This window comes from Methyloversatilis universalis EHg5, assembly GCF_000378945.1.
GTDB lineage: Bacteria > Pseudomonadota > Gammaproteobacteria > Burkholderiales > Rhodocyclaceae > Methyloversatilis > Methyloversatilis universalis_A.
Genome location: NZ_KB900539.1, coordinates 2082557 through 2195119, shown reverse-complemented (window position 1 = coordinate 2195119; position 112563 = coordinate 2082557). Strand labels below are relative to the sequence as shown.

Below are 112563 nucleotides of genomic sequence, written 5' to 3'. Positions count from 1 at the left end.
GTGGGCGGCGAGATCGCCTGGACTGCCGACGTGCTGAACGTGATTCCGCGCAACACCGCAGCCCGGCTCGCGCACGATCTGGGCGTGGTGAACGTGAATGGCCGCTGGGCCGGGGTGAATCCGCTCACCTACGAATCGACCGCGGCAGCGCGCATTCATGTGATCGGCGACGCGCAGGGCACCGGCCTGCCGAAGGCGGGGCATATCGCGAACTCCGAAGCCAAGATCTGCGCCGACGCCATCGTGCGCATGGTGAATGGCTGGCCGGTGGATGACGCGGTACGCATGCAGAGCGTGGTGGCGAATTCGGCCTGTTTCAGCCCGATCACCTATGACACGGCATCGTGGCTGAACGCGGTGTTCGCCTACGATCCGGCCACCGGTCTGATGAAGCGGGTGGATGCGTCGTTCGGAGAAGCGCCCGCGCGCAGCAAGGAGAACTACGAGCACATGATGAAGTGGGCCGCCCGTCTGTTCGACGACACCTTTGCCTGAGTCGCGATTGCGGTTTCGTGAGTGAGGCGCCTCGCCGCGATGGGGCGGTTGCACGGAGATGGCGGGCGCGTGAGGCCGTATCGCGGCGGGGGCGCCGCTCCCACCAGGCCGGTGCGCATGCACAGGCGCCGGTAAGGCTGCGCGTACAGTCAGGCGAGAGCGGTTTCGGTGGTGTGGGAGTGGCGCCTCGTCACGATGGGCGGTTGCACGGAGATGGCAGGCGCGTGAGGCCGTATCGCGGCGGGGGCGCCGCTCCCATCAGGCCGGTGCGCGTGCTCAGGCGCCGGTAAGGCTGTGCCTACAGTCAGGCGAAAGCGGTTTCGGTGGTGTGGGAGTGGCGCCTCGTCACGATGGGCGGTTGCACGGAGGTGGCGGGCGCTTGAGGCCGTATCGCGGCGAGGGCGCCGCTCCCACCAGGCCGGTGCGCGTGCTCAGGCGCCGGTAAGGCTGTGCCTACAGACAGGCGAAAGCAGTTTCGGTGTTGTGGGAGTGGCGCCTCGCCACGATGGGGCGGTTGCACGGGTGGGCTCTGCGCCCGTGGTGGAGAGGGGATGTCGCGATCAGCCCTGGCGGGCTGATCGCGGGCGCAACAGCCGCGGAGATCAGTCCAGCGTGTCGCCGCGGGGCGGGAGGCCGAGCTTTTCGAGTTCGGCCTCTTCGTCCGGCTCGTACAGACGCGAGCGGGTGAGGAAACGGACGCCTTCCGGCGATTCGATCGAGAAGCCGGAGCCTCGGCCCGGCACGACGTCGATGATGAGGTGGGTGTGCTGCCAGTACTCGAACTGGGGCACGCTCATGCAGAAGGGCATGCCGCCGATCTCGCCGAGTATGTAGTCCGAGCTGCCGAGCTTGAATTCATTGCGCGGGTAGCACATCGGGGCGCTGCCGTCGCAGCATCCGCCGGATTGATGGAAGAGCAGCGGACCGTGCTTCTTGGCGAGCCGGGCGATCCATTCGAGCGCTTCGGGGGTGGCGGTGACGCGGGTGACCATGGGTTCTCCTCCTGCGTGGGTCGGGTACGGATGATGATCGTATTGTTCTGTGAATGGTTTCAGGCGTCGGGGTGCGTCGATCCGTTGCGGCAGTCCCGATGTCCTGCATGAGCGGTCTTCTGACCGCGACAAGGCCGGTCATGTTGCGCCGGCGCTTCGTTTGCCGCCGCGGTCAGAAGACCACTCCTGCCAGTGAGCGCATGGTGGACGAAAAAAGGGGCGCCGCAGCGCCCCTTTTCATTACCACTGCATCAGAAGAAGCCCAGCGCCTTCGGCGAGTAGCTCACCAGCAGGTTCTTGGTCTGCTGGTAGTGATCCAGCATCATCTTGTGGGTTTCACGACCGATGCCCGACTGCTTGTAGCCACCGAACGCGGCGTGAGCCGGGTACAGGTGGTAGCAGTTGGTCCATACGCGGCCGGCCTGGATGTTGCGGCCGAAACGGTAGGTGCGATGCACCGAACGCGACCACACGCCGGCGCCGAGGCCGAACATGGTGTCGTTGGCGATCGCCAGTGCGTCGGCTTCGTCCTTGAAGGTGGTCAGCGCGAGCACCGGGCCGAAGATTTCTTCCTGGAAGATGCGCATCTTGTTGTGGCCCTTCAGGACCGTCGGCTGAATGTAGTAGCCGGCGGTTTCCGATTCGGCACGCTTGGCGCCACCGATCAGCACCTCGGCGCCTTCCTTGCGGCCGATGTCGATGTAGGACAGGATCTTCTCTGCCTGATCCGAGCTGGCCTGGGCGCCGATCATGGTGTCGGTGTCCAGCGGGTGGCCGCCGCGCACCTTGGCGACGCGGGCGATGGCGCGTTCGATGAACTTGTCGGCGATCGATTCCTGCACCAGCGCACGGCTCGGGCAGGTGCAGACTTCACCCTGGTTCAGCGCGAACATGGCGAAGCCTTCGAGCGTCTTGTCGAAGAAGTCGTCGTCCTGGTCCATGATGTCGTCGAAGAAGATGTTCGGCGACTTGCCGCCCAGTTCCACGGTCGACGGGATTATGTTCTGGGAAGCATATTGCAGGATGAGGCGGCCGGTCGTAGTTTCGCCGGTGAAGGCGATCTTGGCGATGCGCGGGCTGGTGGCCAGCGGCTTGCCGGCTTCGATGCCGAAGCCGTTGACGATGTTCAGCACGCCCGGCGGCAGCAGGTCGGCGATCAGTTCGGCCAGCACCATGATCGAGGTCGGGGTCTGCTCGGCGGGCTTCAGCACGATGCAGTTGCCGGCGGCGAGTGCGGGAGCCAGCTTCCACGCAGCCATCAGGATCGGGAAGTTCCACGGGATGATCTGGCCGACAACGCCCAGCGGCTCGTGGAAGTGGTAGGCGACGGTGTCGTCGTCGATTTCGGACAGCGAACCTTCCTGGGCGCGGATGCAGCCGGCGTAGTAACGGAAGTGGTCGATGGCGAGCGGGATGTCGGCAGCCAGGGTTTCACGGATGGGCTTGCCGTTGTCCCAGGTTTCGGCGACAGCCAGCAGCTCGAGGTTTGCTTCGAGGCGGTCGGCGATCTTGAGGAGGACGGCGGAACGGGCGGCCGGTGAGGTGCGGGCCCAGCCATCGCGTGCCTTGTGGGCGGCGTCGAGAGCGAGTTCGATGTCGGCGGCCTGCGAGCGGGCGGCCTGGCAGAAGACTTTGCCGGTGACGGGGGAGATGTTGTCGAAGTATTGTCCTTCGACAGGCGCTACCCACTTGCCACCGATGAAGTTGTCGTAACGGGGCTTGAAGGTGATTTTCGAGCCGGGTTGACCGGGATCGGCGTAACGCATGTATTTCCTCCTCGAGTTGTCGATTGCCCCTGCGGTCGGCAACAATGCACGACAGAACAACACAGGGTCACCGCGCACGCTACTGCGTCGCAGGTAGGTATCCGGTAGGTAGTGGTGGAGCGAGACGAATGACGGGTTCTGTGGCAAATCTAGCGGCACGCCGCCGCCGTATAGAGTCGATACGGCGGGGCGAGCGCACGCCGGGCGAACGCATCGTGGTGGTGGGTATGGACATCGCCGGTTCGTGGCAGCGATCGCGCGAGGCGGTGTCCGAAACATGTTCTGCCGCGCCTATAGAAGACACGGTGCCGGACTGGACCCAGACGCCCTACGGGCAGGCGGTCACTTCCTGCGTCGGTGAGCTCGAAACCGTGGCGCGCGAGAGCGGCATGGTGGCCGCGGTGAGCGATGCCGAAGGCCGGCTGCTCTGGACCGGCTGCAGCCGCAGCATGCGCAACCGCGCGGAGCGGGTGCATTTCGTTCCCGGCGGCCGCTGGGACGAGCGCTCGGTCGGCACCAATGCGCTGGCGCTGGCGCTGCGCTACCGGCGCCCGGCCAGCGTGTTCTCGGCCGAACATTTCATCCCGGCGGTGCAGGACTGGGTGTGCTACGCCGCCCCGGTGCGCGACGCCACCAGTGGCGAGGTGCTGGGCGTGGTCGATCTGTCGACCACCTGGAACAAGCATTCGCCGCTGGCGCTGCACGCGGTCGAGCGTTTCGCGCAGCGCGTATCGCAGGCGCTGCAGTCGCTGAGCCACATGCCGGTGCTGCGCCTGCGCACGCTGGGTACGCCGCAGGCGGTGCTGCAGGGCAGGGCGATGCCGCTGTCACCGCGGCAGCTGGAAATCCTTTGTCTGCTGGCGCTGCACCCTGAGGGGCTGGATCTCGAGCGCATGCACGCCGCGCTGTACGGCGACCGCCCGGTCAGCGTGGCCACGCTGAAGACCGAGGTGTCGCAGCTGCGTGAGCGCCTGGGCGGCGCCATCGGATCGCGGCCTTACCGGCTGCTGGTGAACTGGCAGGCCGATTTCCGTGATCTGGAACAGGCGCTTGACGCCGGCCGCATCGAGAACGCGCTCGGCATCTACCGCGGCGCCTTCCTGCCCCGCACCGAAAGCCCGCTGCTGCGCGCCTGGCGCGACTGCCTCGAATCGCGGTTGTCAGAAGCCATCTTCCGCGTCGACAACCCGGACGTCCTGCTCAACCACCTCGGCCAGTCGCCCGAGGCGGTGGACGCCCTGCAGCGCCTGAGCGAGCTCCTCTCCCCCGACCACCCGGGCCGCGCGCTGCTGGCCAGAACGTTCGGCGAGGTCTGAGGCGGCCCTGTCGCGGTCTTCCGGCCGCGGCCTGCAGCCTGGTCGATGACGAACGGGCGCCGTTTACCGAGGGGCCGCTCTTGCCCGGGTGGCGCCAGGTGGGGCGGCGGCACGCTGTATACTTCCGGCCACTTCACCCCGGGAGCTCCCATTGATCCGTATCAGCAGCCAGTTCGACAGCGGTGCCATCGAGGTGCTGGACTGTTCGGATGCGTCGAACATCCGCCTCAACCTGCCGTCTGACAACGCGGCGGCGTTCCGGCAGTGGTTCCACTTCAGGTTGCAGGGCGCGCGCGGACAGGCGTGTTCCATCAGTTTCGAGAACGCCGGCCAGTCGGCCTACCCGGGCGGCTGGGACGGTTACCGGGTGGTGGCCTCGTACGACAGGCGCAACTGGTTCCGGCTGTCGGCCGGCCAGTACGACGGTGAGCGCTACACCTTCCGCATCACGCCGGATTTCGACAGCGTCTATTTCGCCTACTTCGAGCCCTATTCGTGGGAGCGGCATCTCGAACTGCTGGGCGAGGCGGATGCCTCTCCGGTGGCCACGGTGAGCGATCTGGGCGCGACGCCCGATGGCCGCGACCTGAACCTCATCACGGTAGGTCGACCGGCCCCCGGGCGGCGCAATGTGTGGATCACCGCGCGTCAGCATCCGGGTGAAACAATGGCGGAGTTCTATGTCGAGGGCCTGCTGCGCCGGCTGTACGACACTTCGGACCCGGTGTCGCGTCGCCTGCTGGAGCGTGCCTGTTTTCACGTCGTGCCCAATATGAATCCGGACGGCGCGGTGCGCGGCAATCTGCGCACCAATGCCCGCGGCACCAACCTGAACCGCGCCTGGCGCGAGCCGGATGTGCAGAGCAGCCCGGAAGTCGCCCTGGTGCGCGCGAAGATGGAAGCGACCGGTGTCGATGTGTTTCTCGACATTCATGGCGACGAAACCCTGCCTTACGTGTTTACCGACGGCAACGGCATGGTGCCCGGCTTCACCGACGCGCATCGCGAACAGGAACGCCGCTTCACAGACGCACTGCTGGCGGCGAGCCCGGATTTCCAGATGACCGAGGGCTATGCGCCAGACCGTTTCACTGACGAGCTGCTCACGCTGGCATCGAAATGGGTGTATCACCGCTTCGGCTGCCTCGCGCTCACGCTTGAAATGCCCTTCAAGGACAATGCCAATCTGCCGGACGGGCTGTTCGGCTGGAGCAGCGCGCGCAGTCAGCGTCTGGGGGCGGCCACGCTGCAGGCTCTGCTGGCGGCGCTTGAAGACCGCACGGGCAATTGAATTCACTTTTGAAAACTTCGACGGACCTCTCTGAATGAAGATCACCGTAATCGGTACCGGCTACGTAGGCCTGGTGTCCGGGGCCTGCCTGGCCGAGATGGGCAACGACGTGCTGTGCCTGGACCTGGACCCGGAGAAGATCCGCATCCTGAAGGAGGGCGGCATTCCCATCCACGAGCCGGGACTGGACGCCGTGGTGGCGCGCAACGTGGAAGCGGGGCGCCTGCACTTCACCACCGACGTGGCCGAAGCGGTGCGCTTCGGCACCATCCAGTTCATCGCGGTGGGTACGCCGCCGGACGAGGACGGCTCGGCCGACCTGCAGTACGTGCTGTCGGCCGCGCGCAACATCGGCCGGCTCATGACCGACTACAAGGTGGTGGTCGATAAGAGCACGGTGCCGGTGGGCACGGCTGACAAGGTGAAGGCGGCGATCGCCGAAGAGCTGGCGGCGCGCGGCCTCAGCCTGGAATACGCGGTGGTGTCCAACCCCGAGTTCCTGAAGGAAGGCGCGGCGGTGGAGGACTTCATGCGTCCGGACCGCATCGTGGTCGGTGCTGACGACGAGCGCGCGGTGCATCTGATGCGCGCGCTGTACGCGCCGTTCCAGCGCAACCGCGACAAGCTGGTGGTGATGGACGTGCGCAGTGCGGAACTGACCAAGTACGCCGCCAACGCAATGCTGGCCACGCGCATCAGCTTCATGAACGAACTGGCGCTGCTGGCCGACCGCATGGGCGCGGACATCGAAATGGTGCGCCAGGGCATCGGCTCTGACCCGCGCATCGGCTACCACTTCCTGTACGCCGGCTGCGGCTACGGCGGCAGCTGCTTCCCGAAGGACGTGAAGGCGCTGATCCGCACCGCCCGCGAAAACGGCCAGGCGCTGCAGGTGCTGCAGGCGGTGGAAGACGCCAACGACGTGCAGAAGATGGTGCTGGTGGACAAGATTGTCGCGAAGTTCGGCGAAGACCTGTCGGGTCGGCGCTTCGCGCTGTGGGGTCTGGCGTTCAAGCCCAACACCGACGACATGCGCGAAGCGCCGAGCCGGGTCATCATCGCCGAGCTGTTCAAGCGCGGCGCCACGGTGACCGCCTACGACCCGGTGGCGATGGTTGAAGCGAAGCGCATTTTCGGCGACGAGCCGCGGCTGGCCTACGCCGAGAAGCCGATGGACGCGCTGGAAGGTGCGGACGCGCTGGTGATCGTGACCGAGTGGAAGGAATTCCGCAGCCCGGACTTCGAGCGCATCAAGGCGACGCTGAAGCAGCCGGTCATTTTCGACGGCCGCAATCTGTACGAAACCGAGCTGCCGCGCAGCTTCGGCATCGAGTACTCGGCCATCGGCCGCCGCTGAGTCGCGCACGATGAAAGTACTGCTCACCGGCGCCGCCGGCTTCATCGGCATGCACGTGGCCCAGCGCCTGCTGGCCCGCGGCGACGAGGTGGTCGGGCTGGACAACCTGAACGACTACTACGAAGTGTCGCTGAAGGAGGCGCGCCTGGCCCGGCTCACGCCGCAGCCCGGTTTCCGCTTCGTGAAGATGTCGGTCGAGGACCGCGACGGCATGGCGCAGCTGTTCGCCACCGAGCGCTTCGACCGCGTCGTGCATCTGGCGGCACAGGCCGGTGTGCGCTATTCGCTGCAGAATCCGCACGCCTATGTCGACGCCAACATCGTCGGCTTCATGAACATTCTGGAAGGCTGCCGCCACGCCGGCGTGCAGCATCTGGTGTATGCCAGCAGCTCCAGCGTGTACGGCGGCAATACGAAGATGCCGTTCAGCGAGGCCGACAGCGTCGACCACCCGGTGAGCCTGTACGCCGCGACCAAGAAGGCCAACGAACTGATGGCGCACACCTACAGCCATCTGTATGGCGTGCCCACCACCGGCCTGCGTTTCTTCACCGTGTATGGCCCCTGGGGCCGGCCGGACATGGCGCTTTTCCTGTTCACCAAGGCGATGGTGGAAGGGCGTCCGATCGACGTATTCAACCGCGGCGACATGCAGCGCGATTTCACCTTCATCGATGACATCGTCGAAGGCGTCATCCGCACGCTGGACCGCCCGGCCGAACCGGATCCGGCCTTCGATGGCGACCGTCCGCATCCGGGTCATTCACGGGCGCCGTACCGGGTTTTCAACATCGGCAATCAGGGTCCGGTGAAGCTCATGACCTTCATCGAGGCCATCGAACAGGCGCTGGGCATCACCGCGCAGAAGAACCTGCTGCCGATGCAGCCGGGCGATGTGCCGGCCACCTATGCCGACGTGTCCGAACTGACCGCCTGGACCGGCTTCTCGCCGGCTACCCCCATCCACGAAGGCGTCGCGCGCTTCGTCGAGTGGTACCGGGCGTACTACAAAGTCTGAAGGCGCTCAGGGGGCTTGAACGAGCCCCTTGAGGGTGGCTGCTCGTGCAACTGCCGTAGCTTGAGTGGATTTTGTGGGAGCGGCGACCCGCCGCGATGGGTCTTTGCCCAGCGCCATCGCATGAGCAGCCGACGAATCGCGGCGGGGGCGCCGCTTGTATGTTCACCTTCGGCAAGCGTAGTAGTGGACGCTTGTCGGGCGGAGGGACGAGCGCCGCATCTGACGGCAAGCACGTACAGACAGTGGGAGAGATGTCCCGCCTTCACCCCCGAGCACCGATGAGGAATCCTTCGGACCGCGTCTGACCCGGTACCGACCATATCCTGCAAGCCTGTGCCCAGGTGACCCCGACAAGCCCTTCAACCATAGTCCGGAGGTGCTCATCGTGACAAGTCAGACCGAATCCCCCCGCTTTGGCATCGACGTCTCCAAGCGCTGGCTGGACATCGCCGAGTACGGCCGCTCGCCGGTGCTGCACATCGACAACACCGCCCCGGCCATCCGCGGCTGGCTGCGCACCTTGCCCCCGGGCGCCTGCCACATCGCCTGCGAATCCACCGGCACCTACCACCGCGCGCTGGTCGAGCTGCTCATCGGCGCCGGTCATCGGGTGTATCTGATCGACGGCTACACGCTGTCCAGATACCGCGACACGCTGGGCCAGCGCGCCAAGACCGATCGGCACGACGCGGGGCTGATCGCCCGCTATCTCGCCCACGAAGGGGCGCGTCTGCGCCCGTTCTCGCTGCCGCCCCGTGCGGTGACCGAACTGCGCGCCCTGTTGCGCCGTCGCGCCACACTGGTGCGTTGCCTGGGCCGCATGCGTCAGAGCATGGAGGAGCTGCCCGGCTTCACCCGCCAGGTGCGGGCCGTCACCGAGCGGATCCAGGCGCTGATCAAACGGCTGGAACAGCGCATCGCCGCGCTGATCGGCACCAGCGGCTGGGGCGACCCGTACCGGCGCATTCTCAAGGTCGAAGGTATCGGCGCACTCACCGCCGCCGGTCTGTGCGCCACGTTTCACCGCGCCGCATTCGGCCGGGCCGATGCCTTCATCGCCTTCCTCGGCCTGGATGTGACCGTGCGTCAGTCGGGCACCCAGCGCGGACGCGGAGCGCTCAGCAAGAAAGGCGATGCCGAGATGCGCCGCCTGCTCTACAACGCCGCCATGGCCGCCAGCCGATCCAGTACCTGGCAGCCCTTCTACCAGCGCATGCTCCAGCGCGGATTCAGCCGCACCCAGGCGCTGGTCGCACTGGCCAGAAAGCTCGCAAGGATCGCCTTCTCGCTAATGAAGAACGCTTCCGACTACGTCCCTAAACAACACGAAAACGCTTGCGCTCGAACATAGAATCTCCCACAGGGCCGTCGCCGGCCGTCGCTCAGCTGCCCTGCAGCCGGTAATTCACCGGCAGCACGAAGCTGAACTTGCGGTGCGCCAGGCTGCCCGGGAAGGGCGGCAGCTTCATCTTGCGCCCGACCTCCACCGCCGCGTTGTCGAGCACCGAAAAGCCGCTGGACTGCTTCACGGTCACATTCACCAGCTGACCGTTGTCGAACTCGAACACCAGTTCCAGCGAACCCTGCTGGTTGCGGGTGCGGGCGACAGCCGGGTATTTCTGGTTCGATTCGAACAACTTGCCCACTTCGCGACCAAAGCTGTTGATCAGCGCGTCATAGTTTTCCGGCGGCGGTGCGACCGGCGCGGGGGCCGGTGGCGCAGGCGGTGCCGGGGGCGGCGGCGGGGCGTCTATCGGCGGGAGCGGGGCCGGCGGCGGCTGTACCGCAACCACCCTTTCCGCCGGTGCGTCGGCCGGGGCGGGAGGCGCGGCGAGTACCGGCAGCGGCGGTGCCGGGCGCGGCACATCCTTAGGCGGCTTTGGCGTCGGCTTGGTCGGCGGCGGAGGCGGCGGTTCGATGATCTTCTGTGGAGGCGGCGGGGGCGGCGGCACCGGGCGCTCCGGCTCGATCATCCGGATGTCGACACGTACTTCCGGCTCATGCACGCGCGGCACATACACCGATGCCCGCCATACGACGAAGGCATGAACAAGGATGGAGGCGACAAAGGCGGCTGCCCACAGCCAGGAGCGAAAACGGGAGAAGTCCCGGAAATACGCAATATAGGGTGGGCGAAGTACGGAGGTCGGATTCATCAGCGGTGCTGGGGCAAACCCGGACGAGTGGTTTGTTCTGTTCCGGGCGGGGCAGTGGCGGACTTTACCTGATAGACCGCACCCGGTGCACGGTCGGGATTTTTTCCCGGGTCCGGGCGGCGTTTCAGGGCTGTGCGTGCGGCGTACGGCGGATCACCCGCATCAGCAGTCCGCCGATCAGGATGCCCGCCAGTGCAGTGGACAGCAGCGTCGCGAACCAGAAGCCGGCAGCGCCCATCGGGGCGGTCACGCCTTCGAGCCCGTGGAATGCCAGCCACGCGCCCAGGCCCAGCCCGACGCCCCAGAAGCACACGGTGTGGACCAGCATCGGCGCCAGCGTCACCTTGTAGCCGCGCAGTGCGAACGAGGCCAGCGTATGCGCCGCATCGACCAGCACGAACAGCACCACATAGGGGATCAGCCCAAGGGCGACCGTGAGCACCGCCGGGTCGGTGCTGAACAGCGTCAACAGCGCGTCGTGCACTGCCCACAGCGACAGCCCGATCACCACCGCGAGGCCGCTGGCCAGTGCGACACCGGTCAGTGCAGTGCTGCGGGCCAGAGCCCAGTCACGTGCGCCGGCGGCCTGACCGACACGCACCAGCGTGCCGCTGCCCAGCGCCAGCGGCAGCATGAAACACAGACCGTTCAGATTGGCCACCACGCGATGCCCGCCGACCACGTCGGGGCCGAGCCGGGCGACGAACAGCGCGATCAGCGTGAAGCTGGTGATTTCGACGAAATTGGATACCCCCATCGGCCCGCCCAGTCGCAGCATGTCGCGCTGTGCCCATGCGCGTGGCGCCTGCCAGTCGGCGAAGGGGCGCAGGGTACGCATGCGGCGCGACACGAGCAGATAGCCCAGCCCCAGCAGCACCGACAGCGCATTCACCGTCAGTGTGGACAGGCCGCAGCCCAGTGCGCCCAGCGGTGCGCCGAAAAAGCCGGTGGTGAGCGCCCATGCCAGCGGCACATGCACCGCCAGACAGGCCAGCATGATGAGCATGACCGGCCGCGGATGACCGATGCCGTTCATCAGCGCCTGGAAGGCGCGGAACAGCAACGCGCACGGCACAGCCCAGGCCAGCGCGGCCAGATAGGCGCGCGCCTTGGCTTCGACCACCGGGTCGAGCCGCGACAGCGCGAGCAGCGGGTCGGGAAAGGCCAGCAGCAGCGCACCTGGCACGGACAGGAACAGCGCCAGCCACACCGCTTGCTGGAAGGCCGGCGTGATGTCTTCATGGCGACCGGCGCCGACGTGGTGGGCGATGATGGGCGAGGCCGCCTGCAGCACGCCGATCAGCGCGATCACCACCGACACGAACAGACCGCCGCCCACCGCGACCGCGGCCAGGTCGACCGTGGCGTGGTGGCCGGTGATGAGGGTGTCGGCGATGTGGGTGCCGATGCCGGCCAGCTGCGAAACGAACATCGGCCATGCAAGCGACAGTATTCCGGCGGCGGTGCCGCGCGGCGTTTCGCGGGCAGCCGTGCTCATGCCGGGGTCAGCGCGCCAGCGCGCGCGCGGCGTCGGCCACCAGTGCAGGGCCGCGGTAGATCAGGCCGCTGTACAGCTGCACCAGCTGTGCGCCGGCGTCGATCTTGGCTTTCGCGTGCGCGCCTTCGGTGATGCCGCCGACACCGATCAGCGGCACCCGGCCGTCCAGCCGCTGCGCCAGCGCGCGCAGCACCGCGGTCGACTTCTCATACACCGGCGCACCGGACAGACCACCGGCTTCGCCGCCATGCGGCAGGTTTTCGACGCCGGTGCGCGACAGCGTGGTGTTGGTGGCGATCAGTGCGTCGATGCGGTGACGCGCGGTGGCGTCGGCGATCGCCTCGATCTGTTCCGTGTCGAGATCCGGGGCGATCTTCAGCGCGATCGGCACCACGCGGCCCGCGGCCGCGTCGAGCTTCCGGCGCTCCGCGTCGAGCGCGCCCAGCAGCTGATTCAGTTCGTCAGCGCCCTGCAGCTGGCGCAGGTTCTTGGTGTTCGGGCTGGAAATGTTCACCGTGATGTAGCGCGCGTACGGGTGCGCGCCACGCAGGCCGATCAGGTAGTCATCGGTGGCCCGCTCGATCGGCGTGTCGGCGTTCTTGCCGATGTTGATGCCGAGGATGCCGCCTTCGCGCACCCAGCGCGAGCGCTTCACGTTCTCGATCAGCGCGTCCAGACCGAGATTGTTGAAACCCATGCGATTGATGATGGCGTTCGCCTGCGGCAGCCGGAACATGCGCGGCTTCGGATTGCCCGGCTGCGGCCGCGGCGTGATGGTGCCGATCTCGATGAAGCCGAAGCCCAGGCGGGCCAGACCGTCGATGGCGGCACCGTTCTTGTCCAGTCCGGCAGCCAGACCGACCGGGTTCGGGAAATCGATGCCCATCACCCGCACCGGGTTTGCGGCGATGCGCTGCTGCGGCACCAGACCGGGGTGCTTCGAGAGCGTGCCCAGTGTCAGTTCATGGGCATGCTCGGCGTCGAGCGAGAACAGCAGGGGGCGCAGCAGCGGGTAGAGCATGGCGGAATCCGGATCGGGCGCACCGCGATGCTGCGGCGCAAAGGCGCGGATTATCGGCCCGCCACCGGGACGAGGCAACCGGCGCATTGCGTTGTCCGGCGCAGTCTCGCCAGCAAACGCCGAAATCGCGGCGGGGGCGCCGCTCCCACGATCAGGCTCGGTGGCGGCCGGCGGGTTTCTGGGAGCGGCGCCTCGCCGCGATGGGGCCTGCACCCGGCGCCGTCTCCTGAACAGGCGCTGGAATCGCGGCGAGGGCGCCGCTCCCACAATCTGGGCTCGGCGGGGACTGGCTGGTTTCGTGGGAGCGGCGCCTCGCCGCGATGGGGCCTGCACCCGGCGCCGTCTCCTGAACAGGCGCTGGAATCGCGGCGGGGGCGCCGCTCCCACAAGGTAGAAGCGGTTTCAGCCGGCTTTCTTTGTCCTATGCTTTTTGCATGATAGGTCTTCCCTCTTCCCACCGTTTGCGCAAGGGCCGTCATTCTCAGACATGCGCTACCTATATGGTCACGACTACGACGATCGGGCGTGCTCCGATATTCCGTGACCTGACCGCAGCGCGCTGCGTGGTCCGAACGCTTGCCGCTGCTGTCGAGCGCGGAGAGCTTGCGCTTCTGGCGTATGTGCTGATGCCGGATCACCTTCATTGTCTGCTGACATTGACCGGCTCGCTGTCGCTGCAGGCGCTGATGCAACAAATGAAGTCCGTCAGTGCGCACCGCTGTGGCCGGCGACTCTGGCAGGCAGGCTTCCACGATCACGCGCTGCGCGACGAGGACAGTCTGATCAACTGTGCTCGCTACATCGTGGCGAATCCTGTCAGGGCAGGGCTGGTGGACCGGGTTGGAGACTATCCGCATTGGGACGCGATCTGGCTGCCGGGGTGAAGCGTATGGCCTGCGTCCTGCGCTGTCTCGTGAGCATGCGCCGAAATCGCGGCGAGGCTCCCACGATCAGGCCCGGTGGGGGGGCGGCGGATTTTGTGGGAGCGACGCCCCGTCGCGATAGGGCCTGTACTTGGCGCCGTCTACCGAGCAGGCGCCTGAATCGCGGCGAGGGCGCCGCTCCCACGGAATTTGCAGGGCGTCTCAGTACTGGTGGGAGCGGCGCATCGCCGCGATGGGTTCAGCCCAGGTCGTCTTCGTCCAGCTCTCGCCAGGCGCTGTTGATGCGGCCTTCGAGCGGGCGGAAGCGGGATTTGTAGGCCATCTTGGCGCTGTCGCGTATCCAGTAGCCGAGATAGACATGGTGCAGGCCGAGCAGTCGGGCGAGGCGTACCTGCCACAGGATGTTGAAGGTGCCGTAGCTGGCGCCTTCGACGTCCGGGTCGTAATAGGTGTAGACCGACGACAGGCCGTCGTCGAGGATGTCGATGATGCTCACGATGCGCAGTGGGGCGTCGGGCGCGCTGCCTTCGCGGAATTCGATCAGCCGGGTGTCGACATGGCTCTGCAGCAGGAAGTGCGCGTACTGTTCGCGCGAATCCTGGTCCATGCCGCCGCCGCTGTGACGGCTGGACTGGTAACGCTGGTACAGCGCGTAATGCTCTTCGCGGAAGGACAGCGGCGCCTCGCGCGCGACCAGATTTTCGTGCTTCTTCTCGGCACGACGCTGGGTGCGCGACGGCACGAAGCGCTCCACCGGCAGGCGCACCGGCGTGCAGGCGCGGCAGGCGTCGCAGTAGGGCCGGTAGGTGAACACGCCACTGCGCCGGAAGCCGGCGCGCACCAGATCGCTGTACAGCCGGGCATCGATCAGGTTGGATGGCGTGGCGACCTGCGAACGCGCGGTACGCCCCTGCAGATAGGAACAGGCATAGGGCGCCGTTGCATAGAACTGCAGTGTGGTGAAGGGCAGGTCCTTGAGCAGCGCCATGGCGTCAGCGTTCGGTGTTCAGTCTCTGAAGTAGTGCGGAATCTCGTCGGGACGCCAGCGTCGCGGATGGGCCGACAGCACCGACTGTGACAGCACGCGGCAGAATTCGCTGCGCGCAATTTCACGGCCGCCCATGGACGCCAGATGCGCGGTGTTCATCTGGCAGTCGATCAGTTCGACGCCCTGCGATTCAAGATAGCGCGCGACATGCACCAGCGCAATCTTCGATCCGTCGCGTACCCGGCTGAACATCGATTCGCCGTAGAACATGCGGCCGATGGCCATGCCGTACAGGCCGCCCACCAGTTCGCCCTCGACCCAGGTTTCGACGCTGTGCGCCCAGCCCTGCGCGTGCAGCGTACAGTAGGCCGCGATCATCGGTTCCGATATCCAGGTACCGCGCTGGCCGTCGCGCGGTTCGGCGCACAGCTGCATCACCTGCTCGAAGGCGGTGTCGCAGCGCACTTCGTATGGACGGTTGCGCAGCACCTTCCGCATCGACGGCGTGATGCGGATTTCCGATGGCACCAGCACCATGCGCGGGTCAGGGCTCCACCACAGCACCGGCTCGCCTTCGGAGAACCAGGGGAAAATGCCCTGCCGGTAGGCGTCGAGGATGCGTTGCGGCGTCAGTTCGAGGCCGGCGGCGAGCAAGCCGTTCGGCTCGTCCAGCGCCTGCGTGACCGGCGGAAAGGCGTCGCCCGGTTCCAGCCAGGGAATCACGCTGCGCGGGCGGCCGCCTCGGGGTGGCGGAAGGCCACCACATGGTCGGCGTCGAGCCGGATGCCGATGAATTCGCCGATCGCGTGATTGTGATGAGATGGCACCAGCGACAGCACGCGCTGGCCGGACGCCAGCCGCAACGTGTACAGGAACTCCGCGCCGCGGAAGGATTTGCCCATCACTTCGGCGCGCAGCGGCGCGGCGTCGTCATGCACCACGTCGTCCGGCCGCAGCAGCACATCGACCCGGGTGTTGCCAGCGCAGTGCGGGCAGCCGTCCTTGCATTCGAACGGGAATTCGCTGCGCAGCACGCCCAGTTCCAGCTCCACTTCGTGGTCGCCGCGCAGCGTGCCGGGCAGGAATACGCCCTGGCCGACGAAGTCGGCGACGAAGCGGCTGGCCGGGCGGTGGTAGAGGTTGTACGCGCTGTCCCACTGCAGCAGCTCGCCGGCCTTCATCACGCCGATCTCGTCGGCGATGGCGAACGCTTCCTGCTGGTCGTGGGTGACCAGAATGGCGGTGATGCCGCGCGCTTTCAGGATGTCGCGCAGTTCGACCGCGAGCCGGGTGCGCAGCTCGACGTCGAGGCTGGAGAACGGTTCGTCCAGCAGCAGCAGTTCCGGATCCGGCGCCAGTGCGCGCGCCAGCGCCACGCGCTGCTGCTGGCCGCCGGACAGCTGGTGCGGGAATTTGTCGGCGTGCTCGCTCAGACCGACCACTGCCAGCATTTCGTCGGCACGGGCGCGACGTTCCGCGCGCGAGCCGCTGCGCAGGCCGAAAGACACGTTGTCGGCCACGCTCAGATGCGGGAACAGCGCGAAGTCCTGGAACACCATGCCGACCCGCCGCTGTTCCGGCGCGCGGTGCTGCTGCGGCGTGGACACGGTTTCACCGCGGATGGTGACGCGACCGCCGGTCAGCCGCTCGAAACCGGCGATGGCGCGCAGTATGGTGGTCTTGCCGCAGCCGGACGGACCGAGCAGACAGCCGATGTGACCCCGTTCGAGGCTGAGCGAGAGGTCGCGGACGACTTCGGTGGCGCCGTACGCGATGCGTACGGATTCAAGCTGCAGTTGTGACATGAACCGAAGTCTGAGGGCGGCGGCAGGACAAATCAGTGATCTGTATCAAGATCGATAATCGCTCTCAATTATAATGCAGCGCCGTCATGTGGGCAGCGTTCCGCACGACAACACACCGCAACCGAAAGCCGGCACGGCCGGCAAAGCCCATCCGCCACGTGTTCGCCCGCCGTTTTCACCCCCTCTCCCTGAGTGCGCTGCTGCTGGCTGCGCTGGTCGCCGCACCGGTGCTGTCGGTGCTGTTCAACCTGTTCGCCGGCGGCACCGGCGATACCTGGGCGCATCTGGCGTCCACCGTGCTGCCGGACTACATCGCCAGCACGCTGTGGCTCTGCCTGTGGGTGGGGCTGGGCACCGCGACCATAGGCGTCGCGGCCGCGTGGGCTACCGTGATGTGGGAATTTCCGGGCCGCCGCGTGCTGGAATGGGCCATGGTGCTGCCGCTGGCCACGCCAGCCTACGTCATGGCCTATACGTATACCGATCTGCTGCAGTTCGTCGGCCCGGTGCAGACCGCGCTGCGCGACACCTTCGGCTGGGAGCGGGGTGATTACTGGTTCCCGGACGTGCGCAGCACCGGCGGTGCCGCCTGCATGTTCGTCGCGGTGCTCTATCCCTATGTCTATCTGCTGGTGCGCCAGTCGCTGATCGAGCGTGCGGCCGGCCTGAACGAGGCGGCGCGCATGCTGGGGCAGGGCGCCTGGTCGGCTTTCTTCCGTATCACCCTGCCGCTGGCGCGTCCGGCCATCGCCGCCGGCGTGTCGCTGGCGCTGATGGAAACGCTGGCCGACTACGGCGCGGTGAGCTATTTCGGCGTGCAGACCTTCACCACCGGCATTTACCGCGCCTGGTTCTCGCTCGGCGACCGGGTGGCGGCCGCCCAGCTGGCTGCGGTACTGCTCGGATTCGTCGCCACGCTGCTGCTGCTGGAGCGCTTGAGCCGCGGTGCCGCGCGCTTCCACGACAGCGGCCGCGCCGGTGGCAGTGCTCGCCGGCATGCGCTGTCGCCGTTCGCCGGCGGTTGCGTGAGCGTGCTCTGCCTGCTGCCACTGGCGGCCGGCTTCCTGATTCCCGCCGGCGTGCTGCTGAAGTGGGCGTTTTCCGAAGGCGATGCGCAGTTCGGCGAACGCTTCATCGGGCTCGCGCTGAACAGCTTCACGCTGGCGGCCACCACCAGCCTGTGTGCGGTGGCGCTGGCGCTGCTGCTGGCTTACGCGGTACGCGTGAGTCGGTCGCGGCTGGTGGCGCTGGCGCGCGGCGCGGTCGGCCTCGGCTATGCGGTACCGGGCGCGGTGATCGCGGTGGGCATCCTGATTCCGGTCACCCGGCTGGATCACGCGCTGTCCGGCCTGTGGGAACACTGGACTGGCCACAATCCCGGTCTGCTGCTGACCGGCGGCATTGCGGCCCTGGTGTACGCCTATCTGGCGCGCTTCCTGACCGTTTCGCTGCAGTCGGTCGGCTCGGGTCTGGCCCGCATCACGCCCAGCATGGACGAAGCAGCGCGCAGCCTCGGCCTGGGGGCCGGCGAAACGCTGCGCCGGGTGCACTGGCCCATGCTGCGCGGAAGCCTGTTGACCGCTTCGCTGCTGGTATTCGTCGATGTGATGAAGGAACTGCCGGCCACGCTGGTGATGCGGCCGTTCAACTTCGACACCCTGGCCACCCAGGCCTACACGCTGGCCAGCGACGAGAGGTTGCAGGAAGCATCGACTTCGGCACTCGCCATCGTAGTGGTGGGTCTGCTGCCGCTGATCGCGCTGTCACGCCAGATCGCGCGTTCGCGGCGGAACTGAGGTGCGGCGCTGAACAGTCGCCGGGAGTGCGGCGGCTTTGCTGGATGCGGTGTGGGGTGCAGGCACTTTCGCGGCGGGGGCGCCGCTCCCACAGGTGTCCGCAGTCTGTCGCCGACTTCGTGGGAGCGGCGCCCTCGCCGCGATTGCGGCGGCTGTGCAGGAGCCTTCGCCCAATATGGGCCCAGTCTGTGGCAGGGCGCCGTGGCTGCGGCGACCGCGCTCAGATCCCCGGCGGATCGACCGGTTCGTTCAGCACCAGCCAGTACAGGCCAAGCTGGCCGACCGCGTAGATGAATTTCTCGAAATCCACCGGCTTGCGGATGTAGCTGTTGGCGCCGAGCTGGTAGGCCTCGTAGATGTCCTGCTGTTCGCGCGAAGTGGTCAGGATGACCACCGGCAGCAGATTGGTACGGGCGTCGGCCCGGACGCGGCGCAGCACTTCGAGGCCATCGACGCGCGGCAGCTTCAGGTCGAGCAGGATGACGGCCGGTGCCACCGACAGATCGCGTCCGACGTAGGCGCCGGTGCCGAACAGGTAGTCGAGCGCTTCGACTCCGTCACGGGCGACCACGACTTCGTTCGCGATGCGGTTCTTGTGAAAGGCGCGAAGCGTGAGCGCTTCGTCGTCCGGATTGTCTTCAACCAGCAGTATCGGGCGTTCGCTTGCCATAAAAAACAGCCTGTCAGGTCGCCTGCATCATTGCGCGGCGGGCTCCAGCGTAAAGAAGAAGCATGCGCCGCGTTCCACTTCGGCTTCTGCCCAGATCCGGCCTCCGTGCCGCTGGACGATGCGGTGCACGATGGCCAGTCCGATGCCGCTGCCAGAGAATTCGCCCACCGAGTGCAGCCGCTGGAAGGGGCCGAAGAGCTTTGTTGCGTAACGCATGTCAAAGCCCGCGCCGTCGTCCTTCACAAAATACACGAGCTCTCGATCATGCTGCAAGCAACCGATCTCGATGCGTGCGCCATCGTGGCGGCTGGTGAACTTCCAGGCATTGCGCAGCAGGTTGTCGAGCGCGATGCGCAGCAGATTGGCGTCAGCATACACGCGCATCGACGGCTGGATGAGGAATTCTGTCCGCCGGTCCGGCTCCGACTTGGTCAGTTCGGAACACAGCTCTCCGGCCACGGTGCTCAGATCCACCATCTGGCGGTTCATTTCATTGCGCGTGATGCGGGCCAGGCCAAGCAGGTCATCGATCAGCCGGTGCATGCGCTGGGTGCCCGCGCGTATGCGATTCAGATAGTCGCGACCGCGCTCGTCGAGCTGGTCGGCATAGTCTTCCTCGATCATGCGCGAAAAGCCGTCGATGCCACGCAGCGGTGCTGCCAGATCGTGCGACACCGAATAGCTGAAGCTTTCCAGTTCGCGCATCGCGGTCAGCAGTTCGGCGGTGCGTTCGCGAACTCGGGTTTCCAGGCGCTGGTTCATCGCCAGCACGCTGCGCTCGGCTTCCTTCTGGGCGCGGATGTCCAGCCCGGTGCAGAGCAGATGGGGCAGGCCGTCGAGATCCAGCCGGTACAGGCTGAAGGCGTGGGTCAGGTGCTCGCCGCCGGCCGACAGCAGGTCGGCCTCGAAGCTGGAGTCGCGATGCGTGAGCGCGCGCCGGGCCTGTCGCCGCAGCAGCGGGCGGAACACCTCCGGGAACAGGTCGAGTGCGGATTTGCCGATCAGGTCAGGGGATCCATGGCCTGTCACGGTCTGCAGGTTCTCGTTCCAGCGGCGCAGTGCGCCGCGCGCGTCGACCAGGAAGAACACGCCGGGCATGCTGCGCACCAGTGCGGCTGAGAAGTGCTCTTCGCGACGGGCGGCATCCAGCGCGCGACGGCGTGCCGTGTCATCGGAAAAGATCCAGATCGTTTCTTCCGGTGAGCTGGTCCGGGTGCTGACCTGGCGTACCGAAACATAGGCGTGCAGCGGGCTGCCGTCGCGCCGCATCAGCATCGCTTCCTGCGCGTGCGGCTGCGGCGCGTTGCGGCCGGCCCCTTCGAGCAGCGCAGGCAGTTCGTGGTAGCTGTTGAAGAACAGGTCCATCGTGCAGCCGATCAGTTCGCTCTGCCGGTAGCCGAAGATTTCTTCGCAGCGCCGGTTGCAGTCGGCGATCTGGTTGTCGCGCACATAGACGATGGCCACCGGCACGTCGTCCAGCAGCGCCTGCTTTTCGGCGGCCAGCCTGACCACGGCCTCTTCCGCCAGTTTGCGTTCGGTGATGTCGGTGATCGAGCCGGAAAAGCGCAGCACCTTGCCGTTGGGGCTGCGGGTGGCGAGGCCGCGGTCGCGCACCCACAGGTAGCGGCCGTCGGCATGGCGCATGCGGTATTCGATGTCGAACGATTCGCGGCGCAGGAAGTGTTCGTCGATCGCGTGCTGCAGCCGCGCCAGATCGTCCGGATGAACACGCTCCAGCAGATCGTCATGGGTCTGCGGCTGCTGCGCCTGCGAAATGCCGAGGATTTCGCTGAGCCGCGGTGACAGGAAGTAGCGGCCGGCGCCCAGATCCCAGTCCCAGGCGCCGTCGAAGGAGCCGCGCACCGCGTGGAACAGCCGCGCCTCGCTTTCGCGCAGCGCATCCAGCGTCATGCGTTCGCGGGTCACGTCTTCCAGCGTGCCGGACACGCAGCGGGCACCGCCCTGCGCGTCGCGGTCGGCGCTGGCGCGCAGCCGGAACCAGCGGTAGGTGCCGTCGCGCACGCGCAGCCGTATCGGGTCGTCGGTGCGCTGCAGATCGCCGCGCACCAGCCGTTCACGCGCCCGACGAACCGTGCCGGCATCGTCCGGATGCACCGCTGCACGCCACTTGAACTGGCTTTCAAAGGCGTCGTTCGCGGTATAGCCCAGCAGTTCCGGAAAGCGCGGGCTGTACCAGGTTTCACCTGAGGCCGGCCACCATTCCCATTCGGCTTCGTCGTGGGCGCGCACGATGCGGCCCAGACGCTGTTCGCGTGCCGCGGCCTCGTCGCGCCGGGTCGACAGCGTGAAGGCGGCGTTTTCCAGCGCGCGTGCCAGCGGTGCCAGCAGGCTGTCGGTGATGCGGTCGAGACTGGGCCGGCCGCCTTGGGCGATGACCGCGCTCGCGCCTTCGAGCGCGGACAGCGAGGGCGCCAGGCGCCGTCGCAGCGTGGTGCCGGCGCCCCAGGCGACCAGCACGCAGAAGCCGGCCAGCGCGATTGCCGGCAGCAGTGTGCGCACCAGCAGGCTGCCACCGCTGTCCTGCAGACGGACCACGGACAGCAGGCCGACCGGACGCCCCTGGTGGAGAATGTTGCCGTCGATCTGCAGATGGCGTTCGCTGCCGGTGGGCGGTGCGCCCTTCAGTTCGGCGATCAGTGCGCCGTCGGCGTCGCGTACCGAGGCCGCGATCAGCTGGTCGCGCTGCGCGGCCTGGGCCAGCGCACGCCGGACCGCGTCCGCCCGCTTGTCGGCGAGCGCTTCGGCCAGTTCGTGACCGAGCGTGGCATGCACTGCTGCGGTGTCATCGCGGCCGGACAGTGCGGCCAGACCGAGCGACACCATGAGCACGAACAGGCCGAGCGCCAGGCCCTGCCACAGTGCCCGCGAATGGCTGTGCCGGCGGGCGCGTGCCGGCGATCCGGCATCCGCACCGCGGCCCTGTCCGGCAGCGGGCGGGTGTTCCGCTTCGCTCATTGCGCCAGGTCTTCGGCCCGCAGCAGAAACACCGGCGCGCTGGCCGAATCGGTGTCCAGCCAGACCAGCGGCAGGTCGGGCAGGGCGGCTTCGGTTTCTGCCTGGTTGTGGCCGATCTCGACCAGCAGCAGACCGCCCGGATTCAGGTGACGGCCGGCTTCGGCGACGATGCGGCGCACGATGTCCATGCCGTCGGCGCCGGCGCCCAGCGCCATCGCCGGCTCCTTGCGGAATTCCTCCGGCAGCGCGTCCATCGCGGCATCGGTCACATAGGGCGGATTGGACAGGATGAGGTCGTAGCGGCGGCCTTCGAGCGGCTCGAACAGGTCGCCGTGCAGCACCTCGACCCGGTCGCGCAGACCGTGGTCATGGATGTTGAGCTGGGCCACCTTGAGCGCGTCGGCCGACAGGTCGACCGCGTCCACTTCCGCGTCCGGGAAGGTGTGGGCGGCGGCGATGGCCAGACAGGCCGAACCGGTGCACAGGTCGAGGATGCGGCTGGGGGCGCCGGTGTCGTCCAGCCAGGGCGAAAAACCGTCCTGCATCAGTTCGAAAATGTGCGAACGCGGAATGATGACGCGCGGATCGACCCGGAAGCGCAGACCGCCGAGCCAGGCTTCGCCGGTGATGTAGGCGGCCGGTTCGCGTTCTTCGCAGCGGCGCTCGACCACGCGCATCAGGCGTTCGCACTCATCGACGGTCAGCGCCGCGTCGAGAAAGGGCTCCAGCCGGTCGAGCGGCAGATGAAGCGTGTGCAGCACCAGATACACCGCCTCGTCCCAGGCGTCGACGAAGCCCTGGCCGAAGGACACTTCGGCCGCGCCCATGCGGCTCATCAGGAAGCGCAGCCAGTCGCGGACCGACAGCAGTTCTTCCGGCGGCAGGGTCTTTTTCGGGGCGGGCGTCTTTTCGGAAGATTTCAGTTTCATGCGGCGGAGTCCGGACCGAGCAGGCGGTCGAGCAGGTTTTCATAGATGCGAGACAGCGGCTCGATGTCGGCCACCGCCACGCATTCGTTCAGTTTGTGGATGGTGGCGTTGCTCGGGCCGATCTCGACCACCTGGGTGCAGATGTCGGCGATGAAGCGGCCGTCCGAGGTGCCGCCGGTGGTCGACAGTTCGGTGTCCAGTCCGGTCACGTCACGGATGGCGGCGGCGGCGGCATCGACCAGCGTGCCGCGCGGCGTGAGGAAGGGTCTGCCGCCCAGCGTCCAGGCGATGTCGTAGTCCAGTCCGTGGCGGTCGAGAATGGCGGTCAGCCGCGCCTTCAGCCCGTCCGGCGTGCTGGCGGTCGAGAAGCGGAAGTTGAACAGCACTTCCAGCGTGCCCGGAATGACATTGGTCGCACCGGTGCCGGCCTTGATGTTTGAAATCTGCCAGCTGGTGGGCGGGAAGTACTCGTTGCCTTCGTCCCAGGTCACCGCGGCCAGTTCGGCCAGCGCCGGCCCGAACAGGTGGATCGGGTTCTTCGCCAGATGCGGGTAGGCGATGTGGCCCTGCACGCCCTTGACCGTGAGCTTTCCGGACAGCGAGCCGCGTCGCCCGTTCTTGATCATGTCGCCGACGCGGGTGACCGAGGTCGGTTCGCCCACCACGCAGTAATCGAGGCGTTCGCCGCGTGCCGCCAGCGTTTCGACCACGCGCACCGTGCCGTCGATGGCATCGCCTTCTTCGTCCGATGTGAGCAGGAAGGCGATCGAGCCGGCGTGGTCCGGGCAGCGCGCGACGAAGCGCTCGGTCGAGGTGACGAAGGCGGCCAGCGAGGCCTTCATGTCGGCCGCACCGCGGCCGTACAGCATGCCGTCACGGATGACCGGTTCGAACGGGTCGCTGTGCCACTGGTCGAGCGGACCGGTCGGCACCACGTCGGTGTGGCCGGCGAAACAGAACAGCGGCGCTGCACTGCCGCGACGCGCCCACAGATTGGACACGCCGCCGGCGTCGATGCGCTCGAGCGTGAAACCGGCCGCGGCCAGCCGCGTACCGATGGTTTCGAGACAGCCGCCATCGACCGGCGTCACCGACCGCGTGGAAATGAGCTGACGGGTGAGCGCCAGAGTGGCTTCGGACATCAGGGAAGTTCCGGAAGGACGCAGCGGCGCTCAGCGGCCGCTGTCGTCGAGATTGAGCGAAAACTCGGCGAAGGATGCGCCGCTCGGCTCGGTCGCTTCGAGGTCCGGAATGTCGATGCTCTGCGCATCGGGCTTGGGCGACTCGGGCGTGCCGAACTGCGAGTTGTTGATGAGCCAGGACAGATTGGTCGGCGAGTCGGAATTCGACAGCGCCTCGTCCAGCGTGATTTCGCCTTCGCGGTAGAGACGGAACAGATCCTGTTCGAAGGTCTGCGAGCCGGGCGCCATGCTGCGCTCCATCGCCTCCTTCACGCTGTTTACCTCGCCGCGCTCGATCAGTTCGGAAATGTAGCGGGTGTTCAGCAGCACCTCGACCGCCGGCATGCGGCGGCCGTCCGGCTTGCGCACCAGACGCTGCGAAATGATGCCCTTGAGCGTGACCGACAGGTCGAGGAAAAGCAGCGGACGGCTGTCCAGCGGGAAGAAATTGACGATGCGGTTCAGCGCGTGGTGGGCGTTGTTCGCGTGCAGCGTCGCCAGGCACAGGTGACCGGTCTGGGCGTAGGCGAGTGCCGCCTGCATGGTTTCCAGATCACGGATTTCACCGATCAGGATGCAGTCCGGCGCCTGACGCATGGCGTTCTTCAGCGCGGGCGCCCAGCCCTCGGTGTCCATGCCGATCTCGCGCTGATTGACGATGGATTTCTTGTGCTTGAACAGGTATTCGATCGGGTCTTCGACCGTCAGGATGTGGCCCGACTTGTTGGCGTTGCGATAGTCGATCATCGCGGCCATCGTGGTCGATTTGCCGGAACCGGTGGAGCCCACGACCAGGATGAGGCCGCGCTTCTCCATGATCATGTCGGTCAGCACCGGCGGCAGGCCGAGGGTGTCCAGCGGCGGGATGTCGCCCAGGATGTAGCGCACCACCATGGCGATGCTGCCGCGCTGCCAGAACATGTTGACCCGGAAGTTGCCGAGGTCGCGCCGGCCGAAGGACAGGTTCAGTTCGCGCGTCTTCTCGAACTTCTGCTGCTGCTCTTCGCTGAGCATTTCATAAGCCATGCGCTGGATCGTTTCCGGATCCATCACGCGCTGGTTGATCGGCACCGTGGTGCCCTGGATCTTGATCGCGATCGGCGCGCCGGCCGAAATGAAGATGTCGGAGGCGTTCTTCTCCGCCATGACCTGGAACAGCTTGTCGAGAATCACGCGAGGGCCTCCGCCGGCGACATCTTCAGTGGGTCGGACTGTGCGGGATCAGGCGCGCAGCAGTTCGTTGATGCTGGTCTTGGCGCGGGTCTGCGCATCGACGCGCTTGACGATGACGGCGCAGTACAGGCTGTACTTGCCATCAGCCGACGGCAGGTTGCCGGACACCACGACCGAACCTTCCGGCACGCGGCCGTACATCACCTCGCCGGTGGCGCGGTCGTAGATCTTGGTGCTCTGGCCGATGTACACGCCCATCGAGATCACGCAGTTGTCTTCGACGATGACGCCTTCGACCACTTCCGAACGGGCGCCGATGAAGCAGTTGTCGCCGATGATGGTCGGGTTGGCCTGCACCGGCTCCAGCACGCCGCCGATGCCGACGCCGCCCGACAGGTGCACGTTCTTGCCGATCTGGGCGCAGGAACCGACGGTGGCCCAGGTGTCGACCATGGTGCCTTCACCGACGTAGGCGCCGATGTTCACGTAGGACGGCATCAGCACCGCGTTCTTCGCGATGTAGGCGCCACGGCGCACGGTGGCCGGCGGCACCACACGGAAACCGCCGGCGCGGAAGGCCGCGTCGTCGTAGCCGGCGAACTTCATCGGCACCTTGTCGAAGTAGCGGGTTTCGGCGCCGTCCATCACCACGTTGTCTTCCATGCGGAAGGACAGCAGCACCGCCTTCTTGATCCACTGGTGGGTGACCCACTGGCCGTCGATGCGCTCAGCCACGCGCAGCGCACCGCTGTCGAGCTGGGCGAGTACGTATTCAATGGCTTCGCGCACTTCGGCCGGGAAGTTGTCCGGCGAGTACTGGGTGCGGTTTTCGAAGGCGGTTTCGATGATCTGCTGTGCGGCCTGCATGGAGGGTGTCCCGTAGTTTTCGATGTGAGAGGGTCGTGGTGCCGCGGCTCAGAGTGCGCGGCAGAACTGCACGATGCGTTCGGCGGCCTCGATGCACTCGCTGGCGGGTGCCACCAGCGCAATGCGGACGAAACCGGCCCCCGGATTGATGCCGTGGGCCGTGCGGGCGAGGTAGCTGCCCGGCAAGACTGCAACATTATATTCGGCGAGCACGCGCCGGGCGAACTCGGCGTCGTCGATCGGCGTGCGCGCCCACAGGTAGAAACTGGCGTCCGGCAGCGGCGATTCCATGACCGAGGCGATCAGCGGCTGCACCGCCGCGAACTTGGCGCGGTACTGGTCGCGATTGTCGCGCACGTGCGCCTCGTCCGACCACGCGGCGATGCTGGCGCGCTGTACCGCCAGCCCCATCGCGCTGCCGTGGTAGGTGCGGTAGAGCAGGAAGCGCTTGAGCAGGCGCGCGTCGCCGGCGACGAAGCCGGAGCGCAGGCCGGGCACGTTGGAGCGCTTGGACAGGCTGGAAAACACCACCAGCCGCTCGAACGCGCTGCGGCCGAGCGCCTGCGCGGCCTGCAGGCCGCCGAGCGGCGGGGCCGCCTCGTCGAAATAGATTTCCGAATAGCACTCGTCGGAGGCGATGACGAAGTTGTGGCGGTCGGCCAGTTCGAACAGCGTGTGCCATTCGTCCAGCGTCATCACCTTGCCGCAGGGATTGGCCGGCGAGCACACATAGACCAGCTGCACGCCCTTCCAGTCCGCCTCCGGAATGCGGTCGAAATTGCAGGCGAAGCGGTCTTCCGGCAGCTGGTTGTAGAAGGCGATCTGCGCGCCGGCCAGCAGGGCCGCGCCTTCGTAGATCTGATAGAAGGGGTTGGGCGCCAGCACCTTGGCGTCCGGCCGGCTGCCGTCGATCACGCACTGCGCGAACGAGAACAGCGCCTCGCGCGAACCGTTCACCGGCAGCACCTGGGTCGCCGCGCTGACCGCCGGCAGGCTGTAGCGGCGCTGCAGCCAGGCCGCGATACACTCGCGCAGCGCATCGATGCCGGCGGTGGTCGGATACACCGCGAGGCCATCCAGCGCGCCGGTCAGCGCGTCCTTGATCAGTTGCGGCGTGGCATGCTGCGGCTCGCCGATCGACAGGCGCACCAGCGGCAGATCGGCCGGTCCGCTCACGCCGGCGGTCAGTTCCTTCAGTCTTTCAAAGGGATAGGGTTGGAGCAGCGACAGATGGGGCGTGACGGGCAGGGTGTCGTTCAGCATGAAAGTCAGCAGTTTCGGTTCTTGAAGCCGGTGGCGCCGACGGCGGCGCCCGTAAACCCGTAAGTATACGTCCCGATGCTCACTTCCCGCCGGCCGTCGTCACGGCTGCTGCCCTCGATCGCACTGCTGGCCGGCGCGGTCGTGTGGGGCCTGATCTGGTACCCCTACCGTGTGATCGACGCCGCCGGCGTCGGCGGCGTCACCGCCACCTTCATCACTTACGGCCTGGCCTTCCTGTTCGGACTGGGGCCGCTGTGGCCGGTACTGCGCCGAACCCGGCCCAGTTTCTGGTTTGTCGCGCTGGCGCTGGCCGCGGCCGGCACCAATATCGGCTACGTGCTCGGCACGCTGGATGGCGTGGTGATGCGGGTGCTGCTGCTGTTCTACCTGTCGCCGCTATGGACCGTGCTGCTGTCGCGCCTGCTGCTCGGCGAACGGCTGAGCCGGGCCGGCGCCGGCGTGATCGCGCTGTCGCTGGCCGGTGCCTTCGTCATGCTGTGGCGGCCGGAACTCGGCCTGCCCTGGCCATCCGGCACCGCGGAGTGGGTGGGTCTGGGGGCTGGCGTGTGCTTCGCGCTCACCAATGTGCTGATCCGCCGCACCGCCCACATCGAGATAGAACAGAAGGTGATGGCAGTCTTCCTCGGCGTGATCTGCATGGCGCCGCTGATCGCCTGGCTGCGCGGCGAATCGCCGCTGGAGCAGGTCGCCGCCGCCAGCGCCGAAACCTGGCTGCTGCTGGCCGTGGTGGCCGGCGTGCTGCTGGTGGTCAATCTGGTGGTGCAGTACGGCATCACCTTCATCAGCGCCAACGCCGCAATCGCGCTTTTCCTGTTCGAACTGGTGGTCGCCGCGATCTCGTCCTGGTGGCTGGCGGGCGAGGTGATGGGCGTCAAGGAATGGGCCGGCGGCGCGATGATCATCGCGGCCAGTCTGTTCTCGGGGCATCTGGAGCCGGAGCGGACAGATCAGGACGCCGGAGGCGAAGTCTGATCGTCGGCGCAGTTCGATGCGCTACTGGACAGCTCCGGTCGGTAAGTCACGTGTCAAGGTGCGATGACTGACAGCCGTGCGAAGTAATTCCGGTACGGCTTCGGATCGCGGGTCAGTACGCTCAAATTGGAGACGGCCGCGTGAGCACCGATGAAGAAGTCGGGAAGCGGCTTGTCCCGGCCGCCGCCGCGGCGTCGGTACAGTGCGAAGGCAGCCGCGGCGAGGGACGAGGCAGCCCATGGCAAGGGCGTCCGCGAGGTTTCATAGATATCCAGCATCGCATCCAGGGCGCCGATGTCCGGGTCGGGAATCAGCAGCTCGGTGTAGATGACGATGTTCACGTGCAGGGGGTACCGCTCGCTGCAGCGCTGCAATTGCTCAACCGCCCACTCATGCCAGGGGCTGGCATCGTCGATACAGTCCACCCAGACATTCGTATCGACCAGCACGCCGGCCGAGCCGTCATAGCTGGCAAGACTGGCGAGCATCACTACGCGGCGCCGTCGGCGGGGTCATCGCCGCGGATGAAATGCATGATTTCGTCCGCGCCCATCTGCCTGAATTCGGCGCCCAGACTGCCGTGTACCTTTACAGCGGCGGCCCTGAGCCGAGCCCGACGGTCTTCCTTGACGCCTGTGCCGACAGGGGTGATGACGATCTTGCTGCCTTCAAGGCTGAACGTCACCTCGCTGCCTGGCGCAACGCCTGCAGCGTCGCGTATGTGCTTGGGGATGGTGACCTGTCCTTTTTCGGTGACGAGCATCTCATACTCCCGAGTAGGAATTTGAAGTAAGAATCCTACCTGAGAGCGGCGCCAAAGAACATCAGAGGCAGTTTCGCGCTTGAACACACGACCTCGCTGAAGGGCTACGTGCAGGCATCTTGGCGTTGCCCTCGTATGGGGCGAGCCCATGCTCCACTTCGAAGTACCGCTCGTAAGTTCGCCTCTGCGGGCAGAGGTAGCAGGGCGAAGGCCCTGCTACCTCGGCTGTCTGGGCTACACCTTATTGCCAGCTGCTTGCCAACACCGGCTGGAGCGCGCTGACCTGAGCGGCCGACAAGGCGGTCTGACCGAGCGGGGGAGGCGTCATCGACGCCATGGCATCGACCAGCGCCTGTACCTGCGTATCGACCAGGATCTTGTCGCTGGCGGCGACCTGCTCGATACGTGAAGCACTCCCCTCATACCAGTTACTTACCGTAACTCGATCCGTCGTCCCGATAACGCTGATTTCTAGATCGGAGCCAACCCTTGTAAACCAGAGTTGGTCATATGCGACGTTTGATTCGAAGTTCAGAACGTCCTGGTTGCCCAACGTAGTGTCCGACTCCAAAATGGTGTCGTCCTCGTCACCACGAGAGAACTTGTAGGTGTCGTTACCGGCGCCCCCCAGTAACCTGTCCGCGCCGATATCGCCCTCTAGAACGTTGTCCAGTGAGTTCCCGACGATTCGGTTGTTCAGAAGATTGCCGATGCCATCGGTGGCTGCTCCGGTCAGTATTAACTCTTCAAGTTTGGCAGCCAGAGCCAGATTGATCGAAGATTCACGTCTTACATATTCAAGCGAAGCATCGCTAAATTTGTAGTTCTGGCTTTCCATTGTTACCCTCCTATTTGGTTCCTGCATAATTGAAGTGCCCAGCCATCGCCAATGCGGCGAGTCAGGCATGGTGGGGTGTCAATTTCAGTTGGCCACCCGGCGGGCCACATTTCGTCAAGGGATGAAACGATTTCGGATCGATTCGCGCTCGTTTGATCGTGGCTTTTTGCGTCCGAAGCGTTGATCTGAGTGGTCGTTGGTTTTTGGTTTGGTAGGAAGAGATAAGATTTCACAAGGTTGCTATAGGGCCAGAGGTTTCTTTCTATAAACCGTGTTTTGTCTGCGATCAATGATATTTCGCCCCATTGAAAAACCATCTCTGAACAAACGTTGTTGTTTGAGTCGGTTGGAGGTAAGCAGATGGTCTTTGAACTTGAGTAATCTCTCTTTCGTGTAATCCAATTTATTCCGAGGCTTTTTGCAAGCGCAGGGTCATCAAGTTGCTTTGGCTATACATCTTCTCCGCCATCTTTAGTGCGCTGGGCATCGCGGACAAGCAAGTTGAAGCCAGCTCTGTTTGCTTGAAATCTCGCCATCATTTCTTGGTCGCTAATTAGTTTCTTGAACGGAAGGTGTGCTTGCTCGAAGTCAAGCGATGGTATAGGCAAGTTCTTTTGTATCCAATATGTTGAAATTCTGAATGCTTTATGATTGCCTCTGTGTACTTCAGTTTTTTTATGTCAGGTGCTGGATGATTGCTTGCTGGACTCTGAGGCAGATGGGGATGTAATTTCGCTCGTTAGGACTTGGATAAAGGAGAGGCATGTTGGCCCCTTCGTGAGCTGCCTCTATCTTCGACGGGATTAGTTCGAGGGGACGACTCTTTTGCTGCAGAGCCGGCCTGCTGCCAGCATCGCAGTTGGTCCGATTGAGCGTGTGCTCGGTGTTCAACCTACGCATGTGTGTGATGTCGTCAAAGGTTGGCGCCAACTCGGGGTTGACGCTGTCCGACGATCCGTGATGGCGCTCGCAGTTGTGAATCGGGCGTGCCTCCGGGAAGACATCCTTCACATAGAGCGTTTCGTCCCAATCTGAATGCACCAGACTCACGTCTGGTCGAGGCTTCAAGTTGAGCATTACGATCGCGACGGGCTATTCATGCAAGACGCTCAGTCCCATATTGCGCAGGTAGGGTTGCTGTTGCTTGTTACCTTCTCGATGGAGGCGGTATCTGAGCCAGGGCACACACTTCAAAACGGGCGCGGTATCGCGGCCTATGCCTACAACCTGCCAACCCGGTTCTTTCGCCCAGTGCGGAATGAGATGGCGGAATTGGCCAGGGAAGTTCTGGTGGATGACGAGCAGTCTCACGGTCAGCGCTCCGCCAGGCTTTTCGTTGACCGTCTTGCGTATCGGATCCAGGAAGTACTCGATCACCCGACGCTTGCCTGTGTGGATTTCTGCGGTCACCGCCATGCCCGGCGACAGCGGCACGATGCGCTTGTCCACTTTCCATTCGGGGCGCTTGAGCCGGCCCCGCGCCTGGAACACCAGCCCCTTCTTTTCATCTGCGACGGCATCCTGTGAAACGAAGGCGACTTCGCCCTCTATCGTTCCGTAGCGGGTGAAGGGAAAGGTTTCGACCTTGATCACTGCGCGCTGGCCAGGCTGGACGAAGCCGACGTCGCAGTTTTCAAGCAAGGCCTCGACTTCGGCCTGCTGTTCGTCCGGCACGATGGCCATCAGTGGCTGCGCTTCGGTTACCACGCCGCCTTCGGTGTGGATGGCCAGTTGCTGAACGGTGCCGGCGACCGGGGCGATGAGTTTCTGCTGCACTTCGCGCGTGCGCGCCTTGATCAGTTCCTGTTCGAGCTGGTTGACGCGCTTCTGTGCTTCGAGTTGTGCGGCGATGGCATTACGTTCGAATTCGGCGATGAGTGCGGCGTGCCGGCTGCGTGCTTCTTCGATGCCTGCCATCAGTTCAAGGGCGTGCGCTTCCTGGTAGCCGAGGTCGCGCTCCTGTTCGATGTGCACCTGTTCGCGTTCGAGGTAGCCGTGGCGCGATACGAAGTTGCGTTCGACCAGATTCTTGTAGTCCTCGGCGCGGGAGCGGGCGATGGGCAGGGTTTCCTTGAGTTTCTGCACCAGTTCGCGCGAGGCCGCCAGTTCGGCGCCGCGACGGCCGATCTCGGTGTCGAGGCTGGACAGCCTTGCCCGATGTTCGAGGTACTGGCTCTGCGCGGCGCGCTGCTCTGCACGCAAGTCGTCGGGTGCGATGCCGGGGATAGCCTGCACCCGCACGGCCTGGCCCGCGCCAGCGAGCGCTGCATAACGCGCGGCCTCAAGCCGGGCCGCGTTGAGAGCCTGGTGCGCGCGCTGGGTTTCGGTTTCGGGGGCGGTGGCGGCGGCTTCGAGTTCGACCAGCAGTTGTCCGGCGTCGACGTGCTGCCCGTCGCGTACATGGATGCGGCACACGACGGCGGTTTCTATTTAGATGGCAACGAATGTCTATGTAAATGGAATCGTTCGGACTGGCATTCATCCGTAAGGATGAGTTCTGGCGCCTTGACTTCCGATGAGGTAACACGAGCTCGCGTTGGCACGCGCTCACGCAGCCCACGACGCAAACATTGCGTTTGCGTGTCAGATGAGATTCCCGATTTTCTTGAGGATGAACGTGAGGCGACAGAAGGCCGGCATCTGAAGAGTGCGAAAGACGTTTGTTTGAACACACATCGATGTCATGTGAATTCAAAGGCCCGATCGGTCTTCATCCGATGAGCGCTGTCCGCGCGGGGTTCAGACCGGTGGGAGGTGGCCGGACTGCGCGGCGACTCGCCGCTGGAGGAGATTGTCGCGGCCAGCCTGTCCCCGGGCACCTGGAGGCGCCCGGGGACAGGGAGAGGGAAACGGTCGCTCAGCGCTGATTCTCGGCCGGCGGTGAGGCGAAGCGCCCGGCCGAAGCGAGCGGCCCAAGCCGGTCGAGCAGGGTGTCGCAGGCTTTTCCGATGGTCTCGTTGCCGACGAGACGTGCGGCGATTTCGCTGCAACGCCTGGAGAGGGCCGCGTCAGCAAGCATGTCTTCCAGGGCCGCGGACACCGCTTCAGGTACGTACCGACGCGGCAGGATTTCCTTTGCCACCCCCAGGCTTACCGCGCGGTCAGCGTTGTCGAACTGGTCGTAGGCGGACGGCCGGATGAGCTGGGGCACGCCTGCGCGCAGCGCCTGGCTGGTGGATCCGATGCCGCCGTGATGGACGAAGGCGGCGAGCCTGGGCAGCAGCGCGCTGAACGGGGCGTAATCCACGTGGAGAACGCCGTCGGGCAAGCGGCGCGGCAGCTGCTGCGCGAAGGGTGTCAGCAGAATCGCGCGCACTCCGGCGATCTGCGCGGCGGCGACCGAGGTTGCGAAGAATGCGCCTGCGGAGGCGGTGGCCGTGCCTGCGGAGAAGGCGACAGGCGGCGGGCCGTCGCTGAGGAAAGCTTCGAGCGCGGGCGTCATCGGGCGCGCGGGGCCCTGGTCATACAGCGGAAAGCCGCACAGCGCGATGCCTGGCGGCCAGTCGTGCTGCGGGTCGCCAAACCAGTCCGGAAACAGTCCGAGCACGCAGTCCGCATCGTGTATCCACGAACGGAATACGCGATCGACACGAGGCAGGCCCAGTTCAGCCCGATAGCGGTTGAAGGGGGCGGTGACGTTGGGGTCGTAGAACGCGCTGTCCAGCAGCCACCAGGCCGCCCGCTTCAGCAGGAAAGGTGTGCGTGCCGTGATCCAGTTCGGCACCAGTCGCGGCGGGCGCGCATCTGACCGGAACACCGAGGGCGACAGATGAACGGTTGCACAGGGCACGGCGTCGGTTTCGCGCAGCAGCCGGGCTGCGAACAGCAATGAGCTGCCGAGGGCGAGGGTATTGCCGGGGCGCACGTCGGACTGCATCGCGCGATGGAACTGCGGGCACAGTCCGACCAGCTCCCGCGTGACGCGCTTGAACGCGCGATTCGGGTCGTCATCCGACAGCTCGGCCATCAGCGTGGCGTGGTCACCGACGGCGCCGACCGGCACGAAGCGGATGCCGCCATCCGGGACGCAGTCGCGGAAGTACGGGTTCGCATAGAAAAAGACCTCGTGCCCGCGTGCGGCCAGTTCGCGGCTCAGCGCGACAAAGGGCAGTACATCACCATGACTGCCTGCGGCGGATACCAGCACTCTCATGGCAAGGGCTGAAGCATGGGTGCTCGACCTGTGCGGGTGCGCATGCCAGATCCGGTCCGCGAGGAAACCGGCCACGGCAGAAAGACGCGGATTTGCGCACAGAAGATGGATTCCCGGCTCGACGCCGGAGTGGGGCTGCGCAGGCTGGCATGGCGGGCATCGCCGCTCAGCGGGCCGGGCGTCTGCGCATGAAACCTCAGCCGTTGCATGTCAGCAGAGGATGGCAGCAGCCGAAGCCCGGCAAGGGCGGGGGCCTTGCCTGTACTTCGGAGTGACCGGGCGCCCCTCGACCGTCTCTCCTGCCGCTGTGTCACCTGTTCCACGCCTTGCCATTCAGGAAAAAAACCGCCGTGCATGCCGACCGGCCACCTGTGGAAGATACCTCAGGTACAGGCCGCTTCACGGTGTCCGCACCCTGGAGGGACACAGTCAGGGACTGTCCGCCACAGAGCAATGAAGCAGGCATCCGTGATGCTGCATCGCGCTGCACCAGGGGCGACCGGCCTCCGATGGCGAACGGGAGGTGCCGGTTTCCCTGCCAGGCGGTGCTGACGCCGGTCGGTGCTCGATCTGCAGCCGAGCCGCCCTACAGATGAAAATCGCCCGCGGCTTCCGGCTGGTACAGCACGCGCTCGATGCGTATCCGTCGGGTGCGGTACGGCGTACGCCAGTCGATGGCATCGCCTTCCCGGTAGCCCAGTATGGCGGTGCCGATGCTTGAGTACACCGACAGCCTGTTGTCGCTGCCATCCGCGTCCTGCGGGTAGACCAGCGCCACTTCCACTTCCTCGTCGTCCAGATGCAGCACGGCCCGGGAGTTCATCGTGACGACATCCGGTTTCACCTGCTGCGGCTCGACCACGATGGCGCGCTCGATCTCGTGTTCCAGATCGACCACGTCCGCCCCGTCTTCCAGTGCGATCAGGGTGCGCAGCCGGGTCTGGTCGATTTCGGTGATGTAGATGGCGGACGGATCATTCACCGTGTCTTCGCGCAGGCGCTGCAGATAGCGCTCCGAACTCATGGTGAATGACTTCAGCGTCGGTGTTTCGCTGTCGAGTACGAAGCCGCTGCGCAGAAAGGTGTTCAGCGAACGCGTGTTGTCGGCGTGGATGCGTGCAATGAGTTTTTCGGCCCGCATGTCGAAGAAGGCCAGCTTCATGCCTTCGCGCAGCGCACTGGCGCCCAGCTTGCGGCCCCAGTTGTCGCGGTCTCCGATGACCAGCACGATTTCGCAGTCCGCGCCGGACCTGGCCAGGCGGACGAAGCCGACCGACCGGTCATCCCGGTCACAGGCCATGAAGAAGCGGCCGCCCTGGTTGAACAGATGGGTCAGGACCGGCAGCTGAACCCGGCTGATGACCTGTTCGATGTGGCGGGAAACATGACGCGAATCGCTCAGGTAGCGGATGACGCTCTCGTCCTCCAGCCAGTCCATCAGATTCAGCGCGTTGGCCCGGGTGATTTCCGGGCACAGGGAAATGAAAGGCTTGCTCATATTCACCCCGATTGATGACAAGGATGAAAGCCTTCCATGGTCAGTGCCATGACGGTTCTTTCGACTGAGGCGCCATTCTAGGACGACACGCCGGCGCCGAGGCGTTCGATGCACTGCAGCATCCGCCCCCGCCGCGACGGAGAAGGGCTGGCGCCCGGACCATCGGACTGCGCGGCCGGTTTTCCCTCGCAAAGGCCGGTGAGCCGCGCCGGTGCTATCATCCGCACCCTATCGGGCCTCGTTCGCCCGCCTTTTTTCAGCCCGACGTCCTTCCTCCCGCCGCAGACCCGTGCGACTGTCCAAGCTCAAACTCGCCGGTTTCAAGACCTTCGTCGATCCGACCACCATTCAGATGCCCGGCCAGCTGGTCGGCGTGGTGGGGCCGAACGGCTGCGGCAAATCCAACATCATCGACGCGGTGCGCTGGGTGCTCGGCGAGTCGCGCGCTTCCGCCTTGCGCGGCGACGCGATGACCGACGTCATCTTCAACGGCTCAGGCACCCGCAAGCCGGTGGGCCGGGCCAGCGTCGAACTGGTGTTCGACAACGCCCAGGGCAGGGCGGCCGGCCAGTGGTCGCAGTACGCCGAAATCGCGGTCAAGCGCGTGCTCGAGCGCGACGGCCAGTCGGATTACTACATCAACAACACCCGCGTGCGCCGGCGCGACGTGATCGACGTGTTCCTCGGCACCGGCCTCGGGCCGCGTGCCTACGCCATCATCGAACAGGGCATGATCACCCGCATCATCGAGGCGCGGCCGGAAGAGCTGCGCGCCTTTCTCGAAGAGGCGGCGGGCATCACCAAATACCGCGAGCGGCGAAAGGAAACCCAGGGCCGGCTGGACGATGCGCGCGACAATCTGGTGCGCCTGGACGACATCGTCGGCGAACTGGGCAACCGCATCGAGCGGCTGCAGAAGCAGGCGGAAGTCGCCGCCCGCTACACCGAACTGAACCGCCGGCTGAGCGAACGCCAGGCGCTGCTGTGGGCGCTGAAACAGCGATCGGCCGCGGCCGAAGCCGACACCCTGGCTCAGGATGCCGGCCGGCTGGAAAACGACATCGAGCGCGACACCGCGGCGCTGCGCCACCACGAGGCAGCGCTGGAGCGCATCCGCACCGAACATTTCGCCAGCTCCGAAGCGGTGCACGCCGCCCAGGCCGAACTGCTGACCGCGAACGCCGAAGCGAGTCGGCTGGAAGACGACCTGAAGCGCGCCGCCGAGAACCGGCACAAGCTGCAGGCGCGCATCGCCCAACTCGAAAGCGAAGTGGCCAACTGGCGCGCGCGCATCGAAGGCGTCGAAACCGATATCGGCCGCTGGACCGAACTGGCCGACCACGCCGCGCACCGCATCGAACAGGCCGAAGCGCGGCACGAAACCACGTCTGCCCTGCTGCCGGAGGCCGAGAGCGCCTTCCAGGAGGCCGAACAGCAGGCCAGCGTCGCGCGGCACGAGCTGGCGGCGGTCGAACAGCAGCTCAAGGTCGAGGAAACCCATCGCGCCAACGCCGGCCGCACGCTGAATTCGCTGGCCGGGCGGCGCGAGCGCATCGCGCACGACGAGGCGCAGCTGGTGGAGCCGGACCGCGAGGCGCTGGCGCTGGCCCAGGACAAGCTCGAATCGCTGCAGATGGCGCAGGAAGCCGCGCAGCAGCGGCTGCACGCGGCGCAGAACGCGGTGCCGCAGCTGCAGGCCCAGGTGCGCAACGCACAGGACGCCGAGCGCGCCCACACCCGCACGCTGACCGAAACCCGCGCCCGCCGCGACGCGCTGGTCGAACTGCAGCGCAAGACCCAGAGCGACGGCAAGCTCGCGCCCTGGCTGGCGGCGCTCGGTCTGCAGAATGCGAAGCCGCTGTGGCAGTCGCTGCAGGTCGATGCCGGCTGGGAAATGGCGGTGGAAGCCGTGCTGCGCGAGCGCCTCGGCGCGCTCGAAGTGCCGGACGCCGGCACGCTGGCCCGCGCCCGTGCGGCCGGCGCGGCGCCGCAGAACCTCACGCTTGCGCTGCCCGGGCAGGACGCCGCGGCTGCGGTGCCGGCAGACAGCCTGCGCCACCGGGTGCGTGCGCAGGACGCCCGCTGGAACGCGCTGCTCGATCTGTGGCTCGGCCCGGTCGCCGCGGTCGAGTCGCTGGATGTCACCGCCACCGGCCCGCGCGTGGACTGCGAAGGCCGGCTTGCGCATGGCGCCTCGCTCACGCTGTACGCGCCGGACGCGCGTACCCACGGCGTGCTGGAGCGGGCGCGCGACATCGAACGGCTGGGCGCCGAAATCGACGAGGCGGACGCCCGTCTGGCCGAAGCGCGCGAAATGCTGCGTGAAGCCGAAGCGGCGCTGGCCGGTGCGCACGAGGAACAGGCGGCGGCGCGGCGCGAACAGCAGTCCCTGACCCAGGCGGCGCACAGCGCGCAGGTGGAACAGATCAAGCTCGCCCAGGCGGTGTCGCGCTTCGACGAACAGAAGGCGGCGCTGGCGCGCGATCGGGCCGAGGTCGAACTGGCGGAACAGACCGAACAGGCGCATCTGGAACGCGCCGATGCCGAGATCGAACGCGCGCGCGAACTGATCGACGTGCAGCGCATGCGGCTGGATTCGTCGCTGGACGCGCAGAAGAACGCCGACATCCAGCTGCGCGAAGCGCGTTTTGCCGATCAGGCCGCGGTGCGCGAACTGCAGGAAGCGAATTTCTCTCAGCGCGAATGCAGCAGCCGGCTGACTGACCTCGGCAACAATCTGGGCATGGCGAAAACCCAGCTCGAGAACGCCGAGCTTGAGCGCGCGCTGCGCAGCGACGAATTCGCGCAGATCGACGAAGGCAGCATCGACGCCCGGCTGCAGCAGGTGCTGGACAACCGGCGCGCGCGCGAACAGGTGCTGGCCACCTGCCGCGACGCGCAGGAAGTGCTGGCCGCCCAGCTGCGCGACCTGGAATCGCAGCGCGCGAACACCGAACACACGCTGGCGCCGGCGCGCGAGCGGCTGGCCGAACTGAAGCTCAAGCAGCAGGCAGCGGTGCTCAACGCCGATCAGTACGCCCAGCGGCTGGCCGAAATCGAGCTGCCGGAAGGCCGGCTCGATGCGCTGGTCGCCGAAGGCGAGGCGGAAAAGGTGAAGGAGGGCGCGCTCAATGGCGAAATCGGCCGCCTCGGCCGCGAGATCGCCGCACTGGGCGCGGTGAACCTGGCTGCGCTGGAAGAGCTGGCGCAGGCCAGCGAGCGCAAGGGCTATCTGGACGCGCAGTCCACCGACCTGCGCGACGCCATCGCCACGCTGGAAGACGCCATCCGCCGCATGGACCGCGAAACCCGCGTGCTGCTGAAGGACACGTATGATCGCGTCAATGCCGAATTCGGGCGCATCTTCCCGGAACTGTTCGGCGGCGGCGAAGCCCGACTGGTGATGACCGGCGACGAAATCCTCGATGCCGGCCTGCAGGTGTTCGCACAGCCGCCGGGCAAGCGCAATGCATCGATCCAGCTGCTGTCCGGCGGCGAGAAGGCACTGACCGCGACCGCGCTGGTGTTTGCCTTCTTCCAGCTCAACCCGGCGCCGTTCTGCATGCTGGACGAGGTGGATGCGCCGCTGGACGATACGAATACCGAACGCTTCTGCGAAATGGTGAAGCGCATGTCCGCTTCGACGCAGTTCGTGTTCATCAGTCACAACAAGATCACGATGGAAATGGCGCAACAGCTGGTCGGCGTCACCATGCAGGAGCGCGGCTGTTCGCGCGTGGTCGAGGTCGATATGGAAGCGGCGCTGAAGCTGCGCGACGAAGCGCTCAGCGTCTGAACGAACAAGGAACCGGATTCATGCAACTGACTGAACTGCAGATGGGCCTGATCGCACTGGGCGTGCTCGGCGTCGGTGCCGTGATCGGCTACAACATGTGGCAGGAACGCCGCCACCGCCGCACCGCGGAGCGCGCGCTGGGCGACGCCCAGCCGGACGTGCTGATCGACCCGCTGGCGGCACCGGTACGCCGGGTCGAACCGACGCTGGACATCGATCTGGGCAGCAGCTTCGGCGCCGGTCCGGACGATGCCGCCCTGACCGAACCGACGGTTCCGGCCGCCGCCGACGACACCGTGGTCATGCCGCCGCCGGTGCGTGAAACCCCGGCGAGTGCAGTGCCTGCCGCAGATGACGGCGCCGGCTGGTGCGACGAGCGGATCGAGGAACAGGTGGTGATCGAGTTCGAAAACCCGGTCGCGGCCACCGAATTCAGCGCGGCCTGGCAGGATCTGACCCGCGCGGTCGACGCCGCGCTGCGTCTGCGCGGCCACGATGCGCAGGCCGGCCGCTGGCTTGTGCTGACGCCGGACACCGCCGGCATGCTGGGTCGGGTGGAACTGGCAGTGCAGCTGGCCGACCGGCGCGGCCCGTTCAGCGACGCCTCGCTGTCGGCGCTGGCGCATGCGCTGCAGGCAGTCGCCGACCGCTTCCTGGCGGTGGTGCATTTCCCGGATGCGCGCCAGATGCTGGGCCGTGCGCGCGAACTGGACCAGTTCGCCGCCTCGGTCGACGTGCAGATCGGCCTCAATCTGGTGGCCGGCGACCATGCGATTTCCGGCACCAAGCTGCGCGGACTGGCCGAAGCCCAGGGCTTCGTGCTGGAAGGCGGCCAGTTCCACGCGCGCGACGACGCGGGCGTCACCCACTACACGCTGGTGAATCAGGACGCCGCGCAGTTCGCACCCGAAACGATGAAATCGCTGCAGACGCCGGGCGTCACGCTGCTGCTCGACGTGCCGACGGTGCCGGACGGTGCGCGTGCCTTCGACCGCATGGTCATGGTGGCCGAACAGCTCGCGCACGCGCTGGGCGCGCGCGTGGTCGATGACAACCGCCAGCCGCTGTCGCCGGCTTCGCTCGGTGTCATCCGCGGCAAGATTGCCGAATTCCAGACCCGCATGACGCAGTTCGGCGTCGCTGCCGGCAGCCCGTCGTCGCGGCGCCTGTTCAGCTGATGGACGCTGCCGTCAGCGCGCGCGCGGAAGTACTGCGCGCGCAGATCGCCCATCACGACCGCCTCTACTACGAACTCGACGCGCCGGAAATTCCGGACGCGGAATACGACCGCCTGTTCCGCGAACTTCAGGCGCTGGAAGCCGAACACCCCGAACTGGCGACGCCGGATTCGCCCACCCGGCGCGTGGGCGGCAGGCCGCTCGACAGCTTCGCCCCGGTGCGTCATGTGGTGGCCATGCTGTCCATCCGCACCGAAACCGACACCGAAGCCAGCGGCGCGCTGAATTTTGATGCCCGTGTGCGACGCGAGCTGGGGCTGGGGGCGCTGGCCGACGATGCGCCGCCGGTCGAATACGCCGCTGAACTGAAGTTCGACGGCCTCGCCATCAACCTGCGCTACGAGCACGGCGTGCTGGTGCAGGCCGCCACCCGTGGTGACGGCGAGACTGGCGAGGACGTGACGCAGAACGTGCGCACCATACGCGACGTGCCGCTGCGCCTCACGCCGCTGCCGGCAAAGGGACAGGACCGGGGTCAGCCCTCACTGTTCGACGCCCCCGGCCTGCCCGAAGTGCTGGAGGTGCGCGGCGAGGTCTATATGCGGCGCGATGATTTCGATGCCTACAACGAGCGCGCGATCACTGCCGGCGAAAAGACGCTTGTGAATCCGCGCAATGGCGCAGCCGGCAGCATCCGCCAGCTCGATCCGGCGATCGCCGCGAAGCGCCCGCTGTCTTTCTACGCCTACGGTCTGGGTGAGGTGCGCGGCTGGGATCTTCCCGCCACCCACGCCGGCGTGCTCGACGCGCTGGTCGCTTTCGGCCTGCCGGTCAGCGAGCACCGCGCGGTGTGCACCGGTGGCGAGGCGCTGGCTGCATTCCATGCGCGCATCGCCGAGGCGCGGCCCTCGCTGCCCTTCGACATCGACGGCGTGGTCTACAAAGTGAACAGCCTCGCGCTGCAGGCGAAGATGGGTTTCGTGACCCGCGAGCCGCGCTGGGCGGTCGCGCACAAGTATCCGGCTCAGGAAGCGCTCACCACGGTGCAGGACATCGAGGTGCAGGTCGGCCGCACCGGCAAGCTGACGCCGGTGGCGCGGCTGGCGCCGGTATTCGTCGGCGGTGTCACGGTGACCAACGCCACGCTGCACAACGAGTCCGAAATCCGCCGCAAGGACGTGCATGTGGGCGACACCGTCGTCATCCGGCGAGCAGGCGATGTGATTCCGGAAGTCGTGTCGGTGCTGTCGGACAGACGGCCGGCAGACGCGCGGGCATTCTCGATGCCCAGCCACTGCCCGGTCTGCGGTTCGGACGTGGTGCGTGAAGAAGGCGAGGTCGATCATCGCTGCACCGGCGGGCTGTATTGCTCGGCGCAGCGCAAGCAGGCGGTGCTGCATTTCGCGCAGCGCCGTGCGATGGATGTGGAAGGTCTGGGCGACCGGCTGGTCGAGCAACTGGTGGACAGCGGGCTGATCCGCACACTGCCCGACCTGTACCGGCTGGGCGTGCTCAAGCTGGCGGAACTGGACCGCATGGCCGAGAAATCGGCCGAAAACCTGGTGGCGTCGCTGGAGAAGTCCAAGCGCACCACGCTGGGGCGTTTCATGTTCGCGCTGGGCATAAGGCACGTCGGCGAAGCCACCGCGAAGGATCTGGCGCGCCACCTCGGCAGCATGGACCGCATCATGGACGCCTCGGTCGAAGAACTGGCCCAGGTGCCGGACGTCGGCCCGGTGGTGGCCGCCAGCATCCACACTTTCTTCGCTCAGCCGCACAACCGCGAAGTGGTTGAACAGCTGCGTGCCTGTGGCATTGAATGGGAAGAGGGCGAAGCGCAGGTGGCGAGCGGTCCGCTGGTCGGCCGCACGGTGGTGCTCACCGGCACGCTGCCCACGCTGTCGCGCGATCAGGCCAAGGACTTGCTTGAAGCTGCGGGGGCAAAAGTGACCAGCGCCGTGTCGAAAAAGACCGATTTCGTGGTGGCAGGCACGGACGCCGGTTCCAAGCTCACAAAAGCGCAAGAACTGGGCATTAATATTCTCGATGAATCCGGGCTCATGTCGATGCTCGAGAAGAAGGAGCCATAGAACGATGAAATCCGTACGCAAGGCCGTGTTCCCGGTCGCCGGCCTGGGCAGCCGTTTTCTGCCCGCCACCAAGGCAAATCCGAAGGAAATGCTGCCGGTGGTCGACAAGCCGCTGATCCAGTACGCGGTTGAAGAGGCGGTGGCCGCCGGCTGCACCGACCTCATCTTCATTACCGGTCGTACCAAGCGCTCGATTGCCGACCACTTCGACAAGGCCTACGAACTCGAGCACGAGCTCGAAATGAAGCAGAAGCACGATCTGCTGGCGCTGTGCAACACGGTGCCCAAGCACGTGAACTGCATCTACATCCGTCAGGCCGAACCGCTGGGTCTGGGGCACGCGGTGCTGTGCGCCGAGCCGGTGGTCGGTGACGAACCGTTCGCGGTGCTGCTGGCCGACGATCTGATCGATGGCGAACCGCCCATCCTGAAGCAGATGACCGACATTTTCGACCGCTTCGGCCGCTCGATTCTGGGCGTGCAGCAGGTGCCGCGCAGCCAGACCGGCAGCTACGGCATCGTCAGCACCGACGCCGACGTGGGCGGCCTGTATGGCGTGACCGGCATCGTCGAGAAGCCCAAGCCTGATGTGGCGCCGTCCACGCTGGCCGTGGTCGGTCGCTATGTGCTGACGCCGCGCATCTTCCATCATTTGAAGTCGCTGAAGCCGGGTGCCGGCGGCGAACTGCAGCTGACCGATGCGATCGCCACGCTGCTGGGCGAAGAGGCGGTGCTGGCCTATCCGTTCAAGGGCACCCGCTACGACTGCGGTTCCAAGCTGGGTTATCTGCAGGCGACCGTGGCGCTGGCGCGCAAGCACCCTGAAGTGGGCGCTGCCTTCACCGCCTGGATGGACGCGCAGGAAGTGTCGCGCGAAGCCGACGCCGCGTGAGCCGACTGGACGACGCCCGGGCGCTGCTCGACGGCGCCGACCTGATCTGCTCCGCCGCCGAAGTCGATGCGGCGGTGGAGCGGGTCGCTCATGAAATCACTGCCGCGCTCGGCGACAGCTATCCGCTGCTGCTGTCGGTCATGGGCGGTGCGGTGGTGTTCACCGGCAATCTGCTGCCGCAGCTCGCCTTTCCGCTCGATTTCGATTACCTGCACGTCACCCGTTACGGCGACGAAACAGCCGGCGGTACGCTGCGCTGGATCAGCGAGCCGCGTACGCCGGTGGTGGGTCGTACCGTGCTGGTGATCGACGACATTCTGGACGAAGGCATCACGCTGTCGGCCATTCGTGAACACCTGTTGGCCAAGGGCGCGGCCCGCTGCCTGACCGCGGTGTTTTCGGACAAGCGCATCGGCCGGCCGAAGCCGATACGGGCCGATTTCACCGGCCTCGAACTGCCGGACCGTTACGTGTTCGGCTACGGCATGGACGTGCGTGGCGCCTGGCGCAACCTGCCGGCCATCTACGCGCTGAAGGATTGAACGTGTGCGCCGCCGACAGTGAGCCGCTGCCGGTCTTCCTCGACATCGAGGCCTCCGGCTTCGGCGCTGGCAGCTATCCGATCGAGGTGGGCTGCGCGCTGGCCGATGGGCGCACCGTGTGCTGTCTGGTCCGTCCGGCTGCATCCTGGCGGCACTGGGATGCCGCAGCCGAATCGGTGCACCACATTTCACGCGAAGTGCTTGCGCGCCATGGCCTGCCGGTGCAGGAAGTGGTTGGCCGGCTGGACGAGGCGCTGCACGGCCACCAGGTCTACAGCGACGCCTGGGGTAACGATTACGCCTGGCTGTCACGCCTGTACGACGAGGCGGACCGGGTCCCTCACTTCCAGCTGCGCAGCCTGCGCGAACTGCTGAGCGAAGACGAAGCCGCGCGCTGGCATGAGGTGAAGCAGGTGGTGGCGGAAGAGCTGCACAGCACCCGCCATCGCGCAAGCAGCGACGCGCGCGTGCTGCAGACCACTTACGCCCGTCTGCGCGCGCAGACGGGCGCGCCGCTCACACGCTGAATCGGGCGGACGAAGACTGCAGGCCGGCGGCCAGCCGCTGCAGCGATGAAGCCTCGCCGGCAATGGCGATCACCTCGCCGCTGTTGCGCGTGGCGGTCGACGAAATGCTGACGATGTTCTCGCTCACCAGCGAACTGGCGGCCGACTGTTCCTGCAGCGCTTCCGAAATGTCGCGTATCGCCTCGCGCACGTCGATGGCGCCGCGACGGATCTGTTCCATCGAATCCATGGCGATGCGTGCGGTATCCACGCCTTCGCCGACCCGGCGGCTGCCTTCCTGCATGCTGTGGATCGCCCGTTGCGTCTCTTCCTGGATGCGGGAAATCTTGGTCGAGATTTCAGTGGTTGATTGACCGGTGCGCTCGGCGAGTTTGCGCACCTCGTCGGCCACCACCGCGAAGCCGCGGCCCTGTTCGCCGGCACGGGCGGCTTCAATGGCCGCGTTCAGTGCAAGCAGATTGGTCTGATCGGAAATTTCGCGGATCACATTGACGATGCTGGAAATTTCCTGTGACTGCTGGCCCAGCGTTTCGATGAAGCGGGCCGAAGTCTGGACCGAGTCGGCAATGCGCTGCATTTCGTCCATCGCACGCGACACCACGTCCGCACCCTGCATGGCCAGCTGTTCCGCCGCACTGGCGGTGTCGTCGGTACTTCGGGCACGGTCCGACACGCGGGCGATGCTGCCGCTCATCTGTTCGACCGCTGCCGAGGTCGACATCGCCGACTGACTCTGGTCCTGCGAAGCTGAGGCAACCGATGACGAAGCCACGGAGAGCTGGCGGGCGGCGGCTTCCACCGCCTGTGACGACTGGCCGATATCGCGCACCAGACCCTGGAAGCCGCTCATCATGGTGTTGAACGACTGCGCCATGTTGCGGATTTCCGCCGGCCCGTCGACCGGTGCGCGGCGGGTCAGGTCGTGGTTCATCGCGACCTGGTCCATGGTCTGTTCGACCGCCCGCAGCGGCTTCAGGATGCTGCGGCCGGTCAGGTGGGCGAGCACGAAGGCGAGGGCGGCAATGGCGGTCACCAGCAGACCGGAACGCAGCGCCAGCGCGACGAATTCATGGTGCAGGTCGTCGATGTAGATGCCGGAACCGACGATCCAGCCCCAGGGTTCGAAGCCCTTCACGTACGACAGCTTGGGCTGGGGCGCTTCGGCGCCCGGACGCGGCCACTGGTAGCGGACGAAACCGGCTTGCTGCGTGCGCACCACCTCGATGAATTCGCGGAACAGGAATTTGCCATCCGGATCCTTGAAGTCGGCCACCGATTTGCCGTCGAGTTCGGGCTTGAGCGGATGCATGAGCATGACCGCGTTCATGTCATTCACCCAGAAGTACTCTCGACCGTCATAGCGCAGCGATTTCACCGCGGCCAGCGCGGCATGCTGCGCCTGTTCGCGGGTGAGGGTGCCCGCGGCTTCCTGCTGCTGGTAATGCGCGATCAGCGCATGGGTGGATTCGACCAGATGCCGCGTCTTGACTTCGCGGTCGTGCGTGACGTTGCCGTATTCCGACACCAGTCCGAAAAGCAGTACCGCAACCATGCCGACGGTGCCGATGAGGCTGAGCAGCACAAGTTTGCTGCGCACACTGTTGAAGCGGGCCATATCCCGATTGCTCCGTTCTGTTTATTGGTTCGAGTTTTCAGATGCAATGCGACTGCGGCGGTCAGGGGCGTGTGCTGGGGCCCGGACACAAGCGCGGAATACGGCTTTAGCGATGCACTCCTTTAGGGCTGGCTGGGCTGTGACATGAAATATTTCCGCCGCTGACCGCACAAATGAAAAAGGGGCACCCGCAGGTGCCCCTTCTGTCACGGACGAGGTGACGATCAGGATTCGTCGCGCGACGCGCGCTTGCGCTCGTGTTCCTTCAGGTAGCGCTTGCGCAGGCGGATGTTCTTCGGCGTGATTTCGACCAGTTCATCGTCGGCGATGAATTCGATTGCCGATTCCAGCGTCAGCGAGATCGGCGGAATCAGGCGCACGGCTTCGTCGGTGCCGGAAGCGCGCACGTTGGTCAGCTGCTTGCCCTTGATCGGGTTCACCACCAGATCGTTGTCGCGCGAGTGGATGCCGATGATCATGCCTTCATACAGCACATCGCCCGGATTCACGAACATGCGGCCGCGGTCCTGCAGGTTCCACAGTGCGTAGGCCACCGCTTCACCGTCGTTCTGCGAAATGAGCACGCCGTTGCGACGCTCCGACATTGCGCCGGCCATCGGGCCGTAGTCGTCGAACACGTGGCTGGCCAGACCGGTGCCGCGGGTCAGGGTCAGGAACTCGCCCTGGAAGCCGATCAGGCCACGCGCCGGAATGCGGTACTCGATGCGCACGCGACCCTTGCCGTCCGGCTGCATGTCGGTCATTTCGCCGCGGCGGCGACCCAGCTCTTCCATCACGCCGCCCTGGTGGCCTTCTTCGACGTCCACGGTCAGCATTTCGTACGGCTCGCACTTCACGCCGTCGATGTCCTTGAACACCACGCGCGGGCGGCCGACCGCCAGCTCGTAGCCTTCACGGCGCATGTTTTCCAGCAGGATGGTCAGGTGCAGTTCGCCGCGACCGGACACCAGGAACACGTCGGAATCGTCGGTGTATTCGACGCGCAGCGCCACGTTCTTCAGCAGCTCCTTTTCCAGGCGCTCGCGGATCTGGCGGCTGGTGACGAACTTGCCTTCGCGACCGGCCTGCGGCGAACCGTTCACCATGAAGTTCATGGTCAGCGTCGGCTCGTCCACCGCGATCGGCTTCATCGGCTCGGGCGATTCCGGATCACAGATGGTGACACCGATATTGACCTGCTCGATGCCGGACACCAGCACGATGTCGCCAGCGCTGGCCGACTCGGCCTGAGAGCGGTCGAGACCCTTGAAGGTGAGCACCTGACCGACCTTGGCCTTGCCGCGGTTTTCGTCGCCGTAATACACGACCACTTCCTGGTTCGGCTTGATGCGGCCGCGCTTGATGCGACCGATGCCCAGCTGGCCGATGTAGGTCGAGTAGTCGAGCGAACAGATCTGCAGCTGCAGCGGCGCGTCTTCATCGACTTCCGGCTGCGGCACGTGCTTCAGGATGGTGTCGAACAGCGGGCGCATGTCGGTGCCCGGCTTGTCGGCATCCAGCATCGCGAAGCCGTTCAGCGCCGAGGCGAACACGACCGGGAAATCCAGCTGTTCGTCGGTGGCACCCAGCTTGTCGAACAGGTCGAAGGTGTGGTTGATCACCCAATCCGGGCGCGCGCCCGGGCGGTCGATCTTGTTCACCACGACGATGGGCTTCAGGCCGAGGGCCAGCGCCTTGCGGGTGACGAAGCGGGTCTGCGGCATCGGGCCTTCGACCGCATCGACCAGCAGCAGCACCGAATCGACCATCGACAGCACGCGCTCGACCTCGCCGCCGAAGTCGGCGTGGCCCGGGGTGTCGACGATGTTGATGTGCGTGCCTTCGTATTCGATCGCGCAGTTCTTGGCGAGAATCGTGATGCCGCGTTCTTTTTCGATATCGCCGGAATCCATGACCCGCTCGGACACCTGCTGGTGCGATGCGAAGGTGCCGGATTGGCGCAGCAGCTGGTCAACCAGCGTGGTCTTGCCATGATCGACGTGCGCGATGATGGCGATGTTGCGTATGGAGCGGGACATGGGAATGGTGCGGCGCAAAAGATAAACACGCGAGTTTAGCATGCCGTGCCTGCGGCTGAACTATCGGGCTGCGTCGCCCGGCTGCTAGACTGATCCGACTTCAAATTACAGACGGGACTCGACGGAAGATGCTGGCCATCATCGGCGGAAGCGGGCTGACCCAGCTCGCCAATCTGGATGTCACGCGGCGCGAAGTGGTGCGCACCCCTTATGGCGAACCTTCCGGGCCGCTCACCTTCGGCCGGCTCGGTGGGCGGGAACTGGTGTTCATCGCACGGCATGGCTACGGCCACACGATTCCGCCGCACCGGGTGAACTACCGGGCGAACATTTCCGCGCTGCGCAGCGTCGGCGCAGGCAAGGTGATTTCGGTGGCGTCGGTCGGCGGCATACGCGCCGATCTCGCGCCGGGCAGCCTGGTGGTGCCCGACCAGATACTCGACTACACCTGGGGCCGTCATTCGACCTTCTTCGACGGCCACGATGGTCAGGTCAAGCATGTCGATTTCACCGAGCCCTACGATGGCGACCTGCGTCGCCGGCTGCTCGACGCTGCCCGGCTGGCCGGCGAGGCGGTGGTCGATGGCGCGGTCTATGCGGCGACCCAGGGCCCGCGGCTGGAAACCGCTGCCGAAATCAACCGGATGGAGCGCGATGGCGCCGACGTGGTCGGCATGACCGGCATGCCGGAGGCGGTGCTGGCGCGCGAGGCCGGCCTCGCTTACGCGGCGCTCAACGTGGTGGTGAACCACGCGGCGGGTCGTGGCGATTCGGCGCACGGCATCGAAATGTCGGCGATCGAAGCGATGCTGCAGGAAGCCATGATGCGGGTGCGCCACCTGCTTGAACGGCTGTGCGAAGAAGGGGTGTGTCCGTGATACGCGACATTCTGCGCATGGGCGATCCGCGTCTGCTGCGCGTGTCGCGGCCGGTGGACCGTTTCAATACCGTCGAGCTCGATGCGCTGGTGAGCGATCTGATCGAAACGATGGAAGCCGCCAACGGCGCCGGCCTGGCTGCACCGCAGATCGGCGTCGACCTGCGGGTGGTGGTGTTCGGCGGTTTGCCGCCGTCGCGCTACCCGGATGCGCCGGCCATACCTTTCACCGTGCTGGTCAACCCGGTGCTCGAAGCGATCGGCCACGAGATGGAAGATGGCTGGGAAGGCTGCCTGTCGGTGCCGGGGCTGCGCGGCGTGGTGCCCCGCCATCAGCGGCTGCACTACCGCGGCTTCGATCACAAGGGCGTACCGATAGACCGTGTCGTCCAGGGGTTTCACGCCCGGGTGGTGCAGCACGAATGCGATCACCTGGACGGCGTGCTGTATCCGATGCGGGTTCGCGATTTTTCGCGCTTCGGTTACACCGACGTGCTGTTTCCGGGCATGGCCGACAGCGACGACTGAGCGAGCTGTCCGCGAGCCTGCATCCAGGCCTCGAGTTCGGCGGCCGGCAGCGGCCTGCTGAACAGGAAACCCTGTGCGCATTCGCAGCCCAGATTGCCGAGGAAGGCAAACTGCGCCTGGGTTTCCACACCTTCCGCCACCACGCTGAGTCCGAGGTTGTGCGCCAGACTGATGGTGGCGGCACAGATCGCGGCGTCGTCCGGGTCGGTTTCGATGTCCTTCACGAATGAGCGGTCGATCTTGAGCCGGTGCAGCGGCATCAGCTTCAGGTGGCTGAGTGACGAATAGCCGGTGCCGAAATCGTCGATCGCCAGTTCCACGCCAAGTTCGCGCAGCTGGGCCAGCATGCGCAGCGTGTTGTCGGCGTCCTCCATGGCGACGCTTTCGGTGATCTCGAGTTCGAGCTGGCCCGGTTTCAGGTCGTACTTCAGCAGCACGTCCTTCACCTGCCGAAGCAGGTTTTTCGAACGCAGCTGGCGTGCCGACAGATTGACCGCCACCCGCAGATCCAGCCCCATCGAATGCCACAGACTCAGCTGGTGGCAGGCCTCCTGCAGGATCCACTCGCCGAGCCGGATGATGAGATCGCTTTCCTCGGCGATCGGGATGAACTTGTTTGGCGGCACCAGACCGCGCTCCGGGTGCAGCCAGCGCACCAGCACCTCGACCCCGACCAGACGTCCGCTGCCGGTTTCGATCTGCGGCTGGTAGTGCAGCACGAACTGCTTGTGCGCGATCGCCTGATGCAGGCTGCTCTGCAGCGCGAGCCTTTCACTGGCGCTGGCTGACATGCTGCGGTCGAAGAACTGGTAGTTGTTCCGTCCGGTCGCCTTGGCGTGGTACATCGCACTGTCGACGTTGCGCAGCAGGTCGTCCACCGTTTCGCCATCCGCCGGAAACACGCCGATGCCCACGCTGGGCGTGGAATGCAGCTGGTAGGCGTCGATGGCGTACGGGGCCGACAGCGCGGTCACGATCTTCTCGGCCACCGCCGCCGCAGTGAGCGTGGTCACCATGTCGGTCACCAGCACCACGAATTCGTCACCGCCCAGCCGGGCCACCACGTCGCTCTGGCGCACGCAGCGCTGCAGCCGCTTGCCCACCTCGATCAGCAGCGCGTCGCCGATGTGATGCCCCAGCGTGTCGTTGATGTCCTTGAAGTGGTCCATGTCTATCATCAGCGCCGCCAACAGCGTGCCGTGGCGCCGCGCATGCGACATCGCCTGTTCCATGCGCTGCTGCAGCGAGAAGCGGTTGGGCAGGCCGGTCAGCATGTCGTGATGGGCCAGATGATGGATCTGGCGTTCAGCGGCCTTCTGTTCGCTGATATCCGAGAACGAGTGCACGTAGTGGCTGACGCCGCCGGCGACATCGCGCACCGGGTAGATGGACAGCAGTTTGGGATAGCGCTCGCCATCCAGGCGGCGGTCTTCCACCTCGCCGCGCCAGAGGCCATCTTCGGCCACCCGCCCGAGGAAGACGCCGCGCGCGTCTTCGGCATACGGGCAACCGGTTACGGCCGCCGCCGCCCGGCCGAGCGCATCGCGCTCGCTCACGCCGGTCAGTGCGCTGAAAGCCGGATTGACCGTCACCACGCGGTCGGCATCATCGGTCACCATGATGGCTTCGTTGAGGCTGTCGATCACGCTGGCCGCGAGCGACAGCTGGCTGTCGCGCGCCTGCAGGCGCTGCACATGCTGCTGGCGCAGGTAGAGCAGGGCGGCAATGGCCAGTGACAGCGCGGCACCCGCCAGCGTCAGCACCAGCACCTGCGTATCCTGGAAGCCGCTGCGCCAGCCGCGCGCCGGCACAGCCGCCAGCTGCCAGCGCGCCTGATCGGGCAACACCACTTCGAGCAGCACCGGATTACGCTCGAACAGGCGCTCGTCGCCGTGAATGGCCGCGCCTTCGGCGCCCAGGCCGTCACGACCACGCACCGCGTAGCGGATGCCGTCATTGCGTGAGGTCAGCCCGCTGGCGGCCAGCAGCGAATCGAAGCGCAACACCACGGACACCAGTCCCCAGTACTGTTCAGGGCGACCTTCGGTGGCCGGCAGGAACACCGGAAAGCGATTGATCAGGCCGATGCCGCCCTGCACCAGATCGACTGGTCCGGCCAGCACGAAGCGGCGGGTGGCGATCATGCGTTCGATGCTTGCGCGCTGTGCCGGCATGTCGGCATAGCGCACGTTCAGGACGGCTTCATTGCCGGCCAGCGGATATACGTAACGGATGATGTTGTCGGGTGCCGCCGATACGTTACGGACGTGGCGTCCGTAGGTGAGCATGCGTTCGGCGACGCGGGTGAAGGCGGCCCGGTCGAAATCCGGATTGGCTGCGATGAAGCTCACCAGGCCCAAAGACAGGTGGGCGGCACTGTTGATTTCGCTTTCGAGACGGGCGCGGACCTGTCCGGCCTCGGCGGCCACCGCGGCGCGCTCGCGCTCGCGCACTGCAGAGGCCTGGTTGCCGGCCACATAGGCAGTCAGCAGGAATCCGGCCAGCGCGGTCACCAGCGCCACGACCATCGGACGCAGGCGGTCGGTTGCGGTGAAGCGGCTGGAAGGCGTACTGATCAGGGTCACGTTCGTCGGTTGGACGGATGAAGAAGCGGGGTCAAGGGCGGCGGTGTCCGTACCCCGTCGCACAGGCCCGGAGCATAGTCGAAACCGCCGCCGGCCGGTGCCGGCAGGGCGCTCAGGATACGGCCAGTTCGCCGAGCAGTTCCTGCTCCAGCCGGATCAGCGTGCTGCTGTTGCCCAGCTCTTCGCCGGAAATCAGGAACACGTCTTCCGCCCGTTCACCGAGCGTGGTGATCTTGGCGGTGTGCAGCCGGATGTGGTGGGCCGCCAGCACGCGCGCGACCGAATAGAGCAGGCCGGGTCGGTCAGCCGCGGTGACATGCATGATGTGGTGCTGGCGCCGCTCGTCCGGCTTGATCACGATTTCCGGCGTGATCGGGAAATGCCGCACCTCGCGCGACAGCCGGCCGGCCACCGGCTGGTCGGCCGGATGGTCGGACTGCAGCCGTTCTACCAGGCCGGTTTCGATCAGCGCGATCATGTCGCGCGAATTCAGGTGGCGGTTCGGGTCGAGCAGCACGAAGCTGTCGAGCGCATGGCCGTCATTCGTGGTGTGGATCTTTGCGTCGGCGATGCTGTAGCCCAGCCGGCCGAAAAAGCCGCACAGACGCACGAACAGATCGATCTGGTCCGGTGCATACACCATGACCTGCAGCCCGTCGCCGACCTGATTGGGCCGCGCCTTCACCACCGGCACGGTCGCGTCTGCCTGGAAATACAGCATGCGGGTATGCCATGCGATCTCGTCCGGCTCGTGGCGCATGAAATACACCGTGTCGAGCCGGGTCCAGAATTCCTGTTCTATGCCCTCGCGCAGCCCGAAGTAGCGCAGCAGATGGCGGGCTTCCTGCTGGCGATCGGAACAGTCGGTGGCGTGGATGCCTTCTCCTTTCAGATGGCGCAGCGCCGACAGGTAGAGGTCTTCCAGCAGCTTGCCGCGCCAGGCATTCCACACCTTGGGGCTGGTGCCGCGGATGTCGGCGTGGGTCAGGATGTAGAGCGCGGTCAGCCTGCGCTCGGTCTTCACCAGGCGCGCGAAATCGCGCACCACATCCGGATCCGACAGATCCTGTTTCTGCGCCACGGTCGACATCGACAGATGATGCTCGACCAGGAACACCACCAGATCGGTGTCTTCGCGGCTGAGTCCGTGCTGTCGGCAGAACAGCCTCGCATCGCGCATGCCAAGCTGCGAGTGGTCACCGCCGCGGCCCTTGGCGATGTCGTGGAACAGCGCCGACAGATAGAGCAGCCAGCGCCGCTCGAAGCCGGTGATCAGGCGCGACAGCAGCGGGTACTCGTGCGCGTGCTCCGACATGGTGAAGCGGCGCACATTGCGCATCACCTGCAGGATGTGCTGATCCACCGTGTAGACGTGGAACAGGTCGTGCTGCATCTGCCCGACGATGCGTCCGAAAGCCGGCAGGTAGCGGCCAAGGATGCCGTACTGGTTCATCCGCCGGATTTCATGCACCAGTCCGCGGGTCTGCTGGAACAGCGACAGGAAGAGCGCGCGGTTCTTCGGGTCGCGCCGGAATTTCGCGTCGATCAGCCGGCGTGCGCGCCACAGCGCACGCAGCGTGCGCGCGGTCATGCCTTTCAGTTCGCTGTGCCGCTGCAGCAGCGTGAAGCACTCGAGCAGGGCGCTCGGTTCGCGCTCGAACACCTCTTCGTCCACCACATCCAGCAGTTCGCGGCTGGACTGGAAGCGTTCATTGATCGGATGGGTCGCGCCGTCCTCGACCGGGAACAGCGCAGCGGAAATGTTCTGCAGCAGGATGGTGTTCAGCTGCGTGATGGTCTTGGCGCTGCGGTAGTAGTGCTGCATCAGCACTTCGGATGCGCGCCGGGTGGGCGTAGCCGCCAGGCCGAAGGCAGCGGCCAGTGCTTCCTGATGGTCGAAGATGATGCGGTCTTCGCGCCGGCGCGCGATCAGGTGCAGCCGCACCCGGGTGTCGCGCATGAAGCGTTCGACCCGCGACAGCTGACGCGCTTCTTCCGCCGTGATCAGCCCGCGTTCAGCCAGTTCGCGCCAGCTTGCGCCCAGCGCGCTGGCGCGGGCGATCCACTGGATCACCTGCAGGTCGCGCAGACCGCCCGGGCTTTCCTTGCAGTTGGGTTCCAGGCTGTACGGTGTTTCGTGATAGCGCTGGTGCCGTTCATCCTGTTCCAGCCGCTTGGCCTTGAAGAAGGCCTGCGGATCGCGCTGCTCGGCCAGTGTGTCGCGCAGTTCGCCGAACAGCCGGCGCGAGCCGGCCAGCAGGCGGGCTTCGAGCAGCGTGGTTTCGACCGTGATGTCGCGCGCCGATTCATCCAGGCACTGCGCCACCGTGCGCACGCTGTGGCCGATGTCCAGACCGATGTCCCACAGCAGGCCGACCAGCTGTTCGAGGCGCGTCTCGACCTCGGGCGCGGTGTCCGCCGGCAGCAGGAAGAGCACATCGACGTCCGAGGCGGGATACAGCTCGCCGCGGCCGTAGCCGCCGACCGCGACCAGCGCGGCCGAGCGTGGAATGCCGACCGCGCTCCACAGCTGGCGCAATGCCTGATCCACCGCCCGGGCGCGGGCGGTCAGGATGCGAAGGCTGTTGCCGTCCTGCTCGAAGCGGCTGCGCAGTGCCTGCTGGGTGGCCGCCAGTTCGCCACGCAGCGTGGTGACCAGCGTACGCAGGGCGTCCTGTTCAGGCACTGCGCTCATGCCTCAGGCGGCCCGTGCGCTGTCGCCGAAATCGGCGGGCGGCGGGCTGCCGGCCGATACCGTCAGCACTTCGAAGCCGTCTGCGGTGACCAGTACCGTGTGCTCCCACTGGGCGGACAGGCTGCGGTCACGGGTGACGATGGTCCAGCCGTCCGGCAGTTCGGACACCGCGGCGCGGCCGGCATTGATCATCGGCTCGATGGTGAAGATCATGCCTTCCTTCAGTTCCATGCCGGTGTTCGGCTTGCCGTAGTGCAGCACCTGCGGCTCCTCGTGGAACTTGCGGCCGATGCCGTGCCCGCAGAATTCGCGCACCACTGAAAAGCCGTTGGTTTCGGCGTGACGCTGGATGGCGTGGCCGATATCGCCCAGTCGGGCGCCCGGCTTCACCTTCGATATGCCCAGCCACAGGCATTCATAGGTGATGCTGCACAGGCGGGCGGCCTGTTTGGTGGTTTCGCCGCCGACCACGAACATGCGGCTGGTGTCGCCGTGGAAGCCGTCCTTGATGACCGTGATGTCCAGATTGACGATGTCGCCCTTCTTCAGTGCCCGCTCCGCCGGCACGCCGTGGCACACCACGTGATTGACCGAGGTGCAGATCGACTTCGGATAGGGGCTGTAGCCGGGCGGCGCGTAGTTCAGCGGCGCCGGGATGGTCTGCTGCACGTTCACCATGTAGTCATGGCACAGGCGGTCGAGTTCCGCGGTGGTCACGCCCGGCTGGACATGGGGCCCGATGTAGTCGAGCACTTCCGAGGCCAGTCGGCACGCCACGCGCATGCTTTCGATTTCTTCCGCTGTCTTGATGGTGACGCTCATGAAAAGGTGCTCTTCCTGGGTATTCCGAGGGACAGGAGGTTAGCGGAAGCGGTTCCGCCCGGCAAACGGCCGTCATCAGCCTGACTTGAGTTTGTTGCATTGCGGCTGCTAGAATCATGGGCTGTCTGATTTCAGCTTCCGGTGCGGAGGCGTCAGGCAAATCCACACGCCCGGTGTTTCCGCGCTCAGCGCAGGAACGTAACCGATAGGGTGCGCGGCTCCGGACGGGGCCGCGAACACGGCCGGGCGGAGGTCAAACCCTGTTCGGAGTATCTCGAATGTCCGTATCCATGCGCGAAATGCTGGAAGCCGGTGTCCATTTCGGTCACCAGACCCGCTTCTGGAACCCCAAGATGGCCCCCTTCATCTTCGGTCATCGCAACAAGATCCACATCATCAACCTGGAAAAGACCGTCGCCAAGTACAACGAAGCGATGACTTTCCTGCGCCGCATGTCGGCCAACAAGGGCACCATCCTGATGGTCGGCACCAAGCGTCAGGCCCGCGAAATCGTGGCTGAAGAAGCGCAGCGCGCCGGTGTGCCCTATGTCGACGAGCGCTGGCTCGGCGGCATGCTGACCAACTTCAAGACCCTGAAGCTGTCGGTCAAGCGCCTGAAGGACCTGGAAGCCCTGGTCGAAGACGGCTCGATGGAACGCATGCCGAAGAAGGAAGCGCTGGTGCTGCAACGCGAGCTGGTCAAGCTGCAGAAGAGCATCGGCGGCATCAAGGACATGGCCGGCCTGCCGGACGCGCTGTTCGTGATCGACGTCGGCTACCACAAGATCGCCATCACCGAAGCCAACAAGCTGGGCATTCCGGTTGTGGCCGTGGTCGATACCAATCACTCGCCGAACGGCGTTGATTACGTCATCCCGGGCAACGACGATTCCAGCCGCGCGATCCGCCTGTACGCATCGGGCGTTGCGGATGCCATCCTTGAAGGTCGCAACAACGCGGCTGCCGACCTGGTGGCGCAGCTGAAGTCCGACGACGAGTTCGTCGAGGTCGAAGGCGAGCAGCAGGCCTGATCGATCGATGCGGGCGCCACGGCGCCCGCAACTGTTTCAGAGCACCGTTTTTCACTGAATTGCAAACATAGGCAGGAATGAGCATGGCGGAAATCACCGCAGGTATGGTCAAGGAACTGCGCGAAAAGACCGACGCGCCGATGATGGAATGCAAGAAGGCGCTGACCGAAGCGGGCGGCGACCTGGCAAAGGCTGAAGAAATCCTCCGCGTGAAGCTGGGCAACAAGGCGAGCAAGGCTGCCGCCCGTGTGACCGCCGAAGGCATCGTGGGTCTGTTCCTGTCGGCTGACGGCAAGACGGCCGCCATGATCGAAGTGAACTGCGAAACCGACTTCGTGGCCAAGAACGACGACTTCCTGGCGCTGGTCAATGGCTGCGCCAAGCTGGTCGCAGAGAACAACCCGGCCGACGTCGATGCGCTGTCGGCGCTGCCGTTCGGCGAAGGCACGGTCGAATCGACCCGCGCCGCGCTGGTCGGCAAGATCGGCGAGAACATGACCATCCGCCGCTTCGTGCGCGTGCAGGCTGAAGGCAAGGTCGCCAGCTACGTTCACGGCGGCTCGAAGATCGGCGTGCTGGTCGATGTGGTTGGTGGCGAAGAAGCGCTGGCCAAGGATCTGGCGATGCACATCGCTGCATCCAAGCCGAAGTCGCTGGATTCGACCGGCGTGTCGGCCGATCTGATCGAAGCCGAGCGCCGTGTGGCGATCGAGAAGGCGCGCGAAGCCGGCAAGCCGGAAGAGATGATCGCCAAGATCGCCGAAGGTTCGGTCCAGAAGTACCTGAAGGAAGTGACGCTGCTCGGCCAGGTCTTCGTGAAGGCGGAAGACGGCAAGCAGACCATCGAACAGCTGCTGAAGGCAAAGTCTGCGAAGATTGCCTCCTTCACGCTGTACGTGGTCGGCGAGGGCATCGAGAAGAAGACCACCGACTTCGCCGCCGAAGTGGCTGCGCAGGCTGCTGCTGCCGCAGCTGCCAAGGCCTGATCCGGCAATTGAAAAGGGAGCCTGCATGACTGTTGCCTACCGCCGCATCCTTCTGAAGCTGTCGGGCGAAGCCCTCATGGGCGACGACGACTACGGCATCAGCCGCGACATGCTTGCTCGCATCGTCGCCGAAATTGCCGAAATCCGCGCGCTGGGCGTGGAAGTGGGGGTCGTGATCGGCGGAGGTAACATCTTCCGCGGGGTGGCGGGGGGCGCGGCCGGCATGGACCGCGCCACTGCCGACTACATGGGCATGCTGGCGACCGTGATGAACGCGCTCGCCCTGGGCGACGCGATGCGCCAGGCCGGTGTGGCCGCGCGCGTGCAGTCGGCGCTCAGCATCGAGCCGGTGGTCGAGTTCTACATCCGTGGCAAGTCCATCCGCTACCTCGAAGAGGGCAAGGTGGTCATTTTCGCCGCGGGCACCGGCAATCCCTTCTTCACCACCGATACCGCAGCGGCGCTGCGCGGCCGCGAAATCGAGGCCGAAGTGGTGCTGAAGGCGACCAAGGTCGATGGCGTGTACAGTGCTGATCCGATGAAGGACAAGAGCGCGACCCGCTATGACCGCATCAGTTTCGACGAGGCGATCAGCCGCGATCTGAAGGTGATGGACGCCACTGCGCTGGCGCTGTGCCGTGACCAGCAGCTGCCGATCAAGGTGTTCAGCATCTTCAAGCCGGGTGCGCTCAAGCGCGTGGTGCTCGGCGAAGACGAAGGCACGCTGGTCCATATCTGAGTCCCGCCGGGCAGCGCTGCCCGGCCGGTCGACAGGCCGTTGTGCAACGGCCGCACTTCAAACAAGAGGCGAGTGATGATCCCCGAGTTGAAGAAGAACACCGAACAGAAGATGCAGAAGACGCTGGAGTCGCTCAAGACCGACTTCGGCAAGGTGCGCACCGGGCGTGCGCATACCGGCATCCTCGATCACATCCAGGTCGATTACTACGGTTCGATGGTGCCGCTGTCGCAGGTCGCCAACGTGACCCTGATCGATGCACGCGCTATCGGCGTGCAGCCCTGGGAAAAGAAGATGCTGTCGGTGGTCGAGAAGGCCATCCGTGATTCCGATCTGGGCCTGAATCCGTCAGCGATGGGCGACATCGTGCGTGTGCCGATGCCTCCGCTGACCGAAGAACGCCGCAAGGAACTGATCAAGGTGGTGCGCGGTGAAGCCGAGAACGCCCGGGTCGCTGTCCGCAACCTGCGCCGTGATGCGAACAACACGCTCAAGGACGCGGTGAAGAACAAGGAAATTTCCGAGGACGACGAACGTCGTACCCAGGACGACGTGCAGAAGCTGACCGACCGCTACATCGCCGAGGTCGACAAGCAGCTGGCCCAGAAAGAACAGGATCTGATGGCCGTCTGAGGCCGGGTGTCCTTATCTTGTCCTCCTCGAACGGCACCCGCGACATTCCGCGGCACATCGCCATCATCATGGATGGCAACGGCCGCTGGGCGCGCCGCCGCTTCATGCCGCGCGTGGCCGGCCACCGCAAGGGCGTGGAAGCGGTGCGGGCGGTGGTGTCGCGCTGCGCCGAACTCGGCGTCGGTCACCTGACGCTGTTCGCCTTCAGTTCCGAGAACTGGCGCCGTCCGGCCGAAGAAGTCAATTTCCTGATGCAGCTGTTCGTGCGCGCCCTCGAGGACGAGGTGGCGCGCTTGCACCAGAACGGCATCCGTCTGCGCGTGATCGGCGACCTCAGCCGGTTCGAGCCGCGGCTGGTGGATCTGATCCGTAACGCCGAGGCGATGACCGCGCAGAACACCGGCCTGAATCTCACCATCGCCGCCAACTACGGCGGGCGCTGGGACATCCTGCAGGCGATGGAACGCATGCTGCAGGCACGTCCCGATCATCGCGGACCGTTCACCGAGCAGGAACTCGAGCCGCACCTGTCGATGGCCTTTGCGCCAGAACCCGATCTGTTCATCCGCACCGGCGGCGAAAAGCGCATCAGCAACTTCCTGCTGTGGCAGCTGGCCTACACAGAGCTGTATTTCACCGACAGCCTGTGGCCGGAATTCAACGGCGCCGCGATCGATGCCGCGATCGCTTCCTACCAGCAGCGCGAACGTCGCTTCGGGCGCACCAGCGAACAGGTCCAGGCCGCCTCGGCCGGCCAGCATGCTTAAGCAGCGGGTCATCACCGCCATCGTGCTGCTGGTTGGCCTGTCGGCGGCCCTCGCGCTGATGGATCTGGCCGCCTGGTCGTGGCTGGTCGCGGTCGTACTCGGCTTCGCCGGCTGGGAATGGGCGCGGCTGGGCGGCGCCGGCCCGATGCCGGCGCGCATTGCCGGCGTACTGGCGTTTGCCGTGGTTGCTTTCAGTGCGCAATGGGCTTTCGGCCCTGATGCCGTGCGTGGCGAAGCCGTTGGCCGCCTCACGGCGCTGCATGGCGTCGCCGTGCTGTTCTGGCTGTTCACGGTACCGGCCTGGATGTCGCGCTCAGCACGCCCCAGCGCGCTGGTTCATGCGCTCACCGGTTTCATTGTGCTGCTGCCGCCGGCGCTGGCACTGATACAGCTGCGAGCGGTCGGCGTGCTGCCGCTGCTGCTGCTGATGGCGGTGGTGTGGATCGCCGACATTGCCGCCTATTTCACCGGTCGCGCCTTCGGCCGCCGCAAGCTCGCACCCTCGATCAGTCCGGGCAAGACCTGGGAAGGGGCGGTCGGGGCGGCGGTGGCGGTACAGATCTACGGCTTCGCCATACGGCCTCTGCTGGCCGATAGCGGACTGGTTCTGCCGTCGGTCGCGGTCTGGGCTGGCGTGCTGCTGCTGCTGACCGCGGTCAGCATCGTCGGCGACCTGTTCGAATCCATGCTCAAGCGCCAGGCCGGCATGAAGGACAGCAGTCAGCTGCTGCCCGGCCATGGTGGCGTACTCGACCGGGTGGACAGTCTGACCGCGACGCTGCCGCTGATCGGCTTCTATCTGCTTACCTTGAATTCCGGAACACTGCACTGATGCAGAGACTGACCGTACTGGGCGCAACCGGCTCCATCGGCGTCAGCACGCTGGACGTGGTGGCGCGCCACCCGGATCGCTTCGAGATCGTCGCGCTGTCCGGCCACCGCCAGATCGAGCGGCTGGCGGAACAGTGCCTGCAGTTCGCGCCGCGCTATGCGGTGGTGGCCGACGCGGCCGCGGCGACGGTGCTGGCCGGACGCATAGCCGGCAGGGTGACGACCGAAGTGATGCACGGCGTCGACGCGCTGGAAGTCATCGCCGCACTGCCCGAGGTCGATACCGTGATGGCGGCCATCGTCGGGGCTGCGGGCCTGCGCCCGGCACTGGCGGCCGCTCGCAGCGGCAAGCGCATCCTGCTCGCCAACAAGGAGGCGCTGGTGATGACCGGCGACCTGTACATGCGTGAAGTGGCGGCGCACGGTGCGACGCTGCTGCCCATCGACAGCGAGCACAACGCGGTTTTCCAGTGTCTGCCCCCCCAGCATCACCAGGGCGTGCGCCGCATTCTGCTGACCGCGTCAGGCGGTCCGTTCCGCCGTACGCCGATCGCCGACCTGGCGAACGTGACGCCGGAACAGGCCTGCGCCCACCCGAACTGGGACATGGGGCGCAAGATTTCGGTCGATTCCGCCACCATGATGAACAAGGGGCTGGAAGTGATCGAGGCACGCTGGCTGTTCGACACGCCAGCCGAGCGCATCGACGTGGTCATCCATCCGCAGAGCATCGTGCATTCCATGGTCGAGTACGTCGATGGTTCGGTGCTGGCACAGATGGGCAATCCGGACATGCGTACGCCGATCGCGCATGCGCTGGCCTGGCCAGAACGGATCGAATCCGGCGTCAGCCCGCTTGATCTGGCCGCATCGGCCAATCTCGTGTTCGAGCGGCCGGATTTCGAGCGTTTCCCGTGTCTCAAGCTCGCATTCGATGCGCTTAAGGCGGGCGGTGGCACGCCGGCGGTGCTGAATGCAGCCAATGAGATCGCCGTTGCCGCCTTCCTGGAACACCGGCTCGGATTCCGTGCCATAGCGGATGTGATCGCCCGTACCCTTGACCAGCTGCCGGGCCGTCCGGCCGACACCCTTGACCAGGTGTTCTCCGCCGACGCCGAAGCCCGAGCGGTGGCTGCTCGCATCGTGGCGCAGCAGGCCGGAGCCGCCGCGTGAATCTGCCTTTCTACATCGGCGCCTTCGCGCTTGCGCTGGGCATTCTGATCACCGTGCACGAACTGGGGCATTACAGCGTGGCCCGGCTGTGCGGCGTAAAGGTGCTGCGTTTTTCCATCGGCTTCGGCCGCGCCCTCTGGTCACGCCGGGCCGGGCCTGACCAGACCGAATGGGCGCTGGCGGTGTTTCCGCTCGGCGGCTACGTGAAGATGCTGGACGAGCGCGAAGGTGAGGTGGCTGCGCACGAACTGCACCGCGCCTTCAACCGTCAGTCCATCGGCCGGCGCTTCGCCATCGTCGCCGCCGGCCCGATTGCCAACTTCCTGCTGGCCATCGTCGTGTACTGGGGGCTGTTCATGCACGGCATGGAAGAACCCCGTCCGCTGCTGGCTGCGCCCGCCGCCGGAACGCCTGCCGCGTTTGCCGGCGTGGCCGATGGCGATCTGGTGCGCAAGGTCGATGGAGAGGACATCCTGTCGTCGCAGGAGCTGCGCTGGCGCGTCGCGCAGGCGGCGGTGGAAGGGCGCGCAATCCAGATCGAAACCATCAACGATGCGCACGAAATCAGTGTCCGCCGGATCGATCTGTCGGCGGTTGGCAGCGATGTCGATGCCACGCTGATGGAGCGCGCTGGCCTGCTGCCCTACCGTCCGCGCATGCCCACCGTGGTCGGCACGGTGAGCGAGGGCAGCGCGGCGGAGAAGGCCGGCATGCGGATCGGCGACCGGGTGCTGGCCGTGTCCGGCCAATCGCTCGACGACTGGGGTGACATGGTGAAGGTGGTGCGCGAACTGGCGGGCCGTACCGTGCCGGTACGGGTGCTGCGCGACGGCCGTGAGCTGGAGCTGCAGGCCGAGGTCGCCACGGTGGAAGAGGGCGGCCAGCGCTTCGGCCGGCTGGGTATCGGCCCGACCCCGGACCCGACGCTGCGCGACCGGCTGTTCGTCGAGGTCAGGCATGACGTATTCGACGCACTCGGCCTGGCGATCAGCCAGACCTGGGATACCGCCACCTTCAGCCTGAAGGCTTTCGGCCGCATGCTGACCGGCGAACTGTCCTGGCGGAACCTGAGCGGTCCGGTCACCATTGCCGACTATGCGGGTCAGTCCGCGGCCATGGGCGCGACCCATTACATCAAATTCATCGCCCTCATCAGCATCAGTCTGGGCGTGCTCAACCTGCTGCCCATCCCGCTGCTGGACGGTGGGCACTTGATGTACTATACGATCGAATTTTTGAAGGGCGGTCCGGTTTCCGAGCGGGTCATGGAAATCGGGCAACAGGTGGGTCTCGCCATCCTGCTGATGCTCATGGCGTTCGCCTTCTACAACGATATCAATCGCCTCTTCGGTTGACTGCCGGCTGAATTCCCCGATGCGCAAGTTTCTCCTGCCCGCACTGACTGCGGGCCTGCTGTCCGCTCATGCCTACGCATTCGAACCCTTCGTCGTCCGCGACATCCGGGTCGAAGGCATACAGCGCACCGAAGCCGGTACGGTGTTCAACTACCTGCCGGTCCGTGTCGGCGAAAGCTTCAACGACGAGAAGGCCGCCCAGGCGATCAAGGCGCTGTTCGCCACCGGCTTCTTCAAGGACGTGCGGATCGAAGCCGAAGGCGACGTGCTGGTGGTGGTGATCGAAGAGCGCCCGGCCATCGCGTCGCTCGACTTCACCGGCATGAAGGAGTTCGACAAGGAAGCGATCAAGAAGGGCCTGCGTGAAGTGGGTCTGGCCGAATCGCGCATTTTCGACCGCGCGGTGCTCGAACGCGCAGAACAGGAACTGAAGCGTCAATACCTGTCGCGTGGCCGCTATTCGGTCGAGGTCAAGACCACGGTGACGCCGCTTGAGCGCAACCGGGTGGCCATCAGCTTCCAGGTCGATGAAGGCGAAGTCGCCAAGATCCGCCAGATCAATATCGTGGGCGCCAGCGCGTTCAAGGAAAAGGATCTGCTCAAGATGATCACGCTGACCACGCCGAACTGGCTCAGCTGGTACACCAAGAACGACCAGTATTCAAAGCAGAAGCTCGGCGCTGACGTCGAGACGCTGCGCAGCTGGTATCTGGACCGCGGCTATCTGGAATTCAATATCGATTCGACCCAGGTGTCGATCACGCCGGACAAGCAGGACATCTACATCACGATTTCGATCACCGAGGGTGAGCGCTACACCATCTCGGGCGTGAAGATGTCGGGCGACCTGCTGCTGCCGGAGGCGGAACTGCGCAAGCTGGTGAAGCTGAAGACCGGCGACGAGTTCTCGCGCAAGAACCTGACCGATACCACGAAGGCGATCAACGACCGTCTGGCCAACGAAGGCTATGCCTTCGCCAACGTGAATGCAGTGCCGGAACCTGACAAGGACAAGCGCACGGTGGCCTTTACCGTGTTCGTCGATCCGGGCCGCCGCGTCTATGTGCGCCGGATCAATGTGGTCGGCAACAGCAAGACCGCCGATCAGGTGATCCGCCGCGAATTCCGCCAGATGGAAGGTGCCTGGTACGACGGCGAGAAGATCAACCGCTCGCGTACCCGGGTCGACCGTCTCGGCTACTTCGACGCCGCGACCATCGAAACGCCGGCGGTGCCCGGCAGTACCGACCAGGTCGACGTGAACATCACGGTGAAGGAAAAGCCGACCGGCAACCTGATGTTCGGTGCCGGCTTCTCCAGTTCGGAAAGCCTCATCCTGTCGACCTCCGTGTCGCAGCAGAATCTGTTCGGCAGCGGCAAGTCGCTGTCGCTGAGCCTGAATAGTGGCAGCATCAACAAGACCTACGCGCTGTCCTTCACCGATCCGTACTACACGCCGGACGGCATTTCGCGCGGCTTCGACCTGTACATGCGAAATGTGGATCCGACCCGCCTGAACATCGGCAACTACCGTACTTCGTCCATCGGCGCCGGTCTGCGCTGGGGCTTCCCGATCCGCGAAGACGACCGGATCAACTTCGGTCTGGCAGTCGACCAGACCTCGATCGACACCTTTGCCGACAGCCCGCAGCGCTACAAGAACTTCGTTAACGAGTTTGGAGACAGCAATACCTCGCTGATCAGCACGATAGGCTGGGGCCGCGATACTCGCGACAGCTTCATCTACCCGACCCGCGGCTCGGTCCAGCGGGTCAATGGCGAAGTGTCGGTACCGCCGGGTGATCTGCGCTACATGAAGGCTTCGTACCAGCACCAGACCTATTTCCCGCTCTGGGGCGATTTCGTGCTGATGCTGAACGGCGAACTGGGTTACGGCCGCGGTTACGGCGGCAAGCCGCTGCCTTTCTACAAGAACTACTACGTGGGCGGCATCGGCTCGGTGCGCGGTTTCGAAACCGCCTCCATCGGCCAGCGCGACCGCGACGCCAATGGCAATCTGCTGCGTACCACCATCGGCGGTGACCGCAAGCTGGTCATGAACGCCGAAGTGCTGTTCCCCTTCCCCGGCATGGGGCAGGACAAGACGCTGCGCCTGGGCACCTTCTTCGACGCCGGCAACGTGTGGGCAGATGGCCAGAGCCTGAGCGTCAGCGATTTGCGCTATAGTGCCGGCCTTTCCGTGGCGTGGAGTTCACCCATGGGACCGCTGAAGTTCAGCATTGCACAGCCCCTGAACAAGGAACCGACCGATCGTCTGCAGCGCTTCCAGTTCCAGATGGGTAATGTGTTCTGATCGAAACACGCACCGAATGAACAGGTCGAGTATGTCCGCACGCTCCGCACTTCTTGCTGCTCTGTCCTCGCTGGCGCTCCTGCTGGCCGCCCCGGTTCACGCGGAAAACGACGTGAAGATCGGTTTTGTCGACACCGAGCGCATCCTGCGCGAGGCGGCCCCGGCAGTGCGCGCCCAGAAGAAGCTCGAGAAGGAATTCGAGAAGCGCAGCCAGGAACTGGAGCGCATGGCCAAGCAGCTGCAGGCCATGCAGCAGAACATGGAAAAGAATGCGGTCACGCTGTCGGACAGCGACCGCCGCGCCAAGGAGCGCGAATTCAGCGAACTGACGCGCGACATGCAGCGCAAGGAACGCGAATACCGCGAAGATCTGAACCAGCGCCGCAACGAAGAACTGTCGGGCGTGCTGGACAGGGCCAACAAGGCGATCAAGGTGATCGCCGAGGCCGAGAAGTACGACATCATCTTCCAGGAAGTGGTCTACCGCAGCGCGCGCATCGACATCACCGAAAAGGTGCTGAAGGCGCTGGCTGACCCTCCCGCAACCAAGTAAGGCATCCATGGCAGCCCGACTTGGCGACATCGTCGCCCGTCTGGGCGGCGAACTGCATGGCGACGCCGACCTGATGGTCGAGCAGGTCGCACCGCTGGACAGCGCCGGCCCGGCCCACATTTCCTTCCTGTCCAATCCGAAGTACCGCGCCGCGCTGGCTTCCAGCACGGCCGGGGTGGTCATCGTGCCACCGAAGGACGGTGAAGGTCTTGAACGCACCCACATCCGGGTGCGCAATCCCTATCTGTATTTCGCCCGCGTGGCCCAGCTGCTCAACCCGGATATCCGTCCGGCTGCCGGCGTGGATGCCGCGGCGAGCGTGCATCCGTCGGCCCGCGTGCATCCGTCGGCCTACGTCGCCGCCGGTGCGGTGGTGGGCGACGGCGCTGATATCGGCGCCGACGTCGTGATCGGCGCCGGTTCGGTGGTGGGCGAGGGCGTGCGTATCGGCGCGGGCACCCGGCTGCATCCGCGCGTGGTGATCTATCCGCACTGCGTGGTGGGCGAACGCTGCATCCTGCATTCCGGTGCGGTGATCGGTGCCGACGGCTTCGGTTTCGCCCGCGAAGGCGACGGCAGCTGGGTCAAGATTCCGCAGATCGGCCGCGTGCTGATCGGCAACGACGTCGAGATCGGCGCCAACACCACGGTGGACCGCGGCGCGCTCGAGGACACGGTGATCGAGAACGGGGTGAAGCTCGACAACCTCATACAGATCGCCCACAACGTGCGCATCGGCGAGCACACTGCGATGGCGGCCTGCTCAGGTGTCGCCGGCAGCACCACCATAGGCAAGCGCTGCATGATCGGTGGCTCGGCCAACATCATGGGCCACATCGACATCGTGGACGACGTGGTGGTGTCCGCGGTGTCCTTCGCCACCAAGTCCATTCCGGCGCCCGGTGTCTATACCGGCTCGGTGCCGTCGATGGAACACAAGGACTGGACGCGCAACTACTCGCGCCTGCGCCACCTCGACTCGATGGCTGACCGCATCAAGGCGCTCGAGCAACAACTTGCAACGCTGCAAGGCAATAAGGAAGACTGAATTGAAATCGATGGACATCCACGCGGTACTGAAGTCGCTGCCGCACCGCTTTCCTTTCCTGCTGGTGGACCGCGTGCTCGAAGTCGAGCCGGGCAAGCACATCCGCGCGCTGAAGAACGTCACCATCAACGAGCCCTTCTTCCCCGGCCACTTCCCGAACCACCCGGTCATGCCGGGCGTGCTCATCGTCGAGGCGCTGGCCCAGGCGGCCGCCATCCTGTCCTTCGAAACGCTGGGCACGACGCCGGATGCCGATTCGGTCTACTACCTCTGTGGCGTAGACAACACCCGCTTCAAGAAGCCGGTCATGGCGGGCGACCAGCTCATTCTGGAAGTGGAACTGCTGAGGCATTCGCGCGGCATCTGGAAATACCAGGCGCGCGCCCGGGTGGATGGCGGCGTGGTGGCCGAAACCGAACTGCTGTGCGCAGTGCGCCCGACCTGATGGCTGCGCAGATTCATCCGACCGCGATTGTCGATCCGGCAGCGCGCATCGCCGACAGCGTCGAGATCGGCGCCTACAGCGTGATCGGTCCGAACGTCGACATCGGCGCGGGTACCAAAGTGCATCCGCACGTGGTGATCCAGGGCCATACCCGCATCGGCAGCGACAACGTGTTTCACCCGTTCTGCTCGATCGGCGGCGATCCGCAGGACAAGAAGTACGCCAACGAGCCGACCCAGCTCATCATCGGCGACCGCAACACCGTGCGCGAATACGTCACGATGAACTGCGGTACGGTGCAGGACGGCGGCGTCACCCGTCTGGGCGATGACAACTGGCTGATGGCCTACGTTCACGTGGCACACGACTGCCAGGTCGGCAGCCACACCATCATGGCCAACAACACCGCGCTGGCCGGCCACGTCCATGTGGGCGACTGGGCCATTCTCGGTGGCTTCACCGGCGTGCACCAGTTCGTGCGCGTCGGTGCGCACAGCTTCTGCGGCGTGCATTCGAGCGTGCTGCAGGACGTACCGCCCTTCGTGCTGGCCAATGGCGTGCCGGCGACGCCGCACGGCATCAACAGCGAAGGCCTGCGCCGCCGCGGCTACAGCAGCGAAGCCATCATGGCGATCAAGCGCGCGTACAAGACGCTGTACCGCGAAGGCCTGAAGCTGGACGAAGCGCGCGCTGCCATCGCCGAGGTGGCGAAGAGCACGCCGGAAGTCGCGCTGCTGTCCGATTTCCTGGAAGCCGGCGGACGCGGCATCATCCGCTGACATGGCCGACCGCATCACGGTGGCCATGGTCGCCGGCGAAGCGTCGGGCGACCAGCTGGCCGCGCATCTGATCAAGGCCCTGCAGGCCGTCCGGCCCGACATCGATTTCGTCGGCATCGGCGGCCCGCGCATGGAAGGTGCCGGTTTCAAGGCCTGGTGGCCGTCGGAAAAGCTGGCGGTGCGCGGCTATTTCGAAGTGCTGAAGCACTACCGCGAACTGTCGGGCATACGCCGCGATCTGCTCAACCGTTTGCTCAAGGACAGGCCGGCCGCCTTCATCGGCGTCGATGCGCCGGATTTCAGCCTTTGGCTCGAAAAGCGCCTCAAGGACGCCGGCGTGCCCGCCATCCACTACGTGAGCCCGTCGATCTGGGCCTGGCGCGGCGGACGGATCAAGGGCATCGCGCGCAGCGTGTCGCGCATGCTGTGCCTGTTCCCGTTCGAGCCGGCGATCTACGAAAAGGCCGGCGTGCCGGTGAGCTATGTCGGCCACCCCTTTGCCGACGAAATTTCACCGGAGCCACAGCGCTTCGCGGCGCGCGAGCGGCTGGCTCTGCCGGTCGATGCGCGCATCGTCGCGCTGCTGCCGGGCAGCCGCCAGTCCGAACTGCAGTACAACGCACACGTCTGGATCGGTGCCGCCCAGCTGCTGCACCGCCGCCATCCGGATCTGCGCTTTCTGGTGCCGCTGACCACGCGCGAAACCCGGCAGCAGTTCGAACAGGCGCTGTGGGACTGCCAGGCCAACGAGCTGCCGCTGTCCATCCTGTTCGGCCACGCGCGCGACGCGCTGATGGCCAGTGATGTGGCGCTGGTGGCCAGCGGCACCGCCACGCTGGAAGCCGCGCTGTGCCGCGCACCGCATGTGGTGGCCTACCGCATCCACAGGCTGAGCTATCTGCTGATGAAGCGCATGGCCTATCAGCCCTGGGTGGGCCTGCCCAACATTCTGGCCGGCCGGTCGCTGGTGCCCGAACTGCTGCAGCACGACGCCACACCGGAAAAACTGGCCGACGCGCTGGACGCGCTGCTCGGCGACCCGGTCGCGCGCAGCGCGCAGATCGAGGAATTCGAGCGCATCCACCACACGCTGCGGCAGGGCACTGCCGCGCGTGCGGCACAGGCCATCCTGCCGCATCTGCCGCCGGCATGAGCGGCACCGTGCTGCTGCAGGCCGGCGTCGACGAAGCGGGCAGGGGGCCGCTGTGCGGGCCGGTCTATGCCGCCGCGGTCATCCTCGATCCGGCCCGGCCCATCGCCGGGCTGAACGATTCCAAGAAGCTGTCGGAAAAGAAGCGCGAGGCACTGGCGCCGCTGATACGCGAGCGTGCGCTGGCGTGGGCGGTGGGCATCGCGACGGTGGAGGAAATCGACCGGCTGAACATCCTGCACGCCACTTTCCTCGCAATGCGGCGGGCGGTGGAGGGGCTGGCGGTGCGGCCGGACGAGGCGCTGATCGACGGCAACCGTGTGCCGCCCGGCCTCATCGTGCCAGCGCGCGCCATCGTCGGCGGCGACGCGTCGGAAGCGGCCATTTCGGCGGCTTCCATCCTGGCCAAGACCGGTCGCGATCACGAAATGCTGCAGTGGGCCGAACAGTATCCGCTGTACGGCATCGCGAAGCACAAGGGCTACCCGACCGCAGAACATCTGGCGGCGCTGCGGGCGCACGGCCCGTCGCCCATCCATCGCCGCAGCTTCGCACCGGTGGCCCAGTGCGCGCTCGATTTCGGCCAGACCGACTGACCCCGCGGACGGGCGCTCGCTGCTGAGTCAGGCGGTCTTCGCCGGCAGATGCACCGCCAGCCAGACCGACACCTGTTCCGGGTCGGTCGCCTCCACCCGATGGCGCGCACGCGCCGGAATGAATACCCAGTCACCCGGGCGCAGCGCGCGCGGCGCCTCTTCGTCGGCCAGCCGCAATTGCGCGCTGCCTGACAGCAGCACCACCCATTCATCGTCCGGCTGGTCGTACCAGAAGCCGGGCGGGCTGCACTGGCCGGTAGATACGATGCGTTCGATCCGTACACCGGCACCCGCGTGCAGCAGTTCGAAGCGTTCGTCCGTCTCCGGAGCGGACGGCAGACCGGCGAACAGATTGCCGCTCACGGCATAGCGTCCAGCAGTTCGGTGTCCGCGTGCGCATAGGCCGGGCTGCAACAGCACAGCAACGTCAGAGGAATGTCGCCCAGTGTCTCGATGCAGTGCGCCGTGCCCGGTGTAATCAGCACGGTGTCGCCCGGCCCGACCTCGAAGCGATGTTCGCCCAGCGTCATCAGGCCGCGCCCTGCGGTCACGTGGTACAGCTCTTCGGTGAGCGCATGCCGGTGCAGCAGTGTGCGGGTACCTGGCGGCACGGTGGCTTCGGCCAGACTCTGCGCGCGGCCGCCGTGCTGCTGCGGGTGCATCAGTTCGCGGATGACTGAACCGTCCTTGGTCACATAGGCCAGAATGTCGGCGTAGCGGGTGTGGGGCGTGCAATGCGTGCTCATGGGGCGGCATCGTCGCACAGCGGCACGATGTCGGCACTGCGCAGGCACAGCGTCACGTCAGCGTCGCGGCTCACCGCATGGCGGCGGATGGCGCGGGTGGGCAGGCGCAGCTGCAGCGGCGCGTCGGCCAGCCCGGCCGGCTGCACCCGCACCACCGCTTCGCCACCCAGCTCAACCACCTCCAGCACCCGCGCCTGCACCGCGTTTTCCAGATCGCTATTCCACGCCCGGTCGGCGTGCGCCAGCAGCACATTGGACGGCAGCACCGCCCAGCGCAGCAGGCCGTCCGGTAAAGCCGGGTCGAGTGCAGCCACGCGCAGGCGGTGCGGGCCCCAGTGCAGCAGACGTTCGTCGCCGGCGTCGCGCGTCAGCCGGCCTTCGAACACGTTCGGAATGTCGAGCAGCCGCGCGGCCGACACGCTGCGCGGCCGGTTGAGCACGTCGGACGCAGGTCCTGCCTGCAGCAGGCGGCCGTGCCGCACCAGACAGAGATGGTCAGCCAGCTGCGCCGCCTCGTCCAGATCGTGGGTCACCAGCACGACGGTGTTGCGCAGCTGTTCGTGCAGCCGCCGCAGTTCCAGGTAGAGGCGCTTGCGGGTGCTGCGGTCGACCGCGGAAAACGGCTCGTCCAGCAGCAGCACCCGCGGCGCGCGGGCGATCGCGCGTGCCAGCGCCACCCGCTGTTTCTGGCCGCCGGACAGTTCGTGCGGCCGCCGGTGTTCCAGCCCGCCGACATGGGCCAGCGCCAGCACTTCGAGCGCCCGCGCGCGGCGTTCGGCGGCCGGCAAGTGGGTGAGCGACATTTCGACGTTGCCGAGCGCGCTCAGGTGCGGGAACAGCGCGTAATGCTGCGACACCAGACCGATGCTGCGCGCGCGGGTGGGCAGGCGGACACCGGCGCCGTCCCAGTGTTCGCCCTCCAGCGTGACGCGCGCTTCGCGCACCGGCAGCAGACCGGCGATCGCGCGCAGGATGGAGGTCTTGCCGCTGCCCGACGGGCCGAGCAGGGCGGTGATGCGGCCGCGCGGCAGATCGGCGCGGAAGTCAAGCGGCGGGCCGTCGTGGCGAAGGTCGAGCGACAGGCTCATGCGCTGCGCCGCCTGCGCATCAGGCGCTCCACCAGTCCGTAGCTCACCGCCATCGTGACCAGCGAAATGACGAGCAGCAGGGCGGCCATGGCGCCGGCGGACGCGTGATCGAAGGACTGGGTGCGGTCGTAGATGGAAATGGCCACCGTCTGCGTTTCGCCCGGAATATTGCCGCCCACCATCAGCACCACGCCGAATTCGCCCAGCGTGTGCGCGAAGGTGAGCACCGCTGCGGACAGCAGGCCGGGCCAGGCCAGCGGCAGTTCGATGCGCCACAGCGCCTGCCAGCGGGTGAGCCCGCAGCACTGCGCCGCTTCGCGCAGGTCGGGCGCGATCGATTCGAAGGCGCGCTGCACCGGCTGCACTGCGAACGGAATGTTCACCAGCACCGAGGCGAACACCAGGCCGCCGAAACTGAACGCCAGCGCGTGGCCGACGAGCGCCTCGAACAGTCGGCCAAGCGCGCTCTGGTTGCCCATGGCCACCAGCAGGTAGTAGCCGACCACGGTGGGCGGCAGCACCAGCGGCAGCGCCAGCAGGCCTTCGATCCACGGCTTGAAGCGGGTGCGGGTGACCGCCAGCCAGCGGCCGAGCAGCACCGCCAGCGGCAGCAGCACCAGCAGCGTCACGCCGGCCAGCCGGGCCGACAGGGCGATGGCGGTCGCGTCCATCAGGGCGCCGATGTCTCCGGCCGCGTGAAACCGTGGCGGGCGAGCAGATCGCGTCCGGCCGGGCTGCGCAGCCAGTCGTGAAAGGCGCGCGCGGTGGCGCCAGCGCCTTTCAGCAGCACCATGCGCTGGCGCAGCGGCTCGTCGGCATGCCATTCGGCCGGCAGCGGCACGAAGCGCCCCTGACGGGCGATGTCCGGCGCGCGCGACAGCGACAGCGGCACCATGCCGCCCTGGCTGGCGCCGGATGCGGCGAACTGCATGGCCTGGGCGGCGTTCTCGCCCAGCACCAGGCGCGGCTCGATCGCGGTCCACAGGCCGGCGTGACGCAGCACCGAGCGGGCGGCGCGACCGTAGGGCGCGTGTTCCGGGTTGGCGATGGCGAAGCGGCGCAGCCGGCCGTCGGTCAGCGCCGCGCGCAGGTCTTCCAGCGTCGCGTCCGGCTTCAGCGGCGAGCGCTCGGGCACGAACAGCACCAGACGGCCGATCGCGTACTGCGCGCCACGGTCCAGCGTGTGGCCCGCTTCGGCCAGCCGGAACACGAAAGCTTCATCCGCCGACAGGAACAGTTCGAACGGCGCGCCGTTCTCGATCTGCTGGGTGAAGTTGCCGGAGGAGCCGAAGCTGAGCCTCACCTTCTGCCCGCTGTCGCGCTCGAACTGCGTGGCCGCTTCGGTCAGCGCGAACTTGAGGTCGGCGGCTGCCGCCACTGCAGGCGGCTCGGCCGCGCGAACGCCGCCGAAGCACAGCGCGAGAAAGAGGAACAGAAGCGGGAGCGGAAGTGGGAATGGAAGCAGACGACGGTACATATGAAGTTCACTTCTGAATACAGGAGCAAGGGTAGCCGATTTCGCTTTCCGCGGTTCCGGCCACTTGTGCCCGGCCAACACTTCAACAATAATTGAAGTATGGAAGAACAGGACATCATCCGCGCACTCGGTGCGCTGGCGCACGACATCCGGCTGCGGGTATTCCGGGCGCTGGTGGTGGCCGGGCCGGAGGGCCTGACGCCCGGCCGGCTGGGCGAGGCGCTGGCGGTCGCGCCGACCACGCTGTCCTTTCATCTGAAAGAGCTGTGCAACGCCGGCCTGCTGCTGCAAGCGCGCAGCGGCCGCAACCTGATCTACCGCGCGGACTACGCGCGCATGGGCGCACTGATGGCCTATCTGACCGAGAACTGCTGCGCCGGCGAGCCCTGCGCGGCCACCCCGCCTGCCTGCACGAACTGCTGACCGGAGACACGACATGAAGCGCTTCCACGTCCATCTGCACGTCGACGACCTTGCGAAAAGCATCGCCTTCTACAACCGGCTGTTCGACGCGCAGCCGGCGCGCTCGGAATCCGACTACGCGAAGTGGATGCTCGACGACCCGCCGGTCAATTTCGCGATTTCCACCCGCGGCAGCAAGGCCGGCATCGACCACCTGGGCATACAGACCGACGATCCGGCCGAACTGGCGGCGATGAAGTCGCGCGCCGAAGCGGCCGACATGGCGCTGCTGGACGAGGGCGAAACCACCTGCTGCTACGCGCGCAGCGAAAAGCACTGGGTGACCGACCCGCAGGGCATCGCCTGGGAGCATTTCCACACGCTGGGCAACATTCCGGTGTTCAACGAAAGCGCCGCGACGCCTGCCGAAGGCAGCGCCTGCTGTGCGCCCAGGGCACCCGATGCCCCGAGTGCGCCGGTCACCCGCGGCAAGCCGCTGTCCATCGGCATCAAGAGCACCGGCAGTTCCGGTTCCGGGTGCTGCTGAGGTGGCGCAGTCGCTCAATGTGCTCTTTCTGTGCACCCACAATTCGGCGCGCAGCGTGCTCGCCGAATGCCTGTTGAACCACCTGGGCGGCGAGCGCTTCCGCGCCTTTTCGGCTGGCAGCACGCCCAGCGGCACGGTGAATCCGTTCGCGCTGCAGGCGCTGGCGGAGCAGGGCGTCGACACCGCCGGCGTGCGCAGCAAGGCCTGGGACGAATTCGCGCTGCCCGGCGCACCGCAGATGGATCTGGTGATCACGGTATGCGATGCCGCGGCCGGTGAAACCTGTCCGGTGTGGCCCGGGCATCCGGCAACCGCCCACTGGGGCTATGCCGATCCGTCGCTCGTCGCCGGCAGCGAGGCGGCGAAGCTGACCGCCTTCCGCGACACGCTGGTGCTGATCCGCCGTCGTCTCGAAATACTGGTCGCGATGCCGGACGAGCGGCTGCATGCGCTCACGCTGCAGCAGACCGCACGCGATCTCGCTGCACACTGAGGTTCTTCATGGGACTGTTTGAACGCTGGCTCACGCTTTGGGTGGGCCTGAGCATCGCTGCGGGCGTGGCGCTCGGCCTGGCCGTGCCGGCGGTCTTTGCGGCGGTGGCCGCGATTGAGCTGGCGCATGTGAATCTGGTGGTGGCGGTGCTCATCTGGGTGATGATCTACCCGATGATGATCCAGATCGATTTCGCCGCGGTGCGCGACGTCGGCCGGCGGCCGCAGGGGCTGCTGCTGACGCTGGTGGTGAACTGGCTGATCAAGCCGTTCACGATGGCGGCGCTGGGCGTGCTGTTCTTCGATCACCTGTTCGCCGGCTGGGTGGATCCGCAGTCGGCATCCGAATACATCGCCGGCATGATTCTGCTCGGCGTGGCGCCGTGCACCGCCATGGTGTTCGTCTGGAGCCAGCTCACCCGCGGCGACCCCGGCTACACGCTGGTGCAGGTGTCGGTGAACGATCTGGTCATGGTGTTCGCCTTCGCGCCGATCGCCGCCTTCCTGCTCGGCGTGACCGATGTCGACGTGCCCTGGCAGACGCTGCTGCTGTCTACCGTGCTCTACGTGGTGCTGCCGCTGGCGGCCGGCGTGTTCACGCGCCGGCTGCTCGGTGGCGAGGCGGCGGTCGGGCGTTTCGTGGCCCGGCTCAAGCCCTGGTCCATCGTCGGTCTGCTGGCCACGGTCGTGCTGCTGTTCGGTTTCCAGGCGGAAACCCTGGTCACGCAGCCTTTCGTGATCGCGCTGATCGCCGTGCCGCTGGTGCTGCAGACCTATGGCATCTTCGCCATCGCCTTCGTGCTCGCGCGCTGGATGAAACTGTCTTACCCGATCGCCGCACCGGCCTGCCTGATCGGCACGTCAAACTTCTTTGAACTGGCAGTGGCGGTGGCGATTTCGCTGTTCGGACTGCACTCCGGCGCAGCACTGGCGACCGTGGTCGGCGTGCTGGTAGAGGTGCCGGTCATGCTGTCGCTGGTGGCGCTGCTGCGCCGTACCGCTCATCTTTTTCCGGATTCCGCTGAACTTTCTTAGATCAAGTCTAAACAAAGCTCAGGATTCGCACTATCATGCGCGCTTTCACCCCCCACAACTGAAGAGGACTCTGAGATGAGCATCGTCAATACCGCTGTCCAGCCGTTCAAGGCCAACGCTTTCCACAACGGCAAGTTCATCACCGTCACTGAAGAGAACCTCAAGGGCAAGTGGTCGGTTCTGGTGTTCATGCCGGCCGCTTTCACCTTCAACTGCCCGACCGAAGTCGAGGACGCTGCCAACAACTACGGCGAATTCCAGAAGGCCGGCGCTGAAATCTACATCGTCACCACCGACACCCACTTCTCGCACAAGGTGTGGCACGAAACCTCGCCCGCCGTCGGCAAGGCCCAGTTCCCGCTGGTTGGCGACCCCACCCACCAGCTGACCCGCGCTTTCGGCGTGCACATCGAAGAAGAAGGCCTGGCGCTGCGCGGCACCTTCGTGATCAACCCGGAAGGCGTGATCAAGACCGCTGAAATCCACGACAACGCAATCGCCCGCGACATGAACGAAACCCTGCGCAAGCTGAAGGCAGCCCAGTTCGTCGCCAGCCATCCGGGCCAGGTGTGCCCGGCCAAGTGGAAGGAAGGCGCAGAAACCCTGACCCCGTCGCTGGACCTGGTCGGCAAGATCTAAGAGCGATCACGCTCTGCGCAGCAACACCGGCAGGCGCAGGTCTGCCGGTGACGCACCGCCGGAACGCCCGGGTCTGATCGCGCACCGCGCCCGGCCCGGGCGTTTCGTTTTCTGCTTCACCCGTTTGGAAAGCCGAGCACATCATGCTGGACGACACCCTCAAGGCCCAGTTGAAGGCCTACCTCGAAAAGCTGCAGCATCCGATCGTACTGAAGGCCGCGCTGGACGATTCGAACGCCGCGCGCGAACTGCAGGCGCTGCTCGACGACATCGCCTCGCTGTCTGACCGGATCAGCGTGAGCGCCGACGACACGCCGGGCGCGCGCGCGCCGTCGTTCGCGATCCAGCGTCCGGACGGCAGCCTGTCGCTGCGATTCGCCGCCATTCCGCTCGGCCATGAATTCACGTCGCTGGTGCTGGCGCTGCTGCAGGCCGGCGGCCACCCGCCGCGCGTATCCGACGAAATCATCGAGCAGATCCGGGCGCTCGACGGCGACTTCAGCTTCGAAGTGTTCATGTCGCTGTCCTGCCACAACTGCCCGGACGTGGTGCAGGCGCTGAACCTGATGGCGGTGCTCAATCCGCGGGTGAAGGTGGTCACCATCGATGGCGCGCTGTTCCAGAAGGAAGTGGACGACCGCCAGGTGATGGCGGTGCCCATGGTGTTCCTGAACGGCGAACTGTTCGCCTCGGGCCGCATGACCATCGAGGAAATCATCGCCAAGGTCGACACCGGTGCCGCCAAGCGCGACGCCGAGAAGATCAGCGCCCGCGCGCCGTTCGATGTGCTGGTGGTGGGCGGTGGCCCGGCCGGCTCGGCGGCCGCCATCTACGCGGCGCGCAAGGGCATCCGCACCGGCATCGTTGCCGAGCGCTTCGGCGGCCAGCTGATGGACACGCTGAGCATCGAGAACTTCATTTCGGTCAAGGAAACCGAAGGCCCCAAGCTGACCGCGGCGCTGGAAGAGCACGTCAAGAGCTATGACGTGGACGTGATGCCGCTGCAGCGGGTCGAGAAGCTGGTGCCGGCAGAACAGCCGGGCGGGCTGGCGACGCTGCATCTGGCCAATGGCGCCACGCTGCAGTCGCGCGCGGTCATTCTGGCCACCGGTGCGCGCTGGCGCGAAATGAACGTGCCGGGCGAGCGTGAGTACCGCAACAAGGGCGTGGCCTACTGCCCGCATTGCGACGGCCCGCTGTTCAAGGGCAAGCGCGTGGCGGTGATCGGTGGCGGCAACTCGGGCGTCGAGGCGGCGATCGATCTGGCCGGCATCGTCGGCCACGTGACCCTGCTCGAATTCGACAAGCAGATGCGCGCCGACGCGGTGCTGCAGCGCAAGCTGCTGTCGCTGCCCAACGTGAAGGTGATCCTGCAGGCGCAGACCACCGAAGTGACCGGCGGTGCCGACGGCAAGGTGAATGCGCTGAAGTACACCGACCGTGCAACCGGCGAATCGCACACGGTGGAACTGGAAGGCATCTTCGTGCAGATCGGTCTGGTGCCGAACACCGAGTGGCTCAAGGGCAGCATCGAGCTCACGAAGTACGGCGAGATTCCGGTCGATGCGCGCTGCGAAACCGGCACCCACGGTGTGTTCGGCGCCGGCGACGTGACCACGGTGCCGTACAAGCAGATCGTCATCGCGATGGGCGAGGGCTCGAAGGCCGCGATTTCCGCCTTCGACTATCTGATCCGCACGTCCGCGCCGGCCTGAGGCCGGCTCGCGTACACTGCAGCCCGCTGGCCGCAAGGCCTGCGGGCTGTTTCATGTCCACAGCGGGCGCATGCCCCCAAGGAGTTCTGCATGGACCTTCACTACCTCATGCTTTTCCTGCACATCGCCGGCGTCACCGTATGGGTCGGCGGCATGTTCTTCGCCTATGTCTGCCTGCGGCCGGTGGCCGCCAGCCAGCTTGAACCGCCAGCGCGCCTCACGCTGTGGCGCGGCGTGTTCGCGCGCTTCTTTCCGGCGGTCTGGGTTTCGGTGCTGGCCATACTCGGCAGCGGGCTGGCGATGATGCTGGCGGTCGGCATGAAGGCAGCGCCGATCTACTGGCACCTGATGTTCGGCATCGGCCTGGTCATGATGCTCATCTTCATGCACGTGTTCTTCGCACCCTGGCGCCGGCTGCAGCGGGCGGTGGATGCGGCCGACTGGCCGGCCGGCGCTGCCGTGCTCGGCCAGATCCGCAAGCTGGTGGCGCTGAACACGACGCTGGGCTTCATCAATATCGCGGTCGCTACGCTGGGCCATCTGCTGGCGCACTGATGAAGCACATCCAGTCGCGCGACAACGCGCAGTTCAAGCAGCTGCGCAAGCTGGCCACCACCGCACGCGCGCGGCGCGAAGCCGGGCAGACGCTGATTGACGGCGCCCACCTGTTCCGCAGCGCGCTGGAGGCCGGCGTGCGGCCGCGCATGGCGCTGGTCGCCGAGCGCGCGCTGCACCAGCCGGAAATCGCCTCGCTGCTGCACGGGCAGGAGGTGCTGTTGCTGGCCGACGCACTGTTCGACGAACTGAGCGCGACCGACACGCCGGCCGGCCTGCTCGGGCTGGTCGATCTGCCGCCGGAACCCGAAGGTGCGGTCAGCGGCGACTGTCTGGTGCTCGATGCGGTGCAGGACGCCGGCAACCTCGGCACGCTGCTGCGCGCGGCCTGGGCGACCGGCGTGCACGACGTGCTGCTCACCACCGGCTGCGCACAGGCGTGGAGCCCCAAGGTGCTGCGCTCGGGGCAGGGCGCGCACTTTTCGCTGCGCATCCGCGAACACTGCGACGTGGCCGCGCTGCTGGCCGGCTACCCGGGCCGCATCGTCGCCACCCGGCTGGATGCGCGCGCCGCGCTGTACGACCTTGATCTGCGCGGTCCGGTGGCCTGGCTGTTCGGCAACGAAGGCGCCGGTCTGTCGCCGGCGCTGGCGGCGCTGGCAACCGACGCGGTCATCATTCCGATGCCGGGCAGTGCCGAGTCGCTCAACGTCGCCATGGCGGCCACCGTCTGCCTGTTTGAACAGGCGCGGCAGCGCCGTCCGGGCTGAGTCCTCACCGCCACGCGCCTGCACGTCCGGTGCGGGCAGCCATCCGGAGCATGTGTATCCATTAATTAACTAGCTTGCTTATTAATTGGTTGGTTGCTATCTTGAGGCCATGGATACGATCGATCAGCTCAGACTCAGCCTCACCCGTTCGCTGCTGCAGACCGGCCGCCACTGGCAGCATCTGGCGCAGAACGCGATGGGGACCTATGGCATCTCGCCCTCTGGCGCCACCGCGCTGCTGTTCATCGGCCGCCTCGGGGAAGGGGTGCGCCAGATCGAACTGGCGAAGGAAATCGGCATCGAGGGCGCTTCGCTGGTGCGGGTGATCGACCAGCTCGAAGCAGCCGGGCTGCTGCGGCGGGAGGAATCGTCGACCGACCGTCGCGCCAAGACCCTGTGGTTTACCGAGGCGGGCAGGGCGCTGACGCTGCGGATCGAGGCGGTGCTGGTCGATCTGCGGGCGCGCGTGCTGGCCGACATCGACGCCGCCGATCTGGACGCCACGCTGCGCGTGTTCAAGGCCATAGAGCGTGCGGCCCAGCAGGGCGTGCCACCGGCCGCTGACACCGGCCGCCCGGGCTGAATCATGGGCGGCGGCCTCACCCTACCGGGATGGCGGGACTGGCTGTTCTCGGCCAAGACCTTCGCCGCCGCCATGCTGGCCCTGTATATCGCGCTCGCCTTCGAACTGCCGAACCCGTACTGGGCCATGGCCACCGTGTATGTGGTGGCGCATCCGCTGGGCGGCGCCACCCGATCGAAGGCGATCTATCGCGCCGCAGGCACCGTGATCGGTGCGGCGGCGGCGGTGTTCTTCGTGCCGCTGTTCATCCATGCGCCGCTGCTGCTGAGTGCGGTGATCGCGTTATGGACCGGCAGCCTGCTCGGTCTGTCCATGCTCGACCGTTCGCCGCGCAGCTATGTGTTCATGCTCGCCGCCTATTCGCTGCCGATGATCGCGCTGCCCGCAGTCGACACGCCGCTCGCGGTGTTCGATCTCGCGGTCGCGCGCAGCGAGGAAATCCTGATTGGCATCGCCTGCGCCAGCGTCGTGTCGGCGCTGCTCTTTCCCGGCCGGGTCGCGCCGGTGCTGGGCGCGCGGGTCGATCGCTGGCTCGCCCACGCCGCCGACTGGGCCGCGGACACCCTGGGGTCGGCGGCCGGTCACGCGCCGGCCAAGACCACCGGCCGCCCGGCGCTCGCGGCGGACATTCTTGCGCTCGACCAGTTCATATCGCACCTCGCCTACGATTCCACGCGCGAAGCGCTGACCGGCACCGCGCACGAACTGCGCGGCCGCATGAGCATGCTGCTGCCTGTGCTGTCCTCGCTGACCGCCACCGTCGACGCACTGCGTCGCCAGCCGGGCGGCGTGCCCGCGGATCTGGCGCGGCAGATGGATGAGGTGGCCAACTGGATGCAGCGCACCGACCGCGCTCCGGCGGAGGCAGGCCGGCTGGTTGCGCAGCTGCAATCGGCCGGACAGGCGGCGTCGCGCGAACAGAGCTGGTCCGCGCTGCTGGTCGATCAGACCCGGGCGCGGCTGATCACGCTGACCCGGCTGTGGCAGGACTGTCTGGCGCTGCGCCGGATGATCGCGGACGAGCGGCCGGACCGCCAGTGGCAGCCGGCCTACCGCCGCGCCGGCACCGCCATGCAGGCCCGCCACCGCGACGCCGGCATGATGATGTACGCCATCCTGTCCGCTTCGCTGGTCACCTTTCTGGCCTGTATCGGCTGGGTGGAGATGGGCTGGGCCGACGGCGCCCAGGCGGTCATCATGACCGCCATCGCCAGCTGCTTCTTCGCGGCGCAGGACGAGCCGGCGCCGCTGGTGCGCGTGTTCCTGCTGGCCGGGTCGATCGGCATGGTGATCGCGTCGGTCATGCAGTTCCTGATCATTCCGCTGGCCCACGAATTCGAAACGCTGGTCGCGCTGCTCGCGCCGCTGTTCCTGCTGATCGGCACGCTGAGCACGCAGCCGCGTTACAGCATGCTGGCCGCCATCCTGGCGGTGAATACCGCCTCTTTCGTCGGCATCCAGCACGCCTACCTCACCGATGCGGCCGGCTTCATCAACGCCAGTCTGGCGGGGGTGGCGGGCATGACGCTGGCGCTGGTATGGACGCGGCTCACCCGGCCGTTCGGCGTCGACCTGGCGCTGCGCCGCATCGTCCGCGCCGGGCGCGAGGATCTCGCGCACAAGGCGGCCGGCCGGCACGACGGCGACTACGCGGCGCTGACCGCCCGCATGTTCGACCGGCTCGGACTCACGCTGACCCGCCTGGCGACCCGCAGCGCGGACGCCGCCCCCGACGGACTGGCCGACCTGCGTGCCGGCTTCGCAGTGCTTGACCTGCAGCGCGCCGGTCGCCGTCTCGATGGCGCGACCCAGAGCGCACTCGAACGCGTACTGGCCGCGGTAGAACGGCATTACCGCCATCTGGCGGACCACCCGCACGCTGCGCCGACCGACCATCGGCTGGCGCTCCAGATCAACGCCGCCCTCGACGCGGCACGGCAGGCCGCCGGTCCGGCGGCGCGGGCAGCACGCCACGCGCTGACCGAACTGAAGCTCACGCTGTGCCCGCCGGCAGCGGTGACCGCGCCCGCTATGAACCTGCCATCCACGGAGGTCGCCCATGCCGGGTGAGATCGATCTGTATGGCGTGTTCGTGCCCAGCCTGCTGGTGCTGATGCTGATCGCGCATGCGCTGACCGTGCTGCTGCGCCATGCCTTCGAGCGCTGTGGCCTGTACCGCGTGGTGTGGCACCGCGCGCTGTTCAATGCCGCCCTGTACGTGATCGTGCTGGGGGCGACCGTAATGCTGACCCGGGTTCTGATGACATGAAAACCGCTTTTCGACCGCTGTTCCGTCGCCTCGGGCCGGTGGCCCTGACGCTGACCCTCACACTGGCCGCGCTGCTGGTGGCCCAGCACCTGTGGGTCTACTACACCCGCGCACCCTGGACCCGCGATGGCCGGGTGCGGGCCGACGTGGTCCGGATCGCGCCCGACGTATCCGGCCTCATCACCGCGGTGAAGGTGCGCGACAACCAGCCAGTAAAGCGCGGCGAGCTGCTGTTCGTGATCGACCGCGCACGCTATGAACTGGCGCTGCGCCAGGCCCAGGCCGAAGCGGCAGCGCAGCGGGCGCGGCTTGCGCAGGCGCGGCGCGAAGCCGGCCGCAACGGCGAACTGGCCGAACTGGTGTCGGCCGAGGCGCGCGAAGCGGCCGAAGCGCGGGTGCAGCAGGGCGAAGCGGCGCTTGCGGCGGCCGAGGCAGCGGTCGGCATCGCACGGCTCAATCTCGAACGCACCGAAGTGCGCAGTCCGGTCGATGGCTGGGTCAGCGATCACCTGCCGCGCGCCGGCGACCACGTGACCGGCGGTCAGGCGGTGCTGTCGGTGGTCGATGCGGCGTCCTTCCATGTCGATGGCTATTTCGAGGAAACCAAGCTCGACCGGGTGCGCGTGAACCAGCCGGTGGACATCCGCATCATGGGCGAGTCGCGGGTGTTCCACGGCCATGTGCAGAGCATCGCCGCCGGCATCGAGGACCGCGAGCGCAGCAGCGGCGCCAGCCTGCTGCCCAACGTGAATCCGGCCTTCAACTGGGTGCGGCTCGCGCAGCGCATTCCGGTGCGCATCGCACTCGACGAAACGCCGTCCGACCTGCATCTGGTGGCCGGCCGCACCGCCACGGTGGAAGTACGCGAACAGCCGGTGGCCGCGGGCGAGGAGGGCGCACGCTCATGAAACGCACGTTCGCGCTGCTGCCGGTGTTCAGTCTGCTGGCCGCCTGTACCGTGGTCGGCCCGAATCACCGGGTGCCGGACGACGCGGCCATCCGGTCACCGGCCGCGTCAGCCCCCTTCATCGGTGTCGACGGCAGCGCCACCTCGATCGCGCCGCTGCCGCCGCGCTGGTGGTCGCTGTACGACGACCCGCAGCTCGACCGCCTGGTCCGGCAGGCGCTGTCGGCCAATACCGATCTGCGCGTCGCCTCTGCCCACCTGCGGCGGGCGCTGGCCCAGCGCGACGAGGTCGATGCGCTGGCCGGGCCGCACGCGGTCGCCAGCGCCTCGGCCCGCCGCGCGCAGAGTGCCGGCGAAAGCTATCTGCTGCCGCGCAAGCTCGCCGCCGCGAATCTGGCGGATCTCGGCGTCCAGGTGTCGTATCAGGTCGACCTGTTCGGGCGCATCGCGCGCAGCGAAGAGGCGGCCGATGCGAACGTCGGGGCCGGACAGGCGGCGCTGGAATCGGCCCGGGTCACCGTGGTGGCCGAAACTGTGGCGGCCTATGTCCAGCTGTGTGCCGCCACCCACGAACAGGCGGTGGGCGAGCGGGTGCTGGCACTGCAGCAGCGCAGCGTTGCGCTGGTGCAGCGGCTGGCCGATGCCGGCCGCGGCCCGGTGACCGACGTGACCCGCGCCCAGGCCCAGGCCGAAACACTGCGTGCGGCACTGCCGCTGCTCGAAGCTGAACGCAGTGCCGCCCTTTACCGGCTGGCGGCCCTGCTCGGGGAGATGCCGCGCGACTTCGAAGCGCGCGGCGTTGATTGTGCGCAGGTGCCGCAGCTGCATGCGCCGGTGCCCGCCGGTGACGGGGCCGCGCTGCTCGCCCGCCGGCCCGACGTGCGCGAGATGGAGCGCCAGCTCGCCTTTGCCAGCGCGAAGATCGGTGTCGCCACCGCCGCGCTCTATCCGGACATTTCGATCGGCGCTTCGGTCGGCTTCACCGGTCTGCTCGATCATCTGGGGCAGGGACGCACCACGCGCTGGGGGCTGGGGCCGCTGATCAGCTGGTCGATTCCGGACAGCGGAGCCCGCGCCCGGGTGGTGCAGGCCGAAGCCGATGCCGAGGCGGCGCTGGCCCGCTTCGACGGCGTCGTGATCAACGCCATCCGCGAAACCGAAACCGCGCTCGCCCGCTATGTGCGCGCGCTCGAAAGCCAGGCCGCGCTGCGCGCCGCGCGCGACGCCGCCGACACTGCGCGGCAGCAGCAGGCCCGGCTGTACGCGGCCGGGCGTACGCCCTACCTGGCCAGTCTGGACGCCGAACGCACGCTGGCCGATGCCGAGGCCCGGCTGGCCCGCTCGGAAAGCGAGGTCGCGCAGGAGCAGGTGGGGCTGTTTCTCGCGCTGGGCGGGGGCTGGGAGGTCGCCGCCACCGACGGCCGCCACTGATAGCCACTGGCGCGGCAGCGGCCGCCGGAAGTTCAGGCGGCGGCTTCGCCTTCGATGCCCGGGCGCGCCGCCCACGGCACCAGACCAGCGGCGGTGGCCAGACGCACCAGTTCCACGTCGCTGCGCACATCCAGCTTCTGGCGGATTTCGCTCATCCGGTTGGAGATCGTCTTCGGGCTCAGCTTGAGCGCGTCGGCGATTTCGTCCACGGTCATGCCGGCCAGCAGCAGGCGACAGATTTCGAATTCGCGCGGCGTCAGCACATCGAGCCGCTTCTCGTCCGGCATCACGTTGTCCAGCGCCAGCTGTTCGGCCACCCGCGGGCTCAGCGTGCGGCGGCCCTGGGCGGCGGCGAGCACCGCCTGCACCAGCGCGTCCGGCTCGGTGTCCTTGGTCAGGAAGCCGATGGCGCCGGCTTCGAGCGCCTGCCGTGCGAAAGCCGGCTGCGCGTGCATCGAGAACATGAGCACGCGGGCGCGGCCGTCCAGCGCCAGCATGCGGCGCGCCGCCTCGATGCCGCTGGCGCCGGGCAGCGAAATGTCCATCACCACCACGTCCGGCTTGAGCAGCCGGAACATCTGGTAGGCCTCGTCAGAGGTGCCGGCTTCGCCGACCACTTCCATCACCCGGTTGTGTTCCAGAAAGCGGCGATAACCGGCGCGCACGACCGCGTGATCGTCGACCAGCAGCACGCGTATGGGATTGTTGGGCGTCATGTCAGGGCTCCTGTACCGATGTCTTGAGAGGCAGCCAGGCGGACACCGCCCAGCCACCGTGCGGGCGCGGACCGGCGACGCAGTCACCGCCCAGCGCCAGCGCGCGTTCGCGCATGCCCACCAGCCCGAAGCCGCTTTCCGGCGGCACGAAGGGCGTGGGTTCGCCGTTGTCCAGCACCTCCAGCACCACACGCCCGGCGGCTTCATGCACCGACAGGCGGATGTCGATGCGGGTGCAGCGCGCGTGCTTGGCGGTGTTGGTGAGGCATTCCTGCACGATGCGGTAGAGCGTGATGTCGTGCATCGCCGACAGCGCGCCGAGATCCTCGTCCAGATGCAGCACCACTTCGGCCTGGTCGGCCGCGCGGCTGCGCTGGGTGCCCAGTTCGCGCAGCGCATGGCCCAGGCCCAGTTCCTCGATGTCGGGCGGGCGCAGGTGTTCCAGCAGGTTGCGCACCAGCCGCAGCAGATGGCCGACCTGTTCCGCCATCCAGTTGGCGGCGCTGCGGTGTTCCGACAGCTCTGGCCGGTCGGCGCAGGCGGCGGCCAGCAGGCGTGCGTGCGGATGGATGGCCACCAGATAGGGGCTCAGTTCGTCGTGCAGGTCGCGCGCCAGCTCGCGCCGGGTTTCCTCTTCGTGGGTGATGAGCTTGCGCAGCAGCCGGGCGCGCTCGCTGACCGCGGCTTCCAGCGTGGCGGCCATCGCGTTGAACGAGGCGGACAGCGGCGCCAGGTCGCCCGGGCCGACGTCGTCCAGCCGCGCGTCGAGCCGGCCTTCACCGATGGCGGACAGCGCGCGCATCACGCGGCCCAGCGGCTGCAGCGCGCGGCCGACCGCCCAGAAAACCATGATGCAGGCGATCACGCCGATGGCCGCCACCATGATGGTCTGTTCGATGTAGTCGTTCCAGATTTCGCGCAGTTCGTCGTCGGCGTTCGGCACCAGCAGGTAGTGGCCGATCACCGTGCTGCCGACCCGGATGTCCTTGCGCAGCGGCGGCAGGCTGCGCAGCCGGTCGCCCAGCCAGGCGATCAGCGCCGGCGGCTCTTTCGGCGGACCGCTGCGCGAGGTCTGGACCAGGCGATCGTCCGGCGTGCGCACCTCCACCGTCAGGTGACGCAGCGTGCGCAGTTCGCGCGTCAGTTCGATGCGGGCCAGCAGGGCCTCGGCACTGAGGCCGGGCGGCGGCGGCGACAGCTGGCTGGGCAGCAGCGCGTGCGCCAGCCGGGCCACCGAATCGATTTCGGCGACCGCGTCGTCATGGGCATCGTGCAGCCGGCGTGCGCTGTCGGCCACGACCAGCAGCGTCATCAGGGAGGCGATGATGAGGGTGAGTCTGAAGCGCAGACTCATGCGGATGTTTCCTGAAGCGGTGACCGGCCATCCTAATGCGAAGGCCTTCGGGAAATCCTCCCGTGCGTCCGGCGCCGCTTTGCCCGCGGCGGCGTCAGGCCGCTCCGCTGGTGCAGTGCTCGGCGGCGGCCACCGCGACCCGGTTGCGACCGCTGCGCTTGGCGTCGTACAGCGCAGCGTCGGCAGCGTCGATCAGGGTGTCGGCACTGCGGGCGCTGCCCGGTGGCAGGGTGCTGAGGCCGATACTCACCGACATGCGACAGGGCACTGCGCCCTGGTCGTAGGCGATCTCGACCGCGGCACGGATGCGCTCGGCCACCACCCGGGCGCCGTCCTCGTCGCACTCGGGGAGCAGCACCACGAATTCCTCGCCGCCGTAGCGCGCGATCACGTCGCAGTGGCGGTTGGCACCCGCGCACAGCCTCAGCGCGGCATTCTTCAGGCACAGATCTCCGGCCGGATGACCATAGGTGTCATTGATGTGCTTGAAGTGATCCATGTCGATGAACAGCAGGGCCAGCGGCCGCGCGTGCCGGTGCGCCCGCTCCAGTTCTGCCTGCATCAGCTGCAGCAGGCCGCGCCGGTTCAGCAGACCGGTCAGCGGGTCGCGCACCACCTCGACCTGCAGTTCCAGCGCCCGCTGGGCGGCGGCCCGGTACAGGCGGAAGGAATGCGCGAGCAGGGCCATCAGCAGCGCGCCGGCACACAGCAGGCTCATCGCGCGCGACACGTACCAGCCGGCGCTGTAGCGCGCCTGTCCGGCCAGCGCGAGCACCACGTCCAACGTGAAGGCGTACTGGCCCAGCGTAAGCCAGCGGTCGAAGGTGTCACGCAGCCGGGTGGCCCCCACCACCGCGCACAGAGCGGTCACGCTGAGCACCACTGCGGCGATGCCGCTCGGATCGCGCAGCATGGTGCCGTAGTGATGCCCGTCCATGATGACCGGCAGGTGCCCGGCGCCGCCCAGCACGATGAGCCCGAGCAGCAGCGCGCAGGCGATGGAAAAAAGCACCGGCAGCATCTGCGATGCCGGCGACTGGGCTTCGTGCCGGCCGAACAGGCGCTGGCCGACATGCGCCAGCAGCAGCAGCGGGAAGCCGGCGTGCCACACCGCCCACACCCAGGCAGCCGCCTGACTGCTGCCGCCGACCAGGGGCTGCGGGCCGAAGATGCCGGGAAAGGCCAGCAGCTGCATCACCGCCATCACCGCGGAAAAGGCGTAGGCCGCCGCCACCCAGGTCAGGCTGTGCAGCGGGCTGCCGGCCAGCAGAAGCATGGAGAGGATGGCCGCCGTCAGCCCGTTCAGCAGGCACACCGCCAGCAGGAACAGGCCCATCAGTACCGGCTGGGCCGGCAGCGGCACGGTGGCGACCGGGAAGGTGAACAGCGCCATCAGCGTGAGCACCGTGGCGCTCAGCGGGAAGGCGAGGGGGCTGCCGGGCCGGCTGGCGCTTGATGAGTGCATCACGCGCCCAACCTCTGGATGGCGGGAAGGCCGGGCCGGCTTTCCGGGAAGCCGGCGATCGGAGCTGCCTGCAGGCGCATCCATGGGAAACGCGCTCCGTGCGCCGTGCGTGCTGCTCGCGAACGGCCAGGGAGAGACGTGATGCACGATTCGAATGGCAACAGACCGAAGCTGCTGGACGGCATGACCTGCCCCCTGCGGACGCCCTGCCGTGCAGCGTAATACGCCTCCGGCGCTTTTGCCATCCGGCCGTACGCCAGACAGGCCTGCGCCGTGCGCCACGCGCTGCAACCTGTGGCTAAACTGTCGCCCCATGGCCTGCGCACTGATTTCTCACCCCGACTGTTTCGACCACCGCCCCGGCGACCGCCACCCGGAGTCTCCGGCCCGGCTGGAAGCCGTACTGGGCGAACTGGAGCGCAGCGGACTGCGCAAGACCTGGGTGCCGTACGAAGCGCCGAAGGTGACCCGCGAACAGCTGGAGCGCGTGCATCTGCCGGCCTATCTCGACGAACTGGAGCGGGTGTCGCCGAAGTCAGGCACCTACCGCGTCGAGAGCGACACCGTCATGTCGCCCGGCTCGCTGGCCGCCGCCTCGCGCGCGGCCGGTGCGGCGGTGCTGGGGGTGGATCTGGTGATGAGCGGCCGGGCTACGGCTGCCTTCTGCGCCACCCGCCCGCCGGGTCACCACGCCAAGCCGGGTGACGCCATGGGTTTCTGCCTGTACGGCAACGTCGCCATCGCCGCCGCGCACGCGATGGCGGTGCATGGGGTCGAGCGCATCGCCATCGCCGACTTCGACGTGCATCGCGGCAACGGCACCGAACTCATGTTCCGGCGCGAGCCGCGGGTGCTGATGGCTGACAGCTTCCAGCACCCCTACTACCCGCGCGGCGAATTTCCGGAGCGCGCCGGCTACATTCCGCTGCGGCTGGCCGAGGGCGAGGGGTCGGCCGCTTTCCGCAAGCAGTGGAAGGAAGTCGCGCTGCCGAAGCTGCGCGCCTTCAGGCCGCAACTGGTGCTCATTTCCGCCGGCTTCGACGCGTTGCGCGACGACCCGCTGGCCAGTATCGAACTGGAAGCGGCGGACTACCGCTGGATCACCCATGAGCTGCGCGACATCGCCGAGGCGTCGGGCAAAGGCCGCATCGTGTCCGCGCTGGAAGGCGGCTACGGCCTGCCGGCCATCGGGTCGGCGGCAGCGGCACACCTGATGGCGCTTGGCGACTGCTGAGCTGCGGGAGCGCTGAACAGACGCTGCCGACCGCGGTCGGCCGGCGCCTGTCACGGAGGCGTCTGCCGGGTTTGCCATAATGCGGGCTCATTCACACCCGGGCCGCGGCTCTGCCGGGCGGCCTTTCGCATGGACATAGTCCTGCTCGTCGCACTCATTCTTCTCAACGGCCTGTTCGCCATGTCCGAAATCGCGGTGGTGTCATCGCGCAAGGTCAGGCTGATCGGCATGGCCTCGGACGGCAATCGCGGCGCCGCCGCCGCGATGAAGCTGCACGAAGACCCCACCCACTTCCTGTCGACCATTCAGGTCGGCATCACCTCGATCGGCATCCTGAGCGGCGCCATGGGCGAGTCGGCGCTGGCCGATCCGCTGGCCGCCTGGCTGTCCGGCATTCCGCTGTTCGAGCCATATGCGCGCACGGTGGCGCTGTCCATCGTGGTGGTCGGCATCACCTATTTTTCGGTCGTGGTCGGTGAACTGGTGCCCAAGCGGCTGGCGCTGCTGGCGCCTGAGGGCATCGCTTCGCTGATGGCGCGCCCCATGCTGCTGCTGGCCACGCTGGCCCGGCCGCTGGTGCTGGTGCTGTCGATCACCAGCAATGCGGTGCTGCGCCTGGTCGGCGCCCGCCGCACCGAAGAGCCGCCGATCACCGATGAAGAGATCAATGTGCTGATGGGGCAGGGCGCCGAGGCCGGCGTGTTCCACGAGAGCGAACAGCAGATCGTGTCCAACGTGCTGCGGCTGGACGAACTGCGTGTGGGCGCCATCATGACGCCGCGCAAGGACATCTACGCCATCGACCTGGATGACGACGACGACACGCTGCGCCGTCGCGTTGCCGCCAGCCCGTTCAGCCGCATCCCGGTGTGCCGCGACGGACTGGAACACATGCTGGGCGTGCTGCAGACCGGTGCGCTGCTGCAGCACTCGCTGGACGGCACGACCATGGACCGCGCGATGGTGGAGTCGCTGCTGGCGCCGGCGCTGTACGTGCCGGACAGCGTGAGCACCGCCCAGCTGCTGGAAAACTTCCGCCGCACCGGCAAGCACGTGGCACTGCTGGTGGACGAATACGGCGACCTGCAGGGGCTGGTCACGCTGCACGACGTGCTGACCGCCATCGTCGGCGACATTGCGCTGTCCGGCCTGCCGGAGGAGCGCGAGGTGGTGCAGCGCGAGGACGGCTCGTGGCTGATCAGCGGCAGCACTTCGATCGAGCGCTTCCGGCAGGCGGTGGAGGTGGGCGAGGATCTGCCGGGCGAGGACGAGGCGAATTTCAACACCGTGGGCGGCTTCGTGCTGCACATCTTCGGCCGCATACCGGTGGCCGCCGACCACTTCGAATGCGCCGGGCTGCGGGTCGAGGTGGTGGACATGGACGGCAACCGGGTCGACAAGCTGCTGGTGCAGCGGCTGCCACCGGAGGCCGGCATGACCGGCGCATCGGGCGCTCCGCTTCAGTAAGTCCGCAGCCGCGGCCGCGCCGGTCACCCGTCTTCTGCTAGTCTGCGCGGCGGTACGCACGACGCGTGCCGCACGTCTTCGTCATTGAATCGACGCCTTCCGAGGCCTGCTCATGGACATTCTCTGATGGACATACTCTGGTGGCACTGGCTGGTGGCCGGTCTCGCGCTCATCGTGGCGGAACTGGCGGTACCCGGCATGGTGCTGGTGTGGTTCGGCGTCGGTGCGATCGGCACCGGGCTCCTGCTCGCAGCCGCGCCCGCGCTCTCGCTGACCGCCCAGCTCGCGGCATGGACGGTGCTCTCCTGCGCGCTGGTCGTGCTGTGGTTCCGGGTGTTCCGCACCGACCAGCACAAGACCCATGTCGGCATGGCGGCCGGCGAAACGATAGGCGAGATCGGCCTGCTGGTGAGCGCGGTCGAGCCTTTCGGTCGCGGGCAGGTGCGTTTCCAGAAGCCGCTGCTGGGCAGCGAGGTGTGGGCCTGCATCGCCGACGAGGCACTGCCGGCCGGTGAACGGGTGAAAGTGCTGTCGGTCGAGGGCTCGCTGCTCAAGGTCGGCCGCAACAACAAAGGAGAGGCGGCATGAGTCCAGGTCTGGTGGTGGCACTTGCAATACTGGTTTTCGCGGCGATCACGCTGGCCAAGGGCCTGCGCATCGTGCCGCAGGGCGAGGAGTGGGTGGTGCAGCGCATGGGCAAGTACCTGCGCACGCTGCTGCCCGGCCTCAACGTCATCATTCCCTACCTGGACGACGTGGCCTACAAGGTGATCACCAAGGACATCATCCTTGACGTGCAGGAGCAGGAGGTGATCACCCGCGACAACGCGGTGATCCGCACCAATGCGGTCGCCTTCATCAAGGTGACCGACCCGGTGAAGGCGGTCTATGGCGTGACCGATTTTTCGGAAGCCATCCGCAACCTCATCATGACCACGCTGCGCTCCATCGTCGGCGAGATGGATCTCGACCAGGCGCTGTCCAGCCGCGACAAGATCAAGGTGCGGCTGCGCGAGAGCATCGCCGACGAGGCGATCGACTGGGGCCTCACCGTGAAGTCGGTCGAAATCCAGGACATCAATCCGTCCGACTCGATGCAGCGCGCGATGGAACAGCAGGCCAGCGCCGAGCGCGAGCGCAAGGCCATGGTGACCCGCGCCGAGGGCCAGAAGCAGTCCATGATTCTCGAAGCCGAGGCGCGGCTGGAATCGGCCAAGCGCGACGCCGCCGCCCAGGTCACGCTGGCCGAGGCGAGCGCGGAGTCGATCCGCCGGGTCACCTCGTCGAACGCCGACCCGCAGCTGCCGATGATGTATCTGCTCGGCGAAAAGTACGTGAATGCGCTGAACCGGCTGGGCGAATCGCCCAACGCCAAGATCGTGGTGCTGCCGGCCGACCTGAAGGACGCCATCGCCGGAGTGCTGAGCCGGGTCGCCGGCAGACAGTAAGCGACAGGACCGCGGCCGGGTCGCCTCTGGGGGGCACCCGAGCCGCTCTTGCCGGTCAAGAACCGGCAGGAATCCTGGCATGCCTCACGCGGGGCGGGCACGAAAGGCGCGTATTTGCGAGAATCCGCGCCTTCCGCGGCCCGGCCGCCCCTGAATGACGAGAACACCGAATGAGTGACAGCGTGAGCGACATCGAACGCGAATCCATGGACGTCGACCTGCTGGTCGTCGGCGCCGGCCCGGCCGGTCTGGCGGCCGCCATCCGCGCCAAGCAGCAGGCGGCGCAGGCCGGCATCGAACTGTCGGTGTGCGTGATCGAGAAGGCGGCCGAAGTCGGCGCCCACATCCTGTCCGGCGCGGTGATGGACCCGCGTGCGCTGACCGAACTGCTGCCCGACTGGGCGAGCACCGGTGCGCCGCTGGACACCCCGGTCACCGAAGACCAGGTGCTTTTCCTGTCCGAAACCGGCGCCCGCGCGGTGCCGAACGCGCTGCTGCCGCAGAGCTTCCACAACGACGGCAACTACATCGTGCGTCTGGGCCATGTCGTCAAATGGCTGGGCGAACAGGCCGAAGCGCTGGGTGTGGACGTGTTTGCCGGCTTTGCCGGTTCGCAGCTGCTGATCGAGGACGGCAAGGTGGCCGGCGTCATCACCAGTGACATGGGCCTCACCCGTGAAGGCGAGCCCGGCCCCAACTTCGCGCCCGGCATGGCACTGCGCGCGAAGTACACGCTGTTCGCCGAAGGCTGCCGCGGCCATCTGGGCAAAGAGCTGGAACAGCGCTTCAGGCTGCGCGACGGCGTCGATCCGCAGACCTACGGTCTGGGCATCAAGGAACTGTGGGAAGTGCCGGCCGCGCAGAGCCAGCCCGGCCTGGTGGTGCATACCGCCGGCTGGCCGATGGACAACGCCACCTACGGCGGCGGCTTCATCTATCACCTGAAGGACAATCTGGTCGCCATCGGTTACGTGGTCGGCCTCAACTACAGCAACCCGCACCTGTCGCCGTTCGAGGAATTCCAGCGCTACAAGACCCACCCGTCGGTGCGCACCCACATCGAAGGCGGCCGCCGCCTGTCGTACGGCGCCCGCGCCATCACCGCCGGCGGCCTGCAGAGCCTGCCCAAACTGGTGTTCCCGGGTGGTGCGCTGATCGGTGACGACGCCGGCTTCCTGAACGCTGCCCGCATCAAGGGCAGCCACGCCGCGATCAAGAGCGGCATGCTGGCCGCCGACGCTGCCGTAGCCGCCATCGCCGCCGACCGCGCGCAGGACACGCTGGACGCCTATCCCGAAAGCTTCCGCACCAGCTGGCTGCGCGAAGAGCTGTACCGCACTCGCAACTTCAAGCCCTACATGAAGAAGGGGCTGTGGCTGGGCTCTTTCCTGTACGGCGCCGAACAGCTGCTGTTCAAGGGCGCGGTGCCGTGGACGCTGCGCAACCAGGCCGACCACACCTCGCTGAAGCCGGCCGCCAGCTGCGCGCCCATCGCCTACCCGAAGCCGGACGGCGTGCTCACCTTCGACCGGCTGTCGTCGGTGTTCCTGTCGAACACCAACCATGAAGAAGAGCAGCCCTGTCACCTGCGGCTCAAGGACGCCGCGGTGCCCATCACCGTGAACCTCGCCGCCTACGACGCGCCGGAACAGCGCTACTGCCCGGCCGGCGTGTACGAAATCGTGCGTGAGAACGACACCCCACGGCTGCAGATCAACGCGCAGAACTGCGTGCACTGCAAGACCTGCGACATCAAGGACCCGACCCAGAACATCACCTGGGTCACGCCGCAGGGTGGGGAAGGGCCGATCTACAACGGCATGTAAGTCTTCGCCGCGGCGCGACCAGGGGAGCGGCCTTGGTTGCGCTGCGGCGGGTGCGGGGCACTGGCTTCGATCACCGCCACGATCGCGAGCAAGCTCGCTCCTACGGTCCTCGGCATCGGACTGCGCGGAGAGCCAAGGCCGACGACCGGACCTGAGCGCACTCCACGGCCACTGTCAGGGTCGGAAGACCGCTCAAGCAGAACCCCGGCGCCGGCCGCGGGTCAGGCGCGACCCATGTGGGAGCGAGCTTGCTCGCGATGCGGCCGATGCGGGCCGCGGTCATCAATCACCGCCACGATCGCGAGCAAGCGTGCTCCCGCGGACCTCTGCATCGGCCCCCGCGCATACCTTGCCAATTTTTGGCAAAGCACCCACACTCGGTTCATGGGCACGATGAACATTTCCCTTCCCGACGCGCTGAAAGCCTTCGTCGATGAACAGGTCAGCCAGCGCGGCTATGGCACGAGCAGCGAGTACGTGCGTGAGCTGATCCGCAGGGATCAGGATCGCCTTCAGCTGCGCAGCCTGCTGACCGCGGGCGCCGAGTCGGCGCCGGCAGCACCGGCCGATGCCGGCTACTTCGAAGGCCTGCGTGACCGGGTGCGCAAGGCCGCCGGAACGACACCCAAGGCGTGAAGAACAAGCCCCTGCTTCCACGTGAGCAGGCGAACCGGGATGTGGATGACGCCCTGGCTTACTACCTGAGCGAAGCCGGCGAGCGGGTGGCGCTGGGTTTCATCGACGCGCTGGAAGAGGCCTATGCCCACATCGGCCGCCATCCGACTTCGGGTTCTCCGCGCCATGCCCACGAACTCGATCTGCCCGGCCTGAGGGCCTGGCCACTGACGCGCTATCCCTTTCTGGTGTTCTATCTCGAACGCCCAGGTCACATCGATGTGTGGCGCGTGCTGCACAGCCAGCGCGACATCCCCGCCTGGATGCAGGAGCCCGACGGCATCTGACCGACTGGCTGTCTGCGACGCTCACTTCGCCGGAATGCAGGTGCCCTTCGTCATCTGCGAACTCAGCATCCCCAGGGTTTCGGCTGCCGCGCCGGCCTTTTTCGCCTGCCCGTAGTGGTCGGCCCACGCCTGCCGCATCTGCGCCTCAGCCGAAAGGCATTCCGCAAGACTGCTGAACACCATATCGGTCTTGACCGGCGCGTTCATCACGATGACCACCAGCATCCAATTCATTGTCGATCTCCCGGTTCCGTTCTGACCGCGTCCCGCCTCTGAATCCGCCGCCGGTGCGACGGCTGCAAAGTGCAGCTCACCCGCGCACCGCCGCCTCGATCGCCGCGATGTCTATCTTCGTCATGCCCATCATCGCCTCGAAGGCCCGCTTCGCCGCGGCCGGGTCAGGGTGGGTGATCGCGTTCATCAGCGCCACCGGCGTGATCTGCCACGACACACCCCAGCGGTCCCGGCACCAGCTGCAGGCACTTTCCTGACCGCCGTTGCTCACGATGGCATTCCACAGGCGGTCGGTTTCCGCCTGATCCACCGTCGCCACCTGAAACGAGAACGCCTCGGTCTGCGGAAACGCCGGCCCGCCATTCAGCCCGAGACAGGGGATGCCCATCACGGTGAACTCCACCGTCAGCACATCGCCTGCCTTGCCCGACGGATAGTCCGCCGGCGCGCGATGCACCCGGCCAACAAAGGAATCGGGAAAGGTTACGGCGTAGAACCGCGCCGCGTCCTCGGCGCCGCCGTTGAACCACAGACAGACGGTGTTCTTTGCTGGCGTGACCATGATGGTTCTCCTCGAAGGCGAAAACGTCGGACGGATCGAAGCGCTTCAACGCGCCCGGTGGCTACGCGACTGCCAGGTATCGGCACTCCAGCTCGGCGCCGCCTCTTAGATGATCTGAAGAAGACCAGCCGGCAGGTCGTCCGAACCGGTCAGCTGCCGCACTTCCAGAATGTCGTCCGTGCCGAGGCCGCAGGGCGCGCGCAGCGCCCACCCGATGGCTTCATCGAGAGACTCGACCTCGATGATGTAGAAGCCGCCCACCAGCTCCTCGGACTCCGCGAACGGACCATCGACGACAAAGCGTTTGCGGTCCGCAACAGCAATCCGCGCGCCTTGCGCCGCCGGGTTCAGACCTTCGGACGCCACCAGCACCCCAGCCGTGTGCATCTCTTCGTTGAAGCGCATGTAGGCCTTGAACAGTTTGGCATCGAACTCAGCCAATGGGTCGGATGGCGTGCTCGCTGCATCGGACTGCGCAGTGATGATGAATCGCATCGCCTGCTCTCCATTCGGAGTGGGGTAGGGATGGGTACGACGAACGATTGGCTGGCGGATCGACAGGGCCGCCTGCCAGGGGGCTGAGTGCCAACTCGCAACGGACTTCAAACGCATGACAGGCGACGAACCGTTGGCCCCGGATTCGGATTCGTTTTCCTCAGCGGGAAAATGTGGTCCATCCCTTATTGGTGCTTATTGGTATTTGAACCAGACTGCCCGGGAAGATGCGGGCACCGCCAAGCCCGTAGTAGGGGATGCCGCCCGCGCGCTGGATGACTGGCTGAGGGCAAGCGATATCCAGGAAGGCGCGCTCTTCCGGCGGATTCGGCGCGGTGATGTGGTCGCCGAAGCAATGAACCCTGTCGCTGTCAGACGCATCGTGATCGAGCGCGCGCGGCTCTCCGGACTGGAAGCCGAGGGCTACTTTGCCCATTCCCTGCGGGCGGGTTTTCTGACTGAAGCGGCCGACAGAATGTCCCATTGGCGGAGGCCATGGACCTTTCAGGTCATGCCAGCGTTGGCACCGAGCTGGGCTATTTCCGCTCGGGCAAGGTTCTCACCAGCGGTACTGCGCGGATCTTCGACTAGGAGCCGCCAAGAGGTATTGTTTTGGCATGACTGCATAAAAAAATCCGCTATTTAGTACTTGCGCACCCGAAATGCCCTTCCTATAGTGTTGTTAGCAGTCGGCTTCGATGAGTGCTAACAGCAAAGCGAGAGTGTTATGGGATCAGGAAACGAAGCGGGCAATATGCCGAAAGGTATCCACAGGCGTTGGGCGTTGCCTGAACCGGCGCTTGGAGCACTCTGGGATTCCATTCTCATTGACGAGCATCGCAAGGCCCAGTTGCTCTCACAAGCAATCGTGAATTTCACGGTCCGGCCCAAGGTCAGCCGCGACGTAATCCCCCTGCATGGCGTCATCCTTCTGGTAGGGCCACCAGGGACCGGGAAGACCTCGTTGGCCAGGGGCTTGGCACATCGGGTTTCTCAAGTGCTGAAGGGGGCTCGAATGCAGCTCCTCGAAGTAGAGCCCCACTCGCTAACAAGTTCGGCTATGGGAAAGACCCAACGTGCAGTATCTGACCTCTTTTCTCAGTCCATTGCCGAATCTGCAGCCAACGGACCCACGATCGTCTTGCTCGATGAAGTAGAAACCCTCGCGGTTGACAGATCCAAGCTCAGCTTGGATGCCAACCCGATCGACATCCATCGGGCAACGGATGCAGTACTGGTCCAGCTTGATCTGCTCGCAGAGCAACATCCCAACCTACTTTTCGTGGCGACCAGCAATTTCCCGGAGGCAGTGGATAGCGCGTTCACATCGCGCTGCGACCTCATCATGGAGATCCCTCTGCCTGATGAGGCTGCCTGCGAGCAGATCCTGCGGGCGTGTCTCAGTGGCCTCGCCATAACCTTTCCGGACGTTGCTGGATTGACGAGGGACGCCGATTTCGCGGACTGCGTCTCAGCATGCGTGGGTCTGGACGGTCGCGCGATTCGCAAGATGGTGGCCAATGCGCTGGCAGCCGACCCCCAGACCGCAATCAATCCCAATTCACTCTCCATCGGCAATCTGCTTTCAGCGGCGCGCTACGCCAAGGAACAGCGCACCAAGACAAAGGTGAAGCCATGACTGTAGCGAGTCGTACTTTCCGCAGTTCGCCGCATCGCGATGCCGCTCAGACGTGGGACGCGATCGTTGATCTCCTCACCACGGAGAACGTAAAAGCGCGCACCGAGCTGAACGCGGTCAGCGGTGTTGTCTGCAGTCTCATCGCGGACAGATCGCCGCAGTCTGCACCCATCGTAGTGACCTGCGATGGACCAAGAACCCGGATCTACTGCACCTACGACGACGATGCGGTGGACGGGACTGACGCTCGTGAAGATTCACTGGGGTTCGATCCGCTGAAAGGCGACTGGCGGGTTTCGCTTCCGTGCCCAAAAGACGAGCTCGATTGGGTGAAAATTGCACTGGCAAAGCACAGCAGCCGCATTACCGCCCGCGATATGGAGAGCGCAGCGATTAGTGACAGCAGCAAGTCTCAGGCTGCATCCCTGACCCTGGATGTCGAGGAGTTCCTGAAATCATGACTGCCGTTGCTACTTACTCCTACACGCATTCCGTCACCTACGTCGCGGACAATATCCTCAAGAGCCTCAAGGACATCATTCGGCTCAGCGGCCTTGACCCCGATCACTTCGCTGATCGGTGGGCCAGCAATCTGCGCGCAGTGAAGACGTGGTTGGACAGCGGCCATTTGGAGCGTGTCGTACTTGAGGTGTATGACCCTGGCAATGACAAGCTGATCATTCGCTGGGATGTCGATGTGATCTATACCTGGGCAGCCGGTGATGGAAGCTTCTGGACTGATACGGATCAGCTCAAGTATGCGATCCGCAAGGCGGGTGTTGTTCCGAGCCAGGCGAAGTATTCCCTTCTGCTTCAGAATAAGCCGGGGCGGCCGGATGTGGAGGGCTGGGCACCAGCTTCCTATCGGAACACGGATGGCATGGTCAAGCAAAGCCTGGGTACTACGGTCGAGCACGGCGGCTTGGGAGCGAATACGGGCTACTGGAGGCAAGCGTAATGTTGACCATCGATGAAGCTTTCCGGAAGTTCAAATCTCGCCTGGAGCTCAACGATCGCGAGCAAAAGAACGCAAGTGACCGTCACACCGAGGTGCGGGAGTTTATCCGCACCAAATTCACCATCGACCGGGATTTCCTGACAGGCTCCTACAAACGCCACACGAAGACGAAGCCGCTGAAGGATATCGACATCTTTTTCGTGATGAAGAATGGGGAAAAAGGCTACCGCTCCAAATCGGCAGCTGTCGTTCTCGATGACTATGAGGTTGCGCTAAAAGAAAAGTACGGCGGCAAGGCCATCACTCGGCAGAGCCGCTCCATCAACGTCGACTTCGGTGTAGTCGTCGACTCTGAGGACAACACCGACTACCGTGTTTTGAGTGTTGATGTGGTCCCGGCTTTTGCCTCCGGAGACGACTACGAGATTCCGGATGACGATACGGGGAAGTGGATCAAGACGAACCCGGAGATCCATGCCCGAAAGGCTACCGAGGCCCATCAAGCCTACTCGAACGAGTGGAAGGGCCTAGTCAGAATGGTGAAGTACTGGAACAACAACCCCAAGCATGGAGAGAAACCCATCAAGCCGTCCTTCCTCATTGAGGTGATGGCCTTGCAGTGCATGCATGGCGGATGGGGCGGACAATTCGACCGCGAGATTCAAAGCTTCTTCGCGACCCTTGCTGATCGCATAGGTGATACATGGCCTGATCCTGCCGGCCTTGGCCCTCCGATCAGTGATGCAATGGATGCGGCACGTGTAGCGCGGGCGAAGAATATACTCACCGAGGCCCTGCGACAGGCTAACGAGGCCATTCACCATGTGAGGTCCGGCCGCAATGGTGAAGCGCTTCGCGTCTGGCGAGAACTGTTTGGGAAGAAATTTCCCTTGTCCTGAGCCCTAGAGCAACGAGCATGGCAAAAAAACTGAGCGCCCCCGACGACACAGCATGGATGAAGGACGCTTTCGTCGATGTGCAGTCCGAACTTGCCATTAAGATCAAGCGTGCCTCGCAATCCATTGAGCACGCCGGTACGCAAGGCAGCGTCAATGAAGACCACTGGATTGACGTATTCCGTGCATACCTACCGAACCGCTATGAAGTTGCAACAGGGTTCGTGATAGACAGCAAGGGAAATCGGAGTGAGCAGATCGATCTGGTGATTTTCGATCGGCACTTCACGCCCACCCTGCTTGATCAACAGAAGCATCGATACATCCCTGCCGAGGCTGTATATGCGGTTTTTGAGTCAAAGCCGCACTTTGACAAGGATTATCTGGAGTATGCCGGGGCCAAAGCTGCTTCAGTGCGCAAGCTTCACCGCACTTCAGTGGCTATCGCTCACGCAGGCGGTACGTTCAAACCCAAGGACCCGTTTCCGATTGTGGCAGGGATCGTTGCGCCGAAATCTAGCTGGACTGATGGTCTTGGGGCATCCTTCAACAAGCACTTGCCGTCTTCGCTGCCAGAATTGCTGGATTGCGGTTGCGCGTTGGAAGATGGTGCATTCGACACCTTCGACGGTGCGTTGAAGCTTGTGCCGAAGGAAGGCGCTTTGATTTACTTCCTGTTCCGGCTCTTGTCCAAGCTTCAGTCGCTGGGGTCCGTACCGGCGATAGATTGGTCTGCCTACGCCGACATCATCAACCGCCGCTGAGCAGTCTGTCGAGCTTGACTGTCTTCTGCTTTAACTTGTGGCTGAATTTCCTTTTTCTTTCCAAATATATGGGGTCTGACCCCGATAATTCCGCTGACCTGCTCCTGACTTTTCGGACCGTTTGAAACTTGAGAGGATGGTTTCCAGCCGACCACGCACCCGATTCACCCGTGAATTTAAGGTCTTGGTAGCTGTGTTCGCTTATCGGAGCCTCGCATCTGCGGTGTTACACGGCAATAACCTTTCGGTGGATGTTCGGGTACCCGGGCTCACGCCATGCCTAAAGCCTGTATCTCGGATGCCAGCACAAGCGCCCGGTAAGCGTCCGTTCACAGCGTTTCAAACGCCCTGTTCATTTTTCCGGCGGGCATGATGCGGATCGTTGACCGACGCTGGACGCAGACGATGAAGACGCGCATCACCGAACTTCTGGGCATCCGCTACCCCATCGTGCAGGGCGGGATGATGTGGGTGGGGCGGGCGGAGCTGGCTTCGGCGGTGTCGAATGCCGGCGGGCTGGGCATCCTGACGGCGCTGACGCAGCAGACGCCCGAGGCGCTGGTGGCGGAGATCGCGCGCTGTCGCGACATGACGGATCAGCCTTTCGGCGTGAATCTGACCATCCTGCCGGCGATCAAGCCGCCGCCTTACGAGGCCTATCTCGACGCGATGCTGGATGCGGGCATCCGCATCATCGAAACGGCGGGCAACAATCCGGAGGCGTTCATCGCCAAGGCGAAGGCGCGCGGGGCGACGCTCATCCACAAGTGCGTGGCGGTGCGGCATGCGCTGTCGGCGCAAAAGAAGGGCGTGGATATCGTGAGCATCGACGGCTTCGAGTGCGCCGGGCACCCGGGTGAGGACGATGTGCCGGGCCTGGTGCTGATTCCGATCGCGGCACGGGCGCTGGACATTCCGGTGATCGCGTCCGGCGGCATCGGTGACGGCCGCGGCATGGCGGCGGCGCTGGCGCTGGGTGCCGAGGGCGTCAATATGGGCACGCGTTTCTGCGTGACGAAGGAGGCGCCGATCCACGACAGCATCAAGCAGGCGCTGGTGAAGGCGAGCGAGCGCGACACACGGCTCATCCTGCGCAGCCTGCACAACACGGCGCGGGTGTTCCGCAACGCGGTGTCGGACGCGGTGGTCGAGGCGGAAAGCCGCGGCTGCACTTTCGAGGACATCCGCCCGCTGGTGAGCGGCGCGCGCGGGGCGGCGGCGCTGGCTGAGGGCGACATCGACGGCGGCGTGGTGACCGCCGGTCAGGTGATCGGCCTGATCGACGACATTCCGTCCTGCGCCGAACTGATCGAACGCATGGTGGCGGACTGCCGCGCAGCGCTCAAAGGCGCTGCTGAAAAGGCGGCCGCCGACTGAGGTCGGCAGGCCGGGTCAGCCGTCGGTCGCAGGCGGCGCGGGGCAGTCGGCTTCGCGGATCAGCCCGTCGGCCAGCCAGCGCGCGAGCCAGCCGCCGATCAGCGTCTGCGCGTCCGGCGCGTCCACGCCGGCGCAGGCGGCGGCGAACGGCGTGCCGGCCTGCATGGCTTGCAGCATGACGGCTTCAGGTGCATCGACCGAGCGGAAATGCGGCTGTTCGCCCTTGCGCCACACCAGCACGGTGAGCGGCTGCGCCAGCGTCACGAGATCGGGTGGCGAGTCGCCGCGGTCCATCGCGTGCCACAGATCCAGCGTGTTGCGGCTGAACTGCAGCCACTGCGCGCCCGGCTGCAGCGCAAACACGACGCGACCCCAGTCCTCGGCGCTGTAGCCGGCCAGCGCAGCGGCGTCGAGCGCTGCGCCGTCGGCGCTGTCGAAGGCGTTGCGCAGCGCCCAGTCGAGCGCGGCCAGTTCGGCCACCTCCGGGTCGTCCGGCCATGCGGTGCGCAGCCACGCGGGGAAGCAGTCGCCGAAGGGCCGCAGGCTGAACTGCGTGGGCGGGTGGGCCGCGATGTAGCGCCGGCCGGCCGACTCGAAAGCGTCGTCGCCCAGCCAGGCCCAGGTCTTGTCGAAACTGTCCTTCAGCGTGTCGAGCAGACGCACCCGGTAGGCGTGGTGATAGATGTGCGCCCGCGCGGCCGGCGCCAGGCCGTCGCTCGCGGCCAGCGTGTCGATGAAGGCGTTGGGTGCGTCATGCAGGTAATGCATGAACTGCCGCTGCAGTTCGGCCAGCGCGCTCATGCGGCCACCTGTTCGGCGTTGGTGGCCCGCGCGGCGATGCGGCGGGCGCGGGCGAGCTCTGCCAGCAGTTCGGGCAGATCCGGGATGTTGTCGTCGCGCTCTATCATCGTGGCGACGTTGCCGAACATGCGGCAGGCGGTGTCATACAGCGCCCACACGTCTTCGCACACCGGCTGGTCGTGGGTGTCGACCAGATGATCGTCGTGGGTCGAGTGGCCGGCGAGATGGATCTGCTGCACCCGCGCGGCAGGGATGCCGGCCAGATAGGTGAGCGGGTTGAAGCCGTGATTGACGCTGCTGACATACACGTTGTTCACGTCGAGCAGCAGCAGGCAGTCGGCCTCTTCGGCCACGGTGCGGATGAAGTCCCACTCGCTCATGTCGGACACCGCGTAGCCGAGGTAGCTAGACACGTTTTCCAGCACCAGCCGGCGGCCCAGTTCGTGCTGCACCTGACCGATGCGGCTCACCAGCAGGCGCACCGCCTCTTCGGTGTAGGGCAGCGGCAGCAGATCGTGCGAATTGTGGCCGCCGACGCCAGTCCAGCAGAAGTGATCGGAAATCCACAGCGGATCGACGCGGCCTGCCAGTGCTTTCAGCTTCTTCAGATAGCCGCGGTCGAGCGCGTCGGTCGAGCCTATCGACAGCGCCACGCCGTGCAGGGCCATCGGGTAGTCGGCGCGCAGACGATCGAGCATGGCCATCGGCTTGCCGCCGTCGACCATGAAGTTTTCGGAAATGATTTCCAGCCATTCGAGCGGCGCGCGTGTTTCGAGCAGTGCCGCGTAGTGGGCCGGACGCAGACCCAGGCCGAAGCCGGGCGAGGGGGCGGTGAGTGTTTTCATCGGCGGTGCGCGGCCCGGCGCGGACAGGCCCGGGCCGCGTGTCGGCGCGAAGCTTACTTGGCCGACAGGTCGCCGATGGTGCCGCCCTGATCCAGACACTGCTTGGCCGAGGTGGCCTTGAAGCCGTGGCCCTTGCAGGCGTTCTGGCCCTTGCAGCTGTGTTCGGCGGTGGCGCAGTCGCTGTTGCCCTTGCAAGCGTGCAGGCCGTAGCAATGCACCTTGTCGCCGGCGCCCACTGCGGCGCCCTTGCTGCCGGCCGGCATGTCGGCAGCGAAAACGGTTCCGGACAGGGCGAGCAGGGCGGCGGCAGCGGCGATCGAAGCGCCGAAAGTGTTCGTGGACATCGAAATTCTCCTCGGGGAGTGCGGCCGGGCGGGATGCACGGCAACGCGGCGGGTGCGAAAGCCGGTGTCCGGATCACCGTCTTCTGCACGCCTGCCCACTTGACCGGGGAGGGGGGCGGAACCTTACTTGCCGGGCGTACTTTCTGTGGACCACGGCAGCTGCTGCTTCTGCGCCTCGTCGTGCCAGCGCTCTTCCTCTTCGTGGATGTAGCGCTGGGTGGTGCGCGCGTCGGTGTGGCGCGCGTCCTTCTGCACGTAGCGTTCGCTCATGCCGGCGTCGAGCTTGGCGGTGATGCCGGTGTGGCGACCCCAGTGGGCGGAGGCGGCGCGCAGCTTGTCCTTCTTGTATTCCGATTCGTCCGGCAGCAGTTCGGCCGCGGCGTAGAAAATCTTTTTCAGGATCTGGTTCAGCCGGCGCGAGGTGATCGGGCTGCGGTCCTTCAGCGACACCAGCAGCGGCGTGAGGTCGGTGCGCTTGGGCATGGCCGGCAGGCCCAGATGCCTGCGGTAGCGCACCAGCGCATGAACCATGTCGTCGGCCACCGGCACCTTGGCCTGCTTGCCGCCCTTGCCGACCACATGCCACCACCAGCGCCCGCGCTCTTCGCGGAAGCTGTTCATGCGGTGCGATTCCAGCTCGCCGGCGCGCGGCGCCAGCATGTAGAGCAGGGCGGCGATGAAGCGGGCGCGCTCGTACTCGTCGCGCTCGCCGTCGGCTTCGCGCGGCATGGCTTCGATGGCGCGGGTGACCGCCTGCCACATTTCGGCGTCGAGAAAGCGCTCGACCTTCTGCATCTCTTCGGTCTGCGCGATCACGTGAGCCGGGCCGGCGCTTTCCGCGGCCAGCTTGCGGCGGCGCTGGCGGATCAGCCCGAGCGGGTTGCCGGCCAGGTAACCGGCGTCGACCAGATAGCTCATCAGCGAATTGATGGCGGCGATCGCGGTGAGCACTGCCGATTCCGACAGCGGGCCGACGAAGGGGCGCCACTCGGCGCGCACCCGCTGCACCTTGGGGCCGCACCACAGCTTCGCCGGCTGCGGGTCGACCAGGAAGTTGAGATAGCCCTCGAAGTCCTGCCGGTTCAGGCTGGACAGCGGCTTGCCGCACTCGACCAGCGACCACAGCAGCAGCCGTTCGCATTCGCGCTGGTAGATGCGATGGGTGCCGGGCGAGCGGTCGTATTCGGTCAGGAAGCAGCGGATGGCCTCGATGTCGGTGTCGGCACCGATCTGCAGCCGCGCGCGGTCGGCGCGGTTCACGCCGTCATGGCCGTCGAGTGCGGCCGGCACCGAAATTTCGTCCATCGGACGGATGGGCACCGCTGCGCCGCCAGGAAATTCATCGCTCATGGGGCGTGATGTTACCGCCCGCTCCGGTCATGCGGCAGAGCGGTGCCGGGAACCTGACGCGATACCGGCGGTCAGGTCGGAAATCCGAAATGGCGGCCGGCCGGGCGTGTGCGCGAAAACAGGTATCCTTCGCCGCTCCCGCGCACGACCGCCCCCGCATCGTCTGCATGAATCTTCTCGCCACCGTCGTACTGCTCCCGCTGCTGGCCGGAACCGCCGCCTGTGCCCTGATCGGGCGCGGCAATACGCCGGCGCGCCGCCTGCTCACCGCGCTGGCGGCCGGTGGCGTGACGCTGGCCGCACTCGCGCTGCTGCTGCGCATGGCGCCGGCGGTGTTCGCGGGCGAGGTGCCGGCAGCCGGTTTCGAATGGCTGCCGCAGCTGGGCCTGAACATCGGCTGGCGGCTCGACGGCCTGGCGCTGATGTTCGGCCTGCTCATCACCGGCATCGGCGCGCTCATCGTGCTGTACGCCCATCACTATCTGGGCAGCGAAGATCCGGCGGGCAAGTTCTACGCGCTGCTCATGCTGTTCATGGCCGCCATGCTGGGCGTGGTGCTGTCGGACAACCTGCTCATGCTGGTGGTGTTCTGGGAGCTCACCAGCGTGTCTTCCTTCCTGCTGGTCGGCTACTGGGGGCACCGGGCGGACGCACGGGCCGGCGCGCGCATGGCGCTGGCGGTGACCGGCGGCGGCGGGCTGATCATGCTGGCCGGCTTCGTGCTGCTGGGCCAGATCGCCGGCAGCTATGAACTGACCGAAATCCTGCAGCACCGCGAGCGCATCGTCGCCGACCCGCTGTACCCGCTGGTGCTGGCGCTGGTGCTGACCGGCTGCTTCACCAAGAGCGCGCAGCTGCCCTTCCATTTCTGGCTGCCGGAGGCGATGGCCGCACCCACACCGGTGTCCGCCTACCTGCACTCGGCCACCATGGTGAAGGCCGGCATCTTCCTGATGCTGCGGCTGTATCCGGTGCTGGGCGGCACCGCGCTGTTCGAACAGGTGGTGACCGGCTTCGGTCTGGCCACCGTCACCTTCGCCGCCTGGGTGGCCCTCTTCCGTCACGACCTGAAAGGGCTGCTCGCCTATTCGACGGTGAGCCACCTCGGTTTCATCACCGTGCTCATCGGACTGGACGCGCCCATGGCCAAGGTGGCGGCGGTGTTTCACATCCTTAACCACGCCACCTTCAAGGCGGCGCTGTTCATGAGCGCGGGCATCGTCGATCACGCCTGTCACAGCCGCGACCTGCGCCGGCTCGGCGGCCTGTACGGCTGGATGCCCTGGACCGCCACCTTCGCGCTGACCGCGGCCGCGGCCATGGGCGGGCTGCCGCCGCTGAACGGCTTCCTGTCCAAGGAAATGTATTTCGCCGAAGCACTCGCCGGCGCCGACCGCCTGAGCTGGATCGTGCCGGCGGTGGCGCTGCTGGCGGCGGTGTCGTCCATGGCCTATTCGCTGCGCTTCGCGCACGACACCTTCTTCAACGGCCCGACGCGTGACCTGCCGGCAGACGCCCATCCGCACGACCCGCCGGCCGGCATGCTGGCGCCGGTCGCGTTGCTGGCGCTGCTGTGCGTGGCGGTCGGCCTGTTCCCGGAAAGCACTTACGGCCCGCTGGTGCGGCTGGCGGCAGACGCCGCGCTGGGCGGGCCGCCGCCGGAATTCCATCTGGCACTGTGGCATGGCGTGAATGCGCCGCTGGCGATGAGCGCGGTGGCGGTGCTGGCCGGCTTCGCGCTGTATGCCGGACTGATGAAGGGCGGTGCGCTGCACCGTTACCTGCCGCGCGCATGGTCCGGCAAGGCGGCTTTCGGCTGCGCGATCGACCGGCTGTTCGCGTTCGCCGGCCGCGTCACCGCCGCCACCGAGAACGGCTCGCTGCAGCGTTCGCTGCTCATCATGGTGGCGTTCGCGGTGCTGCTGGCCGCGGCGCCGTTCTGGCAGGCGGAGGCACTGCCCACCGCCGGCGACCGCGCGCTGATGCCGGCCACGTCGCTCGCGCTGGCGCTGTGGGCGCTGCTGCTCATCACCGCCACCGTGATCGCGGCCACCCATCATCAGCGCTTCCGCGCGCTGGTGCTGGTGGGCATCGTCGGCCTCATCACCGCGCTCACCTTCGTCGGCCTGTCGGCGCCGGATCTGGCGCTCACCCAGCTGTCGGTCGAAGTGGTGTCCACCGTGCTCATGCTGATGGGGCTGGCACTGCTGCCGCAGCACACGCCGCGTGAATCGACCGCGCTGCGGCGTGGCCGCGACGCGCTGCTGGCGCTGGTGGCCGGCGGCGGCGTGGCCGGGCTGACCTGGCTGATGCTCACGCGGAATCACGACTCGATCTCGTGGTTCTTCCTCGAGCGCTCGCTGACCGAAGGCGGCGGCAACAATGTGGTGAACGTGATCCTGGTCGATTTCCGCGGCTATGACACCTTCGGCGAAATCACCGTGCTGGGCATCGCCGGCCTCGGCGCACTGGCGCTGCTCGACGGCTTCCGCACCCGCCGGCCGGCGGCGGACGCCGACGGCCGCGCCTGGGCCTTCGAACAGCAGCCGCTGCTGCTGCGGGTGGCGGCGCGCGTGGTGCTGCCGCTGGCGCTGCTCGCCTCGGCCTACATCTACTGGCGCGGCCACAATATGCCGGGCGGCGGCTTCATCGCCGGCCTGATGACTTCGGTCGCGCTGGTGATGCAGTACATGGCGCTCGGTCAGGCGCGCGCCGAAAGCCTGCTGCACGGCGCGGCCGGCCGCCGCTTCACCCGCTGGATCGGTACCGGTCTGGGCATCGCCGGGCTCACCGGCATCGGCGCCTTCTGGTTCGGCCGGCCCTTCCTGACCAGCGCGCACGGCCACCCGGCGCTGCCGGTGGTGGGCGAACTGCCACTGGCCAGCGCGGCGGCCTTCGATCTGGGTGTGTACATCACGGTGGTCGGCGCCACGCTGCTCACGCTGTCGGTGCTGGGCGCGGCCAGCAAGGAAGATCACGCATGAGTCTGCTCGCCAACATCAGCATGGAATTCCTGGTGGCGACCGGCATCGGCTGGGTGACCGCCTGCGGCGTCTATCTGATGCTGCGCAGCCGCAGCTTTCCGGTGGTGCTGGGCCTCACGCTGCTGGGCTATGCGGTGAACATTTTCATTTTCGTGATGGGCCGACTGTGGAGCGGTGCGCCGCCGATACTGGGGCAGGGCGCGGTGCAGGCTGACCCGCTGCCGCAGGCGCTGGTACTCACCGCCATCGTGATCGGCTTCGCCACCACCGGTTTCGTGATCGAACTGGCGCTGCGCAGCCGGGCTGAATCCGGCACCGATCACGTGGACGGGCGCGAGCCCGGCGAACGGCCGGAGGGCGGCGCATGAGCGCCACCTTCGCCGACGTGATGATGCAGATGTTCCGCCAGCACCTCGCGGTGCTGCCGGTGCTGCTGCCCAGTCTGACCGCGGTGCTCATGCTGCTGATCGGCGATCGCGCCGAGGCGCTGCCGCGGCTGCGGCGCATCGCGCTGATGTCGGTCGCGCTCGGCCTCATGTTCGCGCTCAAGCTGGCGCTGGAGGCGGACAGCGGCGCGCTGCGGGTGTACCGCGTCGGAGACTGGCCGGCGCCCTTCGGCATCGTGCTGGTGGTGGACCGGCTGTCGGCGATGATGCTGGTGCTCACCCAGGCGGTGGCGCTGCCGGTGCTGTGGTACGCCGGCGGCGGCTGGGACACCCGTGGCCGGCATTTCCATGCGCTGTTCCAGTTCCAGCTGATGGGCCTGAACGGCGCCTTCGTCACCGGCGACCTGTTCAATCTGTTCGTGTTCTTCGAGGTGCTGCTGATCGCCTCCTACGTGATGCTGATACACGGGCAGGGCAGGGAGCGCTTCAAGGTCGGCCTGCAGTACGTGGCGATCAATCTGGCGGCGTCGGCGCTGTTCCTGATCGGCGTGTCGCTGATCTACGCCAACGCCGGCACGCTGAACATGGCCGATCTGGCGCAGCGGGTGCCGCTGGTCGAGGGCGACGGCGCGGTGGTGCTGAAGGCGGCCGCGCTGCTGCTGCTCGTGGTGTTCGGCGTGAAGGCGGCGCTGCTGCCGCTGCACCTGTGGCTGCCTGCCACCTATGCCGCGGCCAGCGCGCCGGTGGCGGCGCTGTTCGCCATCATGACCAAGGTGGGCGTGTACAGCATCGTGCGGGTGCATGCGGTCATTTTCGGCGCGGACGCCGGTGCCTCGGCGCTGGTGGCCGGCCCCTGGCTGCTGCCGCTCGGGCTGGCGACCGGTCTGCTCGCGGTGTGCGGCGTGCTGTCTGCCCGCACCCTGCCGCGGCTGGTGGCCTGGCTGACCGTGGCGTCGGTCGGCACCGTGCTGGCCGGTGTCGGGCTGTTCAGCCCGGCCGGGCTGTCGGCCGCGCTCTATTACATGGTGCACAGCACGCTGGTGGTGGCCGCGCTCTTCCTGCTGGCCGAACTGCTGGCCGCGCAGCGCGGCGACGCGGCCGACCGCATCGAACCTGGCCCGCCGCTGGCGCAGCCGGCGCTGCTCGGCCTGCTCATGCTGCTGGCCGCCGCGTCGGCCGCCGGCCTGCCGCCGCTGCCCGGCTTCATCGGCAAGCTCATGGTGCTGCAGGCCTCCAGCGGCATCGCGTCGCAGCCCTGGGTGTGGGCGGTGGTGCTGACCGTGGGCTTCCTGACCCTGCTCGGGCTGGCGCGCGCGGGCAGCGTGCTGTTCTGGAGCGAACGCCCTGAACTGGCTGGCAGCGGCACGCCGGCCGGCGCCAGCCTGCGCCTGCTCGCCGCACCGGTGGCGCTGCTCGGCGCCGGCGTACTGATGAGCGTGCTGGCCGGCCCGCTGACCCGCTACACCGATGCCGCCGCAGCCCAGCTGGCGGACCGCCGCAGCTATGTGCAGGCGGTGCTCGGCGTCGAAGGCGTGATCACCACGCGGCCGTATCGGTTTCCGGCACCGGACGGGGAGGGCAGGCCATGAGCGATCAGCGCGCCCCCGCCGCCCGCCGCTGGCTGGCGCACCCGGTCATGTCGGCGCTGCTGGCGGCCGGCTGGCTCATGCTGCAGCAGTCGGTCGATGCCGGAAACCTGATCGCGGCCGCGCTGCTGGCGCTGGTCATTCCGCGCATGGTCGCCGGTTTCATCGGCGACGGCTTCCGGCTGCGCGCGGCCGGCCCGGCGCTCAGGCTCACCGCCATCGTGCTGTGGGACATCGTGCAGTCCAACATCACGGTGGCGAAGCTGGTGCTGAGTCCGACCCGCACGCCGCAGCCGGCCTGGGTGCCGGTGCCGCTGGACATCACCCACCCGAACGGCATTGCACTGTTCGCCTCCATCATCACGATGACGCCGGGCACGGTGTCCTGCGTCATCGACGAGGCGCGCCGGGAAATCCTGGTGCATGCGCTGGACTGCAGCGACCCGGAGGCCGCGGCCCGCGACATGAAGGCGCGTTACGAGGCACCGCTGAGGGAGATTTTCGGATGACCGATCTGGCGCTTGATCTCGCCTTCGGCGCGCTGGTGATGGCCATGCTGGCCTGCGGCTGGCGGGTGCTGCACGGCCCCGAGATCGCCGACCGCATCCTGGCGCTCGATACGCTGTACGTGAATGTGGTGGCGCTGGTGATCGTGCTGGGCATGCGCCAGGGCAGCGAACTGCTGTTCGAGGCGGCGCTCATCGTCGCCATGCTGGGTTTCGTCGCGACCGTGGCGCTGGCGCGCTACCTGACGCGCGGCGACGTGATCGAGTGAAGGGGCCGCGATGACTGAACTGAATCCGTGGATCGACGGGCTGGTGGCGCTGCTGCTGCTGATCGGCGCCTTCTTCCTGCTGGTGGGCGCGCTCGGCATGTTGCGCTTCCGCGACTTCTTCCAGCGTCTGCACGCGCCGACCAAGGCCAGCACGCTGGGCGTGGGCGGCGTGCTGCTGGCCAGCATGCTGTACAGCGCCGCCACCGGCCGTCTGGCCATCCATGAACTGCTGATCACGCTGTTCATCTTCATCACCGCGCCGGTGTCGGCCAACCTGCTGGCCAAGGCCGCGCTGCACCTGAAGCTGCCGTCCAAGGCGGGGCATCCGAAGCGGGACTGAGGGCCGCTGCCTTTTTGCAGCTTCCGTGGGAGCGGCGCCTCGCCGCGATTGCGGCGGCTGTTCAGGAGATGGTGCCGGGCACAGGCCCCATCGCGGCGGGGGAGCCGCTCCCACAACAGCGCGCCCCGACCTGTGCAGATTCCTGTGGGAGATTCTATGTTCGAGCGCAAGCGTTTTCGTGTTGTTGAGGGACGTAGTCGGAGGCGTTCTTCATTAGCGAGAAGGCGACCCTTGCGAGCTTTCTGGCCAGTGCGACCAGCGCCTGCGTGCGGCTGAATCCGCGCTGGAGCATGCGCTGATAGAACGGCTGCCACGTACTGGATCGGCTGGCGGCCATGGCGGCGTTGTAGAGCAGGCGGCGCATCTCGGCGTCGCCCTTCTTGCTGAGCACCCCGCGTGCGCGCTGGGTGCCCGATTGGCGTACGGTCACATCCAGGCCGAGGAAGGCGATGAAGGCATCGGCCCGGCCGAATGGGGCGCGGTGAAACGTGGCGCACAGGCCGGCGGCGGTGAGTGCGCCGATGCCTTCGACCTTGAGGATGCGCCGGTACGGGTCCTCCCAGCCGCTGGTGCCGATCAGCGCGGCGATGCGCTGTTCTAGCCGTTTGATCAGCGCCTGGATCCGCTCGGTAACGGCCCGCACCTGGCGAGCGAAGCCGGGCAGCTCCTCCATGCTCTGACGCATGCGGCCCAGGCAACGCACCAGGGTGGCGCGACGGCGCAGCAGGGCGCGCAGTTCGGTCACCGCACGGGGCGGCAGCAAGAACGGGCGCAGACGCGCCCCTTCGTGGGCGAGATAGCGGGCGATCAGGCCCGCGTCGTGCCG

General features: G+C 66.4%; 108 protein-coding genes (1 of these 108 running past the window's edge). 64 read left to right on the top strand and 44 right to left on the bottom strand.

Annotated elements, in window-relative coordinates; translation table 11 throughout:
• Positions 1-495, top strand: the end of a protein-coding gene (locus METUNV2_RS0110285; RefSeq protein WP_018229389.1) for an NAD(P)/FAD-dependent oxidoreductase. Its footprint begins 828 nt before the window's first position; 495 of the gene's 1323 nt are visible here — the last part of the coding sequence; the start codon falls outside the window, past its left edge; the stop codon is at positions 493-495.
• A 602-nt stretch (positions 496-1097) separates the two neighbouring features.
• Here METUNV2_RS0110285 and METUNV2_RS0110280 read toward each other — a convergent pair.
• Both METUNV2_RS0110280 and adh read right to left on the bottom strand, forming a co-directional pair.
• Positions 1098-1487 (bottom strand): DUF779 domain-containing protein, encoded by a 390-nt coding sequence (locus METUNV2_RS0110280; RefSeq protein WP_018229388.1) that lies wholly within the window; start codon positions 1485-1487, stop codon positions 1098-1100.
• Between the two features lie 251 nt (positions 1488-1738).
• Complete coding sequence (adh, locus tag METUNV2_RS0110275) at positions 1739-3253, bottom strand: aldehyde dehydrogenase (RefSeq protein WP_018229387.1); 1515 nt, start codon at positions 3251-3253, stop codon at positions 1739-1741.
• Positions 3254-3381: 128 nt separating this feature from the next.
• On the opposite strand from adh, the gene METUNV2_RS0110270 reads away from it, so the two are divergent.
• From METUNV2_RS0110270 to METUNV2_RS0110250, 5 genes are all read left to right on the top strand, one after another.
• Positions 3382-4569, top strand: a complete 1188-nt coding sequence (locus tag METUNV2_RS0110270) for a GAF domain-containing protein (RefSeq protein WP_026188056.1) — start codon at positions 3382-3384, stop codon at positions 4567-4569.
• A 151-nt stretch (positions 4570-4720) separates the two neighbouring features.
• Positions 4721-5860 carry a M14 family metallopeptidase gene (locus METUNV2_RS0110265; protein WP_018229385.1) on the top strand — a complete coding sequence of 380 codons (1140 nt, stop codon included), beginning with the start codon at positions 4721-4723 and terminating at the stop codon, positions 5858-5860.
• Between the two features lie 34 nt (positions 5861-5894).
• On the top strand, positions 5895-7217 hold the full coding sequence (locus METUNV2_RS0110260; RefSeq protein WP_018229384.1) for a UDP-glucose dehydrogenase family protein: 1323 nt from the start codon (positions 5895-5897) through the stop codon (positions 7215-7217).
• 10 nt (positions 7218-7227) lie between these two features.
• Entirely contained in the window at positions 7228-8235 is a 1008-nt protein-coding gene (locus METUNV2_RS0110255) for an NAD-dependent epimerase (protein WP_018229383.1), read from the top strand.
• Between the two features lie 376 nt (positions 8236-8611).
• A complete protein-coding gene (locus METUNV2_RS0110250) occupies positions 8612-9586 on the top strand; it encodes an IS110 family transposase (RefSeq protein WP_018229382.1) in 975 nt (324 codons plus the stop codon).
• A 31-nt stretch (positions 9587-9617) separates the two neighbouring features.
• Here METUNV2_RS0110250 and METUNV2_RS19375 read toward each other — a convergent pair whose 3' ends face one another.
• From METUNV2_RS19375 to METUNV2_RS0110235, 3 genes are all read right to left on the bottom strand, one after another.
• Entirely contained in the window at positions 9618-10391 is a 774-nt protein-coding gene (locus METUNV2_RS19375; RefSeq protein ID WP_026188054.1) for an energy transducer TonB, read from the bottom strand.
• A gap of 124 nt (positions 10392-10515) precedes the next feature.
• The gene (locus METUNV2_RS0110240; RefSeq protein WP_018229380.1) at positions 10516-11889 is read right to left on the bottom strand and encodes an MATE family efflux transporter; all 1374 of its coding nucleotides are present in this window, start codon (positions 11887-11889) and stop codon (positions 10516-10518) included.
• A gap of 7 nt (positions 11890-11896) precedes the next feature.
• On the bottom strand, positions 11897-12910 hold the full coding sequence (locus METUNV2_RS0110235; RefSeq protein WP_018229379.1) for a quinone-dependent dihydroorotate dehydrogenase: 1014 nt from the start codon (positions 12908-12910) through the stop codon (positions 11897-11899).
• Between the two features lie 434 nt (positions 12911-13344).
• On the opposite strand from METUNV2_RS0110235, the gene METUNV2_RS0110230 reads away from it, so the two are divergent.
• Positions 13345-13794, top strand: a complete 450-nt coding sequence (locus METUNV2_RS0110230; protein ID WP_026188053.1) for an REP-associated tyrosine transposase — start codon at positions 13345-13347, stop codon at positions 13792-13794.
• 238 nt (positions 13795-14032) lie between these two features.
• On the opposite strand, the gene METUNV2_RS0110225 is transcribed toward METUNV2_RS0110230, so the two are convergent.
• The 3 genes from METUNV2_RS0110225 to METUNV2_RS20350 are packed head-to-tail and all read right to left on the bottom strand — an operon-like array spanning position 14033 to position 16587.
• Positions 14033-14782: an arginyltransferase gene (locus tag METUNV2_RS0110225; RefSeq protein WP_018229377.1), complete on the bottom strand. Its 750-nt coding sequence runs from the start codon at positions 14780-14782 to the stop codon at positions 14033-14035.
• A gap of 18 nt (positions 14783-14800) precedes the next feature.
• Positions 14801-15505 carry a leucyl/phenylalanyl-tRNA--protein transferase gene (gene aat, locus METUNV2_RS0110220; RefSeq protein WP_018229376.1) on the bottom strand — a complete coding sequence of 235 codons (705 nt, stop codon included), beginning with the start codon at positions 15503-15505 and terminating at the stop codon, positions 14801-14803.
• A complete protein-coding gene (locus METUNV2_RS20350) occupies positions 15502-16587 on the bottom strand; it encodes an ABC transporter ATP-binding protein (protein ID WP_018229375.1) in 1086 nt (361 codons plus the stop codon). Before METUNV2_RS20350 ends, aat begins: the two co-directional genes overlap by 4 nt.
• 86 nt (positions 16588-16673) lie before the next feature.
• Between METUNV2_RS20350 and METUNV2_RS0110210 the strand changes: the two genes are divergently transcribed.
• Positions 16674-18383: an ABC transporter permease gene (locus METUNV2_RS0110210; RefSeq protein WP_232415658.1), complete on the top strand. Its 1710-nt coding sequence runs from the start codon at positions 16674-16676 to the stop codon at positions 18381-18383.
• 220 nt (positions 18384-18603) lie between these two features.
• Here METUNV2_RS0110210 and METUNV2_RS0110205 read toward each other — a convergent pair whose 3' ends face one another.
• Genes METUNV2_RS0110205 through dapC form a run of 7 tightly spaced genes read right to left on the bottom strand, consistent with a single transcriptional unit; the run spans position 18604 to position 27442 of the window.
• Entirely contained in the window at positions 18604-19053 is a 450-nt protein-coding gene (locus METUNV2_RS0110205; RefSeq protein WP_018229373.1) for a response regulator, read from the bottom strand.
• Positions 19054-19080: 27 nt separating this feature from the next.
• Complete coding sequence (locus tag METUNV2_RS0110200; protein WP_018229372.1) at positions 19081-22029, bottom strand: PAS domain-containing protein; 2949 nt, start codon at positions 22027-22029, stop codon at positions 19081-19083.
• Entirely contained in the window at positions 22026-22958 is a 933-nt protein-coding gene (gene prmB / locus METUNV2_RS0110195) for a 50S ribosomal protein L3 N(5)-glutamine methyltransferase (RefSeq protein WP_018229371.1), read from the bottom strand. Before prmB ends, METUNV2_RS0110200 begins: the two co-directional genes overlap by 4 nt.
• Entirely contained in the window at positions 22955-24100 is a 1146-nt protein-coding gene (gene dapE, locus METUNV2_RS0110190) for a succinyl-diaminopimelate desuccinylase (RefSeq protein ID WP_018229370.1), read from the bottom strand. Before dapE ends, prmB begins: the two co-directional genes overlap by 4 nt.
• A 30-nt stretch (positions 24101-24130) precedes the next feature.
• Positions 24131-25312: a PilT/PilU family type 4a pilus ATPase gene (locus METUNV2_RS0110185; protein ID WP_008060018.1), complete on the bottom strand. Its 1182-nt coding sequence runs from the start codon at positions 25310-25312 to the stop codon at positions 24131-24133.
• Between the two features lie 48 nt (positions 25313-25360).
• Positions 25361-26179, bottom strand: a complete 819-nt coding sequence (dapD, locus tag METUNV2_RS0110180) for a 2,3,4,5-tetrahydropyridine-2,6-dicarboxylate N-succinyltransferase (RefSeq protein ID WP_018229369.1) — start codon at positions 26177-26179, stop codon at positions 25361-25363.
• Between the two features lie 48 nt (positions 26180-26227).
• Complete coding sequence (gene dapC, locus METUNV2_RS0110175) at positions 26228-27442, bottom strand: succinyldiaminopimelate transaminase (RefSeq protein WP_018229368.1); 1215 nt, start codon at positions 27440-27442, stop codon at positions 26228-26230.
• A 75-nt stretch (positions 27443-27517) separates the two neighbouring features.
• Between dapC and METUNV2_RS0110170 the strand changes: the two genes are divergently transcribed.
• On the top strand, positions 27518-28435 hold the full coding sequence (locus tag METUNV2_RS0110170) for a DMT family transporter (protein ID WP_018229367.1): 918 nt from the start codon (positions 27518-27520) through the stop codon (positions 28433-28435).
• A 53-nt stretch (positions 28436-28488) separates the two neighbouring features.
• On the opposite strand, the gene METUNV2_RS0110165 is transcribed toward METUNV2_RS0110170, so the two are convergent.
• From METUNV2_RS0110165 to METUNV2_RS0110130, 7 genes are all read right to left on the bottom strand, one after another.
• A complete protein-coding gene (locus METUNV2_RS0110165; protein WP_157281383.1) occupies positions 28489-28923 on the bottom strand; it encodes a type II toxin-antitoxin system VapC family toxin in 435 nt (144 codons plus the stop codon).
• 2 nt (positions 28924-28925) lie between these two features.
• Positions 28926-29198, bottom strand: a complete 273-nt coding sequence (locus METUNV2_RS0110160) for an AbrB/MazE/SpoVT family DNA-binding domain-containing protein (protein WP_018229365.1) — start codon at positions 29196-29198, stop codon at positions 28926-28928.
• Between the two features lie 241 nt (positions 29199-29439).
• Positions 29440-30036 (bottom strand): calcium-binding protein, encoded by a 597-nt coding sequence (locus METUNV2_RS0110155; protein ID WP_018229364.1) that lies wholly within the window; start codon positions 30034-30036, stop codon positions 29440-29442.
• A 675-nt stretch (positions 30037-30711) separates the two neighbouring features.
• Complete coding sequence (locus METUNV2_RS20345; protein WP_018229363.1) at positions 30712-31113, bottom strand: hypothetical protein; 402 nt, start codon at positions 31111-31113, stop codon at positions 30712-30714.
• Between the two features lie 15 nt (positions 31114-31128).
• Positions 31129-32451, bottom strand: coding sequence for an HlyD family type I secretion periplasmic adaptor subunit (locus METUNV2_RS19065; protein WP_018229362.1), 1323 nt, complete (start codon positions 32449-32451; stop codon positions 31129-31131).
• 442 nt (positions 32452-32893) lie between these two features.
• Complete coding sequence (locus tag METUNV2_RS0110135; RefSeq protein WP_018229361.1) at positions 32894-34183, bottom strand: glycosyltransferase; 1290 nt, start codon at positions 34181-34183, stop codon at positions 32894-32896.
• Between the two features lie 592 nt (positions 34184-34775).
• The gene (locus METUNV2_RS0110130) at positions 34776-35687 is read right to left on the bottom strand and encodes a bifunctional GNAT family N-acetyltransferase/nucleoside diphosphate kinase regulator (protein ID WP_018229360.1); all 912 of its coding nucleotides are present in this window, start codon (positions 35685-35687) and stop codon (positions 34776-34778) included.
• 289 nt (positions 35688-35976) lie between these two features.
• Here METUNV2_RS0110130 and smc point away from each other — a divergent pair, with 289 nt between their 5' ends.
• Genes smc through METUNV2_RS0110100 form a run of 6 tightly spaced genes read left to right on the top strand, consistent with a single transcriptional unit; the run spans position 35977 to position 44712 of the window.
• Positions 35977-39483, top strand: coding sequence for a chromosome segregation protein SMC (gene smc, locus METUNV2_RS0110125; protein ID WP_018229359.1), 3507 nt, complete (start codon positions 35977-35979; stop codon positions 39481-39483).
• A 20-nt stretch (positions 39484-39503) separates the two neighbouring features.
• Entirely contained in the window at positions 39504-40661 is a 1158-nt protein-coding gene (locus tag METUNV2_RS0110120) for a cell division protein ZipA C-terminal FtsZ-binding domain-containing protein (protein WP_018229358.1), read from the top strand.
• A complete protein-coding gene (gene ligA / locus METUNV2_RS0110115) occupies positions 40661-42751 on the top strand; it encodes an NAD-dependent DNA ligase LigA (protein ID WP_018229357.1) in 2091 nt (696 codons plus the stop codon). Before METUNV2_RS0110120 ends, ligA begins: the two co-directional genes overlap by 1 nt.
• Positions 42752-42755: 4 nt before the next feature.
• The gene (gene galU / locus METUNV2_RS0110110) at positions 42756-43643 is read left to right on the top strand and encodes a UTP--glucose-1-phosphate uridylyltransferase GalU (RefSeq protein WP_018229356.1); all 888 of its coding nucleotides are present in this window, start codon (positions 42756-42758) and stop codon (positions 43641-43643) included.
• Positions 43640-44185, top strand: coding sequence for a hypoxanthine-guanine phosphoribosyltransferase (locus tag METUNV2_RS0110105; RefSeq protein WP_018229355.1), 546 nt, complete (start codon positions 43640-43642; stop codon positions 44183-44185). Before galU ends, METUNV2_RS0110105 begins: the two co-directional genes overlap by 4 nt.
• A 2-nt stretch (positions 44186-44187) precedes the next feature.
• Positions 44188-44712 carry a 3'-5' exonuclease gene (locus METUNV2_RS0110100; protein ID WP_018229354.1) on the top strand — a complete coding sequence of 175 codons (525 nt, stop codon included), beginning with the start codon at positions 44188-44190 and terminating at the stop codon, positions 44710-44712.
• On the opposite strand, the gene METUNV2_RS0110095 is transcribed toward METUNV2_RS0110100, so the two are convergent.
• Both METUNV2_RS0110095 and typA read right to left on the bottom strand, forming a co-directional pair.
• On the bottom strand, positions 44702-46327 hold the full coding sequence (locus METUNV2_RS0110095; protein WP_018229353.1) for a methyl-accepting chemotaxis protein: 1626 nt from the start codon (positions 46325-46327) through the stop codon (positions 44702-44704). The genes METUNV2_RS0110100 and METUNV2_RS0110095 overlap by 11 nt on opposite strands.
• A gap of 224 nt (positions 46328-46551) precedes the next feature.
• Positions 46552-48366 carry a translational GTPase TypA gene (gene typA / locus METUNV2_RS0110090; protein WP_018229352.1) on the bottom strand — a complete coding sequence of 605 codons (1815 nt, stop codon included), beginning with the start codon at positions 48364-48366 and terminating at the stop codon, positions 46552-46554.
• Positions 48367-48494: 128 nt separating this feature from the next.
• Between typA and METUNV2_RS0110085 the strand changes: the two genes are divergently transcribed.
• Together METUNV2_RS0110085 and def are read left to right on the top strand one after the other, a co-directional pair.
• On the top strand, positions 48495-49244 hold the full coding sequence (locus tag METUNV2_RS0110085; protein ID WP_018229351.1) for an S-methyl-5'-thioinosine phosphorylase: 750 nt from the start codon (positions 48495-48497) through the stop codon (positions 49242-49244).
• Positions 49241-49771: a peptide deformylase gene (gene def / locus METUNV2_RS0110080; protein WP_026188049.1), complete on the top strand. Its 531-nt coding sequence runs from the start codon at positions 49241-49243 to the stop codon at positions 49769-49771. Before METUNV2_RS0110085 ends, def begins: the two co-directional genes overlap by 4 nt.
• Here the strand turns inward: def and METUNV2_RS0110075 are convergent.
• The 3 genes from METUNV2_RS0110075 to map all read right to left on the bottom strand — a co-directional run bounded on the left by METUNV2_RS0110075 (position 49726) and on the right by map (position 55873).
• Entirely contained in the window at positions 49726-52356 is a 2631-nt protein-coding gene (locus tag METUNV2_RS0110075; RefSeq protein ID WP_018229349.1) for a bifunctional diguanylate cyclase/phosphodiesterase, read from the bottom strand. The genes def and METUNV2_RS0110075 overlap by 46 nt on opposite strands.
• 112 nt (positions 52357-52468) lie before the next feature.
• A complete protein-coding gene (locus METUNV2_RS0110070; protein ID WP_018229348.1) occupies positions 52469-55051 on the bottom strand; it encodes a [protein-PII] uridylyltransferase in 2583 nt (860 codons plus the stop codon).
• A gap of 3 nt (positions 55052-55054) precedes the next feature.
• Positions 55055-55873, bottom strand: coding sequence for a type I methionyl aminopeptidase (gene map / locus METUNV2_RS0110065; protein ID WP_018229347.1), 819 nt, complete (start codon positions 55871-55873; stop codon positions 55055-55057).
• 278 nt (positions 55874-56151) lie between these two features.
• On the opposite strand from map, the gene rpsB reads away from it, so the two are divergent.
• The 15 genes from rpsB (at position 56152) to rnhB (ending at position 70273) form a co-directional block, all read left to right on the top strand.
• The gene (rpsB, locus tag METUNV2_RS0110060; protein ID WP_018229346.1) at positions 56152-56904 is read left to right on the top strand and encodes a 30S ribosomal protein S2; all 753 of its coding nucleotides are present in this window, start codon (positions 56152-56154) and stop codon (positions 56902-56904) included.
• Between the two features lie 83 nt (positions 56905-56987).
• The gene (gene tsf / locus METUNV2_RS0110055; protein WP_018229345.1) at positions 56988-57890 is read left to right on the top strand and encodes a translation elongation factor Ts; all 903 of its coding nucleotides are present in this window, start codon (positions 56988-56990) and stop codon (positions 57888-57890) included.
• A 25-nt stretch (positions 57891-57915) separates the two neighbouring features.
• On the top strand, positions 57916-58629 hold the full coding sequence (gene pyrH / locus METUNV2_RS0110050; protein ID WP_008059973.1) for a UMP kinase: 714 nt from the start codon (positions 57916-57918) through the stop codon (positions 58627-58629).
• Between the two features lie 75 nt (positions 58630-58704).
• Positions 58705-59262, top strand: coding sequence for a ribosome recycling factor (gene frr / locus METUNV2_RS0110045; protein WP_026188048.1), 558 nt, complete (start codon positions 58705-58707; stop codon positions 59260-59262).
• A gap of 17 nt (positions 59263-59279) precedes the next feature.
• Positions 59280-60029 (top strand): polyprenyl diphosphate synthase, encoded by a 750-nt coding sequence (gene uppS, locus METUNV2_RS0110040; RefSeq protein WP_018229343.1) that lies wholly within the window; start codon positions 59280-59282, stop codon positions 60027-60029.
• On the top strand, positions 60022-60861 hold the full coding sequence (locus tag METUNV2_RS0110035; RefSeq protein ID WP_018229342.1) for a phosphatidate cytidylyltransferase: 840 nt from the start codon (positions 60022-60024) through the stop codon (positions 60859-60861). Before uppS ends, METUNV2_RS0110035 begins: the two co-directional genes overlap by 8 nt.
• On the top strand, positions 60861-62033 hold the full coding sequence (gene ispC, locus METUNV2_RS0110030) for a 1-deoxy-D-xylulose-5-phosphate reductoisomerase (RefSeq protein WP_018229341.1): 1173 nt from the start codon (positions 60861-60863) through the stop codon (positions 62031-62033). The genes METUNV2_RS0110035 and ispC overlap by 1 nt, the downstream gene beginning before the upstream one ends.
• Complete coding sequence (gene rseP / locus METUNV2_RS0110025) at positions 62030-63388, top strand: RIP metalloprotease RseP (protein ID WP_018229340.1); 1359 nt, start codon at positions 62030-62032, stop codon at positions 63386-63388. The genes ispC and rseP overlap by 4 nt, the downstream gene beginning before the upstream one ends.
• 19 nt (positions 63389-63407) lie before the next feature.
• Entirely contained in the window at positions 63408-65702 is a 2295-nt protein-coding gene (gene bamA, locus METUNV2_RS0110020; protein ID WP_018229339.1) for an outer membrane protein assembly factor BamA, read from the top strand.
• Positions 65703-65733: 31 nt separating this feature from the next.
• Entirely contained in the window at positions 65734-66255 is a 522-nt protein-coding gene (locus tag METUNV2_RS0110015; RefSeq protein ID WP_018229338.1) for an OmpH family outer membrane protein, read from the top strand.
• A 7-nt stretch (positions 66256-66262) separates the two neighbouring features.
• Positions 66263-67303: a UDP-3-O-(3-hydroxymyristoyl)glucosamine N-acyltransferase gene (gene lpxD, locus METUNV2_RS0110010; RefSeq protein ID WP_018229337.1), complete on the top strand. Its 1041-nt coding sequence runs from the start codon at positions 66263-66265 to the stop codon at positions 67301-67303.
• A 10-nt stretch (positions 67304-67313) separates the two neighbouring features.
• A complete protein-coding gene (gene fabZ / locus METUNV2_RS0110005; protein ID WP_018229336.1) occupies positions 67314-67748 on the top strand; it encodes a 3-hydroxyacyl-ACP dehydratase FabZ in 435 nt (144 codons plus the stop codon).
• The gene (gene lpxA, locus METUNV2_RS0110000; RefSeq protein WP_026188047.1) at positions 67748-68527 is read left to right on the top strand and encodes an acyl-ACP--UDP-N-acetylglucosamine O-acyltransferase; all 780 of its coding nucleotides are present in this window, start codon (positions 67748-67750) and stop codon (positions 68525-68527) included. The genes fabZ and lpxA overlap by 1 nt, the downstream gene beginning before the upstream one ends.
• A 1-nt stretch (position 68528) precedes the next feature.
• Positions 68529-69680, top strand: a complete 1152-nt coding sequence (gene lpxB / locus METUNV2_RS0109995) for a lipid-A-disaccharide synthase (RefSeq protein WP_018229334.1) — start codon at positions 68529-68531, stop codon at positions 69678-69680.
• The gene (gene rnhB, locus METUNV2_RS0109990; protein WP_018229333.1) at positions 69677-70273 is read left to right on the top strand and encodes a ribonuclease HII; all 597 of its coding nucleotides are present in this window, start codon (positions 69677-69679) and stop codon (positions 70271-70273) included. The genes lpxB and rnhB overlap by 4 nt, the downstream gene beginning before the upstream one ends.
• Before the next feature lie 27 nt (positions 70274-70300).
• Here the strand turns inward: rnhB and METUNV2_RS0109985 are convergent, their stop codons facing one another.
• The 5 genes from METUNV2_RS0109985 to modA are packed head-to-tail and all read right to left on the bottom strand — an operon-like array spanning position 70301 to position 73485.
• Positions 70301-70636, bottom strand: a complete 336-nt coding sequence (locus tag METUNV2_RS0109985; protein WP_018229332.1) for a cupin domain-containing protein — start codon at positions 70634-70636, stop codon at positions 70301-70303.
• On the bottom strand, positions 70633-71019 hold the full coding sequence (locus tag METUNV2_RS0109980) for a cupin domain-containing protein (RefSeq protein ID WP_018229331.1): 387 nt from the start codon (positions 71017-71019) through the stop codon (positions 70633-70635). The genes METUNV2_RS0109985 and METUNV2_RS0109980 overlap by 4 nt, the downstream gene beginning before the upstream one ends.
• Positions 71016-72107, bottom strand: coding sequence for an ABC transporter ATP-binding protein (locus tag METUNV2_RS0109975; protein WP_018229330.1), 1092 nt, complete (start codon positions 72105-72107; stop codon positions 71016-71018). The genes METUNV2_RS0109980 and METUNV2_RS0109975 overlap by 4 nt, the downstream gene beginning before the upstream one ends.
• Complete coding sequence (modB, locus tag METUNV2_RS0109970) at positions 72104-72778, bottom strand: molybdate ABC transporter permease subunit (protein ID WP_018229329.1); 675 nt, start codon at positions 72776-72778, stop codon at positions 72104-72106. Before modB ends, METUNV2_RS0109975 begins: the two co-directional genes overlap by 4 nt.
• Entirely contained in the window at positions 72778-73485 is a 708-nt protein-coding gene (modA, locus tag METUNV2_RS0109965; RefSeq protein WP_232415657.1) for a molybdate ABC transporter substrate-binding protein, read from the bottom strand. The genes modB and modA overlap by 1 nt, the downstream gene beginning before the upstream one ends.
• Positions 73486-73683: 198 nt before the next feature.
• Here modA and METUNV2_RS0109960 point away from each other — a divergent pair, with 198 nt between their 5' ends.
• The 13 genes from METUNV2_RS0109960 to METUNV2_RS0109900 all read left to right on the top strand — a co-directional run bounded on the left by METUNV2_RS0109960 (position 73684) and on the right by METUNV2_RS0109900 (position 84929).
• A complete protein-coding gene (locus tag METUNV2_RS0109960; protein ID WP_018229327.1) occupies positions 73684-74007 on the top strand; it encodes an ArsR/SmtB family transcription factor in 324 nt (107 codons plus the stop codon).
• A 13-nt stretch (positions 74008-74020) separates the two neighbouring features.
• Positions 74021-74533 (top strand): ArsI/CadI family heavy metal resistance metalloenzyme, encoded by a 513-nt coding sequence (locus METUNV2_RS0109955; RefSeq protein ID WP_018229326.1) that lies wholly within the window; start codon positions 74021-74023, stop codon positions 74531-74533.
• 1 nt (position 74534) lies between these two features.
• A complete protein-coding gene (locus METUNV2_RS0109950) occupies positions 74535-75026 on the top strand; it encodes an arsenate reductase ArsC (protein ID WP_018229325.1) in 492 nt (163 codons plus the stop codon).
• An 8-nt stretch (positions 75027-75034) separates the two neighbouring features.
• Positions 75035-76060 (top strand): ACR3 family arsenite efflux transporter, encoded by a 1026-nt coding sequence (gene arsB / locus METUNV2_RS0109945; RefSeq protein WP_018229324.1) that lies wholly within the window; start codon positions 75035-75037, stop codon positions 76058-76060.
• A 75-nt stretch (positions 76061-76135) separates the two neighbouring features.
• Positions 76136-76699: an alkyl hydroperoxide reductase subunit C gene (gene ahpC, locus METUNV2_RS0109940; RefSeq protein ID WP_018229323.1), complete on the top strand. Its 564-nt coding sequence runs from the start codon at positions 76136-76138 to the stop codon at positions 76697-76699.
• 143 nt (positions 76700-76842) lie between these two features.
• The gene (ahpF, locus tag METUNV2_RS0109935; protein ID WP_018229322.1) at positions 76843-78414 is read left to right on the top strand and encodes an alkyl hydroperoxide reductase subunit F; all 1572 of its coding nucleotides are present in this window, start codon (positions 76843-76845) and stop codon (positions 78412-78414) included.
• A 90-nt stretch (positions 78415-78504) separates the two neighbouring features.
• The gene (locus METUNV2_RS0109930; RefSeq protein WP_018229321.1) at positions 78505-78969 is read left to right on the top strand and encodes a CopD family protein; all 465 of its coding nucleotides are present in this window, start codon (positions 78505-78507) and stop codon (positions 78967-78969) included.
• Positions 78969-79739, top strand: a complete 771-nt coding sequence (locus tag METUNV2_RS0109925) for a TrmH family RNA methyltransferase (RefSeq protein ID WP_018229320.1) — start codon at positions 78969-78971, stop codon at positions 79737-79739. The genes METUNV2_RS0109930 and METUNV2_RS0109925 overlap by 1 nt, the downstream gene beginning before the upstream one ends.
• A 109-nt stretch (positions 79740-79848) precedes the next feature.
• The gene (locus tag METUNV2_RS0109920; RefSeq protein ID WP_018229319.1) at positions 79849-80322 is read left to right on the top strand and encodes a MarR family winged helix-turn-helix transcriptional regulator; all 474 of its coding nucleotides are present in this window, start codon (positions 79849-79851) and stop codon (positions 80320-80322) included.
• A gap of 3 nt (positions 80323-80325) precedes the next feature.
• Complete coding sequence (locus tag METUNV2_RS0109915) at positions 80326-82392, top strand: FUSC family protein (RefSeq protein ID WP_018229318.1); 2067 nt, start codon at positions 80326-80328, stop codon at positions 82390-82392.
• The gene (locus METUNV2_RS0109910; RefSeq protein ID WP_018229317.1) at positions 82382-82591 is read left to right on the top strand and encodes a DUF1656 domain-containing protein; all 210 of its coding nucleotides are present in this window, start codon (positions 82382-82384) and stop codon (positions 82589-82591) included. The genes METUNV2_RS0109915 and METUNV2_RS0109910 overlap by 11 nt, the downstream gene beginning before the upstream one ends.
• A complete protein-coding gene (locus METUNV2_RS0109905; protein WP_018229316.1) occupies positions 82588-83499 on the top strand; it encodes an efflux RND transporter periplasmic adaptor subunit in 912 nt (303 codons plus the stop codon). The genes METUNV2_RS0109910 and METUNV2_RS0109905 overlap by 4 nt, the downstream gene beginning before the upstream one ends.
• Positions 83496-84929: an efflux transporter outer membrane subunit gene (locus METUNV2_RS0109900; RefSeq protein ID WP_018229315.1), complete on the top strand. Its 1434-nt coding sequence runs from the start codon at positions 83496-83498 to the stop codon at positions 84927-84929. Before METUNV2_RS0109905 ends, METUNV2_RS0109900 begins: the two co-directional genes overlap by 4 nt.
• Before the next feature lie 32 nt (positions 84930-84961).
• Here the strand turns inward: METUNV2_RS0109900 and METUNV2_RS0109895 are convergent, their stop codons facing one another.
• The 3 genes from METUNV2_RS0109895 to METUNV2_RS0109885 form a co-directional block, all read right to left on the bottom strand.
• The gene (locus tag METUNV2_RS0109895; protein ID WP_018229314.1) at positions 84962-85645 is read right to left on the bottom strand and encodes a response regulator; all 684 of its coding nucleotides are present in this window, start codon (positions 85643-85645) and stop codon (positions 84962-84964) included.
• A 1-nt stretch (position 85646) separates the two neighbouring features.
• Entirely contained in the window at positions 85647-86999 is a 1353-nt protein-coding gene (locus METUNV2_RS0109890; RefSeq protein WP_018229313.1) for a sensor histidine kinase, read from the bottom strand.
• 94 nt (positions 87000-87093) lie between these two features.
• Positions 87094-88464, bottom strand: coding sequence for a GGDEF domain-containing protein (locus METUNV2_RS0109885; protein ID WP_081618528.1), 1371 nt, complete (start codon positions 88462-88464; stop codon positions 87094-87096).
• 313 nt (positions 88465-88777) lie between these two features.
• Between METUNV2_RS0109885 and METUNV2_RS0109880 the strand changes: the two genes are divergently transcribed.
• The 7 genes from METUNV2_RS0109880 (at position 88778) to METUNV2_RS0109850 (ending at position 95401) form a co-directional block, all read left to right on the top strand.
• On the top strand, positions 88778-89698 hold the full coding sequence (locus tag METUNV2_RS0109880; RefSeq protein WP_018229311.1) for a histone deacetylase family protein: 921 nt from the start codon (positions 88778-88780) through the stop codon (positions 89696-89698).
• 129 nt (positions 89699-89827) lie between these two features.
• Positions 89828-91165 (top strand): hemolysin family protein, encoded by a 1338-nt coding sequence (locus tag METUNV2_RS0109875; RefSeq protein ID WP_018229310.1) that lies wholly within the window; start codon positions 89828-89830, stop codon positions 91163-91165.
• Between the two features lie 126 nt (positions 91166-91291).
• The gene (locus tag METUNV2_RS0109870) at positions 91292-91753 is read left to right on the top strand and encodes an NfeD family protein (RefSeq protein ID WP_018229309.1); all 462 of its coding nucleotides are present in this window, start codon (positions 91292-91294) and stop codon (positions 91751-91753) included.
• Complete coding sequence (locus tag METUNV2_RS0109865) at positions 91750-92613, top strand: SPFH domain-containing protein (protein WP_018229308.1); 864 nt, start codon at positions 91750-91752, stop codon at positions 92611-92613. Before METUNV2_RS0109870 ends, METUNV2_RS0109865 begins: the two co-directional genes overlap by 4 nt.
• Before the next feature lie 170 nt (positions 92614-92783).
• On the top strand, positions 92784-94439 hold the full coding sequence (locus METUNV2_RS0109860) for an electron transfer flavoprotein-ubiquinone oxidoreductase (protein ID WP_018229307.1): 1656 nt from the start codon (positions 92784-92786) through the stop codon (positions 94437-94439).
• A gap of 393 nt (positions 94440-94832) precedes the next feature.
• Positions 94833-95075 carry a type II toxin-antitoxin system ParD family antitoxin gene (locus METUNV2_RS0109855; RefSeq protein WP_232415656.1) on the top strand — a complete coding sequence of 81 codons (243 nt, stop codon included), beginning with the start codon at positions 94833-94835 and terminating at the stop codon, positions 95073-95075.
• The gene (locus tag METUNV2_RS0109850) at positions 95072-95401 is read left to right on the top strand and encodes a type II toxin-antitoxin system RelE/ParE family toxin (protein WP_018229305.1); all 330 of its coding nucleotides are present in this window, start codon (positions 95072-95074) and stop codon (positions 95399-95401) included. Before METUNV2_RS0109855 ends, METUNV2_RS0109850 begins: the two co-directional genes overlap by 4 nt.
• Positions 95402-95422: 21 nt before the next feature.
• Here the strand turns inward: METUNV2_RS0109850 and METUNV2_RS0109845 are convergent, their stop codons facing one another.
• The 4 genes from METUNV2_RS0109845 to METUNV2_RS0109825 form a co-directional block, all read right to left on the bottom strand.
• Positions 95423-95626, bottom strand: coding sequence for a hypothetical protein (locus METUNV2_RS0109845; RefSeq protein ID WP_018229304.1), 204 nt, complete (start codon positions 95624-95626; stop codon positions 95423-95425).
• Between the two features lie 85 nt (positions 95627-95711).
• A complete protein-coding gene (locus METUNV2_RS0109840) occupies positions 95712-96197 on the bottom strand; it encodes a VOC family protein (RefSeq protein ID WP_018229303.1) in 486 nt (161 codons plus the stop codon).
• A gap of 105 nt (positions 96198-96302) precedes the next feature.
• Positions 96303-96692 (bottom strand): YciI family protein, encoded by a 390-nt coding sequence (locus tag METUNV2_RS0109830; RefSeq protein WP_018229302.1) that lies wholly within the window; start codon positions 96690-96692, stop codon positions 96303-96305.
• 160 nt (positions 96693-96852) lie between these two features.
• The gene (locus tag METUNV2_RS0109825) at positions 96853-97176 is read right to left on the bottom strand and encodes a hypothetical protein (RefSeq protein WP_018229301.1); all 324 of its coding nucleotides are present in this window, start codon (positions 97174-97176) and stop codon (positions 96853-96855) included.
• 270 nt (positions 97177-97446) lie between these two features.
• Here METUNV2_RS0109825 and METUNV2_RS0109815 point away from each other — a divergent pair, with 270 nt between their 5' ends.
• The 6 genes from METUNV2_RS0109815 (at position 97447) to METUNV2_RS0109790 (ending at position 102326) form a co-directional block, all read left to right on the top strand.
• A complete protein-coding gene (locus tag METUNV2_RS0109815) occupies positions 97447-98331 on the top strand; it encodes an AAA family ATPase (protein WP_018229299.1) in 885 nt (294 codons plus the stop codon).
• Entirely contained in the window at positions 98328-98792 is a 465-nt protein-coding gene (locus METUNV2_RS0109810; protein WP_018229298.1) for a hypothetical protein, read from the top strand. Before METUNV2_RS0109815 ends, METUNV2_RS0109810 begins: the two co-directional genes overlap by 4 nt.
• Positions 98789-99289: a hypothetical protein gene (locus METUNV2_RS0109805; protein WP_018229297.1), complete on the top strand. Its 501-nt coding sequence runs from the start codon at positions 98789-98791 to the stop codon at positions 99287-99289. The genes METUNV2_RS0109810 and METUNV2_RS0109805 overlap by 4 nt, the downstream gene beginning before the upstream one ends.
• On the top strand, positions 99289-100188 hold the full coding sequence (locus METUNV2_RS0109800; protein ID WP_018229296.1) for a CBASS oligonucleotide cyclase: 900 nt from the start codon (positions 99289-99291) through the stop codon (positions 100186-100188). Before METUNV2_RS0109805 ends, METUNV2_RS0109800 begins: the two co-directional genes overlap by 1 nt.
• A gap of 17 nt (positions 100189-100205) precedes the next feature.
• Positions 100206-100949, top strand: coding sequence for a DUF6602 domain-containing protein (locus METUNV2_RS0109795; RefSeq protein ID WP_018229295.1), 744 nt, complete (start codon positions 100206-100208; stop codon positions 100947-100949).
• A gap of 405 nt (positions 100950-101354) precedes the next feature.
• Entirely contained in the window at positions 101355-102326 is a 972-nt protein-coding gene (locus METUNV2_RS0109790; protein WP_018229294.1) for an NAD(P)H-dependent flavin oxidoreductase, read from the top strand.
• A gap of 15 nt (positions 102327-102341) precedes the next feature.
• Here METUNV2_RS0109790 and METUNV2_RS0109785 read toward each other — a convergent pair whose 3' ends face one another.
• The 4 genes from METUNV2_RS0109785 to METUNV2_RS0109770 all read right to left on the bottom strand — a co-directional run bounded on the left by METUNV2_RS0109785 (position 102342) and on the right by METUNV2_RS0109770 (position 105666).
• Positions 102342-103127 (bottom strand): HvfC/BufC N-terminal domain-containing protein, encoded by a 786-nt coding sequence (locus METUNV2_RS0109785; RefSeq protein ID WP_018229293.1) that lies wholly within the window; start codon positions 103125-103127, stop codon positions 102342-102344.
• Positions 103124-103972, bottom strand: coding sequence for an MNIO family bufferin maturase (gene bufB / locus METUNV2_RS0109780; RefSeq protein WP_018229292.1), 849 nt, complete (start codon positions 103970-103972; stop codon positions 103124-103126). The genes METUNV2_RS0109785 and bufB overlap by 4 nt, the downstream gene beginning before the upstream one ends.
• 53 nt (positions 103973-104025) lie before the next feature.
• A complete protein-coding gene (gene bufA2, locus METUNV2_RS0109775) occupies positions 104026-104316 on the bottom strand; it encodes a BufA2 family periplasmic bufferin-type metallophore (protein ID WP_018229291.1) in 291 nt (96 codons plus the stop codon).
• A 123-nt stretch (positions 104317-104439) separates the two neighbouring features.
• Entirely contained in the window at positions 104440-105666 is a 1227-nt protein-coding gene (locus METUNV2_RS0109770) for a tyrosine-type recombinase/integrase (protein WP_018229290.1), read from the bottom strand.
• A 167-nt stretch (positions 105667-105833) separates the two neighbouring features.
• On the opposite strand from METUNV2_RS0109770, the gene METUNV2_RS0109765 reads away from it, so the two are divergent.
• The 6 genes from METUNV2_RS0109765 to METUNV2_RS0109740 are packed head-to-tail and all read left to right on the top strand — an operon-like array spanning position 105834 to position 111737.
• A complete protein-coding gene (locus METUNV2_RS0109765; RefSeq protein ID WP_018229289.1) occupies positions 105834-108650 on the top strand; it encodes a monovalent cation/H+ antiporter subunit A in 2817 nt (938 codons plus the stop codon).
• Entirely contained in the window at positions 108647-109018 is a 372-nt protein-coding gene (locus tag METUNV2_RS0109760; protein ID WP_018229288.1) for a Na+/H+ antiporter subunit C, read from the top strand. Before METUNV2_RS0109765 ends, METUNV2_RS0109760 begins: the two co-directional genes overlap by 4 nt.
• The gene (locus METUNV2_RS0109755; protein WP_018229287.1) at positions 109015-110625 is read left to right on the top strand and encodes a monovalent cation/H+ antiporter subunit D; all 1611 of its coding nucleotides are present in this window, start codon (positions 109015-109017) and stop codon (positions 110623-110625) included. The genes METUNV2_RS0109760 and METUNV2_RS0109755 overlap by 4 nt, the downstream gene beginning before the upstream one ends.
• A complete protein-coding gene (locus METUNV2_RS0109750) occupies positions 110622-111131 on the top strand; it encodes a Na+/H+ antiporter subunit E (protein WP_018229286.1) in 510 nt (169 codons plus the stop codon). The genes METUNV2_RS0109755 and METUNV2_RS0109750 overlap by 4 nt, the downstream gene beginning before the upstream one ends.
• Positions 111128-111397, top strand: coding sequence for a K+/H+ antiporter subunit F (locus METUNV2_RS0109745; RefSeq protein WP_018229285.1), 270 nt, complete (start codon positions 111128-111130; stop codon positions 111395-111397). Before METUNV2_RS0109750 ends, METUNV2_RS0109745 begins: the two co-directional genes overlap by 4 nt.
• Before the next feature lie 10 nt (positions 111398-111407).
• Positions 111408-111737, top strand: coding sequence for a Na+/H+ antiporter subunit G (locus METUNV2_RS0109740; protein WP_018229284.1), 330 nt, complete (start codon positions 111408-111410; stop codon positions 111735-111737).
• Between the two features lie 154 nt (positions 111738-111891).
• Here the strand turns inward: METUNV2_RS0109740 and METUNV2_RS0109735 are convergent.
• A partial coding sequence (locus METUNV2_RS0109735) for an IS110 family transposase (protein ID WP_018229283.1) occupies positions 111892-112563 on the bottom strand: 672 nt, incomplete at its 5' end.

Bases quoted from the DNA above. Each gene is read 5' to 3' on its own strand.
- METUNV2_RS0109860 (WP_018229307.1), top strand. From the start codon at position 92,784: ATGAGTGACAGCGTGAGCGACATCGAACGCGAATCCATGGACGTCGAC.
- dapC (WP_018229368.1), bottom strand. From the start codon at position 27,442: ATGCTGAACGACACCCTGCCCGTCACGCCCCATCTGTCGCTGCTCCAA.
- METUNV2_RS0110270 (WP_026188056.1), top strand. From the start codon at position 3,382: ATGACGGGTTCTGTGGCAAATCTAGCGGCACGCCGCCGCCGTATAGAG.
- METUNV2_RS0109875 (WP_018229310.1), top strand. From the start codon at position 89,828: ATGGACATAGTCCTGCTCGTCGCACTCATTCTTCTCAACGGCCTGTTC.
- METUNV2_RS0109740 (WP_018229284.1), top strand. From the start codon at position 111,408: ATGACTGAACTGAATCCGTGGATCGACGGGCTGGTGGCGCTGCTGCTG.
- METUNV2_RS20345 (WP_018229363.1), bottom strand. From the start codon at position 31,113: ATGCTCAACTTGAAGCCTCGACCAGACGTGAGTCTGGTGCATTCAGAT.
- METUNV2_RS0110035 (WP_018229342.1), top strand. From the start codon at position 60,022: ATGCTTAAGCAGCGGGTCATCACCGCCATCGTGCTGCTGGTTGGCCTG.
- METUNV2_RS0109885 (WP_081618528.1), bottom strand. From the start codon at position 88,464: ATGCACTCATCAAGCGCCAGCCGGCCCGGCAGCCCCCTCGCCTTCCCG.
- lpxB (WP_018229334.1), top strand. From the start codon at position 68,529: ATGGCCGACCGCATCACGGTGGCCATGGTCGCCGGCGAAGCGTCGGGC.
- METUNV2_RS0109975 (WP_018229330.1), bottom strand. From the start codon at position 72,107: ATGAGCCTGTCGCTCGACCTTCGCCACGACGGCCCGCCGCTTGACTTC.
- rpsB (WP_018229346.1), top strand. From the start codon at position 56,152: ATGTCCGTATCCATGCGCGAAATGCTGGAAGCCGGTGTCCATTTCGGT.
- METUNV2_RS0109755 (WP_018229287.1), top strand. From the start codon at position 109,015: ATGAGCGCCACCTTCGCCGACGTGATGATGCAGATGTTCCGCCAGCAC.
- METUNV2_RS0110225 (WP_018229377.1), bottom strand. From the start codon at position 14,782: ATGGCGCTGCTCAAGGACCTGCCCTTCACCACACTGCAGTTCTATGCA.
- METUNV2_RS0109810 (WP_018229298.1), top strand. From the start codon at position 98,328: ATGACTGTAGCGAGTCGTACTTTCCGCAGTTCGCCGCATCGCGATGCC.
- METUNV2_RS0109790 (WP_018229294.1), top strand. From the start codon at position 101,355: ATGAAGACGCGCATCACCGAACTTCTGGGCATCCGCTACCCCATCGTG.
- METUNV2_RS0109770 (WP_018229290.1), bottom strand. From the start codon at position 105,666: ATGAGCGATGAATTTCCTGGCGGCGCAGCGGTGCCCATCCGTCCGATG.
- METUNV2_RS0109815 (WP_018229299.1), top strand. From the start codon at position 97,447: ATGCCGAAAGGTATCCACAGGCGTTGGGCGTTGCCTGAACCGGCGCTT.
- ahpF (WP_018229322.1), top strand. From the start codon at position 76,843: ATGCTGGACGACACCCTCAAGGCCCAGTTGAAGGCCTACCTCGAAAAG.
- galU (WP_018229356.1), top strand. From the start codon at position 42,756: ATGAAATCCGTACGCAAGGCCGTGTTCCCGGTCGCCGGCCTGGGCAGC.
- METUNV2_RS0109900 (WP_018229315.1), top strand. From the start codon at position 83,496: ATGAAACGCACGTTCGCGCTGCTGCCGGTGTTCAGTCTGCTGGCCGCC.
- map (WP_018229347.1), bottom strand. From the start codon at position 55,873: ATGAGCGTCACCATCAAGACAGCGGAAGAAATCGAAAGCATGCGCGTG.
- METUNV2_RS0109895 (WP_018229314.1), bottom strand. From the start codon at position 85,645: ATGACGCCCAACAATCCCATACGCGTGCTGCTGGTCGACGATCACGCG.
- bamA (WP_018229339.1), top strand. From the start codon at position 63,408: ATGCGCAAGTTTCTCCTGCCCGCACTGACTGCGGGCCTGCTGTCCGCT.
- METUNV2_RS0110235 (WP_018229379.1), bottom strand. From the start codon at position 12,910: ATGCTCTACCCGCTGCTGCGCCCCCTGCTGTTCTCGCTCGACGCCGAG.
- METUNV2_RS0109925 (WP_018229320.1), top strand. From the start codon at position 78,969: ATGAAGCACATCCAGTCGCGCGACAACGCGCAGTTCAAGCAGCTGCGC.
- METUNV2_RS0109915 (WP_018229318.1), top strand. From the start codon at position 80,326: ATGGGCGGCGGCCTCACCCTACCGGGATGGCGGGACTGGCTGTTCTCG.
- METUNV2_RS0110070 (WP_018229348.1), bottom strand. From the start codon at position 55,051: ATGAGCGCAGTGCCTGAACAGGACGCCCTGCGTACGCTGGTCACCACG.
- rnhB (WP_018229333.1), top strand. From the start codon at position 69,677: ATGAGCGGCACCGTGCTGCTGCAGGCCGGCGTCGACGAAGCGGGCAGG.
- METUNV2_RS0110015 (WP_018229338.1), top strand. From the start codon at position 65,734: ATGTCCGCACGCTCCGCACTTCTTGCTGCTCTGTCCTCGCTGGCGCTC.
- METUNV2_RS0110260 (WP_018229384.1), top strand. From the start codon at position 5,895: ATGAAGATCACCGTAATCGGTACCGGCTACGTAGGCCTGGTGTCCGGG.
- dapE (WP_018229370.1), bottom strand. From the start codon at position 24,100: ATGTCCGAAGCCACTCTGGCGCTCACCCGTCAGCTCATTTCCACGCGG.
- modB (WP_018229329.1), bottom strand. From the start codon at position 72,778: ATGGACGCGACCGCCATCGCCCTGTCGGCCCGGCTGGCCGGCGTGACG.
- arsB (WP_018229324.1), top strand. From the start codon at position 75,035: ATGGGACTGTTTGAACGCTGGCTCACGCTTTGGGTGGGCCTGAGCATC.
- fabZ (WP_018229336.1), top strand. From the start codon at position 67,314: ATGGACATCCACGCGGTACTGAAGTCGCTGCCGCACCGCTTTCCTTTC.
- METUNV2_RS0109910 (WP_018229317.1), top strand. From the start codon at position 82,382: ATGCCGGGTGAGATCGATCTGTATGGCGTGTTCGTGCCCAGCCTGCTG.
- METUNV2_RS0109800 (WP_018229296.1), top strand. From the start codon at position 99,289: ATGTTGACCATCGATGAAGCTTTCCGGAAGTTCAAATCTCGCCTGGAG.
- METUNV2_RS0109840 (WP_018229303.1), bottom strand. From the start codon at position 96,197: ATGGTCACGCCAGCAAAGAACACCGTCTGTCTGTGGTTCAACGGCGGC.
- METUNV2_RS0109855 (WP_232415656.1), top strand. From the start codon at position 94,833: ATGAACATTTCCCTTCCCGACGCGCTGAAAGCCTTCGTCGATGAACAG.
- METUNV2_RS0109745 (WP_018229285.1), top strand. From the start codon at position 111,128: ATGACCGATCTGGCGCTTGATCTCGCCTTCGGCGCGCTGGTGATGGCC.
- METUNV2_RS0110085 (WP_018229351.1), top strand. From the start codon at position 48,495: ATGCTGGCCATCATCGGCGGAAGCGGGCTGACCCAGCTCGCCAATCTG.
- typA (WP_018229352.1), bottom strand. From the start codon at position 48,366: ATGTCCCGCTCCATACGCAACATCGCCATCATCGCGCACGTCGATCAT.
- METUNV2_RS0109920 (WP_018229319.1), top strand. From the start codon at position 79,849: ATGGATACGATCGATCAGCTCAGACTCAGCCTCACCCGTTCGCTGCTG.
- ahpC (WP_018229323.1), top strand. From the start codon at position 76,136: ATGAGCATCGTCAATACCGCTGTCCAGCCGTTCAAGGCCAACGCTTTC.
- METUNV2_RS0110160 (WP_018229365.1), bottom strand. From the start codon at position 29,198: ATGCTCGTCACCGAAAAAGGACAGGTCACCATCCCCAAGCACATACGC.
- METUNV2_RS19375 (WP_026188054.1), bottom strand. From the start codon at position 10,391: ATGAATCCGACCTCCGTACTTCGCCCACCCTATATTGCGTATTTCCGG.
- METUNV2_RS0109795 (WP_018229295.1), top strand. From the start codon at position 100,206: ATGGCAAAAAAACTGAGCGCCCCCGACGACACAGCATGGATGAAGGAC.
- bufB (WP_018229292.1), bottom strand. From the start codon at position 103,972: ATGAAAACACTCACCGCCCCCTCGCCCGGCTTCGGCCTGGGTCTGCGT.
- METUNV2_RS0110155 (WP_018229364.1), bottom strand. From the start codon at position 30,036: ATGGAAAGCCAGAACTACAAATTTAGCGATGCTTCGCTTGAATATGTA.
- dapD (WP_018229369.1), bottom strand. From the start codon at position 26,179: ATGCAGGCCGCACAGCAGATCATCGAAACCGCCTTCGAAAACCGCACC.
- METUNV2_RS0110230 (WP_026188053.1), top strand. From the start codon at position 13,345: ATGATAGGTCTTCCCTCTTCCCACCGTTTGCGCAAGGGCCGTCATTCT.
- ligA (WP_018229357.1), top strand. From the start codon at position 40,661: ATGGACGCTGCCGTCAGCGCGCGCGCGGAAGTACTGCGCGCGCAGATC.
- METUNV2_RS0110210 (WP_232415658.1), top strand. From the start codon at position 16,674: ATGTGGGCAGCGTTCCGCACGACAACACACCGCAACCGAAAGCCGGCA.
- lpxA (WP_026188047.1), top strand. From the start codon at position 67,748: ATGGCTGCGCAGATTCATCCGACCGCGATTGTCGATCCGGCAGCGCGC.
- METUNV2_RS0110095 (WP_018229353.1), bottom strand. From the start codon at position 46,327: ATGGCCCGCTTCAACAGTGTGCGCAGCAAACTTGTGCTGCTCAGCCTC.
- METUNV2_RS0109890 (WP_018229313.1), bottom strand. From the start codon at position 86,999: ATGAGTCTGCGCTTCAGACTCACCCTCATCATCGCCTCCCTGATGACG.
- METUNV2_RS0109765 (WP_018229289.1), top strand. From the start codon at position 105,834: ATGAATCTTCTCGCCACCGTCGTACTGCTCCCGCTGCTGGCCGGAACC.
- ispC (WP_018229341.1), top strand. From the start codon at position 60,861: ATGCAGAGACTGACCGTACTGGGCGCAACCGGCTCCATCGGCGTCAGC.
- METUNV2_RS0109760 (WP_018229288.1), top strand. From the start codon at position 108,647: ATGAGTCTGCTCGCCAACATCAGCATGGAATTCCTGGTGGCGACCGGC.
- METUNV2_RS0110200 (WP_018229372.1), bottom strand. From the start codon at position 22,029: ATGAGCGAAGCGGAACACCCGCCCGCTGCCGGACAGGGCCGCGGTGCG.
- METUNV2_RS0110120 (WP_018229358.1), top strand. From the start codon at position 39,504: ATGCAACTGACTGAACTGCAGATGGGCCTGATCGCACTGGGCGTGCTC.
- METUNV2_RS0109750 (WP_018229286.1), top strand. From the start codon at position 110,622: ATGAGCGATCAGCGCGCCCCCGCCGCCCGCCGCTGGCTGGCGCACCCG.
- METUNV2_RS0109785 (WP_018229293.1), bottom strand. From the start codon at position 103,127: ATGAGCGCGCTGGCCGAACTGCAGCGGCAGTTCATGCATTACCTGCAT.
- METUNV2_RS0109865 (WP_018229308.1), top strand. From the start codon at position 91,750: ATGAGTCCAGGTCTGGTGGTGGCACTTGCAATACTGGTTTTCGCGGCG.
- METUNV2_RS0110240 (WP_018229380.1), bottom strand. From the start codon at position 11,889: ATGAGCACGGCTGCCCGCGAAACGCCGCGCGGCACCGCCGCCGGAATA.
- METUNV2_RS0109980 (WP_018229331.1), bottom strand. From the start codon at position 71,019: ATGAGCACGCATTGCACGCCCCACACCCGCTACGCCGACATTCTGGCC.
- lpxD (WP_018229337.1), top strand. From the start codon at position 66,263: ATGGCAGCCCGACTTGGCGACATCGTCGCCCGTCTGGGCGGCGAACTG.
- METUNV2_RS0109825 (WP_018229301.1), bottom strand. From the start codon at position 97,176: ATGGGACATTCTGTCGGCCGCTTCAGTCAGAAAACCCGCCCGCAGGGA.
- METUNV2_RS20350 (WP_018229375.1), bottom strand. From the start codon at position 16,587: ATGTCACAACTGCAGCTTGAATCCGTACGCATCGCGTACGGCGCCACC.
- METUNV2_RS0109830 (WP_018229302.1), bottom strand. From the start codon at position 96,692: ATGCGATTCATCATCACTGCGCAGTCCGATGCAGCGAGCACGCCATCC.
- METUNV2_RS0110165 (WP_157281383.1), bottom strand. From the start codon at position 28,923: ATGCTCGCCAGTCTTGCCAGCTATGACGGCTCGGCCGGCGTGCTGGTC.
- METUNV2_RS0109845 (WP_018229304.1), bottom strand. From the start codon at position 95,626: ATGCTGGTGGTCATCGTGATGAACGCGCCGGTCAAGACCGATATGGTG.
- pyrH (WP_008059973.1), top strand. From the start codon at position 57,916: ATGACTGTTGCCTACCGCCGCATCCTTCTGAAGCTGTCGGGCGAAGCC.
- METUNV2_RS0109870 (WP_018229309.1), top strand. From the start codon at position 91,292: ATGGACATACTCTGGTGGCACTGGCTGGTGGCCGGTCTCGCGCTCATC.
- METUNV2_RS0109805 (WP_018229297.1), top strand. From the start codon at position 98,789: ATGACTGCCGTTGCTACTTACTCCTACACGCATTCCGTCACCTACGTC.
- METUNV2_RS0110170 (WP_018229367.1), top strand. From the start codon at position 27,518: ATGCTCACTTCCCGCCGGCCGTCGTCACGGCTGCTGCCCTCGATCGCA.
- prmB (WP_018229371.1), bottom strand. From the start codon at position 22,958: ATGAAACTGAAATCTTCCGAAAAGACGCCCGCCCCGAAAAAGACCCTG.
- METUNV2_RS0110255 (WP_018229383.1), top strand. From the start codon at position 7,228: ATGAAAGTACTGCTCACCGGCGCCGCCGGCTTCATCGGCATGCACGTG.
- METUNV2_RS0109880 (WP_018229311.1), top strand. From the start codon at position 88,778: ATGGCCTGCGCACTGATTTCTCACCCCGACTGTTTCGACCACCGCCCC.
- METUNV2_RS0109905 (WP_018229316.1), top strand. From the start codon at position 82,588: ATGAAAACCGCTTTTCGACCGCTGTTCCGTCGCCTCGGGCCGGTGGCC.
- METUNV2_RS0109955 (WP_018229326.1), top strand. From the start codon at position 74,021: ATGAAGCGCTTCCACGTCCATCTGCACGTCGACGACCTTGCGAAAAGC.
- METUNV2_RS0110205 (WP_018229373.1), bottom strand. From the start codon at position 19,053: ATGGCAAGCGAACGCCCGATACTGCTGGTTGAAGACAATCCGGACGAC.
- METUNV2_RS0110280 (WP_018229388.1), bottom strand. From the start codon at position 1,487: ATGGTCACCCGCGTCACCGCCACCCCCGAAGCGCTCGAATGGATCGCC.
- adh (WP_018229387.1), bottom strand. From the start codon at position 3,253: ATGCGTTACGCCGATCCCGGTCAACCCGGCTCGAAAATCACCTTCAAG.
- METUNV2_RS0110130 (WP_018229360.1), bottom strand. From the start codon at position 35,687: ATGAGCAAGCCTTTCATTTCCCTGTGCCCGGAAATCACCCGGGCCAAC.
- frr (WP_026188048.1), top strand. From the start codon at position 58,705: ATGATCCCCGAGTTGAAGAAGAACACCGAACAGAAGATGCAGAAGACG.
- METUNV2_RS0109960 (WP_018229327.1), top strand. From the start codon at position 73,684: ATGGAAGAACAGGACATCATCCGCGCACTCGGTGCGCTGGCGCACGAC.
- bufA2 (WP_018229291.1), bottom strand. From the start codon at position 104,316: ATGTCCACGAACACTTTCGGCGCTTCGATCGCCGCTGCCGCCGCCCTG.
- METUNV2_RS0109930 (WP_018229321.1), top strand. From the start codon at position 78,505: ATGGACCTTCACTACCTCATGCTTTTCCTGCACATCGCCGGCGTCACC.
- tsf (WP_018229345.1), top strand. From the start codon at position 56,988: ATGGCGGAAATCACCGCAGGTATGGTCAAGGAACTGCGCGAAAAGACC.